Below are 115343 nucleotides of genomic sequence, written 5' to 3'. Positions count from 1 at the left end.
AAATCCAAGAATACCAACAGTCATAGGCAAAATACTATTTTTGAAGTTAAATATATCTAATCTTGCATCAAAACTATTTAATAATGAGCTTCTTCCGTAAAAACGATCCCTTCTGTAGCCTCTCAAGCTCTTATTTCCGCCCAATCTATTTGAGGTAAGAAAATGATATTCTCCAAAGAGATGATTCGCTTCTAGTTTATACCCAATAGTAAAATCAGTTGGTAATTTGAAAGTCTTAAACAACTCTATTTCTCCACCTATATTAACATAATTGAGGTCATCATTGTTCATATTTTTGGAAGCATTACCATTTAGTTCCATATAAACTCCATTTTTCGGCACCGCAGAATTATCTCGTTTGTCTACTGTAAAGGTAAATTGTCCACCCAAATAATTCTGATCTCCATAAGGATCTTCAAAAGTTAGAGGGTCGCCAGATTGTAAAAAGTATCTATTTTCTAAGTAATCTGTTCTGCTTACTCGGTAATAGCGGTAAGAAGCACCATAATTTAATTTCACAGATTTAGAAAAATCTATCAAAAGGCCCGGTTCAATAATGTGCCTTGTATAGAAGAAACGGTAATAATTATTCCCTATTTCTTTATTAAATTCCGATTCATTGCCTAATCCATAATAATTGGAGTTTCGAGGAGCTCTTAATTCTGCATTTATAATAACATCCTGTCCACCGACTACATCGACAAACTGACCTTTATATTTTAATTTAAAGGCGGCTACATTGGTTGAGATTGCTCCGTATAATGTGTGTTTTTGTGAGTAAGGCGATTTTCTAAATCCATATTTTGTGAAGATAAATCCACCACCAAGCATTACACCATCATCAGGAATAAACCCACCATAAAGCATAGGTAAGAGCGAGTTGAATTTAAAGTCTTCTCTGTTGTATTCATTTACATTGACTTTATCCGAAAGCTTATTTTTAAAGCTGCCTTTCTTGGCAATTTCTGTTTCCGACTTATTATCATAAACCTTTACCTTTCTAGAAGCACCTTTTTTAGCAACATCAGAATACTGATCTTTATCGTCCCCGCCAATAACACGTATTTTTATTTTACCATGATGATCGCCTTTGAAGGTAAACTGATCATCTCCACTTAACCCATAAATTCGAATTTCTTTGGTAATCTCATGGTCAAAAGTTCTATCAAATAACGTCTGTTTGATGTTCCCTTTCTTACTGATCTTTTTCACGGTTACTCTAGTTTTTCCACCCTCTAAATAGTGTACTTCGAATAACTCCGATTTATCGCTTCCTAGTACAGAAACTCTTTTTGATATATGTGCATAATATTCTTTGGCAATGGCAGGAAGCTGTGCTCTACGTGCTTTGAGAATACCTATAATCTCTTCATTTTTACTATTTACCTCAGTTGGGATATGTTGTAAAGCTTGTTCAAAAACATCATCTGTAAGGTGTTCTTGAATGTATTTTACTTCCTCTTCCCAATCCGACCAATTGGCTTGTGCTAGAAAGTATCTATCAAAATATCGAGCATTGAAATTAAAGCCAGGAGCCCAGTTTAATTCTTCGTCGAAACCTTCGAATTTAGGCAATACCCAACGATGGGAAGCAATGTTAGGGATCCTTCCTTCGTTCACAAAGAATACCTGATCTCTATCCCTTGGAATTGGACGAAACATTTTTTCTCCATATTCATTTTTAAAAGAAGCCCATCTCCATTGATCATCATGACGGTCCCAATCGCCGATAAGCATATCGAACAAACGGTTTCTTAGTGTAAATTTATAATCGACATAGTTGTCGTTATCCTCTCTAAGTTTTTGTACCGTTTTTATAGTGCTATAAATCTTTTTGGAATTGCCGAAACTCTCAATTTTTCCTTCGTTTTTGGATGGACGTTCCTCAAACATAAATACTTTGTTGGCCGCTAATTCCTGGTAAATACCAAATTGAGGATCATCTTCCACATAAAAAACCTGAGGGTTACAATGGTATATATTGATCGCATCCGCCATGGTCGGAACTGTTAAAGGCGAGTAAGGGTGAGCCGCCGAAATTTGATCTTGAACCACCGTTTTAGCCACCGTTTCCTTCAATTCCTGTGGGATAGCTTTCTCCGGATTTTTATCAATTGATCTTAGGGTATACTGATTTCCATTTTTATCTTCTAAACGGAAAGATAAGGTCGCCATACCGCCACCTTTTTGGACAATCTTCAATCCACCCTTCATCTTTGATAGATCAAATACAGGCATCTTCACAGGAGTTTCCCATTCTGTTCTGTAATTTTCACCCATCCATTTTTTTAATGATGCACTCGCTTTGTAACGTTTACTAGCTGCCATCACCACTGTATCTGGAAGTGCTTTATCGTTCACTACAATTTCTTCGTCTTCAATCTTTTGATAAAAGCCATAATGAAACAGTTCTTGCTGATCATCATAATATGAAATTTTAGTGGAATCGTCGTCGTATATTAAGGTCGCAAAACCTTTAGTAGATTGTGCAAACTTGGCATATTTACCTTGATAGACAGGTGAAGTTTTTGACCCTGAACCAGAAACGATATAATGTGTCCCTTCTTTTTCGATCAATTCTAAAGCGTGTTCATGTCCACTTACATAAACCACATTTTGATGCTTTTTAAAAATACTCTCCATGCCCACCACAATTTTCTGATAGTTCTTGTTGGGAATATCTTGTCGGCTTACCCCTCTTTTTCTTGCGAATGGATATATACTTCCAATCACAGGCAGGGGAACATAGGCCCAATGAGCAAATGAAGTTAGGGGGAAGATGTGATCTTTAGCAGTAAAATGACCGCCATGTTCTCCATATGAGTGTATTGGATGATGTCCTGCCACCACAAGTTTTTTATTCTTATTTCTTGATATGATATCCTCTAAACCTATCAAAAACTCGTCGGTATTCTTATAGTCACATCCAAAAATATCTTGGTTGTCTTGATACTCAAAAAGCAACCACTGCGTATCTAATAGTAATAAAGTGATATCATCAGCAAGTGGAATTTCTACAGGATCAGGGCAACCGTTAAATGGGACGAATGTAGAATCGCCCATCAGTTGTCTTACATATTTTTCTTGTTCGTGTAATCGTTGCAGACCATTTTTTCGTCCTCTATTGTAATCATGGTTACCTGGTATAATAAAGGTATTTCCTTTAAAGTTTTTTAGTGGAAGCAGTTGAGCATTTAAAATTTCTTCAGATTCGCTTCTAAGTTTATCACCCACGGGTACCAAACCATGTGGATAGATATTGTCCCCAAGATAGATAACAGTACTATTGCTATCGTTTAGATCGATTTGTTTTAAAAAATGGATTAACGTTGGGTCGTCTTTGTGGGTTACCCCAGCATCACCCATTAAGTAAATCTTATGTTGTTGTGAGAAACCTATAAGAGGTATGCACCAAAAAATAAAACTAGTAAATAGTTTATTCATGATAATGACTTTTTGAAATTTAGCGTTTAAATGTAAACTGATAGAGTTTTGCGTTGTATTGGCTTCCTCTTTCATTTGAGATGAAGATGCGACCATCATTGGAGAGACAAATTCCTTCGGGTTGTGCGTGTATTTTTTTTGGCAATGCAAAGGTTTCTTTGATATTGCCGCTTTGACTGTCTAGTAAAAAGAGCTGTGAGGAGCGATGAGAAAGCACATACACTTCTTTATTTTTTTTATCGAAATAAATGCCAGAAGGACTAACTCTTAATCCTTTTGGTAATGTATAAGCAAGTGTAGTGTTATTGGGTTGAGCTATTTCAACTTTATATATACCTTTAAAATCGGCTTTCTTTCCTTGTAAACCACCCTTACCTTTTAGTGCAACGAGTAAGTGTTTTTTATCGAACATACATAATCCTTCAACATCATTTTCTGAGGTAAAAGGGAGTTGTACCTTTTCTACCTCATTCGTCTTTTCATTGATAATGTGTAATTTCCCTTTACTGTTGATGACATAAAAAAAAGGCTTTTGATAAGTGATTCCTTCATAGTCGCCATCTTTGCCAAAATCTATTTTTCTAGTGACTTCTTTTTCTTCTATGTTATAGAAATAAATATTTCCTTTCTCGTCATTCACACAGGCAATAGTATTTTTATCGTACCAAGTTAAACCCGAAATTTCATCTAATTTAGAGGGTAATATCCATTTTTTCTGAGGTGATGTAAAAAAGGATGTATCCGTATTTTGAGCACAAGAAATAAAACTTGCACAGATCGTCATTAGAAAGATGATAGACAAATGCTTAGCTATTTTCATATGATAAAAGCAACTTTAAAACAATTTAGAACAGTTTGAAGTAATCAATACTAAAAAGAGTTTTTGGTAACGATCTTTTAGTTAAGAGTAGGTTAAAAGTACAAAAAATTATTATTTTTAAGGTTAAATGACAAAACAGTACCTAGTAAATTATTGTTATTTATCTATTTATCATTCAATCTCATCAAATAAACTATGCATAGAATACTGTTCATTCTATTATTTTCTACTTTATCCACATTATCAATCGCACAAGATAGTTTAAAGTGGTATCATTCAAAATCTGATATTTATTATGCTCCTCCTGTAACAACAGGAAGTATTGCGGCTGCAGGTTTAGTTGCCAATGTTTTAGGGATTCGAATGCTGAATGCAAGACCACCTATTGATGAAAGTACGGTATTAGGTTTAGATAAAATGAGCGTCAATGCCTTTGATCGTCATGTGTTTGATCATGATGTAAACGACAGAGAGAATTCACATAATTTTACCGATTGGGGTTTGTACGTATCTGTAGTAATGCCGTTTGCGTTGTTTATCGATAAGGATATTCGTAAAGATTGGTTTGAGGTTTCTCTAATGTATCTCGAGACACAAATGATTGCCGTAAATGTCTATAACTATTTAGGTCCAGGTGTATTTACTCGATACAGACCAATTACCTATACTTTTGGAGAGGGTAATCCTCCTGTAGAAATGAGAGAATTGACAGATAATAATAACAAAAGATCGTTCTTTAGTGGTCATACATCAAATACAGCTGTAGGCACATTTTTTACAGCAAAAGTACTCTTAGATTACCATCCGGAATGGTCGACAGGAGCTAAGATTGGTGTATACACAGCCGCTGCGATTCCACCAGCTTTGGTAGGCTATTATAGAACAAGAGCCTACAAACACTTTTATACCGATGTAATGGTAGGTTGTGCGGTGGGTGCAGCAACTGGTATTCTAATTCCAACGCTTCATAAAAAATTAAGAACAAAAAGAAATAAATATGGAGGGGCGACTTCTTTTATGCCCGTAATGCAACCTGCGATGATGGGATTGTATGTGAAGACGTCGTTGTAGTACAGTTCAAAAACAAATATAAAAAGGGACTTATTATTGAAAATCAGTCCCTTTTTTAGTCTCCTTTTTGATTAAATTATCTCAGAAGTTTGTATATGTATACTTTATCTTTTTCAATTAATTGAATGATTTTTATACCCCTTAGTTTTTGATCTAATTGGATAATTCCTGATTCAGGAAGTAGGCCTTCTTTCATTATTCCTCCATTTATATCAATTAATTTGTAAGAGTAGGTTTTAGTATTGAGATGACCAAATTCAATTTTATCACTAATGCCATATTTTGGATGAGATGAAAGTAAAAAAGGTTTTTGTGTATTTACATGTACTTCTAAGTTAGTCACATCCTTTCTTCTACTAAAACTAAAGAAAGGGTACTCTTTATTGTACATTGTACTCACAAGAATATCTTCATCAGTAAAATGAACAGAAGCAGCAAAATGATCATCTTTATTTACTTGGTCAGTTTCATACACATTGATCAATTCAGCATTTGTAGAGCTTAAAATATAATGATATACTTTTCCTAAACCCTCATTTTTTCCTTGGGAAGCCCCGATTATTATCTCGTTATTATCCACATCAAGATCGGCACCATAGTAGTCTTTTTCAATAAGAGCATCATCAGTGATCGAGAACGCTTCAAAGCTATCTTCCCATTCTTTCCCCTCTTCTTTTCTGAAAACATGAATAGTTCCTTTTTGATCATCTCCATAATCCGTAGCAAGAATCACATTTTTATCAATAGCTACATGTATACCGACTTGATAGTCACCCCCATCTTTCACTGCTAAAGTAGCATCAGGTGTGATATTGTTTTCAAGGTATTTTCCATCAGGAAGATTGTAGACATACAGTCTACCTTGCCAAGAGTTATAACCTAAAGCACCAGAAACTAAAGCATCTTCGTCCATTCTTAATTCATACCCCAAATATTCATTCGTTCTAGGTTGAACAGAAAGAAGTGTAGTTGTTGTGAAAGTCACTTGACTCCACAATTCATCAGTATCTTTTTGGTAAAGTAAAATTCTTCCTTGATAATTAGAATATCTATAAGCACTCACCGCAATATTATTCTCGTTCATAGCCAATGAAAAACCATAATAACTTCCTTTCGGTAATGGTGAAGAAATTTTCACTGTTTCTGTCATATCTTCCCAGCCTGTTTCCGGTTTTTCAAAGATATATGCTTCATCTGCTAAAGGAGCACCAATTACAATAACATCTCCTTTAATTGCTACAGCATAACCAAAATGTGTATAGTCAGCAATAGTATTGTCCGTAGAAGTTAAAACAGCTTTTTGAACCCATTCGCCCTCTTCTTTTTCGTAAACGAAAGCTGCCCCATGGTGTTTATTCGATTCATAAGCACCGATAACCATAGTAGATCCGTCTGTATCAATATATCTTCTAGTATCGTATTGATCAATTGAACTATGGGTAGTCTCAGCTCTTGAGAAACTAAAGAAAGGGTACTCTTTATTGTACATTGTACTCACAAGAATATCTTCATCAGTAAAATGAACAGAAGCCGCAAAGTGATCATCTTTATTCACTTTGTCAGTTTCATACACATTAATCAATTCAGCATTTGTAGAGCTTAAAATATAATGATATACTTTTCCTAAACCTTCATTTTTTCCTTGGGAAGCCCCGATTATTATTTCGTTATTATCCACATCAAGATCGGCACCAAAGTAGTCTTTTTCAATAAGAGCATCATCGGTTATCGAGAACGCTTCAAAGCTATCTTCCCATTCTTTCCCCTCTTCTTTTCTGAAAACATGAATAGTCCCTTTTTGATCATCTCCATAATCCGTAGCAAGAATCACATTTTTATCAATAGCTACATGTATACCGACTTGATAGTCACCACCATCTTCCACTGTTAAAGTAGCATCAGGTGTGATATTGTTTTCAAGGTATTTTCCATCAGGAAGATTGTATACGTAAAGTCTACCTTGCCAAGAGTTATAACCCAAAGCACCAGAAACTAAAGCATCATCGTCCATTCTTAATTCGTACCCCAAATATTCATTCGTTCTAGGTTGAACAGAAAGAAGTGTAGTTGTTGTGAAAGTCACTTGACTCCACAATTCATCAGTATCTTTTTGGTAAAGTAAAATTCTTCCTCGGTAATTAGAATATCTATAAGCACTCACAGCAATATTATTCTCATTCATAGCTAAAGAAAAGCCATAATAACTTCCTTTCGGTAATGGTGAAGAAATTTTCAATGTTTCCGTCATATCTTCCCAACCTGTTTCCGGTTTTTCGAAAATATATGCTTCATCAGCAAGGGGAGCACCAATTACAATGACATCTCCTTTAATTGCTACAGCATAACCAAAATGTGTATGGTCAGCAATAGTGTTATCCGTAGAAGTTAACACAGCTTTTTGAATCCACTCGCCATCTTCTTTTTCATAAACAAAAGCAGCCCCTTGCTGTGTGCTAGATTCATAAGCCCCAATAACCATAGTAGATCCGTCTGTATCTATGTATCTTCTAGTATTGTATTCAGCGATATCAGTATGAACTATAGCATTTTCTTTGAGAGAATTCTCAGTTGGAGCAATAGAAGATATAGCTTTTAAAGTAGTTGAATTTGTTAGTATCATCAATATGATGACTACTTGAAACAGTAACCTGTTAGCCATTTGAAAAAAATAGTTTTAAAAAATTCTTAATAGTTTGATTTATTTGAGCAAAACTATTGGATAAAACTTAAGAAGCTAACATCAATTAAAATTGAATAAAAAAGTAGTCCTTTTTTACTCTAATTTACATCCCCAACCAATTTTTAAATTCTTTGACTTTATCCCTAACCACAATCAATTCATGAGGTATTTCGAAAGAAGGGATAACGAGAAGGCGACTGTTGGTATACTTATCTACTTTCTGAATAAATTGTTTTTGCACAAAATAACTTCTCCCAATTCTAAAAAATAAAGAAGGATCTAGGAGGTCGTTAAGTTCTTCCATTTTGAAGTCGACATAATATCTTCTTCCTTCTTTGTTGTACAATAGGGTGTGTTTTCCATCGGCAACAAATGCCACAATATCTTCGGATAAAATGCTTTTAATGCTATCTCCAATACGAACTATAAAACGATTCTTGTATTTCTGATTATAGTTCTCGATTAAGGCATCAATTTGTCCTTTTTGAGTAGTATTAGATTGATTTTGCAGTAACTCTAATTTTTGTAAAGCTTTGGTGAGGGCTTCACTATCTACAGGTTTTAATAAATAATCAATACTATTCACTTTAAAGGCTTCTAAGGCATACTCATCATAAGCTGTGGTAAAGATGATGGGTTTGATAATGTTGACCTCCTTTAGGATATCAAATGCTAAACCGTCGGTAAGGTGTATATCCATAAAGATGAGATCAATTTCTTGTTGGTGCAACTTTAGCCAATCCACCGACTTTTTGATGGAGTCAGAGAACTTCACCACTTCGACCTCAAAAGGAGTTTTATTTATTTGTCTGACCAATTTGCCTTGTGCAGGCTTTTCGTCCTCTATAATTAATGCTTTCATGAGTTTCTAAATAAAGTTTGATCGTTGGGTTGGATATTTACTTCTGCTTTTGTTTGCCACGCATTGTCAGTTGATGTAAATGCAGGTAAAATAATATAGTATTCATTTTCCTTTTGAATTCTTTGAATTGGTACTTTAGTATAATGATCCAAGGTGTTTTTTACGGAGTCCATCACCTGACTTAAACTATTCTGATGATCAATCTTTTCGTTACAACTGTGAGCTATCATCACCAACTGCTCGTCTTTGATAGAAAATTTAATTTCCAATGGCTGAAGAGGTGATGCAATATAATCGGCGGCAATACCCACTAATATTCTTGGTAACACCATTGGAGGAAATAACAAATGTACATGTTTATCACAGGCTTCGAAATGTGCATGTAAACCTCCGGATCTCGATGTATTTAATAAGTCAGAAACATCTTTTGTTAATTGAAATGCGTGGGATATAGGAATAAATTCTTCCTTTCTACTTTGAAGATTATTTCTATACACCTTTGCCAGTTTTTCGGCGTATTCTTCTGCTTCATCAGGGTTTTTATACGATAATCCGATAATGGTTTCTAAAGTTTCATATAAAAAGGGAAGGTGGGCATCCTCAGCGAATGCTTTCATTTCTTCGTTGATGAAATTGGTGCGTTTCTTTTCTTCCAATTGAGCCTCATCGTTACTCATTTTTATCAAATGATTACCCCAGAACGCACACTCATAAAGAAGCGTTTGAAAGATATATAAACCTTGGAAAACATACATTTCAGTACTAAAACTACTAAATGATGAATACCCAATCAATCCATAAAAATAAGCTGAAATACTAATGCCAATAATGAGAATACTTCCGATAACAACACCTACGGCATGGAAGAAAATCTTCTCTGAGATCACTTCAATTTCATCTAATTTATGTTTCGTCCATCTCGAAAGAAATATAATAGAAGTATTCCAAATGTAAGACACCACTATGCAGACGATCCATTCCGCTTTAAAGATCGTTTCAGAAAGTTCTGTAACTCTATTAAAAGCCAAAAGCAATAGTAAATAGGTAATGCTACCGGATAGAATCGGGTAACCCAATCCATACAATAAGGATGATTTTTTCCAGCGATTCATAAGCTTAGTGGAGTAATGGTAAGTGAACTGTAAATGAAGAGTTATCTTGATCAATTCGAATTTCTTGATCGCTTAATAAGGCATAGCGTTCTCTTAGATTATTCAAGCCCACTTTGGTGGAAGTATACGATTTAGGCGATGTTGTTCGATTATTACTCACCTTCACTTCTTTTTCTTCTTTTAAATATTTGATGTCGATTTCAACAGGATCATCGTCTGATAACACATTGTGTTTTACTGCATTTTCTACTAACAATTGTACAGATAAAGGAGGTAGTTTGCCCTCGATACTTTGCATATTCTGATCCATATTGATTTTTACACTTTTCCCGTGCCTTGTTTGTAACTGGAAAGCGAAAGCCCTCACAATTTGTAATTCATCTTCCAAAGAGATCAACCCTTTTTGGGCATATCTCATCACAAATTGATATGTTTCGGCAATACTTCTAATGTAACGATCCGCCTTTTTTCGATTTTCCACCACTAAATAAGCCACAGTATTTAAGCTATTGAACAAGTAGTGTGGGCTTAACTGACTCTTTAAAGCATCTAATCGAAGCTGTGCTGATTTCCTTTTGTAAGTAAGGAAACTCAGGTGTTGCTCGTTAAATCTTTGATAGGCAATCAAAAGATATTCGATGACCAAAATAGCTGATGTATATGCGAAAAGCAGGATAAAAGTTTTGATTTTGATATCAAAAATGAAGATTGGATCGATGGAAGTATATATCACTTTACCTATCAAATAAGCATGAAGAAGTAAAAATACCCACATACCCAAACCTCTAATTGCTACTTGTTTAAATATGCTTTTTGATGGTCGATACTTGCTTAATAGCGTCCCCATACCAATCATCAGAAAGACATTAAACACAAAGAATAATATGCTAGTAGGGTGATAGATGGTTTCTGTAATTTCTTGCTGAGGTGCATATAAAAAGTAGCCATATAAACTGCTTCCTAAGATTGCATAGATAAAATCTCTAATGTATTTCATTCGTAAAGCGCCCCCAACACTTCATTTCTGTAATCAGAAGATGATATTCCTTTGGCTACTTTTACATATTGATTTTTGTATTCCTCATTTTTAGAAGCCACCACGTAAGGTGCAGCTTCTCTGAGTACTGTCGACAGTTCGAAACTTGAAGAAATAGTAGAGGCCGCTTTTAGATAGTGAGGTAAAAACTCGTATGTAAAGTTGTCCTGATCAATCATTTTTAAAAATACAGATTTCTTGTCAAATGCGCTTGAGATTTTGGCAGTTTCCTCAAAGAAAAAAGGAGCTGTTTCTAAATTTACAAAAGGAGCAATCGACATAAGCACCCCTTTTTTATCAAAAGAAGAAGAAATACTTTTTGATGCGTCTAAATAATAGGTAACGTCTTTCGCATTAAAACTAGGACTCTTCATGGCTTTTGATAAAGCTGATTTTAAATCAAAATCACTACTTATATTTTTCAAAGCTCCGTAATAGAGTTTTTTAATACTTTCGTCTTCTTCATAGACAACGCTGTAGAAAGCCAATGCCTTTCTTAATTCAAAAGCAGAGGTGATATCTTTACTGCTTTCCAAGTAGGCTAATTTTGCACCTTTTGATAGAGTATCCCATTGTTCTGATATTTTCATTAAAGCTTGAGAATGATCAAAACTAGATGAAATACGTTGCGTTTGATTGATAATTGTAATGATTTGAGAGTCTGACCAGTTTTTGAAATAATCATCTATGAAAGACTTTTCGATAGACATTCTAAGGTCGAAATCACTTGAAATATTTTGTAAAATACGTTCTAGATCAGTAGGATAGAACTGATGAATACCGTTTTCTAATGCTCTTGAATAGACTTTTCTTTTTCCAAATGAAGAAGTTAAACTCACATAAGCATCTACCCAAGCATTCATGTTTTCTTTAGAGAACCCATTTTGAAACTCTTTTCGGGATACTACATTAATTAGACAATTCTCTTTGCTAGTGCTACTTTTTATTTCTTTGATTCCATTAAAATACGCATTAAGCATTTTTTTATTGTAATACGTAGCAAAAGTAGATTTAAAGTACTTCTCAAGTTCAAAAGAAGAAGTAATGTTTTTAACTACTGCATCTGTTATCGATGCGATATCTGAGTTCTTTACTTTTTTATGATTTAATAGAATTCTGTAGAATGTTGTTTTAGCAGAGTTGCCATCTAATGAACTGATGTAATTTAATGTTCCAGAAACACCACCACTTTTAATTTGTCGATCAATACGATCTTCCGCAGCAATGGCATTCGATTTAATTACTTCAGGAAGTACATCATTTAGCCAATTTTCACCATCAGGTTTAAAGGGCATCAATTTGTTGCCTTCGTAATATTTATAAGTTAACTCTCCAGTAGATGAAGGTTGAATGACTAACTTTCTTAAGTTACCGAAAGTACGTTTCTCAACAACAAACTTACCGCCTTCAGAAATACTGATAATGTCGTCTTCTTTATCGTTTAGTTTGATATCGCCTTCATAATCGACTTTATAGGAGTAGAAAAAGTTTTTTTCATACTGAATATTGCTAGTATAGGCTTTTTCCATCGCCCTTTCCATCTCCTCTTGCTGCGCCTCTAATTGTATTTGAGCCACTCTTATACATTCTTCAATACGTTCCGCATCTACTTCTATATTTTCAGGAAATCCTTCAGGAAAGACAACTTCAAAATCTTTAAGTTCTTGAAACTTTTCAAACTTTTCTTTGAAATCCTTAAAATCAGAATCTTCGCCAAATGCTTCGATAAAAACCTCCATTTGCATCTCCTGCTGTTCGGCAGCCATCATTCTAGCTTCTTCTGCCACTTTTTCGGCTTCCTCTCTAATTTTAGTAATGTCAATGACCATCACAGAATCAGTTCCTGGAATTTTAATTTCCCTAATTTCCTGTGCATTGCTCATCAATGGAAGTAACAATATGCTTAATAATAAAAATCTCATAAAAATTAATTTGACACTAGTTAATGTTGATGATACAAGGATAGGGTAAATACATTTCATGTCAAATTCGAGGGGAGTGGATTGTAAATTTGGGGGAGTGAAGTGTGATTTCATCTATCTATCATTTATATTTACCCCCTCAGTAATATAATTAAATTAACTATCAACTTCTAATGAGACACATTACTCCATTTTTATGGATGAGTATGCTGTTCTTGTCGTTTGCATGTACAAAAAAACAGACGGACAAGAAGGTCAATATCATCCCGGAACCTCTTTCTATTCAATATCAAGAGGACTTTTTTACGCTGACACCTACATCTGTAATTTATGCAGATGCTAAACTAAAAAGTGAGGCCATTTTATTACAAGGCTTTGTTCAATCTACTTTAGGATTCTCGCCTAAGTTAGAATCATCAGAAAAGACTGACAAAATTGAATTAAAAATCAATAAAGATTTAAAGGAGGAAGAGTACCTTTTATCTATATCAAATGATAAGATTCTAATCGAAGGCAAAGACGGTCGATCGGTGCTTTGGGGAATTCAATCGCTTCGTCAGATCATCTCTGAAAATGAGGATCAATTACCATGTGTGACCATAAAAGACCAACCTCGATTTAGGTATAGAGGAATGCATTTGGATGTGGGTCGACATATGTTTCCTGTAGCATTTATCAAAAAGTATATTGATGTTTTATCACTTCATAAAATCAATACTTTCCATTGGCACCTGACGGAGGATCAAGGTTGGAGAATTGAAATTAAGAAGTATCCGAAGCTGACAGAAATTGGCGGTTTTAGAAAGGGTACTGTGGTGGGACATCACGGTAGTAGCAAACAATTTGATGGACAACGATATGGTGGTTTTTACACCCAAGAAGAAGTAAAAGAAGTAGTTAAATATGCTCAGGAGAGAGGTATTGAGACGATTCCTGAAATAGAATTACCTGGTCATGCTTTAGCTGCTTTGGCCTCTTACCCTCAATTGGGTTGTTCGGGTGGACCTTATGAGGTAGCCCAAACTTTTGGCGTTTTTGAGGATGTATACTGTGCTGGAAATGAAGAAACCTTTCATTTTTTGGAAGATGTTTTAGAGGAAGTGATGACCCTTTTTCCATCCAATTATATTCATATAGGAGGGGACGAGTGTCCGAAGACTCAATGGAAGAAATGTCCGAAATGCCAAAAGAGAATTCGTGATGAAAAACTGAAAGATGAACACGAATTGCAAAGTTATTTTGTCCAAAGAATAGAGAAGTACCTGAACAGTAAAGGGAAAAGAATGATTGGTTGGGACGAAATTTTAGAAGGTGGTTTAGCTCCAAATGCCACCGTAATGTCGTGGAGAGGAACAGAGGGTGGTATTGCTGCAGCCAAGGCTCATCATGAGGTGATTATGACACCGGGGGATCATGTGTATTTTGATCATTATCAAACAGAAGATATCTCTAATGAGCCTTTACAAGTAGGGGGATATACTTCGGTAAAAGAAGTGTATGATTATGAACCACTCCCTTCTTCTTTATCAAAAGAGGAACAAAAGTACATCATCGGAGTGCAAGGAAATGTTTGGACGGAATACATGAAGACACCGGAAAAAGTGGAATACATGATGGTACCTAGAGTTGCTGCTTTATCTGAAATTGCATGGACTGCGGCTGACAATAAGGATTGGAAGAATTTTAAATCCCGACTAAATGATATCCGCAAAGTATATGATCAGATGGACTTGAATTATGCAAAACACTTGTATAATGTGTTGGGAGAGGTAAAAGCAGATACTTCATTAAAAGCTTTGGTAGCTACTTTAGAGACGACTTCAGATCAACCCATATTGTACACATTGGATGGTTCAGTTCCTAACGAAAATAGTCAAGTATACTCAAAACCAATCGTGATCAATCAAACCACTACTTTGAAAGCAACAGTTACTCCTAACACGGCTTACTTGAAAAGAGAAATCAATTTCCATAAAGCAGCATTCAAACCTTTAGAGTTACTTTCATCTACATCAAATACCTATTTTAAATATGGTAAAACACCTTTAAACGATGGATTGAGAGGTTCTTTGATTTATAATTCTGGAGCATGGGTTGGATTCAATCAGGGAGACTTTTCATGTGTGATTGATTTAGAAAAAAACACAGAAATAGCGAAAGTCAGAGTAGGTACTTTGATAAAAATGAAGAAAGGAGTTTTCGGACCGAAAGCCATAGAAATTTACGTTTCTGATGATCAAAATGATTATCAAAAAGTAGGGGAGAAAGTATTACCGATGACTATTCAAGAAACAGCAGATGGGATTACAGATTACGAAGTGAAGTTTGATAAAATAGTATCACGATATATAAAAGTTATCGTTAAAAATTATGGAAAATTACCGAAATGGCATAATGATTCCGGTAAACAAGCTTATGTTTTTATAGATGAAATAATTGTAGAATAATAGACTGGCAAGATTATTTAAAATAATAAAGTAATAAGGCTATCTCCTTTTAAAAATAGGGATAGCCTTGATTTTAATTTAATATATAATCTATTATTTCAATTCCAATTGAGAAGTTTTCTTATAGTCTTTACCTCTTTTAGAGATAAACTCTTTTAAAAGTTGTTGTACCAATTCAGGATTTTCTTTTGCAATATTCTTAGTCTGAGCAGGATCCTCTTTTAAATTAAATAGAGCCAATTCATTTAAGTTGCCCAATTCAATATTTACCTCAGTATTTACTTTAGGACCCTCATAAGCTGGCATTAATACATAATCTCCTTTTCTGTAAGATGTACGAGTTGTTGCCTCTAAAATAAGAGAAGATCTTCCTTCTTTTGATGTACCTAATAATGCAGGAAGTACATTTTCTGAATCTTGAGATTTCATTTTACTACCAACTAAATCTGCCAAAGAAGCAAAAAGGTCCATCTGACAAACCAAAGCATTTGATGTTGAAGGTTGAATTTTACCTTTCCAATAAGTAATAAAAGGAACGTGTGTACCTGCATCATATAAAGAGTACTTACCACCTCTTAAACCTCCATTAGGATCGTGGTCTCCAAGTTTTTCAACTGCATCATCATAGTAACCATCATTTAATACTGGTCCGTTATCAGATGACAATACAATTAGAGTATTTTCTTCAATACCTGCTTCACGTATAGTTTTCATCAGCTCTCCAATACACCAGTCAGCTTCAGCAATCACATCACCTCTTGGTCCTAATGTAGACTTACCTACAAATCTTGGATGAGGAGTTCTAGGAACGTGGGGTTGTTGCATGGTGTATGTTAAGAAGAAAGGTTTGTCCTCTTTCGATTTTTCAGTAATGTAATTTTTTACTTTACCTAAAAAGTGGTCAGCCATATCAACATCACTCCAAATGGCCGATTTCCCGCCTTTCATGAATCCAATTCTTGGGATACCGTTAATAATACTACTGTTGTGACCGTGGTGCCATTTCATCGTCGTCAACTCAGGGTTTTCTTTACCACTTGTTTGACCTGGGAAGTTATTATCATAATCAATTTCAATAGGATCGTTGGGGTCTAAACCAACCACATCTCCATCTTCGATGTAAACTGTTGGCACTCTATCTTGGGTTGCTGCCATAATGTAAGAGTGGTGGTACCCAACGTCATTTGGATTAGGATAAATATGTTCATTCCAATTTTTGTCATGAGTACCTAAACCTAAATGCCACTTTCCAATAATAGCTGTATTGTACCCTGATTCTTTTAGCATACCAGCCAGTGTAACTTGTGTAGTATCAATAAGCATTGGTGCCGAACCAGGTAAAATTTTAGCATTTTTTCTCCAAGGATATTGTCCTGTAAAAGCTGCATATCTAGAGGGAGTACAAGTGGCAGAAGAAGCATAGCCATTAGTGAAATTGATACCACCGTTTGCTAATGCATCGAAATGAGGAGTTTCAACACCTTTTGCACCGTTTACACCTAAATCACCATAGCCAAGATCATCTAGGTAAATAAAGATGATGTTTGGTTTTTGTGTAATACTTTCTTCAGACGAATTTGTTTGATTTTTTTGGCAACTTGTACCTAAACAAGCCATTACGATCAAGAGGGGGAAAATTATTTTTTTCATTTTAAAAAATATTTATTTTGTAATTCTTTATTATTTTTTTATCGTACACTATTTAGAGTAGTGACTTTATATACTGTTGAATGCGAATATGTTTCACCCGGTTTTAAAATTGTATTAGGGAAGTTGGAATGATTAGGTGAATTGGCAAAAAATTGGGATTCAAAACAGATAGATTCTCTTGCTTTAAATGCTTTTCCTTTATCATTTTTATCTTTACCTGATAAATAATTTGCAGTATAAATTTGTACACCAGCCATCGTGGTTGTCATTTCCATTTTAATTCCTGATTTAGGATCGATAGCTGTAATAAGAGGCTCGTTTGTGTTCTTGTTTACAAAATTATGATCTAGCCCTTTTGCCAATAAAATTTGTGGATCCTTACTCTTTACTGCTGATTTTACCTTTTTGAAATTTCTAAAATCAAAGACGCTTCCTTCTACTTCTTTAATTTCTCCAGTGGGCAAACCATTACTTTGTAAAGGAGTAAATTGATCTGCATTTACTTTTAAGGATAGATCTAATATTGAACCATTTCCAGCACCTTTAAGATTAAAAAAGGCATGGTTTGTTAAATTTATTGGAGTTGGTTTATCAGTCGCTGCAGAATAATTGATAACTAACTCATTTTGAGAAGTAAGTATATATTCTACATGTGTAGTTACTTGACCTTGGTAACCACCATCCCCATCTTTTGATATATATGAAAGTGTAACCGATGAATCAGATACTACTTCAATGGTCCATAATTTATCGTGAAAACCTGCTTTTCCACCATGCAGCACATAAGCATCGTCGGTTAAATGATACTCTTTACCATACAAGGTGAAATTTTCAATTCTATTGGCATAACGACCAACAATTGCACCATAATATGGGGCAGCTGCTTTTTCGTATTGTTCCTGTGATGAAAAGCCTAAAACAATATTTTGTTCTTTATTTTTATTGTCTTTTACATACCATGAAACCAATCGAGCACCATAGTTGGTTATTCCTATTTTGTTACCTTTTTTATTAGATAATTCTATGATTTTGAATGAATTATCGTTTTTATTCATGCAAGATTTAGCATGTAAAGTTCCAAACGCTATGATGAAGAATAGCATTAAAAAATATAATCCAGATTTCATTTATTTAATTGTTTGTTGTGGTTTCTTTTTTTTCCTTTTCCGTTTGTTCGTATTGTGAAGGAGTCATTCCAAAGAATTCTTTAAAACACTTACTAAAATATTTTGGATTGTTAAATCCAACAATATAAGCTACATCAGAAACTCTATATTCTTCTTTTGTAATCAGAAAAGCAGCTTTCTTTAAACGTGCTTCTTGTAATATATCTTTTGCAGATCTACCGGTTACTTTTTTTACTTTTCGGTAAAAGTTTGAATGGCTCATTCCCAACTCTTTTTCTAGAGTTTCAATAGTAAATTCAGAATCAGATAATCCTTCTGCTATGGCATCGGAAAGTTTGTTTAAGAATTTTTCATCTTGAATGGATAAACGAGGCTTATCTTCATCCACAGGTTCTTTTTCTTCTTCTGAATTTTTTTCTTCTTTAATGATCAACCCTTCTTTATTTTCTGTCGTACTTTCTTTTATTTGATTATTATTTAAAGATTCTTTTTCGATTACTTTCTTTAATTTAGAATCAAGTTGATTGTTGGCTTGAATATTAAAGTTCTCTTCTGCTTCTCTTTTAAATTTTGATAAATACAAAATATAAATTATGCCTACTAGAATAATAAAGTAGCTAAGGAAAGCATACCAAGTTAAATAATAAGGTCGTTCAATTTCAATAGTCAAAGTGTGATAATCTTCATCAAAAATTCCATCAACAGAAGAAGCTTTATATTTTAATGTATATGTTCCATAAGGTAGATGAACATATTCTATGTGACGATTATTATTACTAAGATATTTCCATTCAGTATCAAAACCTTCTAGAAAGTAAGCATATTCTACTCTTTTAGCACGTCCCACTTCATTGACCATAAAGTCTAATGAGAAGGAGGTTTCATTAGGAGAAAGTGTAATCTCTTTTAAGTCAGGGATAAGTTGTTCAGTTTTTATCTGCCCATGGAACATTTTATTGGGCAAAACTCTATCACCAAGAATATTGAATTTGTCTATGCTGGCTTTGAGCCCTTTATCACTCACCACAATGTCTTTATTATTAAAAGAAAAGAACAAATGATTGGTCCCAAAAAAGATGTCTCCACTATCCGTTTTGCAAGAGGCATGTTCTGAAAACTCAGCACTTGGTAGTCCGTTTTGTCTATTGTAATTAATGATATGAATCTCTTGATTCTGTATGCTTAAACGACTCATACCATTATTAGTACCTAACCAAATATTTCCATCATTATCTTCTTCAATACTTTGAATCATATTTGATAAAAGTCCATCGTTTTTTGTGATCACTTTGTTTTTAAAATTTTCACCATCGATTCTTTTCAAAATATTCAAACCGTTGTAAGTGCCAATAAGGTATTGACCATCTATTGTTTTTCGGATAGATCTTACGAAGTCATTCGAAATCACTTTCTCACCAATATTAGAATTAATGATGTTTACATTCTTTACATTTTCATTTTCATCTAAAGAAAGAATATTTAATCCTCCTCCTTCAAAACCTACCCATATTTCATGATATTCTTTGTCATAAAATAAGACACGGGCATTTTTCCCAGATAAGTTAGGAACAGATTCTCTATTGTAAATTTTAGAGGAATACCCTTTTACTCCATCCTTTTCGAATCGATAAACACCTTCTAATGTTGCTGCCCAAAGTACCCCTTTGGTGTTGCCTTCGAGTAGGTTGGTACAAGTAGATGGTATAGAAATAATCTTATTTACTTGATGAGCATTTCCTTTATCGGAAATTGTATAAATACCTTGTTTAGTACCTACAAATATCTTTTGATCAATCTTTTTGATATCAAATACCAACAATTCTCCTAGACCGACCTTTTTTGTGACTTTACTTTTTTCATCATACACATATAATCCTCCATTGTGTAGACCAAAATAAATACAATTTTGCGACTCATCTTTATAGATGGAACGAACAAAATGTGTAATCTTTTTATTATCAATGTATTTGGAGATATTATATTGCTTAAATGGATTGTTATCTACATCTAAATAATTCACTCCTTCACCAATAGTTCCTATCCACATTGTACCATCTTTACCTAGAAATAATGTTCGGATTAATGGTGTGGAAGTTTGCATCAGTTTATGGAAATAGATTTCCTCAGTTTCTAACTGAAAATTATTAAGGTAAAATAATCCGTTGCTTACAGAAGATATCCAAAGGTTTCCATTCCTATCTACCTGAAGGTCAGAAATAGATCGAATATCTTTCCACTTCTTAATTTTCTTTTCTTTAATGTAATATTTATTGAGATCCTGAGCAGTAGAATACCAAATATTATTGTTGTTGTCAAAATCTATAGCAGTGATTTTTACTTCTCTTAATTGTTGAGGTTTTGATAAAATACGGATTCTGTTTTTCTTGGCATTGTATTTAATCTTGGCCAACCCATGGCTAGAGGCAATCCAAAGTACTCCTTTTTCTACCGGATCGGGTTTAATGTTATTTATAGAAGATTGAGGAAACACTTCATTTACTTTAATAAAGTTACTTTTTTTTATTTGATCTGTTTCCTGATTGATATTTATGATGTACAAACCGCTATGAGTACCTACAAAAAGGTGATTTCCTTGAATTTGAAAAGTATTTACACGTTCTTTTCTCGATACATATTTATTTAAAGAGATTTGTGTAAATCTATCGTACAAAGGTTCATAAATGTTCAAACCGTCGTTTGTTCCGATCCAAATCCTATTCTTTTTATCTTCTGCTAGAGCATAAATTGTATTGTTGGATAGGGTGTTATCTCTATCATCTCCAATATTGAATACCTTAATATTGTATCCATCATAATAATTGAGTCCATCTAAAGTACCAATCCATATGTATCCATTGTGATCTTCCAATAAAGAATACACTTCACTATTCGATAATTGCTGTGAAATAGCATGTATCTTAAATGTATTCGATGCGAAAGAGGCATTAAAAAGGATAAAAAGTAATATGGTAAAAATATGTCTCATTGTATAAATTTAGTACTCTCTAATTTTCTTTATTTAATAACTTAAAGTTAGCATATTTAGAGTGGTATTTATTTAATTCTTAGATCTCTTATTTATTTAAAAAGGTTAAAAGTATTCTGCAGTAACTCTATTACTATCATTACTTATTCGTAACAAAGTAAGGTGTTGACTTTTAGGATCTTCTTTAAGATTATTTTCTTGTTTTAACATTCTCGGATCATTCTGCTTTTTTAATTTTTCTGTCATTAACTCAGACATCAAGTTAATCTGCTTCTGATACGCACTTAATTTGGAAAGATTATTTAAACAATCAGGATCTTTATGAATATCATAGAGTTCTATTTTTTCTGGAGTACTGTGTGCCCAATCCCAATAATTATTATGAAGGTTTTCCATTTTTTGTTTTAAAATCCATTCATAAGTAGGATTTATTTCTCTAGCTATTTTAGATGATCTTGCAGGAATTTGTAAAAGGTTATTATTTTTATAATTCTGTAGGTATAAATAATTATCCATTACTAAACCCCTAACAGGATAATCGTTTTCAGAGAACTGATTGATGTGATTTTTTTCTTTACCAATCAATATATAATTCCTATCGCTATCGATCCAACCCTCTCTATCTGTATAAAATATATCTGTAAACGATTTCCCACTCATCTCTTCCATTTTTGATTTTGAAGAAATATTGGCCACTTCTAAAATTGTTGGGGCAATATCAGTAAATGAGATATAATCATTTATTACTCTACCAGGATTATTGATTCCTTTCCCCCACATAATAGCTAATGGCAAATGAATACTCCTTTCATATTCCATACCTTTTACTCTAGGGAAAGGTATTCCGTTATCCGATGTTACAATAACTATAGTATTGTCTAGCTGATTGGTTTTATGGAGGAGATCCAACATTTTACCTAAATGATGATCACTGTATTCCATTTCAGTAGCGTAATCTAATAAATCGTGTCTTGTGGTATCATTATCTGGTAAGAATTTATAAATATCTTTTTTCTTGATATCAGATAGAGATTTACCTCCTACATTTACCCCAGATCGGAATGTATAATTTCTATGAGGCTCTCTTGATCCATACCAAAAAGCCCAAGGCTCGTTCTCTTTTTGTTGCGACAAAAAGTATTCAAAGTTTTTAGAGTAGTCGTCTGATGAAATTGATTGAGTAGGAGGGATCATTTTAAATTTATTAAAAGATTTTCCCGTAAGTTTTCTTGGTTGGTTATTCATGATACCAGGATCTCCGGCGTCCCAGCTTCTTCCTGTATATCCAACCAAATAGCCTTGCTCGTTTAAGGCTTCAACGTATGTTTTAAATTTGGATGGGAAAACAACCCCTTCTCTTCCTGCTTGTTCTAATTCCCATGGATTTCTACCGGTAAGTACTACACTCCTCGATGGACCACTTGCTGCTATGGGAGTGTAAGCATTCATAAATAGTAAACCATTTTTTGCCACTTTATCAAAAGAGGGTGTATTCACAAATTTAGATCCGTAAGCACTCATAAACATTCCCGCATCGTCGGCAATACAAAATAATATATTAGGTCTTGCGTGTTGAAAAGTTTTAGTTTTATTACAACTAAAAGTAAATACCGCTAAAAGGATAAAGGTTATAAATTTAGGTTTCCATTTATCTTTATGAATATGTAATAAGGTCATTTCTTAAGACGATAAGATTTCATACTTTTTTTGCTTAAAACAAATATGGCTTTCTAAAAAACAAGTGATGTTACACTTTTATTCCTTTTTAGATTAAAGTCTAAAATTACTCATATATCTCATAGTTTTTTATTCATATGGATCTCTAAATTATGGGATAATAAACGTTCTTTTAATGATGTATATATCGGTAAATCAGTGTTTAATATTTTGAACAATTATTTCACCTTATTAAAAAACAGTTTCTATCCCTAGTCTATTTTAAGCATGTGTAAATTGCATCAAAATAAGAAAGAAATGAAAAAATAATTACGTTATGCTAACAAAAAAATCAACCTTAATAATACTATTGCTATTCAGTAATTTCATCCTTGCACAGGAATATAAAATGATCCCACTTGAAGATCCTAAATTTGAAAGTGAGAATAAGAAATTTGAAATAAGAGAATATGGTGGAATAAAAAAAATGGGTGTGCCTGGAATTTTTATTCAATCAGATAAAGGTATGCATGTCTATAGTTCCGGTATAGTTCAATTCGAAAGCAGAAACGGACACAATAGTTTAAAAATAGAACTTAGCGAACATATTGAATCCTCTCAGATTAAAGTAATATTGAGAACAGCTGCAGTACAAATAACAGAAGCTGGAAATTATATTTTTGGATTTTATGCCAAATCGAACCATACAAAAAACGAAGCAAGTATTGGGGGTAATCTTACTAAAACAGCTGCATTTAAAAAACCAATTTCTTTACCTAAAACATCCTATAAACAAATTAGTATAGACAAAGAATGGAGTTTTATAATGCAAGAATTCACTGTAACCGAAGATGACCTAGATAAAGGTTATGGGTATTTGAGTTTTGGTATAGACATATCAAAATACAATAGCAGAAAAATTCTTTTAGATGATCTGATGTTAGCAAAAGTGACAATAGATAATTACCAAAGTTCATTCAAGACCGATTTTTCTCAACGACAAGCTATTTTGAACATTTTTCCAATGAAAACTCAAGCTGTTATATTGAAAGATCAATTAGTAGTTAGAGCATTAGACCCTAATGATTATACTGGAAATTTCAATAATTTCGGTTTTGGTCAAAAAATTAAATTAAATACACCACTACAAAATAGGGTAGGTACAAAATACAAGGTTAGATTTAAGCTAAAAGTGAAGGATACAAATAAGCTTTATCCATCGGTCGTTAATAAAAAGGCAGGTCAAGGGAATTTTATCAAAAAGAAACAAGAAACGACCAAATTTGCTTGTCAGGTTCAAATGATAGGTGATAGTGGACATATATATAAAAAAACGACTAAGCAAAAAGTGTTGGTTTCTAATGAATTTTCAGAATTTGAAGCTATTTTCACAATAGACCAAGATGAAAAGATTAATCAGTTAATGATTTCTATGGGAAGTAACTTAAATGCTTATGTAGGAAATCTGATTATTGAGGAAATAGCAGTCGACCCAATCAATTAATACCTATAAAGTAATTTATATTCATCAAAAATAATCATTATCACCTCTCAGATATTCATAAATAGAATTATTGGAGAGGTGTTTTTTTGTTTTGTGTAATTGTATTGCAAATAGTACACCTTGTTTATTTAGATTCCTAACCATCATTAAATTGAGGTTATTTATTATTAAATTCGAAACCTTAACGAACAAACATTTTTATGAAAACCTAAGAATAGTAAAATTGCACAAATTGTTCAGACCTTGTGTTTTTAGTTCAATTGGACATTTTTTGCTATAAAAAAAGACTACTTTTTCTGTTTTTGGTCTAAAATCCTCCCCTGTCAAGGAGTTGTCAAAAGTACATTTGTAAAAACAGTTAAAGCATTTTTTTAATTTATTTAAGGATGAAATGAAACTACAAAAAAGACAACATTGGCTATTATTGTTGTGCATGATATTTTTATCATTTAATCTTACTTATGGTCAAGGTGGAAATGGTTTTACCTTAAAAGGGGTAATAATTGATGAAGAATCTAATCTTCCACTTCCATCTGCGATTATAAAACTAAAAGATACTGAAAAAGGCACAGTAACGGACTTTGAAGGTAACTATACGCTAACAGGCCTAAGTGTCGGACAAACTTTGGAAGTTACCTATATTGGTATGAAACCAATTGTTTGGGTTTATAACGGTGAAAAAACAAAAGATTTTACATTAAAGAATGAAGAAAAAATACTAGATGAAATTGTCGTAGTAGGTTACGGCACAATGAGTAAAAGGGATATTACAGGAGCCGTTGGTTCAGTAAAAGAAGATGAGAACATCGCTAGACAGTTTAATACTGTAGATCAATTATTACAGGGTCGGTTATCCGGTGTTCAAGTAGGAGGTAACAGTGGTAACCCTGGTGGAGCTGTTTCTGTAAAAATTCGTGGTGTGAACTCTCTTAGAGGTAACAACGAACCTCTATACGTTGTTGATGGTGTAATTATTAGTAGTGCTGGCGAAACTATGGAAAATGGCTCTAATGCAGCCACCGCATCGGCAGGTCCAATTAACGGTCTGGCGGGTATAAATCCTAGAGATATAGCTAATATAGAAGTGCTTAAAGATGCTTCTGCTACCGCAATTTATGGATCAAGAGGAGCAAATGGTGTTGTTTTGATTACCACAAAAGGTGGATCAAAAGGTGATGCTAAAATCAATGCTTATGCGCAAACAACAATCAGTCAAAGTGCTAAAAATATTGATGTTCTTGATGGTTACGAATATGCCATGATGTACAACGAAAGAAACATGATGGAAGGATGGCAACCTATTTATGTTTTGGATCATCAAAATAGAGAAGTATATGATGCTGCTACTGGTACGAAGTATGATCAACACAATTGGCAAAACGAAATCTTTAGAAATTCTGTAAGCTACAATGCAGGAATGTCAATTCAGGGAGGCACAGAAAAAAGTAAATATTATTTCTCAGTTGGATATCAAGATCAGGAAGGTATAGTCCAAAGATCTAAACAGAAAGGTGGAGATATGACTTTTAATTTAAATCAAAAAGTATCCAACAAGTTATCGCTAGATGTAAAAAACACATTGTTTTATATGGATGGTATGTTCCCTCAAACAGGAAACAAAGCAGGTGCTAATAACTCATTAATCAATAGAACTGTTGCACAGAATCCACTTACAGGTGTTCTAAATCAAGAAGATAATAATGGAGAAGGAACGCAAAACACTCCAGTTAAATTCTTAGAAAATAACGACGATATCACCAAGCAATTTAGAAATATTACTGCAGTTAAATTAAACTATAAAATTTCTAAAGCATTCAAATTCCAAGTGAGAACTGGTTTAGATTACCGTTCACAAGAAAGAAAAATCTGGTTTGGTCCGGGTACATTCCAAGGAGATCAATACAATGGTCTTTACAGTGAAATGGGACAAAACAGAACAAGTTATAATGTGGATGGTATTTTATCATACAATAAAAAGTTTGGTAAAAAGCATAGAGTAAATGCAACAGCGGTAGTAACTTATGATAATATCGACAAAGCTAGTAATACTTATGTAGTATCAGATTTTGACAATAAATCGAGAAGAACAGAAGCCCCTCAATTAGGTAAAGTGGTGGTTTCTCCTTACAAATACATGCCTTACAACGAAAATGTATTTTCATACTTAGGTCGAGTAAATTATACATTCAATAATAAGTATACAGTAACGGCTAACTTTAGAGCAGATAAATCGTCTAAATTTGCAGAGGGACATCAATGGGGATACTTCCCTTCGGCATCAGCTGCTTGGTTTATCTCAGAAGAAGCATTCTTAAATACATCGAATGTAGTATCTGATCTTAAAATGAGAGCAGGTTGGGGGGTTACAGGTAACCAAGGAATTCCTCCTTATAATACTTTCCAAGGCTACGATACTAACTTGTACGGAAGTATTTCTAATGGATCATTAGTAGGTACAATACCTAATAATATTCCAAATGCTTCTTTAACTTGGGAAACAACTGAACAATATAATGTTGGTGTTGACTTTGGGTTCTTTAAATCAAGAATTAATGGATCTTTAGATGTTTATCATAAAACGACAAGAGATTTGCTTCAAAAAATTGCAGCTCCAGCTTCTACTGGTTTCGATAACTTCTACGTGAATAGAGGTACAATGAGTAACCAAGGGGTGGAATTAAACTTGGAAGCAGTAATTCTAGATAAAAAAGATTGGGGTATTACTGTAGGTGGTTCAATTACAAAAAACATCACTGAATTAGGAGATCTTGGATTGCCTTCTTCACAAATCTATATGAACGGAACACCTGTCCAAGCACAATATTATTTAGGTGATAATGTATCGAATTCAATGGATGCTGCAAACATCTTTATTAGCGGTCAGCCAATCGGTTTATTCTACGGATATAAAACAGATGGTATCTATACTTCTGATGAGGAAGCGAAAGCAGGACCTTTATTTGGTTCAGAAAATAAAGCAGGTGATATCCGTTTTGTGGATCAAAATGGTGATGGTGTAATTACTGCCGAAGATAGAACAATTATTGGTGATCCTAACCCAGATTTTATCTATAGTTTTAGAACATCAGTAAGATATAAATCTTTATCATTAAGCATGCTTTGGAGTGGAGTACAAGGGAATGATGTTTTGAATGCAAATAAAATTTTCTATACGTATACAAGAGGTGGTAATCAATGGTCATTAAGTAAAGATGCCTATTACAATGCTTGGTCACAAGAAAATCCAAATGGTACAGAACCTAGAATTTTATTCGGACAAGAAAATGTAATGGATAATTATGTAACGGATCAACTTATTGAGGACGGTAGTTACTTGAGACTTGCGAACATTACATTGGCCTACGATTTACCAGTGAAAACAAAATCTTTAAGTAATATCAATCTTTACTTTACGGCAACTAACCCATTTACATTTACTAAATACAGTGGTTACGATCCGGAAGTAACGAACGACCTATACAACGGTTCATTAATAGGTGTTGATTGGGGTGCTTACCCTAACGTCAGATCTTACTTGATAGGTTGTAATCTAACTTTCTAATATCCTAGATTAAAAAAACTATTCGAAATGAAATCAATATATAGTATTATCATAATTGGACTATTAAGTTTTGCTTGTAAAAATGAAGTATTACCAGTCCTTACCGATGATGAAGTGTATGGCACAGTAGAAAGTCAAAAATCGGCCGTATTGGGTATGTACGGTACAATGATAGACTTTAAAGGATACGCTTCTCAACAGCACGACATGACGTTAAATTCGGGTTTTTTCTATTCAGGTAGAAAGGAATATAATTTTACGCTTGCCTCTTTAAATCCGAATCCAACCGATATTCCTGTAAACGATACTTGGTTGAATTTTTATAAAACAATCAATAGTGCAAACGATATCATTTACAATATCGAAAAGCGTTATCAAAATGATATGCTAGGGGAAGGGGTGCCTACAGCAACAAGAGATTATGTTGGTCAAGCATACTTCTTGAGAGCGTTTAATTATTTCCGAATTTATCAATATTGGGGAGGTGCACCACTACGTACTTTACCAGTATCGATGGAAGAGGTGTATAAAACTAGATCGTCTAAGGCTGACATGTTGGATTTGATTATCTCGGATCTTCAGAAAGCATCGGAGTACATGTTAGGAGATGAACAAGAAAGTGGTTTCCCTAAAAAATATGCAGCTAATTTCTTATTGGCTAGAGTTTACAGCTCAATAGCGTATGCTGCAGAAAGTAACGATGAGTGGTTAAAAGTTGAAGGTTATACTGATCAAGGTAGTGCTAAATATTGGGACTTGGCTTATGAGGAAGGCCTAAAGGTATATCAAAAATATAGCTTAGTACCGAGATATGGAGACCTTTGGGAATTGGAAACAGGAAACAATACTACAGAATCAATTTTTGAACTTCAGTTTAGTATTACATCAGCAACACAAACTTCGTTTTTTAGAACCTATACACCAAAATCATATACTAAAGGGGTAAACAATTTTGGTAGATTATATGCAAATCCAGAGTTGTACGATTTGTTTACAGAAAACTCACCAGAGGATCCTAGAATTGCAGAAACATTTATCAATAGATATGTGGGATACAAGTTGGAAGAAGACGGTAGTATAGGAAATAATGGTTGGGAAACGTTACATTACCCTGAGAAAAAAGTACAAGGTGAAGTAACAAGATTAAACTTAGCTACAGGCTTTGTACCTCTTTACAAATTAATGCAGAGAGATCGTTCTGCTGTTACTGTAACTGCTAATAAAAACTGGATTATTTACCGTTACGCCGATTACTTATTAATGATGGGTGAAATTGCAAATAAAAAAGGCTTAGCATCAGATGCAGTAAACTATGTTAATGAAGTCTTGGGTAGAGCTAGAAATTCAGGAGAATCCGTTTCTGAATTTCCTAAAGATTGGAGTGTAATGGATCAGGAGGCTTTTGATAAGCAAATCTTTATTCAAAGAAGAATTGAGTTAGTAGGAGAAGGTTTAGATTGGTTTGATGCAAGAAAGAGAGGTTATCAGTTCTTTAAAACAAATGTGATTGATAGACACAACGATTTTGTAAATGGACCATTGGGTGTCGATGGTTTGGATGTTATTTATCCTACAGATAACAAAATTCAATACTTACCAATACCAAACAACGAACTAAACTCCAACCATTTGATTTCTGCAGGAGATCAAAATCCTGGATACTAAACTTGAATGAATTATGAAAAATAAATTATTACATATAAGTTTCTATATTTCTTTTATCGCTTTGTTTTTTGCTTGCGATAAAGATTTAGAAGCACCAGATCACATCAAAGATCTTGAAACACAAACTCCTACAAACCTTAATTATGAACAAGTAGATATTGGCTATGTTGATACAATTTTTGTATCTGCTCCTACATGGGAAGGTACCTCTTATGTTCGATTTTTCTTAGATTCAGTATCTTCTGATTTAGAAGATTTTGATTATGAACAATTTCAAAATCTTATTCAAGTAGATAATGAAACAGGAGAGATTATTTTGACATCAACAGCAAATATTGCTCTTGATAAACAAGCTCTTGGGCATTATTTCCTTAGAATGAGAATGGATTACTTAGGTGGTTCGGTTTATCAAGATAGTGCTAGTATTATACAATTAATGGATCTTCCATTTGTTTTTAATTATTCAGATGCTCCAGAAGCCGTTGCGTTTTCTAAAGAAGGAATATTTGCAACTCCAGTGCTAGAGAACTTTGATGGAATTAAAGTTTTGGATATCACTTATTCTCCAGAAATAGAAGGTGTATCTATAGATACTTTAGGTCAGCTGACAAAAACAGGTACTGTAACTCCTGTTGGAGAATACACGATTAGTTTGGAAGTTGAAACGGATAAAGGTCCAAAAAGCTTGGCAGATGTATATACATTTACTTTAAATCCTATTGCTATTGATATAGAATATGAGGATGCTTTGGTTGACTTTATGAAAGTTGGAGAAATTGCAACACCTAAAATTAGTACAGAAGAAGATATCGATCTATCCGAAATAACTTATAGTATTACGGATAGTAGAGGAAATCCTGAAACTGGTGATATAGTGATTGATCCAAAAACAGGTGTAATTTCTAAGGTTGGATTTAACGTACCTAATGGAACAACAAGTTATCATATTACTTTAGCAACTCCTATTGGTGATTTATTGGTTGAAAATGCTTTTGTAATGACAGTAGGCAATAAACCAGAAATTACTTATAGAGGTGAGGGCCAATCAGGTAACGTACTTCAATTGGCGAAATTAACTCCTTGGACACCAATGAAAGCTACAATTACTAGTGAAGATGTAACAGAAAATCCAGTATATAAGTTATCGAATATTCCTTTCGAAGGCATTTCTATTAATCCTACCACTGGTGCTATTACTGTAGCAGAAAATAGTAATGTTGCAGATGGTGAATATCCAATTAGTGTTACCGTGGATATTATGTTAGATGGAGAAGTTTTCCCAATCGATTTTGAAGTATTCATCATTCAAGTGAGTACAACTTGGGAGGAGCATTTCTTTACTGATTTTGAATTTGCAGCAAATGCACAATCTAAATTCAAAATTGATTCTGATAATCAATACGGCTTAAGATCTCAAGAATACGGAGATTACCACTTTAGAAGAAACGATAATGGAGTGAAACTAGAATGGGTAGCTGGAAAAATTGAGAAATTTGGTAAAACAGTAACTAAAACAGCGATGAGTAATGTTTTTGTTTGGAATGATAATGTAGATAGAGGTCGTTCTGGATTAATTAAAAACATTGATGTAGAATCGGATTGGAGACAATTAGAAGTGAGTTTTACAGAACAATACAATAATCAAACTCCAGTATTTACTCGTCATGTACAATTTGGTTACGATAATGATCCTACCAAAGTGTATGATAAAAACGATTGGACAGAGTTTGAGGGGTTAACATGGAGTTCAACTACAAATTGGCCTAGTAATCCTGACGACTTAAAAGAAAGAAATGTAATTAATGTTTCACTTGGGAACGATAATTTACATGCCAATCAACAGTTAAATATTTTAACAATGATTGAGGTAACTGAAAAGGCCGCAGGCGTGAGTATCGCATGGGGATTAGATGAGTACCTTGTAAAAGTAGCGAAAACAGCAGATGCTATTTATGAATAGATTAAAGAAAATCAACTAGAAAAGTTATATAATAGAATAAATAATAGAGGTTGTCTCAAGAAATATGAGACAGCCTCTATCTTTTTAAAGTCTGTACAGTCTATGCTTTTTATTATTTGTGTTTAGATTTAGTTCATCACTACTCAACATATAAAATAAAAGTACTAACATTCAGTAATATCGTTCAAAGTAGTACTCACCAATAATTGTGTTTGTAAACAGTCTTGATTCTATATATTATATTCATTTAATAAGTATCAAGACATACTTGGTTATTATAAAATAAAAGCACTACTACATTACAACAGGTTACTTCTTCTGTAATGTAGTAGTGCTTTCATAATTATCTATGAATCAATTCAAATGAGTAGGCTATCGCATATTACTTTATGAGATAACTTCATTTTATGCATATCAATGTTTTAGAATCTTAACAACTTCACCGCTTACAGATTTGATAAAATACATTCCATTCAACCATAGGCTTGTATCAATATTGATAGTCTCTGATAATTGATTGTTTTGACTTTCATAAACAAGTCTTTCATTGATATCAAAAATGATAAAGTTTTCTGAGGCTTGAATTTTTATTTGATTAGAAAATGGATTTGGATACACTATTAAATTATTGGAACGTAGCGTAGAGGAATTTGATGTAATTGAGGAAGATATAGCATCAATTCCTGTAATAGATAGTTGATGAATACGGTCATTATAATTTCCACCAACAGGATAAACATAAGCGGATATCTTATATGCATCATTAGCTATCAGAATGTCTTCTGCGACTTCAAATTCTACTTCAACGGTTCCTTCTCTATTTGTAAGATTTACTTTTTGAGACCCGTAAGTCGTCCATGGAGCTGAATTTAATTTTAATTCTACCGTTAGCTCTCTATTTTCTTTGGTATTGAAATGAATTTGGGAGCTTATAACTTCACCTCCTTTTACCTGTTGAGGAGCGATAATAGAAAGAATAGAGTCTATAAAAACAGGTGCTATGGCACTTATATCACCTAAAGATTTTAAACTCAAACGACTACCATAATTTCCCCCTACAGGAAATAGGTAAGCACTTATTTTATATGCACTATCTGCAATGATAATATCATCAGCAACATCAAATGTGATGTCAAGAGTTCCTTCGCCTTCTTGCACATTTACTTTTTTAGATCCATAGGTAGTCCAAGGAGTTGAATTCAATTTTAATTCAACGGTCATTTCTCTATTTTCAGTGGCTAAATAATCTACAGCAACTGTGACTTGTTCTCCTGCTGTTACTTTTTCTGGTACACTCATTCCGTGGATTTCATCTTTATCTTCATTGGTATCGATTACTCTAACCATAGAAACTGTAATTTCAGTGGCTTCTCCACCAGCCTCTAATGTAAAGTCAAAACCTTGAGGCATTGAATTTTCATCCAAATCATTGATAATGAAAGTAGTAGTTTTTAGCTTACCATCTCCAGTAAGATCAACGGATTTAGAAGAATTTTCATTGTTGTAAACCAATTGAAGTTGTCCATTAGAATTATCAAAATAAGTGACTTTAATAGCTAACTCCCGATCGTCGTTCATCCATCTATCGTCAATATCAAAACCGATTTTATTACCTTTTCTGGCAATGTAATCGTAATATTTATCTTCGAATACCATCCACATTTTTATAGATTGTTGAATTTGAACTTCAGGAGTAGTGGTATAGCCTTCTGCATCTCTTTGATATAACCATCTTTCGAAATTTTTCATTTCAATACCTTCATTCTTTTCTTCTTTAGTGAAAGAACGTTTTGGTGATGCATTGTCATTGTTCTTATATGTTTGATGGTTCATATAAGATGTGCCTAGGTAGGTCCAAACATCTGGCGTGTCTTCTACGGATCTTCCTAATTCTTGAGCAATAAAGGGTAACATTTCTGGAATAAGATGTCCTGTAGTATGGATATAATTACATCTCATTTGTAAGGCTCTTAGATTACTCATAAAATAACGGTAGGTAAATGAATTGGTCGTTGCTCCAAAACGATATCCCCTTTCTGGAGTGGCCCATGCTGGCTCATATTCTTCGTTGACTTCTCCATGGAAACCACCATGACTTACTATCGGAGAGTTTTCATCTAGAATTAAATATCCATCAGCATCTATAGATTGCCCCATGTCTAAGTTAGGGATATTATAAAGGTACATTTCTACAAAACCTCTTCTTACTCCAAAGCCATAATTAAATCCATAATGACTTGTTCCCCCCATAAATATTTTATGTTCAATGCCATCAAATGCATGTTGCCAAGCATCTAATCGTTCTCTAACATGTACTTCAGCATCATTTTTCTCCCATTCTTTTTCACCATGGGGTCCAATGCCTTCATCACCAAAAGTATGAGAAGCATAACCAACATAAGCTGATTTTACCATTTGAGGAATACCACTCTTTCCTAATGCATCTACCAATTGAAGGTATTGCTCATGGAAAATAGGATCTGAGGGATCAAAATTTAGATTATCGCTTGTTTTATCTCTAGGTAGTAAACTTGCTCCTAAATCTTCTAACCAAAGTGGGGCTTCACCTTCCACTCCATTCCCTCTTTCTTTAGAGTGTGCTAAAATTCTGAGAACAATATCAACGCCCTGACTGTTGGCTTGTTCAATACTACTTATTACCGTGGAGAAATCAATTTCTCCATCCACTTTTTCTATATCTCTCCATTTTACCCATAAAAGACCAACGGGGTTACCCTCAAATTTTAGATTGGGGGCATCAAATTCTTTTATTGACCCATCTGTTTTAAAGTAAATATTCCTTTGTAGAGCAATCATACTATTCGTTGCAGGGACAGTATTTTCAGGAAGTGACCAATCCCAACCCATCACTGTATGATCTGACTTAGACCATACCTGTGCTTCTATGTTTTGAACATCAGAAAATTCTAGATAATTATACGCTGGCCAAAAAGGGTAGGTACTTTCTGGTAAAACATTAGGGTTGATATCTAAGATATCTTGAGGTACACTTTGTGACAAAAGAGTGAAGGGTTGAGAAAAGAATATCCCCAACCATAGAAGTAAATGATAATTAAATTTCATACTTATTTTTTGTTAGTAAAAAAAATCAAGTGTTGTTCTAACACCTTCCAAAGGTGGTAGTTTAGTTATTGAAATAGGTGATGCATTAGTGCAAAGATGAGTACTATTGTTCCTTTTTTATCTTAATGTGATGAAGGGGTATAATAAATGACCAAAATGGACTTTTTTTGTACCATATTCTGCAGTTATGGTTTGATGCTTAAGTTTACCTTCTTGAAATAGGATAAAAATTGATAATTAAAAAAAGGTCAATATCAATTAACCGATTGATATTGACCTTTATATATGATAATAATATAGCTTATTAATAATTAATTACTCTTACCATAGATACTACAATATTTTCGTCTGCTAGATTGGATTCTAAAGTAAAATCAAATGCATGATCCATACTATTTTTCTGTATTTTGGGTAATACGAATGTAGCCGTCTTCAGCTTTCCATCTCCCTCTGTTGATATTGCTTTTTGCATTTCGCCTGCATTGTATTTTAGAACTAGACCACCTTTGTTTTGATCAAAATAAGATACTTTTATGGCTAGTTTTTTACCTTCATTCCATCTGTCGTCTATGTCAAATCCTATTTTTTGGCCAGATCTAGCGATGTAATCATAATACTTACCTTTTTCCATCATCCACATCTTTATTGGATGATTAATTTTTACAGCAGGAGTAGTTTCATATCCTTCAGCATCTCTTTGATACAACCATCTTTCGAAGTTTTTCAACTCTATTCCATACGATTTTTCTTGATCTGTAATTTGTCGATTTCTATAATCGTGATTCTGATAATATTTACTGCCTATGTAACTTGTAGTTAAAAACGACCATACATCAGGAGTATCTTCTACTGTTCTACCTAATTCAAGTGATATAAACGGTAACATTTCAGGTATTAGATGTCCTGTAGTATGAATATAAGTGCATCTCATTTGTAAAGCCCTCAGGTTACTCATAAAATACCTGTACGGGAATCCACTTGTATCTTTACCAAATCGGAAACCTCTATTAGATGTTGCCCAATCTTCTTCGTATTCTTCGTTTACTTCACCATTAAAAGTCTTATTTTTTAGGATAGGCGAATTTTCATCAACCATTAAATAACCGTTTTCATCAAGGTATTGACCAAGATCGTGGTTAGGTATATTGTAGTAATACATTTCTACATACCCTCTTCTAACGCCAAACCCTTTTTGGAAACCATAATCGCATGGTCCACCCATAAATATTTTACTTTCCATGCCTTTGAAAGCATTTTGCCAAGCATCAAGTCGTTCTCTTACATGAGGCACAGTATCGTTGGCAGCACTATTTTTTTCTCCATATGGCCCAATTCCTTCATCACCAAAACTAGGTGAAGCATAACCAACATAAGCTGCTTTTACTAATTTTGGAATTTCAGTTTTTCCTAAAGCATCGATCAATTTTAAATATTGATAATGGAAAACTGGACTGGCAGGGTTGTAATTAATATTATGTTTGGGAGTTTTCTGAGGTAATAAATCAATATGATAATTATCTAACCACAATGGAGCATCTCCTCTTTGAAGAGCTTTATCGTCTGATCCTCGAGATCTAGCATGACAAAGAATTCTTAATAATATATCGGTATCAACTTTTTTTGCTTGTTTAATTCTTTTAATCACCTTGGAGAAATCATATACTCCGGGCTCTTTTTCAATATCTCTCCATTTTACCCATAAAATACCTACAGAGTTACTTTCGAATTGTAAATTTAAATCTTTGAAATCTTTATGCAATCCAATATTTCTTTGTAAACCAACCAAAGATGATGGAGCAGGTTTTGTGTTTGGAGGTAACGACCAATCCCACCCTTCTAGAACGTGATCTTCAGTAATCCATTTTTGAGGAGAAATAGATGATAACTCATCGATCTCAAGGTACTTATAAGATGGCCAATACGGAAAGCTTAATTCGTCAAAATAACGGGCACTAATTAAAGATAAAGGCACAATTAATAAGGCGGTGTAAATAAGAATCTTTTTCATTTCATCTATTTTTGTTTGCTAGAACCGTCAGAAACAAAGTTAATTATTTCTATTAACGATTTTATTTTTATACTAAAGTATTTAAGTTTAAAAATTCTTCCTTTAGTTTTACAAATATCACTTTTTATTGAAATACTTGAGGATGTAAATATTTTAAACAAGATCAATATTCGGTCAAAATAGTGATATAAATTGTTCAAAATATGCCTTATTAATATAAATAAGCTATTTTATTTTACTAAAGTACGGTAAACGCTCTAAAGGGACCTCAATTTCTATTGTTGCCTCTCCGTTGTATTTTTCTCCTTTTTCATCCATCCATTTCCCTTTAGGTAAAATAACTTTTCGCTTTCTTTGACCTTTCTTAATTATAGGGGCAACAATAACATCATCTCCCAGAACAAACTGATCTTTGATATTTTCATAACCTGCATTAGGAAATACCATTTCCATAGGACGAACAATGGGTATACCAGTTTTTGATGCTCTCTTTGCAAGCATCACCATTTTTGCACCCATTTGTTGATGTAATTTTGCAGCTTCCAAACACAACTGATTATTTTTATCGGATAAAACCCTCCAAGGAGAAACAGAAAATTGCATCATGGGCATTAAGGCATGAACTTGTGCAGAACGAACGATTAATTCTTGATCGATATTTTCAATTTTTTTGAAAGATTGATATTCCCCTCCTCCGATCATATCTGGACACGTATAAGCATAGCCCATTGCACTTTGAGAAAGTTGATCGCCAATAAGTTTTTGAAGATCTTCCCAACTGTGTCTTTTGTCTCTTAGACGTTGTACTAGAGGTAAGCCCGCCATCTTCCAAGAAGCACGGTATTCGTTTAGTGGAAAGTTAAGCCCCAATTTAGCAAAGAAAGTAGTATGGTCATTCGGACTTACTTCTTGATAGGAAACCACATTGTTTTTATAGAATCTAGCATCACCTGCATCAAATTTGAATCCATCAATACTATAATTTTCTACTAAATTTTCTAGTTGTTGATGCATCCAAGCTTCTGCTTTAGGGTTACTTAAATCTAGACAGGCACTAAAGCCGTTCCACCATCTTATAGCTGCGGCTTTATTTTTTGTATTTGCCCATAAAATTTCTTGCTTTTTCTGAGGATCCAAAATCAAAAGACCGTCTTCGGCCAGTTGTCTAAAAATTTCTGAATCAGGGCTAACAAATGGACAAACCCATAACATTACTTTAAATCCCATTAGATGTAACCGATCAATTAATCCCTTTGGGTCTTTAAAACGACGAGAAGAAAAATTCCAATTACCATAATCTTCTTGCCAATTGTCGTCGATCATTAACACGCCTGGAGGATAGCCATTATCGATAATAGATTGAGCATATTTTAAGATGTCTTTTTCATTTTGATGATAAGTAAGCTCTATCCAAGTATTGTATTGAGGATGTGTAAATAAAATTTCGTCTGGGATACTTCCATTAGACGGAAAAAAGCGTTGAGATACATATTGATATACACTATTAAGGTCATCTCCTTCTTTCCCGGTGTAAATATTACCTTCTCTGACTTTTACATTGATCTTCCCCTCGTGAAATTCATATTGGATAGGGGATTCACTCCAAATATAACGTCCCTTATTAGAGATGAGTAGAGGTTGTGCCTGATTGCCTCTATTGTTTCCCCATAGATCTATTTTAAGTTTTGTTGCTTTCGAATAAGGCATTTGATGCCCTAATGAACTTAATCCTCCCCACCAATATTCATTATCTAGAATTTGAAGTGTTATACTTTTATCATTTTGTGCGGGTAAGGCAATGGTTTTAGTAAATAAAGTAAGGGTGATAAATATTCGAATATAGTATTTTATGTAGTCACACATCATTTTATATAATTAATAGTTTTGTTCATAAAGCTTATTAGGAACGTTGTATCACAACATTCCTAATTATTATGGACTTGGAGACAGTCCTTTTTTTAGTTAAATAATTGAATTACATAACGTAGTATGTAGAATATTTTAAATTATTGATGAATTCAAGAATATTTTCTTTTTTATCTAATTCAAGAATCAAACAATCTTTACTGTCAATATTCACTTCAAGTTTACCATTTTGGATATCAATGTTGTTTGTTTTAAATAATGGTTTAGCTGTTCCTGATTGAATACCTTCGATTGTATAATTTTGTGACTGATCACCCCAGTTAAAAATAGAGATGTATGATTTCTTATCAGTTTCCGAAACTACAATTTGAGGGGCATCATGACGATTAGTGTAATGTTCCCAAGTATCTACTGCTATAATTTTAGACATCTTTGGAAGTTCAAATAAACTTGGAAGAATGTTTTTCTTATCATCTCCAAGAATACCCACTTTATCACTATCAATTCTAGATGATCCGAATAATGACGAGAATTTCGACCAGATAATTGTTTCTGCTTTGTTTAAATCAGAATGTTTATGTGGGTCTACAGTAATAGTTTCATCCTCCTCATGTGATTCACGAAGGATAATGTAGTCAGCATCCGCATTCAGAACATTACCATGTAGGTAAGAGTTTCCAAGGTTTGCAACAGCTCTTTCTGGCACTGCCTTATATGTAGGGAAAATATCGCCACCAGTTCTTAAACCATCAATCTCGCCAAAAGTAGGACCAAATACAGCAGAACAACCTAAGAAGTAATTTTCTTCACCAATTGCTTCACGAATAGCCGTTACACCTAATTTAAATCTTTCTGCAGGAGTTGTTCCTTTAACGTAAGGAACACCTGGCTCTAAGCCGAAGCGCATAAAGTCAACTTTAAAGTATTCTACTTTCCATTCATCACGCATATTTTTAATCATTTTCTGAATATATGTTCGTGCTTCCGGGTTAGAATAATCGAAGAAGTTACAAGCTAAAGTATCACCATTACCTCTAATACTTGTGTGTACTCTTGTTGTACCATCAAAATCTTTTAAGAAATACTCAGGATGTTCTTTATATACTTTCGAACGGATATCACCTCTAAAACCATCGAAATGAAGACCTACACTATAACCGTTTTCAACAATATTGTCTACTACTTCTTTCATGTTATAACCTTCTTTTGTCATGTCATAATCTCCTCTTTGAGGCCACCATCCACCATCTAACTGAATTATGTTAGCATTGGTTTTTAATTCGTTAAGTGCAACAATATTATCATCAACGTCTTTAGAAGTAAAGTCTCTTACATAGTAATCCCATGTCGCCCATCCTTTCCAAACAACATCGTCTTTCTTCTTACGTTTTGCATTTTCATCATAAATAAGTTGACCATATTCATCCAATAAAGTCGCCCAGTTATTACCTTTTAAAACAACAATTTTCTCGAAATCGATACTTTTATTGGCAGGAATAATTTTACCGTCACCTTTAGCAGATACCAAGATGTTATCATCAACTATAGTAAATTCTGGAAGGAAAATATTCCAAGAAAGTAAACCGGCAAGCAAATACTTGTCGCCCTCTTTTACCATTACAAAGTTTTTAGAATGATAATCGATTTTGTTTTTATTGTTAAAAATCTGAGTGGGTAATCTACCCATATCAGAACTACCCATCATAATTTGAGCGTCTTTTGAGATTTTACCATCTATATCTAAGTTGAAAGATACATTTTCTACAACTTGTTCCTTATCTGTATTATTAAAGATGTTAAGCTCAATCCACTTTTTTGATCCACCATCTTTTACATCTACGGTAGTAGTTAGTGGAGCATTAATACTTGTATTATTGATTCCTTTTAGCTGTTGTTCGGTATTCATCTTTGTATTACAAGCCATAAAAAGGCTTAAAGATGATAGGCAGTAGAAAAGAATTACACCGAATCCTTTTACTTGTTGATTTATTCCAGTCATACTTTTATTTATTAAAAAATTGAATTTCTTATGAAGCAAAAGTAGAATCGGAAAAATGATTACAGGACGTAATTATTGGCCAAAAAAAAAAAGAATATTCCTTTTTAGTATAAAAGAATTTACGTCTCTATGAAACTATATAATATTGGTTTATTTATGGATTACTATTTACATAAAAAGAGGGTATAAAAATTGTTCATGAGGGGTGTTAATTTGCATATAATTAGATATTTAGTTTAGCAAAGTACTATTTCTTTACCTACCTTTTTTCTAAATAATTTATACATTTATAAAAATAAAATAAAAAGGTTGTCGAAATTAAAATAATTCTCTTTTCAACAACCTTTATAATAAAAGAGTTTATATTTTAGGCCACCCCACAAGAAACAACACCACTCCAGGACCATTCTTTACCTTATCAATCTTCCATTCGTAGTGTTCATTCCCTTCAACTTTGCTGACCAAACCCTTCATTTCATCTACCGAATAAGTACGAAGTGCAGAGACAATTCCATCCCACATTACAAAAGGAGGAACGATAGGAAACAGGTAAGTAAAGAAGACCCTTCCTAATTTAAATGGTCGGATAAAAAGGGTGACTAACCATAATGTAATAGGAGAAAATAGCATTCCGATCACACTTGGAATGGATCTTTCTTGACCTTCGAAAATAGCGATCGGTTGTTGAGCGTCTACAGCATTCTGTAAGATTTTTACTGCAGATTTCTCATCAAAATGATGAAGTGATAAGAACTGTGTTCTAATTCCTTGCAAATCGGATGGCACATTCGTCGCATCCACTGCCTCGTTTTTATAATAGATATTATCAGCTAAAGCTGATGTTCTTTTAAATGCGGGTAGATTAGGGTAATAATCAGTTAAAGTGATATTGGTTTCGGGCTTCACTTTTCTCAATTCTTCATTTAGAAATAACCAACTACCACCTCCGCCAGAAGCTAAATCAATTATTTTGGTGGTATTGCTTTGTTCCATCACTTCGTTTAAAATACCTACCGCTGGAGCAAACATCTTAGTTTTATTGGCCAAAAATTGAAGGAAATCAGTTCCATAATTTCTAATCATAGATGGAAACCATTGTTGGTCTTCGAATTCAAAAAGTTGTAATCTTCCCATTATCAAAAAGTTGTTGGTGTTTCGTAAGTTCATTGATCATACTTCCATAAATATACGAATTCCTATCAGACAAAATAAAAAGGGAAGGTAATCAAGTACCTTCCCTATGAGACATTATAAAAGCAGCACAAAAGTACTTGAATATCTTTATTTCACTAAAATTCTAGAAGAATAACTTCCCTCTTTACCTGCCACCTTCAAGAAGTAAATACCACTTGATAACGATTGAATATCAAATGTCTTTTTGATATTGAAAGAAGTAGTTTCTGCATATACCTCTACACCATTCATATTGTAAATTGTAAAAGTATATTCGCCAGCAGGAATACCAGAAATATTCACTTCACCATGTGCAGGGTTAGGGAATACATACATGTCTGCCCGTGCTTCTTCTAAAGCAACTCTTGATGATGAACTCTGAGGAGTTAACGTTACTTTGTCTAAATTCCACTGCCAAGTCTGACTACCGATAGCATACACTCTTACGGTATGTTCGCCTTCGCTTAAACTTACTGATGCTCCATTTAGAGGTTGGTAATCGTCCCACTGACCGTTATTTCCCACATTATCTGTAGATACAGCCACACCGTCTACAAGCAATTGCACTCTTGTGTCACCGCTCATTGGAGTAGAAATCATATACTGAATATCGTAAGTGGCAGCCCCTACAACATTGATGGTATAGTCTGCATAATCACCTGAATTGACATAGTTTACGCCTAATCCATTGACTTTATTCATTCCGAAAGGAACAAAACCATCGTTAAAAGTACCGCCAGTAGATTCAAAATCTTCTGCTTCAATCACGATAGTTTCAGGAGGATTCCCTGTAGAAGGAGTATTCACAGTAATACTCGAAGTAGCAGTAAAACCTCCATCTGTAGTAGTAGCTGTAATTGTTGCCGAACCTGCAGCTATTGCAGTCACTACACCTGATTGATTAACACTCGCTACTGCAGTATTGCTCGAAGTGAAGATCATAGTCTGATCATCTGCATTCGATGGAATGACTTGTCCAGTTAAATTACCTGTAGCACCAATATCTAAAGTTAAAGTGGAAGGACTCAAAGTTACTCCTGTTACCGCAACAGTTTGATCTCCCTCTACAGGAGTTAACGTGATTTTATCTAAATTCCATTGCCAATCGTGACTTCCTGATGCCGTCACTCTTAATGTATTACTACCCTGAGATAATTGAATCGAATACCCTGCTTCTAAAGTGTTGTAATTATCCCAACTACCATTATTTGGAACATTGGTTGAACCAGCATTCGTACCGTTAACAGATAAAGAAATTGCAGCATTATTCGATGGAGTTGAAATACTGTAACTCACATCGTAAGTTCCAGCTGTTCCGTTGATATCAAATTCTACATAATCCCCTGAGTTCACCCAATTGATACCGACTCCATTAACACGGTTGGCTCCAAATGGAACATTACCATCGTTAAAAGTACCTCCAGTTCTATTAAAATCTTCTGCTTCAATAATTAACGCTTCTCCATTGGGAGGGGGAGGAGTGACTGTTGCATCCGTTACTGTTACCGTTGATGTAGCAGTGAATCCACCATCAGTTGATGTCGCAGTAATTACAGCAGTACCTTCGGCGATAGCAGTTATCACACCCGATTGGGAAACAGTAGCCACTGCCGTATTATTTGATGTAAACGTGATTGTTTGATCGTCTGCATTAGAAGGAATCACCTGACCTGTTACATTTACAGTAGCACCCGTTTCTAGGTCCAAAGTGGCAGGAGTAATAGTTACTCCAGTAACAGCAACTGGAGGTGTAGGATTTCCTCCATCTACAGGTTTATATACACGTACCCAATCCACTTCCATTGCATTTCTAGCAGGATCAGCAAGGGCAGCATCATTTGGTGTTTTACCATAAGAAACTAACCAACTTTGCGATTCTACATTAATAATGATATCCATTTCCTTAGTAAAACCATTACCCGATTGGTATTCTCCTGGATCAATCACATTAATACCATTCGAAGCAGCACTTGCCGCTTGTAGCGTCCCAAATTCAAATTCACTCGAATAAGCATAAGTCGTTACTGCAGAATATCCATTTCCTTGGTTAACAGGTTGACCACCAATATTATTGCCATAGGAATCTTGCGTACCCATAGGGTGCTGCTGATTATAATACGTATACTCCCATGTTCCATTCATTAATGTCGCCATGGCGTTATGGTACATTACACGTACCAATGCTCCATCGATATAATATTCAAAGTGGAAAGGAGTTTTCCAGTATACGCCTAAACGTAAATAACGTCTGTCGCCATTGTTCCAAGCCCAATCACCCCATCCGTAAGAAGTGTTCACACGGCTATCAGGCCACCAGCTATTCCAATCTCTTGGTTGATAATCGTGAAACGGCGAACGAATAAAAGAGTGATGTGAAATGTGTGTTAGGTGTTTAAAACCATCGACACCACCATAGTTTTCAATAATGTCAATTTCTTCAGTATCGTCTGGACTTAATAACCAAAAGCAAGAAGCTAAATCGATGTTGGCCACACTAATAGCCGATTCCACATACACTGGATATTGTACTTTTGCATTTGAAGTTACACATCCTGAATTGACACCATTATTGGGTAAACCCATTTTGGGAGCATTGCCATTCCAAGGGTTAGCTTGGTTGTTTTGATCCCATCTAGATGTGCTAATGACTAAGCTACCATCCTTTACCTCAACGTTTTGGTATTTCCAATATGTAGTTCCAGGTCCATCCCAAGTATTGTGATAGAAGTTGTACCACTTTCCGTTACCAAAATCAGATTTTGTGTTAGCGGCATTAAAAGTGTAGTTAAAGTCGTCAGACACATTTTCTTGTAGTTCCCAAGATTTACCCGCACCTGCATCGGCAGGGACAGGAATGCTACTCCAATCTTGTGCTAGAACTGTAGAGCATAAGAAAGTGAGCAATAGTAGATAAAAATGCTTCATTTCATTAAAGTTTGTATATACCCTTTCGGATAAAAAAATTACTGGTTGTTCATTAGTGAGTACTAATGTTTTAATTCATTTCGAAAACCAAATAACTGATTAAGTGTAGGGATAACAACTAATTTGACTAGACAAAAACTGAATAGAAATAAGGAATGTGCATCAAAAAATAGTTTAAAAATAGGAGTAATAAAAAGTAGACATGATTAGTTATACACGTTGTTATTGATGGTTTTGAAGATAAATAACCCTTTTTTGTCAAGTTTATATTTCGGGAATTTTTACTAGACATTTGTTGAATTGTCCCTTGTACGGACGTTGCAGTGCAACGTCCCTACGAACCCCAAAAGGCCACTACATTTAACATATAGTGGCCTTTAAAATTTTCTAGGGCAAAGAACCGATCGTTATTTATTGTACTTAGATTCTAAGAACTTTCTCAATAACTTTTGATCGATTTCAGAACTGTCTTTATATTTTATTCTCAAGTCTTTAAGATCGCTCTTAAGTTGAGTAACTATATCTTTATATTCAGGATCATCATACACATTTTTTAATTCATGTGGATCATTTTTTCTATCAAATAATTCCCATTCATCCACATCATAGTAATAATGAATAAGCTTGTATTCTTTAGTGATGATTGCATAATGACGTTTCACCATATGAATTGATGGGTACTCGTAGTAGTGGTAGTACACTGCTTCTCTGTCCCATTCAGCATCGTTACCAGTTAATAAAGGCATTAAGCTTTCGCCTTGCATATCTTCAGGCTCTTTGATACCAGCAGCTTCTAGGAAGGTTTGTGCGAAATCTAGGTTTTGCACCATTTCATCGTTAGTTATACCAGGCTTAATTTTGTTTGGCCAACGAATTAAAAGAGGTGTTTTAAACGATTCGTTATAGGCAAAACGCTTATCAAACCAACCATGTTCACCTAAGTAGAAACCTTGGTCCGATGTGTACACAACCAATGTGTTATCAGCTAATTTGTTTTCGTCTAAATAATCTAAAACTCTACCCACATTTTCATCCACAGAAGCAATAGTACCTAAGTAGTCTTGCATATATCTTTGGTATCTCCATTTCATCAACTCTGTTGAATCCATTTTTGCATAGTTCTTAATAAACTCATCATTAACAGGTTTGTAAGAGGCATCCCAAGCAGCTTTTTGCTCGTCGGTCATACGATCTCTTTCCTTATGAAACGCTGCAATATCCCAATCGGCTGTTTCTTCAATATTTAATTTCGCCATCACTTCAGGATACAATTTAGAATCACCTGCCCAGTTCATGTGTTCTAAAATATTCATTTCAGCAGTATGTGCGGCAGTACCTCTGTTGCTGTAATCATCAAATAAAGTAGAAGGCTCTTGGAATGTTTTCTTTGTAAACTCTTTATGGTGACGAGCTGCTGGCAACCACTCTCTATGAGGTGCTTTATGTAAGTACATCAACATAAAAGGTTTAGATTGATCGCGTTCTTTATCCAACCAATTTAAAGTCATGTCGGTAACAATATCTGTAACATAGCCAGGATAGTCTTTTTTACCTTCCGTTTTAGTAATAAATGTAGGGTTGTAATAATGTCCCTGACCAATTAAGATCTTAAACTCATCAAAACCTTTTGGGTTATTTCCGAAGTGAAGCTTTCCAAACATGGCCGTTTGATATCCTGCTTTCTGAAAAATTTGAGGGAAAGTGACATTATCCTCATTAAATGGAAAATAATTATCTGTTTTACCATTGATATGGGAATGCTTACCGGTTAATATCACGGCTCTTGAGGGTGCACAAATAGAATTAGTGACACATGCATTTGTAAACAACATGCCTTCATCAGCAAGTCGGTCGATATTAGGTGTATTGGTCAGTTTGTTATCATAAGCACTTATCGCTTGATAAGCGTGATCATCAGACATGATAAATAATATATTAGGCCTTTTAGATGATTCATCATTTTTTTTACTATCCGTTGAACAGCTAAATAATGCAAGGACGCATAAAGTAATAATTAAATATTTGATTTTCATTTGTTGTAACTTAATGGGAAATTATGGTGGTAGATTTCATTTCTAATTTTTATCAAAAATAAAATCATTTGATTAATTATTCGTAGTATCAGTGCTTAAATAAACTATTAATCTATTTAAAATATTAAAAAATCAGGTAATATTGGTTTGGCTTGTATACAATTAATAATTGTAGACTAGGGTGGTTTGTTGGTATATATAGAAAATCAAAAAGGTTGCCCCATAATCATGAAACAACCTCTTAAATTATATATATGGAATGAAATAGTAATTCCCTTCAAAATTATTTATACAACTCTCCAACTGCTTTCAGCATATTCGATTTATGGATGTTGTATTGTACTTTAGAATCAATAAAATCAGCATACGCTTGTTGCCAGTTGATTTGTGCATTGATTACCTCAATAATTGGAGATAAACCGTCCTCATAACGATCCGTTATCAAACGTAAGTTTTCATCGGCATTGGCCAAAGAACTTCTTGTTAATTCCACTCTTTTTGAGGCCTCATCTAATAAATAACGTGCTTGGTTAACGTCAAGAATCACCTGATCGGTCATTTTTTGTTTCTGAAGAATCGCTTGTTCCGTGGCGATTTGTCTTGCTGCCAACTCACGTTTCTTTTTGCCACCATGATAAATCGGCATGGCGAATCCAGCTCCTGCATAATAATTGGCCTCCATGTTTCTACCAAACTGAGGCGATGGAGCACCATACAAACCTTTGGCATATACATGTACTCTACCCTTATACTTTGATGCTGTAATACTTTTTAAAGCATTCTTCGCTCTAATATCAGCTTCAGCTTGTTGTAATTCAGCTCTTTGAGAAAGACCTAATTCGACAATGCTATTTTCTTCAAAAATAAATTCAGTAAAACTAATTGAGTCCATTACCTGAGTAGGAGTTTGCACTTCCACACCCATCATTCTGTTTAAGGACATGATAGAAACTTGTAATCTATTTTCGGCTTTTAATACCTCAAGGTCGGCATTGTTTAGCTTCACTTGTGCCATTAAAACATCGTTTTTGCTTACTACCTGAGCATCGTACTTATTGGTCGCTACCGTTACTAATCTTTCCACAGATTCTTTGTATTGTCTCGTTAAAGCCAAATACTCTTTCTGTCCAACTGCTGCCCAATATTGCTGGTCTGCATAGAAAACCAATTCACTACCAGTTAAAGTCGTCATTGCTATTTGAGCATCTTTTTGCGACTCTGCATATTTGATTTGCGATTTCACAAGACCACCATTAAAGATATCTTGACGGATAGTCACGTTTGCATTATAGTTATGCTGAATCGGCAACCACTCATCAGCGGGAGCACCTACCGGCTTTAAGTTACTGGGATCGAAAGGACGACCTGTGTAATTGTATTTTACACCAGCATCGATTTTTGGACCTTTATCCGATTTCGCTGCTTTAATATTTTCTTCTGCAGCATCGATACCCATTTTCGCCGAACGAATGTCTTGGTTATAGTTCAAGACTTTCTCTCTATATTGATCTAAGTTCATCACCTCCTGAGCATTGGCCATACGACCAACACCCAAGATGATTAACATGGAAATAATTATTTTTTTCATGATAGTTGAGGCTTTTTTAAATTGAAGAAAATCGCATAAAGAATCGGTAAGACGATCAGTGTGGCAATGGTTGCGGCAAATAAACCACCCATAATTGCAGCCGCCATACCTCCAAATAATGGATCTTTGATGATAGGGGCCATACCTAAAATGGTCGTGGCTGCCGCCATAGCTACCGGAATAGTTCTTGATAAAGCCGACATGATGAGGGCATCATATTCGCTCAGTCCATTATCAATTTCTATTTCGATTTGTTCGACCAGAACGATGGCATTTTTAATTACCATGCCGACGAGTCCTAGTAGACCAAGGATGGCCATAAATCCGATCGTTTGTCCGAAGACCTTCATCCCTAAGATGATACCCACCCAAATCAGTGGTAAAATACCTAGGATCACCAATGGTTTTCTGAAGCCTTTGAAAAGGATCAATAAGACAGCCACCATTAATACTGCTGCAATTGGAAGGGGAGCAGAAATGGCCTCATTGGATTGTGTTTGATAACGTTTTAAGCCATCCCACATCAAAGTATATCCTTCTGGAAGTTCCATGTCTTCGATAAGTGGAACAATCTCAGCTTCAACTTCTGGGGATTCAAAACCAAACTCTACATCACATTGTGCGGCAATCATTCTCTGACGGTTGAATCTCCATAACCACGCCTCTTCGAAACCAACATCATAACTGTCCACCAACTGATCCATTAGGATTGTTTTTCCGTCTTTGTTGATCACTGGGATGGTTCCCAAATTGTTGTTATCGTAGGATTCTCTGTTAGCATCCTTTACCAAAATCGGCATTCTTTTATCTCTTTGGCGGTATTCTCCAACATTTACACCTTCACGCATCATACGAGTTGCTGTGGCAATATCGCCTTTAGAAACACCGGCTCTTCTTGCTTTTTCTTCAGAGTAAACCGGACGTAAGTAAGGCGTTTTTTCTCTCCAGTTATCACGAACATTTTGTGCCGTTGCTACTGTACGCATTCTACGTTTTGCCTCTTCTGCCAACTCTCTTAATACTTTAGGATCAGGTCCCATAAAGCAGGCTTCCAATTCAGCTCTTGGTGTTGGAGCCGCTTTAAAGAATTGGAAAATAGTCATGGCTTGAGGTAAGTTATTTGCCGTATATTCTCTAGCTCTGTTGAGTAACCCTTCTACTTGATCAGGAGAATGAGTTTCGACTAAGAAGGAAGCCAAGTTCTTTGTATTGGCCCAAGAAACAGAAGCTAAATAATATCTCGGAGGAGTACTACCAATGGTAATCGATACAGTTTTTACTTCCTCTTGTTCCAATAGCCAATTTTCTAATTGTTTGGTATCTTCATACGTAAAGTTGATAGGTGCATCGTTCGATAACCAGTACTCAATTTTAAATAATGGTTTTTCTACAAATGGGAAGAACGATTGTTTCACGCTGTTTCCCCATAGGACGAACAACATAAAGATGCCTACTACACCAGATAAACTCCACCATCTTTTTTCAATCAGTTTCTCGATTAACTTCTTATAGGCTTTAAAGAATTTACTACTATACGGATCGGAAGTTTCTTTCGGTTTTTTCAACATGAAATCACCATAAACGACCGTCTGTGTGAGGGCAAATACCCAGCTTAATAAAAGTGAGATCGATAAAACATAGAATAAAGGTTGGATGGTTTCTGCCGTATCATCTGTGGCCATTGCTAATGGTAAGAAAGAGAAAATGGCAATAAATGTAGCACCAAATAAACCCCATTGTGGCACCGACGCGCCTTTGACTAAAGCCTCCTTTTTCTTCATCCCTTTTTTCATGGAATTGATGGCGTTATCGGCCACCACAATGGCGTTATCTACCAACATACCCATGGCAATAATGATCGCAGCAAGCGTAGTACGGTTCAATGTTAATCCGATTTGCTCCATGAATACCAAGGTGGTCACAATGGCAAATACTAAACTAGAACCAATCAATAAACTTGGGCGAAGACCCATAGCGAACACTAGGATTAAGACCACAATGATCACGGACATGATCAAATTATCGATGAAATCCATATTGGCATTTTGCGCCACTTCATTTTCATGATACAGTCCAACTAATTCTAAACCTACAGGAATTGTTCCTTGAAGTTCATCTAACTTATCGTTCAAACTTTCGCCAGTGTAAACAATATTCTGTCCTGATTCATTAGCAATAGCAATACCGATGGCCGGCTTACCATTCACTCTCATCAAAACATCTGCAGGATCTTGGAAACCTTTTGATACTTCTGCAATATCACTTAGTCTAAACTGACGGTGATTTTCATCGATAATCAAGTTTTTGATATCCTCTAAAGATTGAAAGGCATTGGTAGCATCAATCTTTAATTTTGATCGACCTGTATTGAAAGTACCACCATCCACAATTTTATTGTGCTTTCGGATCGTCTCAAATACTTGTTGAGGGCTGATGCCCAAATTGGCCAATTTACTTTGATCAATCTCTACATTAATCACCGGTTGTTGCTCACCATATAACTCTACTTTCGATACCCCTTTGATGGGTTTAATCGACTTTTGGATATAGATGGCATAATCTCTTAAAGTAGTAGCATCAATTCCTTTTTCAGCAGTTAATGCGTAGTACATACCCAATACATCACCGAAATTATCGTTAATGTTTACAGGTCCTGCACCTTCTGGAAGATTGATTTCTGCATCACGAACTCTTCTTCGAATCTCATCCCATTTCTGTTGAAGTTGAGACGGATCGTAGTTAGGAACAATCTCCACATCGATTTGTGAGATGCCTCTTCTAGATTCTGATTTTATTTGTTTTAAGTGACCTACTTTCTGAAGTTCTTTCTCGATCACTTCTGTAATCAATTCTTCTACTTCCCATTGAGAAGCCCCTGGATATTCCGTTGTAATAATCACTTGTTTGATAGTGAACGGAGCATCTTCTTGTTTTCCTAAGCTGAAGAAAGAGCTAATTCCAGCGACAAGTAATACCACTAGAAAAAAGTGTATTACTTTTTTATTTTTGATAGCGTATTCTGATATACTCATCTTCTTATTGTTTAGCTATTTCTGATGTTGTCGGATTGAAATCAAGTACTCTCACTTTCTGACCTTCTGTCAATAAATGACCACCAACTTCTACAATTTGATCACCCGCCTGAATACCTGATAATACTTGTACTTGGTCATGACCTTTCAAATCGCCCAATATCACTTTATGACTTTTTACAGTATGAGATGCGGCATCATATACCATCACAGAATTTTCATTTTTTGATTGAACGATTGAATGAATTGGAATTAAATAAAAATCATCCTCATCAATGGTAGATTTTAATTTCATTTCCACATTACAAGTCATTCCAGAACCAATAGGGAAAGTGTTTTTGTATTTCTTGGCATCATCTATATACAGATAAACAGGAAACCCTGATGCATCTTCAGAATGTGCACCCACCTCTTTTAAAGAAGCTTTGAATTGTTTACCTGGATATGCATTAATAGTAACTTTATATTCTTCTACCTTGTCGATGAAGCGCACAAAACTCTCGGGAATATTGAATTTTACCTCAGTATCAGAAAAGTCTAAAAGACTCACAATACCTTGTTTCGCACGCACTTCTTGATAATTCTCTACTAATTTTCCAGATACCACGGCATTAAAAGGAGCATACACTTTTGTGTCCTTTAATGCGTTTTGAGCATCATCATAATTGGCTTTAGCTACTAAAAAAGCAGCCAATTTTTGATCGTATTCATTTTGCGGAATCGATTCCTTTTTTAGAAGACCTTTAAAACGTTGTTCTTCCGCTCTAGCCTGAATAAACTTCGCTTTCTTTGCTTCTAAATCAACCAGAAAATCTCTATCGTCGATCTGGGCAATCAGTTGTCCTTTTTTAATACGCTGTCCCACTTCCGCATTTAATTTCACTAAAGGACCACCGACTCTAAAAGCCAATGTTGACTCTTTTGTTTCTTTCGTCTTAGCAGGGAAAGTCTTTGAATTAAATAACCCTTCATTAGCAACGGTCAATAATTTTACGGGACGTATAATTTCCTTTTTTTCGGTTTCTTGTTCTGAACAGCCTGTAAATAAAGAGAGCATTACAGGGGCAAATAAGAATGTTAGAATGAATTTTTTCATGTTTCTATTCGTAATAATGATGTTATTACTATTTGAACGATTGAATAGTATTTGAGTTTAGGGTTGTGAGTTAATAAGTTCGAACGAATGAATAGTGTTTTAAGATAGAAGTGATGAGTTAGGAATTAGGAGGTGCTAGGTTAACGCTCGTCTTTTAGGTAATAAGTAATAACTAATAGGTAAGGAGAAAATGTATCAAAAGCTCAGGGATTTATTCCTGGGGGCGAGGAATTGAAGTAAGAAGGAAGAGGTAAGAGGTATAAAATTGACGCTTGTTGTGTTAAAGTTAAAATTGGCTATATCATAGAGCATTTCATCAATTCACCCTCCCCAACGAGGTCTTGTTCCACGAACCGGGTGTATTTTTAATTTAAATATGAATTGTAAGTAGTTGATTAACTAATAGATATTATGCTTTCATAAAAGAATTTTAAAACAACAAGTACAAATGAAACCTTTATCCCTTTACTGAATCGAATGTTCACTTAAAAAATGTAAACTATGAAAAATATCATTCTATTCATTTGTGTATTATTTGCTACAAGTTTTTATGCGAATGCCTCTTCTATTGAAATTCTTGAGAGAGAAACTAAAATTGTAAAAGGTGAACCAACGACTACAGTAGTTGTTGTCAAGAAAAAGCGTAGAGTAAAAAGACGAGCAGTAAGGAAAAGAGTAAGAGCACGTCAGATCAGAAGAAACAGATTGTAGTTTTACGAATACCTAATGATTGAAAACAGTTTGAGGGAAATAAAACATAAGGGTGATTAGTAATAATACCACCCTTATGTTTTAATGCAATATTTTCAGTATTAAAATAAAATACCCTCATTTAGTAAGTCCTAAGGAAAATAATATCTTTGTCAGATCAATAACAAACAAAAGATGATGAAGATTAAAGCAATTATTTTTGACTGCGACGGTGTGCTTGTCGATAGCGAATCGATTACAATGAAAGTGTTTATCGAACTCTTTGCCAAGTATGGAGCAACAATGACTTATCAAGAAGCATTGGATAAATTCGTGGGTAAGGCATTTAATCAGATTCTAGATTGTATCGAAGAAGAATATGATGTAGAGTTACCATCAGATTTTGAAGATCAATTTAGGGCACAAACGTTCGCTGCATTTAAAACCGATATTCAACCAATAGAAGGTATCAAAGAAGTGCTTTCTCAATTGAAGTTGCCTTATGCAGTGGCATCAAACGGTCCAATGTCTAAAATGCAACTGAACTTAACTACTACAGGTTTAATTCAGTATTTTGATCATCATTTATACAGTGCTTATGATCTTAAAGCATGGAAACCTGATCCCAAATTGTTTATTCATGCTGCTACTCAATTAGGTTTTTCTCCAGAAGAATGCCTTGTAATAGAAGACAGTCTTTCTGGAGTAGAAGCGGCTTTAAATGGCGGTTTCAAAGTGATGGCCTATGTTGATGGAGCTGAAAAAGAAATTTTCAATCAAAAAGGCGTCAAAACATTTGATAAAATGATCGATCTGTTGGACCTATAAACTTTCGAAGATACCATTAATTTTTTCTAAAGAGGCATCTTTAAAATAGATTCGTTTATCCTTATCCAATAGATAAATTGATGGTAAGGAAGGGGTATAGTAGAGGTCGTCTTTTTCTATTAATTGATCAATATCGCTTCCCCAAATCCATTTTTCGTTTTTGTATTCAGTAGGTTTACCAGAATTTTCGATCATCAAAACTTTTAAATATCCTTTGTCAATCGCTCTTTCGATATCCTTACTTTTACTCATCGCTTTATAATTGTTGATGCAGTTATTAGATTCACTATTCGTAAAGATCACTAGAGTAAAAGGACTTTTTAAGTCGAAAAGGTGGTTTATTTTTCCATCATGCTCATACCTAAAATTAGTGGCAATAGTTCCTTGTCCATTCTTATTGATATTCTCTAACTGATAGATTAATCGTTTTTTATATAGTTCACTAATATCAGAATGCTTCAAATAGATATTCGCAATTAATTCATAAAAAGGGACGTAACGACTTTTTGATGTAGGTTGAAATAATAGATCATCAAAAGTGTTTAAATAGTAAACGAGGGTATGCTTATTCTGACTTTTATGCGATATGAAACGATAGATTTCCATGTAAATCATATCATCACTAAATTCTCTCATTCCATATAAATACTCAAGAATTAATTTATGAGTCAATGTTTCATCATTTATCTTCTCTATGGAATTATTTGACCAAAAAGTTGCTGTATAATTACTTTCTACCTCCTGTGCTTTCACAGGGAAATAGGTAGTAATTAAGATGAGGGTGAAAATTAAATACTTCATTAGTAAAATTAGGTTCTAGCTTAGTTTACCCAAAAGTAAGGATATGATTGACCAATGAAGAAAGTGAACAGTAAACTCTGTGTTAATTTTATATTTGCTTATTGATTTTGGAGCTCATTACTAGCGAGCAGTTTCTTATAAGAAGTAAACTCTTGCAATAATTTAAACTTAGAATGTAGATCTAAATTGACTTCCTGATGATAATAAGCCTGATCTAAATACTTTTCCTGAAATTTATTATTTACATCAAAAGAACCACTTATTAATGACGGACTCGTATCAGAGGCAAATACCTGATAAGTCTCATAATAAAGAGAGGTGGAATGAAAAATAATAGTATTGGCTTCTGTAGTATAAGTACCAGAATACAATTGATAGGTGGCTGAAATTACCTGATCGTTTTTATCGATCTTATTGGTATAAAATTCTTTAGTGAAAGTGCTATCCTTGTATAAGTTGTATTGATAACTCATGGCGTTATCTTTTTTGGAGAATACTTTAATTAGTTGGATTGCACTTTTTGATTCTCTGTTTGATATATCTTTTTGATCACAATTTGAGAAGAAAAAGAGCAGTAATAAATTTAGTAGTAATAATTTCATTTAATTGGCTATTTTATTGTTTTGAGCTGTTAACTCAATGTGTAGTGTGGTTGTTTATCAAATCTATTAAATCAAATAGAATACCAATAATATAAGAACTTATCCAACCCTTCTATTTTGATATGTTTTCTTGAAATATTAAAACGTATAGTCTAGAAATCAATTATTTATTTAAATTTGTAATAGATAATAAATTTAATGTGTGACTAATTAAAATAGAGGAAACTCAGGAATTAAATTAACAATGAAAAAAGCAACTACCTTCATCTTTCTATTGGTGGTTTCTATTTTTTTAATGAACTTTTCAGAACAAAGTCCAATTGAGAAATTAGTAGCTAAGATCAATCAGCAAAGAAAACTTTTAGCCAAAGAAGTCCTTTATATTCATACCGATAAGCCCTATTATATGGCTGGTGAAAGTATCTATTATAAAGTGTACCTCAGAGAAGCATCACGTTTTCTACCCCAACAATTAAGTAAAACGGTGTATGTGGAATGGATTAACCCAAAGAGTGAGATTGTTTCTAAACAAGTCATTCATTTGGATAAAGAACACAATCACGGAGACATTAAATTAAGTACCGAACTAGCTCAAGGAGAGTATTTATTAAGAGCCTATACCAATTGGATGAGAAATTATGGAACTGATTATTTCTTCGAGCAAAAAGTAAATGTCTTTCAAATCGATATAGAACAAAGAAGAGTTGCTGAAGAAAAGAATGTCAACGACTCATCATCAGAAATCAACGATGGTCAGCATTATAATCAAGAATTTGATTTGCAATTTTTTGCTGAGTCGGGAAAAATGATGGCCAACATCCCAAATAAAGTTGGATTTAAATTACTCAACGAATCCGGATATGGTCAAGACTTTACGGCAACGGTTTTTAATCAAAATGATGAAAAAGTTCAAGAAATAAAAAGTGATTATTTGGGAATGGGAAGCTTGTACCTTTCACCAAAAAATAACGAGAAGTACTATGCCGTACTTAATAAAGACCTTCACAAACAACATCCTACAAAATATGATCTACCAAAAGTGGAAACACAAACAACGGTTTTAAAGATCAATAATATTAAGCCTGAGATCTGGAGGGCTCAAATAATTTCCAACGATAATCAATTGGCAGAAGGAGTGCATTTGATGATGTCCCAAAGAGGGGAAGTATTGAATACATGGAGCATTGCATCAAAAAATGTGACTGCCTTTATTAAAATACCCACAGATCGAATCAAAAATGGCGTAGTAAGATTCACTTTATTGAATAAAGATTTATTACCTATTGTCGAACGTAAATCGTTTAAATACATTCCTCAAAACTTATCCATCTCTATGGACAAGCCAATGTATAAAAAGAGAGATAAGGCCACTGTAACATTAGATTTGAAAGACAGCGACAGTACAGGCATATCAGGTGTATCTTCCATCAGTATCGTTGATAAGAACTTGATTGACATGGATACGAAAACCAAAACATTAGAATCTAGCTGGCTATTTCAAAATGAAATTAAAGGTAATATAGAGCAACCGAAATCCTATTTTGCCGATTACAGCTTAGAAAAATCTAATTGGTTAGATAACTTGATGTTGACCCAAGGTTATGAACAACCTGTATGGTTGGATCATTTGGACGATTCCCTAAAAATGGAGTTCTTACCAGAGAGAGGTATCTCTATTATGGGTAGAACTACAAAAGTATTGAACAAGGAGAAGGTAAGAGTATCGGAAATTACGATGACTTCTTTGAATGGAGAAAGGTCGTATGCCGAGCAAGTCGTAACAGACGATCTTGGTAAGTTTATGTTTACAGGAATGGTCTTTTATGATACTACCGATTTCGTTTTTTCTGCCAAAAAATTTAATACTAAAAAGGGCAGGACTACAGAAAATAAAAACGTAGATATTTCTTTATACGGAGTGGATTCACCAATTATTTATCCATTTTCATCAACTGTTAAGGAGGAAACCATAAATGCGTTATCTGCCTATGAGAAAGAAGTTTTAGATATTGAAAAGATAAATAGAGCATTCGATTCTAAAACCATCATTCTTGATGAAGTAGAAATTTCTGAGTTGGCAGAAAACGATCCTTTCGACCGTCCAGGTAAACTTCATACAGATGTTCTAAGCAAAGTGATTATCGATTCTATGAATTATGAGGGCATGACGGTCTGGCAAATGCTTCAATACAATCCTAGAGCATCAATGATGTTAAGAAGATACGGTATCGGATCTAATGGTGGAGTAGCTGATATTGATGAGGCAGGGATCATTACAGATTTTAACGACTTCCCAGTGATTCTAGATAACTTCACTGCAGATATCGTGATGTTAAAATCAATGATGGCATCTGAAATTGAATATTTTGAGGTATTGAGCCCTGCTGATGCAGCACTTTATGTGTATGGAGCAGAAAATGGAATAATTGCATTATGGTCTAAAACCGGAGGATCATCCCCTAATTATACCGTTTATGGAATCAACAGTATTAAACACCCAGGTTATTATGTTGGCAAGGAATACTATACACCTAAATATGATGTCCAAAGTGATGATCATAGAAAACCCGACCATAGAATTACTTTAGAGTGGTTCCCTAATGTAGAGATTGATAGTATAGGTACCGGAACAGTAGAATTTTTTACTGATGATAAAGCATCTGACTATCTGATAGAAGTGGAGGGTATAGATCAAAGAGGCGAACCTTATTATGAAGTAAAAACTTTTAAAAATAATTAAAATAGATAATCATCGACTAAAATACGTTAAGTGTTCAATGTTATTGGTGTTAAGTATCTATAAAACGATAGGGTATAGCTTTTTAATGTTGTTTACTTACTAAGTTGTTCAGTATTAATACCTTGATTTTACCGTAAAAAATATTAAATTCACGGTTCTCATTGACAAACTATAATAATAAATTGTCTAAACAGAACAACTTGAAAAACAAATAGGGAACGATAACGACTTAATGAAGATGATTAACAAAGAAACGATGAAACTACGAGCAAAACTGTATTTAGAAACCTTGTATTTAGCAGGAATTATGAGCGTTGTAGTATTTGGTGTACTTTCACTTGTATATTAGTAGTTTTACTTTTATTACAAAAAACTGCTTCAATAATAAATTGGAGCAGTTTTTTTTAAGCTAAGCTGATTGTGTTGATTATGTATATTGGTTAAGGTTAAATAGGTATCAAGTTAATTAATGTATTTTTTACACTATAAATTTAAATTAATATTTCAACACTTTTCATGATCTTTTTTTAGTTAAAACATGACTTATGTCATGTTTTGAAAAAAATTTGATATAAAAAAGAGGTTGTCACAAATAACTGTGTGACAACCTCTTAGTTTTTTACATCTCAAGGATCTTAAATACTTGGTAGTTTTATTTCCTTATATGCGATTATTAGATAGCAGACTCAAGTAACTCTTGAGCTCTTTCTGTACCTGTAGATGTAATTGAACAAAAAACGCCTTTTGGACTTTTTTCAATATTTGAAATATACCCTTGGGCAAATAGTTGTTCAACCATTTCTTCAATTTCAAATGTAGACGCTTGAATTCCCATTTGACGGACAATTGTTTGTAGACTGATATTATTGCTCAGGCAGATACCAGCCAAAAGTTTGATTGTTTTGAGTTCTTTGGACATTGTAAAAAATACAGTTAATAATAGATCATTTCGTAAGTGTGTGGTAAATCAAAGAAAAAGTCTTAAAACTTCAAAGAATATTCATTATAAATATTTACAAATTCATATTTACATAAGCATTTTTACTTTTTTTCAGTGTTTTCCTATATAAAAAATGATGCAATCGGTTGTTTAGTTACGTAAATGAACTTTTTTTGACTTCTACTTTTTGAACGAGTGAGAATTCAATCTTGTTTTTTGAGTGAAGTAACTATTACCCACTGTATCATGGAACAAGAAAAACAAAGATTAATCGTCATACTGTGTAGCCTTGTCTTTTTACTAGTACAAGGAGCAAAACAATATTTTGTTCTCTTCTATTATATTATCAGTAACATTGAACATATGATAATTGATTTAAAGGCCACTGAACTTATAAGTTCTAATTTTTAATAAAGCATTACCTCTTTTTTTCATTTTGAAGCGTCTTATTTTGTATCTTGACATGTCAAATTAAAACGAAAAAAATGAAACTATTTTATCAATCTATCTTAATAACTTTACTATCAATAACTTCCCTTTATGGACAAGATGTAATCAAAGGTGTTATTGTTGATGCTGAAACCCAAGACCCATTACCTTATACTAATATCATATTAAATAATAGTAGAAAGGGTACCGTTTCCAATTCAGAGGGGAAATTTGCTTTCTCCATCAAAAACATTGATGAAAACGATTCTTTAACTTTTTATTTTGGAGGCTACTCTCCCGTTAAGGTTCGTATTAGAGAGTTACCAGAAAATTCTAAGATCTCACTTCATCCAAACGTAATGAATTTAGATGAGGTGGAGGTAACAGACAAAGACATCTCCCCAAAAGACATTGTGGCTTTGATAGAAGATAATTTCTCAAAGAATTATCAAGATCTTCCTTCTCACGAGGATTTTATGTTTGTACATCACTTTGGTAAGGTCGCACTAGATAAAGCGATTATGAACCCAATGACGATTAAGAAATCAAGCTTTGATGGTATCGATCAGGAAACCTTAAATAATGTGATGAATATGATGCCCGATGAATTTATAGATTACAGCGATGTTCAACTATATCTACTTCATCATCAAGATAGCACAAAGTTAAAACCTTATAAAGCGATTTCCTTAGAGGAATCAACAGCTTCCAAAGCATATGATGAACTGTCTAAGAAATTTGAATTTTTACTCGATGACATGGAGTCTACTTTTGCGGATGACGATGTGTATTATCGATTTAAAATGGGTATAATATCTACTAAAATAAGAGGGGACTCTTCTGATATCACCAAAGAAGATGAGCCTAGAAGAGATAGCACGAGTTTTCAGATGGTGACTTCTTATGTTAAAGGAGGAATACGTTCAACTGCTAAAGATTATGCGGATATAGATAGTAAGAATTGGGAATTTATTACCAAAAGAGGGAAATACAAATATGAGATCAAGGGTGTATCGATGTACGACGACGATGTGGTTTACCTCATACATTTTACTCCAAAAAATGGAGGTTTATTTAAAGGCAGTATGTATGTATCTACCGAGACTTATGCGATATTATCTTTAGATTTTGAATATGCACCAGATAAAGAAGGGAGAGATATTCACCTATTCGGCTTTGGCTATACAGAATTATTTAAGAAAGGGAGAGTGATTTTTCAAAAGGATAAAGACAAATACTATTTAAAGTATTTGAAGGCCGTAGAACATACGTCATTTTCCGTAGAAAGAAGTTTCTCGATTTTAAAGAAGAGGAAACGCTTTTTAGTTGATAAAACGATGAACGAGGTAAAAGTGAGGTTTAACATAGTGGCGAATTCCGAAGACACTAGAGAAATATTAGTTATAGAAAGAAAAGATCTAACGGATAAAGATTACAAAGAGTTTACTCAACCAAAGAAAGTGAAATTCGAGAAGGTGGTAACCTCCAAAGGATATGATTGGGGACAAGGTACTATTTTGGAACCTACTAAGGAGCTACAGGAATATAAGCGAAAGCAAGTAAATTAAAATTGTTAAATTTTTTATTAAATAAATGTAAAAAAGGTAGACACTACCTTTCTCTAATACGTTTATAATAATGTAATTTAACTAAAATAATTACCAAAAAATACCTTTAGCCTTAGTGTGAAAGTACAACCAATTGAATATAAAAATGCTCCTTTTTTAAGGAGCATTTCTTATTTAAAGTTGTTTCTTAATTACTAAAATCAAAATTGCTTAGTGTAAATTCTTTACATACCCCATAGCAATCAATTCATTATGGAAAGTCTTTATATGCTGCTTGTTTTTATACAGAAAGAATTTCCCATTTTCATGCTTTATTTCATACAATTCATTTTTCTTTCTAGTAATCATCATTTAGTTTTTTTGATTGTAACTAGTTTAACAATGCCAATAACACAATTATCCTAGCAAAGATGAAATTTTCAATGTTAAACTAACTGAGTAGCTGTTAATGATATTAAAAGGTTTTATTTTTATGGCTGTAAGTGTCTGAAATTCAGTTTTATGTTATCTGATGTTAATGAAAATAGGGGTGCAAAGCTTTAGGTTGTATTAAGTATGTAAACATTAAATGATGTAGAAACAAAACTAATCAAACAAACTTCACTTGATATAAAATTGATAAGAGAATAAAGATAAATAGACAAGTAAATAGCAATTGTAAGGAAAGACACCTTTTGTTTAAAGGGTGTTTTTTTTATGTTTGAATATTATTTGATATTTCTAATCGATTTTTTGAGATGAAAGGAAAAAAAATACACGACTTCAATCAGCATAAACAGTGGTTACAAAACTATTTTCAAGGAGAGTTTATTCATCCTAACTATCTTAAAATTGATAATGAAATTGGTAAGGGATTCATCTATTTCTATAAAATACATCCCTCCAATTATTTTATGATGTATAGAATTGAAGTTTTTCAAGATCTAAGCATTCAAATTGATTATTCCGAATCCGAATATTTTAAATACGTTGCTTCATTTTTTAATACAGATATCTGGATTGAGTCTAACGAAGAGAATAACCAACATGAAATAAAATGGAAAGGCTTCCATACCTGTACTAAAGATTTGGCTATTGATGGTACCGTTAGAAAAGGACAGTTATTAAAACACATCCAATTATTCTTTTCTGAAGAAGCTTTAAATGAAATTGATAATTATCAGGCAAGTCATTATTTTCTTAATAAAAAACAGTTCTTTCACTTCTTCGAAGAACAACCCGATTTATACGCTTTCCGCTTGATGTTGATAGAGATATTGAACTATTCACCAACATTGCAGACAAAAGTGCTATCAGTAAAGATGCAAGAATTGTATTACATATTTATTAATAGCTTAAAGAAAGTCGATATCGAAGCAGGGAATAGTGCAAAACGAATTACTAATAAAGAATTTGCCGCTTTATTTAAAATTAGAGAAAGCATTTTAGAAAACCTCTCTCAGAAGCCAGATGTGGCTAAATTAGTGGAAGATTCTGGTGTGGAAAAACATTTAATCCAACAACTTTTCCATGAAGTTTTTGGGCACACTATCTATAACTATTTTACCATAAGAAGAATGGAAAAAGTGAGAGATGTTTTATTAGAAGATTCCCTATCGAATACAGAAATTGCCGAAAAGTTTGGATTTACACATACCCAACATTTTTCAAACAGTTTCAAAAAGCATTATGGTTTATCTCCGAAAAAATATTTAATTCTTAATAAAGTATAGAAATTCTATATTTTTAAATCATTTTATTCATTATTTTAGTTGTATTGTAAAGAACCCAATCGACATGCCTTTTAAAAGGCTTTATTGCTTGTACTCAATTTATTATAACTAATATGAAACATCTCTTTTTATTCATTGTAAGTAGCTTCTTTTTATTTTCTTGTGCTAGTGACGAAACAGATAGTCTAACACCAAGCCTAACCTCTCTTTCAACATCTATCACACTTCATGATGATGGAGATGAACCAGAAAGTGCTATACACGTGCTTATTGATGATACGAAATTCACTGACAAAGATGAAGTAACAGTTTTTGTTGATTCCTTAACGAATACAAGAGTGGAAATTTACTACGATGTAAATAATGATTCTACTGTGAATAGAAACTACAGAGTTTATTCAGATCCTGTAGAGAAAACAAAGAATGATTATTTCTTTGTAAAAGTGTTATTCTTTAAAGATAACAATTACCATGTCATCGAATCCTATGCAATAAAAGACCATAGCGTAAGCTACAGAGCGATACGAAATGATAATAATTAAATATTTGTCTTTATTCTTTATTGACGTTGCGGTATCATTAGCCTAGAGTGTAATTCCTGTGGGTAAATGATACAGCAACGTCTTTTTTTATTTATAAGGTTAATCTAAACCTCCTGCATTATAAAATACAAATTGACCTCCTTCATCACCTGTATTTTGTAAGACGGAATACTGAGGGATATTTTCACTATTCAAAGCAACAATTTCGCTGATCCCATTAAATAAAGAAGTAGTGGTAAGGTATTTCTTAGTGTTATTTTTTAAGTATTCGTAAAGGTAATTGGCAAAGACACTTTTATCGGGCACAGTATCAAGTGCTCCGCTTGTCATGCCTTTTCTACTTTTTTTCTCTATGTATTTTTTTACCGATTTTTCTATTGATGTCAGTTTTCCTCTACTCAGTTTAAATATACTTCCACCAAAACAAGAATCTGATATTAAGAAAACATGATTTGCAGATATAGACTTTATTTTCCTGGTTAATGAAGAATTGGCAATCCATTCGGTATCATCAACGCTACCTCCATTTGATGGTATCCAAAAGCCTTCTTCAGCCCTATAATCATAAATTCCATGACCTGAATAGTAAATCAAAACCTTATCGTCTTCATGCGTTCTTTTAATGATTTCATTAAAGCCCTTTAGAATATCTGTACGGGTCCCATTTTCTACATATACAATATTCTCCTCTTTGAATTGATATTTTTTGGTGAGAATAGATTTTAACTTTTTCGTATCGTTAATAGGGTGTTTTAAGTTCGCCCAGTCTTTATCTTCATATTTTTCATTGGCGATAAGGAGTGCATAGTACTCTCCTTTGATTAACTCATTTTCTACAGAATCAATCTTTAATTTTAGAATACCAGCTGATTTATTCGTGACTACTACTTCATTATTAGGAGTATCAAAAGCAGAGGTAGAATGTATGAGGCTTTCGGTGTATTCATCAATAGATGAATTGATACCTGTTACGATAAAATAGTCTATTGACATATCTGTACCCTTTCCTTCCCAACCTATAGCGTCTTCATAAGGGAGTAACTCTTTGTATGGAAATTTAAAAAAACAGAAGCCATTGATAAATAAGTAATACCAATTTTCCATTTTCAATACCTTCAGTTCATTGAAATCATCTTGCTTAACTTTATCCGTAAAAGTCCAAGGCATAAGGAATTGTTCCTTTTTTCGTTTATCAGTATACCTTACACACATCTCTCCTCTACCGTTAAAACCGAAGGAATATTCAGATCCTTTTTTATAATTATACCCCCAGACAAACATGTTTCCTCCTTTATCATTAAGGCCCTCATATTTCATAGAAGTGATAATCTCAAAATTGTCATATTTTGGAAAATCAAAATTTCTAAGAATAGCATAGGTTTCCGTAGTCTTGTCATACGACGTCAAACGGTATTGATTATTGGCAATCTTTTGTTCAGTAGCGTCATATTGTAAATATTCGTGTTCATCCCAATTAAAGTTATTTTGGTCAAAGTGATCTTCAAAAAGAACCACCTTTTGGTGAGGATCTATTTTAGGATAATTTATTTCCTGGGCAAAAAGTAAGGAAGAAAATAGAGATAGTAGGATAATTAATCTCATTCAGCGATGTTTTCATTTTGGGTTATTCTATAGAAACAACAAAACCCCTAGGGTATTGTTTCCTAAGGGTTTTTAAAGTGAAATGTTTTCTATAATTTATTTAATAACAATTTTGTTTACTTCCTTTTTTGATCCGTTTGTAGCAACTAATAAGTATAAGCCGGAAGTTAAGGGTCTATCGATTTGAAAAGAACTAACAAGATTATTGTCGCCTAAAGAAACAGGTAATTCTGTGTTCCACACAAGGTTTCCTTTATGATCAAATAAATTTAAGGAGAGCGGAAGCTCTGAATTTATACCAGACATTTCCAATTTAAATTGCGCATTGGCATGTGCTAAATTTGGAAAGACTCTAGATGTAAATTCGTTTGTATTTCCAATGCTTATACTTCCGAAAATACTATATTCTCCATTGTAATCGTATTGTACTAATCTGTAGAAAGCAAACTTTTCTCCTCTTTGTACAAACTCGTAATCAATGGCAAAGTTGGTATTGCCATTCGCTTGCACACTACCTAAAGTCGTCCAATTGTTTCTATCATAAGAACCTTGAATTTCAAAATGAGAAGCGTTTTGCTCAGTTGCTGTTCGCCAAATTAAAATATGATCGTTATTTTCTTGAAAACCTTTAAAGTAGACTAATTCGACTGGAAGGTCACCGCAAAAACGACCTTCATTTACGGTTCCACCAGTACCAAACTCTTGACAACTAGATTGGTTTACGGTACCGCAGCCTTCCACCTTAAAGACATCAATATCATTATGTACGTCTAAGATTATAGATTGTATAACGGTCAATTTTCCTACATCACAATCTTCACCAAAATCAATGATAGTGTAAGCATACACTCTTAAATCTTCTTCAACATAAAATTCGCCAAAAATATTTATGTTAGAATATTGACCTATAAAAACGTTAGAGAGCACCTCAAGTTTTCCTGTTTCACCAATGGTAATATCAATACTATTTGCTGACAAAGACGTTAAATTACCGTCGTTTTTAAATGTTCCATCAATGTATAAAGTAGAATAAAATACCTCTGCAATCCCTGTATTGTGCAGAGTAGCATTTTCGCCAACATATAATTTTAAATAAGAGGAGAATTCCGTTTTAAACTTTATTGAAGGAACCTTTGCTTCTCCCAAAACATTTAAGAATAAATTAAATCCAGGATTTGCATCTGCAATGCTTAATTTATTCGCAATAACATTCTCTCCAATTGTGACTTTCTGATTGGTAGTATCACCTTGGACAGAACTATTAATTTTAAAATCTTTTAGTAATTCACCAGAAAAATTTAAGTCGAGATGGTATCCATTTAAATCTACTTCATTATATGAAGAGAGTTCAGAAACATCGTTAATAACGGTATTTCCAGTTAGAGTGAGAACTTGCCCAGAAAGATGACTACAAACAAACAATAGAATTGTGATGATTGTAGTTGTAGATAGTTTAAAGTAATTAGTATTCATTTCACAGTAGTGTTATCAATTATACACGTAATTGTTACACCTAACTAACTCATTACTTTAATAATGTTCAATTGTATATACTAGAATCTAACTATACATAAGATCAATTTTTATAGACACTTTTTAATTAAAACTAGACAAAATTGTATTTTATGAGGTCTGAGGAAGGTTTTTTATGATGTATTACTTAACAAGTATTCATATACGTTTAAATGCTTTTTTTTATACTTATACAGTAAAAAAGACCTAAAAGTCAGATCTTTTGATCTACTTTCAGGTCTAATAATATGGATAAAGAATAAATATTTTTTTAGAATAAAGTGCTTATTGCACCACTTTCTTTTGCGATAACTTCTTGATCTAAAGTTGCAGGTTGTTCCATTCTAGGAGCAATCATTAATTGGGCATGCCATAGATGACCAATATTGTTTTTATGAATACCTTGACAAGAAATGGTCAATTCATTTTTATTGTCTACTACAGGTTTAATTTCTTTATAAGCCAACCATTGTTCATCATTTTCTTTGATCATGGTCCAATCTGGATTTTGATAGAAGGATGCACCAATAATATTTAAGTTATTTTGGATGACTTCAATGTCTTCATTTTCAATAGTAATGACCAATTTCACAAGACTTTCTTTATGATCATAAACCGGTTTTATTGTAGCAGGTTTCTCTAAAAACTGAATCTCATAAAACCCATTATCAATAGGTTTTGCATCCATTTTTGATACTAATGTTTGATTTACTTCTTGAAAGGACATTCCCATTTCAAGACCATTAAATAAGTTGATTTTTTTAGTGCTCGAAGTACTTAAATTCGAATTGTCAGTTTGTGCACTTGCAAAATTGGCAACAAGAAAAAAAGCAATTAAATAAATTAGCTTTTTCATGATGAGATATTTTTTAATTTTTATTTTAGATTTTTTAACGTGATTTTATAGTCAAAAAGTTGAGATAATTAGGTTTTGTTAAATTTTTTAGATTTTAAAAAATGTATGGAATCGTATTACAAAATGATAATCAAAAATTCTTTTTAGTAATGATTCCTATCACTTTTATTAGTAAAGATAACTCTCACCTTTGCTGTGCATTGGTTCCGAAAGGAATAAAAGGGAATCTGGTGAAAGACCAGAACTGTACCCGCAACTGTAAATGCTCATAATGCTTGAATTAAAAAGCCATTGTTTTAATGAGAAGGCAATTCAAGAAAAGAGCAAAGTCAGGAGACCTACCAAGCAAATATATACTGATGAAACTTCGGGAGTTAAGTATCATATGATTACCTCTATATGGGGTATAATATTTATTGCATTCCTGAAAGTTCATCGCTTAGATTTTTAAAACTAAATTAAAGATGAACAAACAACTCCTATTTAAAAATTCGATTTATTTCGTATTATCCTTATTCTTTTTTGTAGGCTGTAATTCTGCGGACGATTCAACATTAGCCGTTCATAACGTATCTTTTGATACCGATGGAGGTAACAAAATTGAAAATCAAGAAGTATTTCATGGCGAAAAAGTGACACAACCTACTCAGCCAGAGAAAGTAGGACATGAGTTTTTATCATGGACTTTAAATGAAGAAGACTACGATTTTGAGCAAGCTGTAGAAAGTGATATCACATTAAAAGCCACTTGGGAAGAGTTAGAAGTAACTTACAAAGCAACATTTCAATTTGATAATGGAGCTGAGGACAGTGTGGTAACTGTTTTAGAAGATGGTACTTTAGAAGAGCCTAAACACCCTATTAAAGATGGATATCTTTTCCAATTTTGGTCAGTAGATGGTGCAGCTTTTGATTTTAAAACTCCAATCACTTCAGACATAACTTTAGTCGCTGTTTACGAAGAAGTCATCGATCAATTTGTAGTTACTTTCGATGCCGATAATGGAGATCAATTGGTTCAAGTTACTGTAAATGAGGACGAATTAGTAGCAGAACCTACAGAAACTCCAACAAAAGTGGGATACGAATTCTTAGGTTGGTATGTAGGTGATATTGCATTTGATTTCAATACACCAATTACAGCTGATATTACCATTGTAGCTAAATGGGAATTAGGAGCAGGAGAGACCACTGTTGATTATGCTACAATGTCTCAAGCAGACTTTCAAGCAATGAATAACGGTGACCACGCTACAGTAAAAGCTCAACTAAACCGCCTTGGTAGAGGTTGGGCATGGGGAACAGAAGTTTTTCTAATTGATGAAGAAGGTAATAGTACAAAAGATCTTTACAGTTCTTCTAACTATGGATGTTTTACTTTCCCATTAGTTTTTGCAGCAGGAGATCCAGAGTTTGATGGTAGAACATTTGTGTTTGATTTGGTAAAAGATATTTACATGTCGTCTCCTCAAGTTGGATTTGCCTACGAAAGAAACGAACAGGTAAACGGGCAACCAGCTTACAACGGACTAAAATGGTTAGCACCAATGCGTTACGGTATCGAATACTTCGACGAAGTAGTGAGAGGAAATGTCATCAAAGTATCTTTTGATGAAACGGTAAAAGCTAAAATAGGTACCGAAGAAATTTTATTTAAAATATTAAATGATGAAGGTGGATATGATAATCTATCAGAAGATCAACTTTCATTAGTAGAAGGGTTCGTAGGGGAGAATAAGTATGTTAGAACGATCACTGTAAACGGAGAAATCATCTCAGTGTTACATGACGGTCAACCTCAAATCAGTGATTCAATTTAGATCATATTAAATATTAATCTGGGTAGGGTAAAGACTTTGTTTTTACCCTACATTTTCAATTTGTGTTATGAAAAAGAACATTTTTGCAAGCCTAATTTTAGCAACAGGTATTTTCGCTTCATGCCAAAACTCTACTAACGATGAGACATCGGAAGAGAATACGTATGTGCCTATCGAAAATCCTGATGCCACTGCATACATCACAGAAGTACTGGATTTTTCTCCAGCGCCGGGTCAGTTTCTAAATAAAGTGGATAACGACTTAGACACTAAAGAAAACATTGTAGGAGATACGTACATGTTCATCTCCTTAGGCACTTTTGGAGGATCAGTAACATTTAAATTTGATCATTCCATTATGAATAAAGAAGGTGATGATTTGGCTATTTACGGAAACCCATTCGAAGGAAGTAGCGAACCAGGAATAGTAATGGTTTGTCAAGATCTTAATCATAACGGAGTACCTGATGAAAATGAGCCTTGGTATCAATTAAAGGGTAGTGAATTTAATAAAACTGAAACACAACATGATGTAAGAGTAACTTACTATAAACCTGAGGCGGAAGATGATACTCATATCATTAAATATAAAAAAGAATATGCCGGTCAGGTGGAAGAAGGTGAACTCGATTTTAGACCCGTGATACCTTGGCATCCTCAACCTATGTTTCCATCTTTTTATGAGGAAGATGAGATTTCTTTCACGGGTACACTTCTAGCTTCAAATGTAACAGAAGAAGACGGAGTGTATTACAACAATGCCTACGATTGGGGGTATGCAGACAATAAAGGTTATGAACAAGAAGGTATTTTAAGATCCGCAGACCTTTTTGATATCAGTAACGCAGTAGACAAAAACGGACAAAGTGTAGATTTAATCGCTGTTGATTTTGTAAAAGTCTATACGGCTACCATTGATATTAATGGTCGAATTGGCGAACGATCAACAGAAGTATTCAAAGCGGCGGATATCTCATTACTACCTCAAGAAGAAAATTAAACATCTCAATAAAAATCAATCTCTTAAAAAACTAATTAAAATGGCTAAACAACGAATTTTACAATTTTTGGTATCTCTTCTCATTTTATCTAGTTGTCAGGTAAACGATGAAGCACCGGCAATTCATAGCGTCAGCTTTGAAACAAATGGTGGTACACAAATACCTACTCAAGAAGTGACTCATGGTGAAGTGGTTACTAAGCCAGTAGATCCTGAAAGAGCTGGACACGAATTCTTAAACTGGACTAAAAACGACGATCCTTATAACTTTGAGGAAGAAGTATTGAATGATTTTACATTGATAGCCGAATGGGAAGCGATTGCGGTTACTTATAATGTAACTTTTCAATTTGATAACGGTGCTGCTGATAGTGTGGTAACTGTAATTGAAAACGACTTCATCACGGAGCCTAATGATCCAACAAAAGATGACTATGTTTTTGTGGCTTGGATGAGCGGAGAAGAAGTATTTGATTTTGCCACGCCAATAACAAAGGAAACTATCCTAATAGCAAACTATAAAGAAGCTTATAAACCCAATGTAAACCCTGATGCCACTCCATTTATTACAGAAGTATTGGATTTTTCACCAGCTCCAGGTCAGTTTGTAAATTATGTAGATAAAGAGCCATCTATGGAAAACATTATTGGCGATTCACATCAATTTATCTCTTTGGGAACATTTGGAGGTTCAGTTACATTTAAGTTTGATCACTCTATCATGAACAATGATGGAAACGATTTAGCGATTTACGGTAATTCATTTACAGGACCTTACGGTGATAGCTGTGAGCCAGGAATCGTAATGGTTTGTCAAGATCTTAATGGAAATGGTATTGCCGATGATGATGAGCCTTGGTACCAATTGAAAGGTAGTGAATACGATAAACCGGAAACAAAACACAATTTCAAAATCACTTATTTCAAACCTGAAGAAGGTGAGAATGAATATGAAATTAAATATGTGAGCGAGTATGCTGGCGAAACAGAAGAAGGAGTACTTGACTTCAAACCCGTTGAGCCTTTCCATCAACATGCGATGTTCCCTAACTCAAGTTATTATACTGAAGGCCAAATTACATTTGAAGGTACTTGCTTGGCTTCCAATTTAACGGAAGAAGATGGCATCTACTCAAACAATGCTTACGATTGGGGTTATGCCGACAACAAAGGGTACGAGCAAGAAGGTGTCCTACAAGCGGCCGATGTGTTTGATTTAGATAATGCTGTAGATAAGGAAGGAAACAAAGTAAATCTAGTAGCTGTAGATTTCGTGAAAGTGCACACTGCCACAACTGATATGGCAGGTTGGTTAGGAGAAAGATCTACTGAAATTGTGAAAGCTGCGGATATTTCTTTGTTAGAAATTGAATAATAAAAGGCAGCAGCTGACATGTAAAACTAGAAAATTATGAGAACATAATCGCTGCCTTTTTTTAGTAAGTAGAATATCACAGGCGATAACGACACTTCGCTTGCGGTAGTTTATGTGTAGTATCTCTCAACCTCTTTCATGTGCTTAGGGGTTGGGAGATCTTTTAAATATGAAATAAACCTAGAATTAAATAATAAATAAAATTGTATTTAACTAAATAAAATGAACAAGCAATCGAATCTATTCAATCTAATCGTATTAGTTACATTCTTCGTTTTTACAGGGTGTAACAAGGAAAACGATGAGTTGCTCGAAGTCTTCAAAGTTACTTTTGAAACGAATGGAGGTACTCAAGTCGAAGCACAAGAAATTGTAAAAGGTGGAGTGGTAAAAGAACCAACTTCTCCAGAAAGAGCAGGTCATGAATTTGTCGAATGGACAAAAGAAGAAGAGGCCTACGATTTTAAATCGGAAGTGGTTAATGATTTTACATTAACTGCAAAGTGGGAAGAATTGGTAGTTACTCATAATGTAACTTTCCAATTTGATAATGAAACAAAGGATAGTGTGGTAACGATCATCGAAGATGAAAAAATTGTTGAACCACAGCATCCATTAAAAGACGGATATATTTTTAAGTATTGGTCAGTTGATGGTACCCCATTCAAATTCGATTCACCAATTACTGAAGATCTTACACTAATTGCTGTTTATGAAGAAGTGATCAATCAGTTTGTGATCACTTTTGATCCTGACAATGGTGAGCAACTACAACAAGTAACGATCGATGAAAATGAAAAAGTTACTCCACCTGAAGAGCCAACAAAAGATAAGTTCCTCTTCGAAGGTTGGTATAACGGAGATCAACTTTTTGATTTTGAAACAAAGATCACAGAAAACATCAATTTAAAAGCAAAATGGGAAACAGCTATTGTTTATGTTGATTTAAACGACGGTACATTAACATCGGTAAATACCTATTGGTGGGGAAAAGGAGGCAATTACTTCGAAAATATGGATGAAATGGACTGCTATGATGAGAAGGTCATTGACGGGAAAATCAAAATCAGTAACCTTAATTTCATCGATATGATGACGAAAATGGGAACAGCCATTTCAAACTACGATGGAACCACTGTAGATCCAGATCACTACCCTAATAATCAATTAGACATTCAATACGCAGCTTACCCTGCAAAAGTTGAAGATGGAGAACAATATTTAGTGATGTATAAAGCACCAAAATCGATGGGACCAACTTGGAATCCAGATAGCTTGGTTTTCGTCAATCCTGTTCAATTAAATACAATATCATTCACCAACAATGCTTATGGTTACTTAAGTATGAAACAAGGAGATTGGTTAGCAAAGAAATTTGAAGCTGGAGATTGGTTTAAAGTAACTGTAAAAGGATGGGATAAAGATGGAAATCCGACCGGGACAATAGATGTTTCTCTAGCAGAAGGAGAAGATATATTGGATACTTGGAAAGCTGTTGATCTTTCGTTATTAGGTGTGGTTAGTAAGCTAACATTTGATATGTCATCCTCAGATCCTGCAACAGCACCTCCAGGCGATTTTAAAACTCCTATGTATTTCTGTATGAAAGACATTAGTTTCTTTAAAGATATAGATGAAGAATAGTAGGGATCTATGATAGAAATCAAGGGTTGCTGAAGAAGGAATTGATGCAGACTTAAGTCTGCATCGTTTTCGATCCTCAACCTAATTTTGGCAACACTTTAGTGTTGCCAAAATCAACCTATCACCAGCCCACGATTTTAATCGTGGGCAAAACAGGTAGTGTATAACAAAAGCTTATGAAACAAAAAATGAAACCAGTCAGCTTAATAGCTTTTTTGATGCTCACTTTCACGTTTACATCAAATGCTCAGTACGCAGACAGTACTCGATATTTACACGAAGTAGAAGTTCGGGCACAAAGAATTCCAGAACGATTAAGTTTTAAATCCACTCAAATTACCAAGGAAAAAATTGAGCAATATCTATCCGCGTCATTAGGTGAATTATTGACGCTTCAGACACCCATATTTATCAAAAGTTATGGGGCAGGAGGAACGGCAACACCGTCTTTTCGGGGAACAGGAGCCTCCCATACACAAGTGTATTGGAACGGTATCAATTTAAATTCACCCATGTTGGGACAAGTCGATTTATCCTTGTTTCCAGTCGCTTTTACCGATGAAATCACTATCAATTATGGAGGATCGAGTTTATTACAAGGCACGGGCGGTCTTGGTGGAGGCATACAGATGAACTCCAAAGTGGTCTATGAAGATCATACCAAAGTGATGGCATCACAAACAGTCAATTCATTAAACAATAGCATCACAAACGCAAGTGTCACATTAGGAAATACGAAGCTACAATCTACAACAAAGTTATTTTACAAAAATGCTCAAAATCAATTTGAGTTTGTCAACCCATTACAACCCGGATCACCTACATGGGTGAACGATCATTCTGCCCAAATTCAATACGGAGGCATGCAAGAATTGGCTTGGAAAGTCAACGACCAACATCAAATACAACTTAACGCTTGGTACCAAAAAAGTGATAGAGAATTGACTCCATCTATGGATAATAAAAATGGAGACAGTTGGCAGGGAGACGATTCTTTCAAACTTTTAGGAAACTGGAAATTCAATAATGATAAATTAAAAACGGAATATATCACCGCCTTATTAATTGATGATTTATGGTATAAACGTCAGTTAAATAACGATGAAAATCCGAAATATACCGAAAGCGATTCTCGTTCAACTCAGTGGCAAAATCATTTTAGAGCCACTTACCAACTCACACCACAATTTCTCATTAGAGGTGGAATAGACGACTATTACGATCAAATTCAAAGTAATGCGTATCATTCAGTTACCGATACAAGTAATCAAAATGTGAATCAACACACATTGGACTTGTATGCTGGATTGGACTGGGTGGTATTCAACCAAACGACCGTAAGTTTTCTAGCACGTCAAGAATGGATTGATGGGGATATCAAACCATTTCTTCCATCTTTAGGTATTGATTCTGACTTTACCCCAGAAAGTAAAATGGTGGTGGGTGTGAGAGGTAATGTTTCTAAAAACTTCCACGCCCCCTCACTTAATGACCGCTATTGGTACCCGGTGGGGAATCCCGATTTACTTCCGGAAGAGGGATGGACGTATGAAGGAACGTTTAAATTGAGGTCCAATACCAGATCTGCTTGGCAATGGAAATACGAATTGACAGCTTTCAATAGCTTAATTGATAACTGGATTGTTTGGAAGCCTGCCGTAAGTAATTTGTGGCGTCCAGAGAATTTGAGAAGAGTGCATTCTAGAGGATTGGAACAAATTGCTGAAGTAAGCTATAAAAAGAACGATTGGCAATTGCACTTATACACTTCGGTATCTATGGTGAAGTCTGAAAATACTGAAGCCTCCGACGAATTGGATCAATCGGTGGGTAAGCAATTGATCTATACTCCGGTGGGATCTTTCCAAGGATACCTTCAGGTGAATTATAAAAAATGGTACAGCATTGTCGAGCAACAAGTCTATGGAGAAAGGCTTACACAAACAGATGGAAGCGAGTATTTGCCCCCTTATTACCTCACTAATTTCACTATTGGTAAACAGGTGAAATGGAATAAGTCGACTTGGGATATTAAAGCCAGAGTGGAAAACATTTTTGGATATCATTATCAGTCGATTGCTAGGAAACCTATGCCTGGCAGAGTGTTTCAATTTACCATCACTTACAATTTATAAAAATGAAATACATAATATATATAGCATTTTTCAGTTTAATTGCTTGTAATTCTGTAGAGGACAGCATGCCAATATCAACTGAAAAAGAAGTGGAAGAAGACGTCACTTTCAAGGAGGGAGTTTATGTCGTCAACGAAGGGAATTTCGATTGGGGAGTAGCCACTTTATCTCACAAACGTTACGATTCGGATACGGTAAATAATGAGTTATATAAGAGTATCAATAACTTCGAGTTGGGCAATGTGGCACAATCCATGACTTTAATTGGTGATGAAGCCTACATTTGTGTCAATAACTCTGCCCGCATTGATATTATGGAGGAAACGACAGGGAAGTGGATCGATAGAATAGAGATTCCGAACAGTAGTCCAAGATATTTACATCAGGTGGATGAAAAGAAAGCTTATGTGACCGACTTATATTCTGATAAAATCTATGTGGTGGATTTAGAGAAGAATGAAGTGACTAAAAATATAGCTTCCACTGGATGGACAGAGAAGATGTGTCAGCTAGGTCAGTATGTGTATGTTACCGAGACCAAAACAGTATTTGATAGAAGAAAAGGCGGTCAGCTTCTCCTTAAATTAGATACCAACACCGATGAAATTATTGATAGTTTAAAGCTGCCGATTGGGCCAATTGATATTGTAAAGGACAAAGATAATATGTTATGGGTGTTGTGTAATGGTGGTTTGGAAGAACTTCAGCCGGCCTTAGTGCAAGTAGATCCTACCACGTTTAGTATCACAAAATCTTTCTCTTTAAGTGCCAATGATTACTTGAGTATGCCCTCTCGATTAAGAATAAATAAGGAAGGAGATCAATTGTACTTTATTCAAAGGGACGTCATCCAACAAGATATTTACGCAGATCATTTTGAGAGAAAAGTGATTGTTCCCAAAGGCAAGAGACTGTTTTATGGCTTAGGAGTCAATCCTCGAAATAACGAGATTTATGTGACCGATGCCATAGATTATGTCCAAAAAGGTTGGGTCTTTAGGTACAGCGACATGGGTGTGAAGTTGGATTCTTTTCAGGTAGGGGTGATACCGAATGAGATTGTGTTTCAGTAGGTAGAATAGAAATTGATTAATAAATGGTATCAATAGTATAGATTATTTTAACAACTGATGTGTTTTATTTTTAAGTGTTGTTGTAGAAGGTATCAATATTCAGAAGAGAATTTGATACCTTTTTAGGTAAACTTTCCAAATATGTTATAAAAAGTTATTTTAGAATAGTAATCTTACCTGTTAAATATAGTAATGTACTTCTCAAGTAAATATCGATCAATATTTGCTATGATTTTTCAAAATGATGTGTAAAAAATAGCTAGACTTTAAAGATGTAATAGTTGTGCTTTTGTAACCACAACTAAATTAAATAACAAAATTATAACTAATTGTATGAACAAACTATTAAAACTATTACTAATATCAACAGGATTATTTACGTCGTTCAGTTGTTCAGAAAATAAAAAAGTGAAACCCAATATCGTGATTATTTATGCTGATGATATGGGATATGGAGATCTCAATATTCAAAACCCTAATTCTAAAATACCAACACCAAATTTAGATAGATTAGCCACTGAAGGTATGCGGTTTACTGATGCTCACAGTTCCTCTGGTATTTGTTCTCCAAGTAGGTTTGCATTACTTACAGGTAGTTATCATTGGCGTAGACAACATGATATAATAAATTCTTTTGGGGCACCCTTTTTTAAAGATTCAGATATCACGTTACCACAAGTTCTAAAAACACAAGGATATAAAACGGCATGTATTGGAAAATGGCACTTAGGTTGGGATTGGGAGTTTGAAAATGAACCTTCAGGTGAAGCAATGCTATGGGGGAAAATGAAAAAAATGTATCTCAATAAAGATTTTGATTGGAGTAAACCAATTAAAGGTGGACCAACAGACAGAGGATTTGATTACTATTTTGGAGATGGAACAATTAACTTTCCTCCATATGCTTGGATAGAAAATGATAGAATTTTAGAAGCACCTTCGGAAGACATGGACATGGATAGTGTTGGTTTTGATACAAAAGAAGGAAGGTGGGAATTTCGTCTTGGTCCTAAAGTAAAAGATTGGAACCCTTATGAAGTTTTACCAACACTTACTAATAGAACAGTAGATTGGCTTCAAAACCAGAAAAAAGATCAACCATTTTTTCTTTATTTCGCTTTACCTTCTCCACATGCTCCTATAATCCCTAACGATGAATTCGATGGTAAATCTAAAGCTGGAGGCTATGGAGATTATATGTTTCAAACAGATTGGGTTGTTGGACAGGTAATGAAAACTTTAAAAGAAAAAGGACTAGAAGATAATACAATTATTATTTTTAGTGCAGATAATGGAACTGAAGCTTATGCTTACGAAAGAGCTGTAGAATATGATCATTTTAGTATGGGTAATTTTCGTGGAGTGAAGCGTGATGTTTGGGAAGGAGGACACCATGTCCCATTTATTATTAAATGGCCTGGAAATATTAAACCAAATTCTGTTTCTAATGAAGTGATCTCACAAGTAGATGTTATGGCGACATTGGCTAATATAACAGGTGCTGAACTTACGGAAAAAGCAGCTCCAGATAGCTATGATTTTACTCCAGTAATTACAGATCAAAAATATAATACTCCCTTAAGAGAAGCGACCATTCATAATACTTATAAATCTATATGGGGTATTAGAAAAGGAGATTGGGTTTTTATTAATAAATCAACTGGAGGCCATAAAAAGGTACCAAAAGCCTTTGATGAAATTACGAATTATCCTAATTTCAAAACAAAAGGACTTTTGTTCAATATGGTAGAAGATCCAGAACAAAGAGTAAATCTATATGAAAAATATCCTGATAAAATAGTTGAAATGGATAGCTTACTTCATTTATATCGTACCTCAAATAGCTCAACAGAACATTTAAAATAATCAATTCTTTAAGATACGTTTTTACTCCGTATATTAATGATATAGATAAATTTTTCTGGGCTTGATTATTAGTGAATTACTAATGATTAAGCTCAGTTTTCTTTAAATAAAAATTATCTCTGTAATTCAACAGAAATAAGGTTTTTATGTTATTGTATTTTATAATACTTCTCTAAAGATATTTTCCATCATAATGAGCAAACACAAAATATTCGGCTTCGGCGAGATCCTTTGGGATCTACTTCCACAAGGCAAACAATTAGGTGGGGCACCCGCAAACTTTATTTATCATTGTACTCAATTAGGAGCAGATGCCATTAGCATAAGTAGTATCGGGAATGATCCTCTTGGTTATGAAATCAAGGAGGTATTATCAAATAATAAGGTGGAGGCAGAGTTATCGATCTCAGATCTTCCAACAGGTACTGTGTCTGTGGAGTTAGATGATCAAGGTATTCCTTCCTACATCATTCATGAAAATGTTGCATGGGATGATATTCAATTATCCAATCAAACTATCGATCAATTCAGACAAGCTGATGCCCTATGTTTCGGTACTTTAAGTCAGAGAAGTGCAAATAATAGAAAAGTCCTTTCCAAACTACTTTCAATAGTACCTTCCACATGCCTAAGAGTATTTGATATCAACATCAGACAATCTTATTATTCTAAAGATTTAATTGAAGAGTGTTTAACATCGGCATCTATTTTTAAGCTGAATGAAGATGAATTGGAGTTAATGAAATCACTATTTTCACTTCGAGGAACTACCGAAGAAATCCTATCACAACTTATTAAAAACTATCATCTAAATGTCGTGGCCCTTACGATGGGAACAGAAGGTTCTTATCTATGTACCGAAAATGAAACCTCATTTTTACCCACTCCAAAAGTAAATGTTGTGGATACGGTAGGTGCAGGAGATGCTTTTACTGCTGCATTGGTGGTTGGATGGCTTCAATCGAAAACATTAAAGCAAATACATGAAGAGGCGGTGGAGTTATCTGCTTTTGTTTGTACGAGGAGTGGGGCGATGGTGAGGATGATATGAGTTTAAAGAGTTGAGAAAAATAGTCGTGTAATACTCGTGTAAAACACGACTAGCAAAATCGAATTCCTTATTTTATGAATAATATAAATATGAAGAATAGTTAATTAATTGATCTTCAATAATTAGTTATTTGTATTCTATATTAGAATTATCATCATTCAACTTTGAAAATTTAAAGTTGATTGGTAGATTGTAAATGCAAACTTTACTAATGGATATGTGCCATATGGTGTATATCCGGAAAATTTGGGTGGATAAACGCCATGGCGTTTATTCAATGTTATATGCAATAATTAACTAGAAAATGCCCAATTTGGATTTAAATATACTGGACCAGCAGGATAACGGAACTTTTTCTTCGTCCTATGGAAAAAACTTGGACAAAGATCTCTTCGATTGGATTCAGTTATGTATCTCTTTTGGCCCGTCTGAATTAAGTTTCACAAGGCTGAACACTTTAGCTTTTTTCATATTTGTAGAACTCAGCGGCAGACATTTCGGTGAGCCAAAGCGTTTCGAAGTAAGCACACAGGCCAAAACCTTTCAGGAATTTATGTATCGTTTTAATACATTCAAAACAATGAAAATTCCTTTTCAAGAATGGTCTCAACTTATCCCTCTTTTATTTGAAGCTTTGGAAGAAATGTTAAAACGAAAAAGTGTAAATATCAAATCTGAAAAAAGTAAGAAGGCGTTTGAAAAGCATTCATCTTTGCTAAAGAAAATAACCAGCGACATAAAATATGATGACAAATTCACAGACTTTTTGAATGGTGCGATATGAAAAAGCATATAACATCAACTAAACTCCAATCACGGTTGACGCAACCGCTCACGTAGTTTAGTATTCACGTTAGTGTGCCACGATGCTGTGGCTTTCCAGTAGGTGTAAATCCTACCTAAGTAATTTACTGTTCACTTAGAAGAGTTACTGACAGTGATCGCCGTGAGGTGGATAGCTGAAGCTCAGTGATCTCAAATAACCAAGCCGTAATACGCAAGTGTGAACCCATAGTAGCTTCGAAAAGGCAGGCGTAGATGGGGAGAGTTTTGACGGTCTCGAACCCTGTTACATTGTATGAATAAACAGTAACATGAAGTGCAATGATCTACCGGAGTCATAGGGAAGGCGTGGTTATAGATGGAAAGTTATGGAACGTGGGAGATCTGTTATTTCAAAGGTTGGCCACCTTAAACAAGCTGATATAAGTATAGCGAAATTCAGCCTGGTAATAACAGAAGTCGGAGGAGCTCATAGTACTGCTCGACCTTAAGGACAACATAACCTTGAGTTAGGGAAGGAGCTCTACTTTGGATATGTAGATATAGCACTGTAATACTCGGTACTGGCTTAGTCCTATCGGCCGAATAAAATGTATTGATGGTTCTAAATGCTACTATATGTTTGTATAAGTAAGAAAAGAAAATAAGGCGTTTAAATTAGCTACTTAAACATCACCCTTATTGGGTAGATTCTTATGAATATCAAACAAAGAAATCCATCGGTAAGCCGTATGAGGGAAAACTTCACGTACGGTTTGATGAAGGGGGTTCTGATAGTTTTCTCAAAATGATTACATTTATAATTATTTAAACTGAGAGAGCTATCAGGCTCTACTCTACTAGCCTATTGTGAAAAAAGGATGAGCAATATTTAATAAGAAAATAATTTAAAAAAATGAGAAGAGTATCTTTAATTATTCTAACAACAACATTTAATCTGCTATTTGTGCAATCAATTATGGCAGAGGTTAAACTTCCTGCTATTGTATCGTCAAATATGGTTTTGCAGCGCAATACTACAATTATGCTTTGGGGCTGGGCTGATGCAAAAGAGAAAATCACCATCAATGCATCCTGGTTGAATGAACAATTGAATATAGAAGCGGACAAGGAGGGGAATTGGACAGTTGAAGTACAAACTACCAACAGCAAAGCACCACAAACGATAAAAATCACCAGTAAGGAATCAGATATTTTATTAGAGAATATTTTGTTTGGTGAAGTATGGTTGTGTTCAGGGCAATCGAATATGCAACAACCGATGAAAGGTTATAATGGACAACCTACCTTTGGTTCTGTTATGGCTATTACAAAGTCAAATAATCCGAATTTAAGACTATTTTCAGTTGGTAGAGTCGGCTCAAAGACTCCGTTAAAAGATGTTGAGAAGTATACAGCTTGGCAACAAGCCTCTCCAGAGAGTGTTTTAGGCTATAGTGCTATAGCCTATTTCTTTGGGCAGCAGTTACAAGAGATTTTAGATGTTCCTGTAGGGTTAATACATACTTCTTGGGGCGGCAGTTCGGTTCAGGCATGGATAAGCAAAGATGTGATGAACGGTTATCAAAAAGTCAGTCTTGATGAATTAGATATTACAAAAAAGACAAATCATATTCCAACAGCCTTGTTTAATGCGATGATTAATCCACTAACTCAATATACCATAAAAGGAGCATTATGGTATCAGGGAGAGTCTAACAGAATGGAACCAGAGAATTATAAAAAACTTTTCCCAGCAATGGTGAAAGATTGGCGTCAACGATGGGGAATTGGTAATTTCCCATTTTATTACGTACAAATTGCTCCTTATATGTATGGCAATAACGATGCTTTTCAATCTGTTGATAACTCAGCCTTTATTCGCGAAACTCAAATACAATGTTTGGATTTGATTCCAAATTCGGGTATTGCTATTACCATGGATATTGGAGATGATTTTTGCATTCATCCTCCTAAAAAGAAAGAAGTCGCTGACAGATTATTATTCAATGCACTTAATCAAACTTATGGATACAAAACGGTAGATTTTGCTGCTCCAATATTTGATTCTCAAGAGATAAAAGATGGTGGATTAGTTTTAAAATTTAAAAATGCCGAGACAGGGCTATATTCGTATAATAAGTTAGAAGGATTTGAGATTGCAGGAAAAGATAAGATTTTTTACCCTGCCAATGCAGAAATTGTTATGCGCAAAAAAGTTTTTGTACAAAGTGATAAAGTACCGAATCCTGTAGCAGTAAGATATGCCTGGTACAACTGGGTAGTTGGAACTCTTTTTGACACCAATCTTCTACCTGCGTCATCATTTAGAACAGACAAATGGGATGATGCTACTCGAATTGAAAAATAAGATGTATTAGGTAAAAGTCATTTAGAAATGAAAACAACAAGGCTATAACAATGTGTATAATTCATAAGGGTTTTAGAGGTTTTCGAGCGGTATACCCGCATCAATTTTGGGTGGTAACTTGATAAGTTTAAAGTCCGCAATCCCTTACGAAATCATACACTTAACGTTACCAGTAATATATCAATTAGGTTAATGACGAATAAAATCACTAAAATAATTTTATCTATATCTATTGTAATCCAAATTTTGATTCTGTCGATTCTTTTGATAGCTGAAGTTCAAGGAATATTCAGTGGTCTAAAATATTGATTTCATTACTTATTGATTTTATATGTAATTGTACCAGTATTTATAGCAGTAGGGATTTTGGAGTATTTTGGATTGAAAAAATTAGTGAATAGGCTTTCCGAAATAATACTATTTCCATTTTTGATTGCTATTAGCATGTTGATAGTTGTGACGTACGAAGGAAATTCTGATCCAATTAGACAAAGTTATTTAGTAATTTTAGTTGAGTTGGGTGCAATATTGTTACTTTTTTATTCGCTTTGGAAAGTGATGAAAATAGAACTAAATAAAAAATTAAATAACCATTGAATGTGATGGGTGGAAAGAAACTTATCAGACTTACGCTAAACTGCGTTGCTGCCAATACAAGTAAAAAGTGCTATATATTGCCCCTTTATCTATTGTTTAAAATAGCTATCAAGTAATTCATCTAAAAAGTGCACTTAAAAGCACTTTTGTTTGATGCGAATTAGATTAATTAGTAATTTTACAGGTAAAAGAGCTTTATAATGCACTCAGAAAAGTTAATTAAAACAATAAAAGAACGTAGAGAAAACCTAAAAGTCAATCAAGAGAACTTGGCTAAACTTTCAGGAGTAGGGTTAAGGACGCTAAAACAATTTGAAAGTGGTAAAGGTAATCCAACGTTACAAACTATTCAGAAAATTGCTGATGTATTAGGATTGGAAATATGCTTAAAGGTTAAAACAACTATTACGGATGAGGAAAGCAAGAATATTGTATAAAAATCAAGAGGCAGGTATGTTGATTCAACATGACAATGGTTCTTTTACTTTTAAATATGATAATTCATGGATAAGCGATGAAAGCAAGCCAGTTGTTAGTTTAACATTCCCAAAGTCACAACAAGAATATCATTCAGAGTTTTTGTTTCCATTTTTTTATAATATGTTGCCAGAGGGTTCAAACAAACAGATAGTTTGTAAGCTAAACAGGTTGGACAGAAATGATTATTTTGGTTTGCTAATAACAACGGCAAAGAACGATAATATAGGTGCAATAAAAGTTTTAAAAGTAGAATAGTACTATGAATTTGGATGAAATTAAATATTGCCCCGGAACATTATCTAAAGGACATACTACATATAGTAGAGCTTGCCTGTCTAAAGTGTTTAAAGGAAAAAAGGTGAATCATATATTACCTTATGATTCACCAACAACGAACTCCGAAACGGATGAATTATTTGATAATAATCGAAAACGAATGTCTATTTCTGGTGTACAGGAAAAGTTTTCTGTATTGCTCGACAAAAACAAACTGCGCCTGATTAGCGAAGGAGAACAAGGAGAATACATCCTAAAACCTATTCCAAGTGCTGGAAAAAGACAAGAAAGTATGCCAGCTAACGAGCATTTGACAATGCAGATTGCAAAACAAGTTTATGGAATAGAAACTGCTGAAAACGCATTAATATTTTTCAAAAATGTTTCTCCAGCCTATATAACAAAGAGGTTTGACTTAAAAGAGGATGGTTCTAAACTAGCACAAGAAGACTTTGCTTCACTTTCGGGAAGAACACCGCAAACACATGGAGAACATTATAAGTATACTGGAAATTACTACGAATTATTTCAAATTCTAAAAAAATATGTTCCTGCATACCCTTTAGAGGCTCCGAAACTCTTGAAAATAATCATCTTCAATTACTTGTTCTCGAACGGGGATGCTCATTTTAAGAACTTTTCTTTAATAGAAACCCCAATGGGTGATTTTAAATTAAGTCCAGCTTACGACTTGGTAAATAGCAGGATACATATTGAAGATAAAGATTTTGCTTTAGAAGATGGACTTTTACCTAAAAGCCTAACCCAAGGAAAAGTTATTTCACAAATTAAAATATTATCAGAAAAAGCAGGAATTAGTGAATTGATTTACGATGACATAATAAATACAATGTTTAATCAGTCTGATTTGGTAGAACAACTGATCTTTTCTTCATTTTTAGATAAGAAAACACAGACGAACTATTTTCAATCCTATCAAACTCGATTAAAAAAATTAATGAAATAACGAAGTACTGGCGGCAACAATTTGTATAATTAAGAAAAGAAAATAAGGCGTATAAATCAGTTACTTAAGCATTACCCTTATTGGGTAGATTCTTATGAATACCAAACAAAGAAATCCATCGGTAAACAGTATGAGGGAAAACTTCACGTACGGTTTGATGAGGGGTTCTTATAGTTTTCTCAAAATGATTACATTTATAATTATTTAAACTGAGAGAGTTATCAGGCTCTACTCTATTGAGAAAGTGAAAAAATGAATATAAATTCAACCTTAATATCATTAATCTTACTCTTTTTGCCATCACTTAGCTATGGACAGGATACAATAAGACTGGATAGAAAACCTAAAGTAATAATCAAAAGCTGGTACCCTGAATTCAAAGAATTTCCAGATTTGAAAATTGGTGAAAGAAAAATTCTGTATACAAAAGTACCGGACTTTAAAGTTACTTCAATAAGAGACAATGATATTAATTTAATAACTCAAGACGATAGTATTTTAATTAAGGAAACCGAAAAAACAAATCAATATCTTATTACTGTTAATCCTACTGACTCAAATAATGTAGAATTTGAAATATGGTTTGAAATGACTGATAAAACTATTTTAATTAATCAAGAAGGAAGTTGGATTGATATAAGAACATTATATCCTATTAAAGGCAATAGAATTTTAATAGACACTGTTAAATTGAAAATAAAAAAATAAATTTCTCACAGCAATGTATAAAATTCATAGCTCCTTTGATCGCTACACATTTTATACTAACCGTAGCTACCATAATAAGAGAAAATGATGAATGAAAAATTACTAGCTTATAGATTTGAAACAAATAGAAATGAAAAAGCATTTGAGTCAATAAATTGATGGGAAAGAAAAAGAATCATTTTTAATGGATTTAAAGTTCTAATACAAGCAATAACTATTGGTATGTATTGGAATGGTAAAGTATTTGGAATGACTTCAGGCTTTTTGTTGTCAATCGCATATTTGATTATTGGGAATGTTATGTTCACAATTGGCTTGGCAAGTGAACTATTATCCATATATTATTTTGGTGATAATAAATAAATGAGAGGGTGGAGAATGATTTTGTTTTGCTTGGGTTATTATTCACGATTTTTCTAACTTATTATATGTATTCAAGTACATTATTTTTCTTTAGCAGATTCAGTTTATCTTATTGAGAAAGGAAAAATCAATATATAGTATACGTATCTCAAACCTTACCATCTAAATTTATCTTAACTAATCTAATAATATAGTTATCGTAGAAATAGACAGAGTTAGGAGATTAAGCCCTAGTTGAACAAAGGCGGTGGGTTACACATCGATGTCTGTATGGAACTTAGGGTAGACTTTTCATTTATTTGAAAGGTCTTTTTTGTAACTCATTTTTCAATCATTCTAAGACCATCTTCTTCTGAGTATTTTTAAACAAAGAATTTCACTCAAAAGTATCTGATTTTAACAAGTAGAGGGTGTAAAGATTATGCTTACTTTCATAAGCAAAAAAACGAGAAAGAAGTGTTTTGTTTTCTTTGAGAAGAAGCAGATAATTATTAATTTGTTCGTCGGAAAATTCAAATGGATCCTTTAAACTACAACGAAATACTAGCGATAGTACTGATGTAGTTTTGAAAAGTAGAAGAAGACTTTCCAATAAGAGTCATGTTTTGATACACTTGATCAAGCATGTTTTTTAAACTAGGAACAACACGTTTCACTTTTTCGACAATTGTCCTTTTTTCATCTTAGTTAAACTATTAATCACAAAATCAATTAAGGTATAAAGGTAAGAGATTGTGGGCTTTAGCTAGCGAAGCTTTTGTTTAACACTATGTAAAAGCATTAAAACGCTTTTTACATTTAACGTTGACTTAATAACAAACTATGAATAGAAAAAATTTTTTAATGTTATTTGGATTACTAAGTACTTCCTCCATATTCTTTCCATCAAATCTTATTGGTTCAATATCAGACAAGTGGAGTAACTTCAAGCATATCTATTCAAGTAATAAGCTTAAATTGGAGTTCTTTAAATTCTTAAAGAATGTCTTTAACTTATTTCCTGAAGACGAGTTGCATAAACTTATTTCAGAATCGACTAACAATAACTCCAGTGACAAAGAAATCTACTTAGATACTCAATCTAAACTAGGTGACATAAGCTCTTTCTTCTCTGTATTTGAATATGAATTACCTTCCCTGCTTAAACAAAAGGAAGAAATGGCAAAACAAAGTTTAATGCTATTAGAATCAGGTGCCACTTATAATGGCTATTTAGAAATCGGTTCCTCTGGTCGCTACCTTGATTACTTAGAAGAGAAAGTCAACATTGAAGGTAATAGGTATTACGCAGATGGTAAAAAACCAGGCTATTCACTGACCGAAATGGTTGACAGAGGCCAAATATTTATTGGAGCAGAGTATATACCGCTAGCTGATTACAACACCAAATACTCGGAAATTATAGAGAATGAAAGTCTAGATTTAGTAACAGTTTACATAGGCTTTCACCATTGTCCTGTTGACCTAAGGGAAACATTCATTTCCTCTATTCGTGATACCATGAGAATGGGTGGAAAACTCATCTTAAGAGACCATGACTGTCATGATAAAGACCAAGAAACTATTGTAGCTCTTGCACATGATGTTTTTAATATGGGCACCCGAGAAACGTGGGAATACAATGAGAATGAAACCAGAAATTTCTATTCTTTAGACTTTATTATTCAGTTCATTGAGAAAATCGGTTTTCAATTTGAAAAACAAACACTTTTTCAAGATGGTGATCCTACTAAAAATGCATTAATGTTATTTACAAAAACTCAAACTTCATGAAACTAACCGTAAAGCTAATCCAATTTTTATTCAGACTTCCTGGTAAGTTTTTTAAATTCATCCACCGAAAGAAAAGATATACTATTCCTTTTTATGCTTTTGTGGTCTATATCATCTCTGTCATAATCATTATTAAAACTGCTGGTGACCCAACTTTTGACAAGATCTTGGAAAATAAATTGGTAAATGATATTACTCAACTTAATCCGATACAAGTAAGCAATGTTGTTCAACCATCTAATGTAGAAGATATTATCAATGCTATTCAATCAACTACTGGCCCTATCTCTGTTGGCGGTGGTCGCTATAGTATGGGAGGGCAAGTGGCTTTTGACAACAGTCTCCATATTGACATGCGTCAATTCAACCAAGTACTAAATCTCGATACAGAAAAGAAACAAATCACAGTACAGCCTGGTATTACATGGAGAGATCTTCAAAATTACATCGACCCATACGATCTCTCTGTTAAAATTATGCAGACTTACGCCAACTTTACGGTTGGTGGTTCTATATCGGTCAATTGTCATGGACGTTATATTGGGCATGGACCAATCATTTCATCTGTTCTAAATATTAAACTAGTCACTTCCGAAGGAAAACTAATTACTGCGAATAGAACCGAAAATTCAGACATTTTTAATGCTGCTATAGGTGGTTACGGAGGTATTGGAACCATTGTAGAAACTACCTTACAGCTGGAGAAAAACGTTAAAGTCGAAAGACAAACCAATTTGGTTGAAGTCAAAGACTACCTCTCCTTTTTCAACGAGAACATTAGAAATAATAAAAAAGTAATTTTCCAAAACGGAGACTTATATCCTCCTCATTTTAATGAAGTGAATAACGTAGCTTGGGTCGAAACGGATAAAGAGTTAACCGATACCATCAGAGTTACACCAACAGGGCTTGATTACAGCCTGGAACACCGATTATTAAAAGTTGTTTCGTGGGGGAATTTTGGTAAATGGATAAGACGAAAAATCATTGACCCATATCTTTATAGCAATGAAGTTGTAACATGGAGAAATAAAGAGGCTAGTTATGATGTCAATGAACTTGAACCTAAATCAAGGAAAGAATCGACTTATGTATTACAAGAATACTTTATTCCAATAAATAACATCGAGTCCTTCATTCCAAAAATGAAAGCCGTTTACGATCAGTTTGATGTAAATGTCATTAATGTTTCCTTACGTCATGCCTACCCCGATAAGGAATCACTACTTTCTTGGGCTCCTGAAGAAGTTATCGCTTTAGTTATCTACTACAAGCAAGGAACTAGCGATGAAGCAAAAGAAAATGTGAAACAATGGACGCAGGCTATGACGGATGCTATCCTTAGCGAAGGAGGCACTTGGTATCTTCCTTATCAACCACATGCAACAGTTGACCAATTCAACAAAGGTTACCCAAATGCCAGTACATATTTTTCTTTAAAAGATAGTATTGATCCTCAACACCGGTTTAATAATAAGTTACTTGATAAATACAATCCCTACATTGCTAATAGAATCGAAAAAGAAGGCAATAATATTAAGGGCTACTATCGCAACGAAGAACAAACTATTTTAACAGTTCCAGAGTGGTATTTAGTTTTTAACCCTAAAGAATATGCTGACTACCTAGCATCAGGGGCTAATCCTTCTGACTTCCCTTTCTATGCATCTATTGATGAATATTGGTCACTTTATGATCGTTCCTTAAAGCTAGTTTCAGAAGCATATCCCACAAACGAAGAGTACATCACTATGCTGCAAGTTATTGGTGTATCTATAACGCTAGAGTACACCATTAAAATCATTTATGAGAACACAATCGGCAAAGTCTTTAGTTACCTCCATAACGGTATCAATTCGGATGAAGAAGAAATGATCAACCAAGCTCATCGTGCTTATAGCGACTTTATCTATCAAACGGCATGGTACGAATTTGATTTTCTTCCGTGGATAGGTAAAGTATGGAGTGTTTCAAATACCAAAGACAGCAACTGGTTGAGAAAGTTTGAACGCAAGACCCTCTTTACTTTCGAATTCTTGCTTAAGGCAGGTTATGGAAAACTCATAGAATGGGCAGCCACTTCAACCTATGAAGAGCCTGTGACTGACATCTATGTGCTAGCAACCTCCTCAGGTGAAATATCTACCAACAATGAAGTCAAAGTCTATACTAAAAAGGACAATATGTATCTTCTTGCTATTGAGCGTTGGGGAGCCTTCACAACCAATTTAATTCGACTAGTAGATGAAGATATTCAGATTCATAACATTGGTGGGAATGACGAAATTCTTGTGAGTATTATTGCACCAAAAGATATCTCACTACATGAAGATAAAATACAGGTACTCTACAAATCCAATATTGTTACAGATAATAGCTCTAAAAGATTCGTGTACTTTATGCATGTCTCTGAATTAATTCCTTTTATAAAAAGAATGAAAACAAAAGGAATTGAAATAGAACATATTTTTGATTATTAATAACTAATAACCATCCACCAGATGACGGATATGCTGGTTGTAGTTTAGCCAGTATGTTAGCGGTAAAAATAAGAAACAGAGAAACTAACAGATAAACATATGAAGAAATACAATTGTCCTAGTTGCAGTAAAGAATTTGCAATTGGATCAAAATTTTGTCAACATTGTGGCCGTAATTTAGAACTTGAAATTATTGAAAATCCAATGTGTCCTAAATGCCACAAGACATTTCCTGAAGGTTCTAAATTTTGTGATATTGACGGTTCTAAATTGACTTCACCTGATAAGTTAATACCAAAATGTGTAAAGTGTGGAACAGAATATTCAATCGAAACAAAATTTTGCCCTAAAGATGGTGGAGCAGTAATACCAGAAGCACTTAGGTTTGACATTAATGAACAAAACATTTCAAAACAATTCAATTTTAATGGCACATATTCAAAAGCTTCTTTGGGGAATCGTTTTTTAGCTTCTTTATTAGATGGTCTAATTACCACTGGATTTGCTATACCATCTTTAATATTCTATATGATTGGTATGGTAAAACTTCAAGACTATTATAATAGTGATGAAGCCATTCCTTTATTTATCTTGGCAGGATTTCTATACTTAATTCCTTTGACATATAGCTTTATCAAAGATGGTATCGGTAAGGGACAGAGTTGGGGCAAAAAAGCTGTTGGACTAATGGTAGTCTATCTTCCCCAAAATGCACCTTGTTCGTTAGGACAATCATTTTTAAGAAATTTGATAATGGTGTTATTAGGTTTAATACCTCTTATTGGATGGTTAATTGAACCAATTATTGTTCTAGCATCTGAAAATGGCAGAAGATTAGGAGATAAAGCTGCAAATACACAGGTTATCGAATTAAAAACATTATAACTAAATAAAATTAAATTATGTATTGTCAAAAATGTCAAACACAAAATGAAGAGAGTGCTCAATTCTGTAGAAATTGTGGCACAAACTTGAATATATTATCGGAGTCAAAATCTGATAATGGGATAACAGATACTTTGCTTTTTATTTTCATAATAATTGCATTTATATCAGCTATTGCTCAATTTACAATACAAAAACTAGATACTAATTGGTATGAAGGAGCAACCAAATATATACAAGGTGGTTTTTGGATTTTGCAAAATTTCAGCTTTTTACTAATTGCAATTGCCATTAAGAATAAGCCACTTAAAATTACAGCAATCATTATAACAGTTTTATTAATAAGTTACTGGCTCTATACTAATGTTATATTCTTAATTGGGTAAGAATTAAAATCACAACGTTCTGGCAGGTAAAGTACTAAATATCAGGGCTTGTATTCTGTTCAAACTACTTAGCGGTTTGATAGGAAAGTGCCACATACTCTGCCACTACTCATACAATTTATCATTAGTGTGCCAGGATGTTGTGGCTTTCCAGTAGGTGAAAATCCTACCTGAGTAATTTACTGTTCACTTAGAAGAGTTACTGAAAGTGATCGCCGTGAGGTGGATAGCTGAAGTTCATTGAGCTCAAAATAACCAAGCCCAAAGTAGCTTCGAAAAGGCAAGCTAAGATGGGGAGAGTTTTGACGGTCTCGAACCCTGTTACATTGTATGAATAAACAGTAACGTGAAGTACAATGATTTACTGGAGTCATAGGGATGGCGTGGTTATAGATGGAAAGTGACGGAACGTGACGGAACGTGGGAGATCTGTTATGATGGTTCTAAATGCTACTATATGTTTGTATAAGTAAGAAAAGAAAATAAGGCGTTTAAATTAGCTACTTAAGCATCACCCTTATTGGGTAGATTCTTATGAATATCAAACAAAGAAATCCATCGGTAAGCCGTATGAGGGAAAACTTCACGTACGGTTTGATGAAGGGGTTCTGATAGTTTTCTCAAAATGATTACATTTATAATTATTTAAACTGAGAGAGCTATCAGGCTCTACTCTACATATCAAATAAAAACATTGAGCTTTTCAAATCAAATAAAAGAAGATATCAGTGCCTTAGCTGCACGACATTGTTGCGTATGTCATCAACATAAAGGGAATAATTTAGAAGTTCACCATATAGAGGCCAAAGCTCAAGGCGGAGAAGATACTCTTGAGAATGCTATTCTTTTATGTTTTGATTGTCATGCTGATGCAGGACACTATTTTGCAGGACATCCTAAAGGACTAAAACTTTCCCCATCAGCCCTTAAGAAACATAAGAACTCTTGGCTTGAAATAGTCAAGGAGAATAAAATAAATATTCCTGTTCTTCAGGACGTATCTCTAAGTTTTTCACATAATGAAAGAACTAGATTAAACCCAGTATTCATAAGGAAAACAACAATATACAAGGACATAAAAGAATTGAGGAAGATTGATTACAAATCAATCCTTAAGGATCTTCCTCCCACCCCCCTTCAAGTTCAATTCCTTGATCCAAAAGTTGACTCATTTGAAGATTTTATAAACTTTATAAACGGTGAACATATAAAGAAATTAAATTTTCAAAATCCATTCGAAAACAATTCACAACCTGTTCATCATTCAATGGACATGTACTTTGGGTCTACTAAATCTAGTAATGAAAGCATTTGCTTGATAAACTTAATATTAAGGAATAATGGATTAAAAGTATTGGAGGATTTCAAAGTTTACTTAAAGTTCGAAAATGTTGTTTGTGCTGATACTGTAAATAAAAACACTTCATATATTGATTTTGAGAAATATGATTATAACGTGATATTCAATAATAAAACCGATGCTGTTTTTATTCCTGACTACAAGGTTTTAGTTCAAAAGGATTTTATTGAATTAGACCAGATTTGTTTTAGAACAGAAGAAAATGTCAATGAAATTAAAATCACTTGGCACTTGTTGGCTAGAGATTATGATCAAAAAGAATCTTTTAATTTGAAAATTCACTCCACGATAGTAGATGAAGAAGATGTTAAGTATGTAGAATCTCCAGAAGACTATGAACCAGAAATTATAATTTTAGATAAAGTGAATTAAATATAAAAGATACTAACATCATGTAAATAGCATTGAAACGCATTTTACATTAGCTATTATAGTGTTTTTTGGCAACTAAATTTCGAGATTAGTCTATAAAAGTAATTCAATGAAATTTGTCTTTAAAAAACGAAGAAATGAATAAATTGCTTTTTCTTTTAATAATATTATTAGCTCTTAATATAAACTATTCATATAGTCAAGGGTCTAAGGATTCAATTCTAAAAGCAAGACAGTGTGAGTTGGATAGTATTGAAAAAAAACAAATTTTTCATTCATATGGAGAAGACGATATTATTGGTTTTAATCAATCAAAATTAAATAAGGTATTTTTAAAGAATGTTTTATGGTCAAAAGATTATGATAAATTACCTCCTACAAAAGTATACTTTTCTTTTGTCTTAACATCAGAACAAAAAATATTAAATACATGTAGTAGTCATGAAATTAAAAACCATGATATTCTAATAAAGAAAATATTAAATTGGTTTATCTCGAATGAAATTAAAGTCAAAAATAGTACTAGGTTCACTGTTTTTTTTTCATGTATAAAATATAATTAATAAAGAATACACTAGCTAATTAATAGTGAGAATGAAAAATCTAATAATAAATTGTCTTTTGATTTTAAGTGTTGTGGCTTGTAATACTCAACAAAAAAATAACGAAAAGAAAGACCAAGAAATGCTCAACATATTTAAAAAGAAAAATCAGAAAAAGTCTGAAGTACTATCTCATACAGATTACAATAAAGTTTTTGACAATGACTCAATAGAAGGAATGCCGATTACAGTAATTGACATTGGAGAATTGAAAGTGCCTTCTGGAAAAATTGTTGTATGTGATCCACTAGTAACGCCTGAAATGCAACCGCTAAATCAAGAGGTTAAAAGTGGAGAATATCCAATCAAAATTTATGAAGTTAAAACAGAAAATTCTGGAGACAGATATGCAATAGCAAAATTGCAATTTAATAACCATAGAGCTGAAAAATGGGTTTTAGCTGTTCGAGAAGGAGAGGATATAAATGAATTGACCGAAGAGGGAGACTTTTTTGGTTTTCCTGTTGATGCTGGATTGGGTGGTTTTTTTGACATACAAGCGGGAGTGGAATATTTAAAATTTCAAGAAGACTTTTATAAGTCAAATTCCAATGGAAATATTTATGACGATTTATTTGCAATGGAATTTAAGAAAAGTGCAAAAGACCAAAATGATCCAAATGACTATGGTAATTGGGTAAATTTTAAACTTCCGAATTCTGACTTAAATATCACAATGTTTCAGTCAGGCTACGGTGATGGAATGTATCCAGCATATTGGGGAATTGACAAAAATGGTGAAATAACATCATTGGTAATTGATTTTTTTGTTGTCCTACTACCAGATGAATAATAAAAACTAATGGCAGCATAAGCTATTCTCTATCCATCGGATGACACACCTGATGGTCTAAGTTTAGCAATTATGTAAAACATTTAAAAAATGAACAAACTAATAGCATTCATCCTGATTTTGATAATAGCCCCAATTCTAGGTGGAATATATGGAGTTATTCATGACCAAATAACGTATTCAATATCAGAAGAGTATTACACCAAATTTAAGTTCATACAATTTGGACTTGAAAATTGGGGAATGGGACAAAATATTGGAACAATAAGAACACCAGAAATCGAATTAGCGAATCCAAGACTCGGAGCAGCAATTGTTGGGGTACTAGCCACTTGGTGGGTAGGTTTGATCATTGGAATATTTCTCGGTTTTATTGGTTTAATTCACCGAAACGGAAAAGAAATGTTGAATATTTCTTTAAAGGCCTTTTTATTAACAATAGGAATAGCTTTGTTGACCGGATTAATCGGACTTTTATACGGTAAAATATTTTTAGTAGATAACCCTCCGAATTGGTTTTTACCTGATAACCTAATTGAAAGAGGAAGTTTTATTATGGTAGGTTCAATGCACAATTTCAGTTACTTAGGTGGATTGATAGGATTAATTAGTGCAATAACATACAGTATTAGGCAAAAAAGAGGGTATAAAAACGGCAAACAATAAAGTATATAACTTATGATAGTAAACAGCTCTCAGTAAGGTTTTTATCTAGCTTTGCTTTAGATCGATAGGAAGTGCCTAGAAATCGCCAAAGGCTATAAGTATTAACATTAAAAATAAAATTATGGGATTTAATATATCTGGACTCGCTATAAATTCAAGCTATGAGAATAAGCTTGTAGAATTACAAAACGATCTTAATCTTACTTTTGATTATATCGAAGATGTTAACTTTGAAACGGCTTCTAGTAATTGGACTGATGAAGGTATAGCATATATATACTTTACGCCAAAGAGTACATTACTTTTTTTACATGTTGATATGTGTATTGAGCCGTACCCAATTAAAGAGAATAATGTTTTGTCTTTTGCATTATCGGAATTATCGATGGCATTTAGTATAAATTATACAGAAGGTAAAGAAGTCAAACGTTACATCATTGAACACAATGGTGAAAAAGTGTCAGATGAAGGCACTTCTTTTAGTTTTGAAAACAGTTGTGATGATGCATCTGAAATAATTTGGAAACTATTAGATGAGGTGCTAGATACTTCTTATGACGACATTGATTTAGCTGCAACAGCCAAAAAATTCAGAGTGACATATGGTAAACCAGTAGTCAAGCAACCAACACAACCAACGGATAATTCAGAGACAAAGAATATCGAGAATAAAGACCCTCAACAAGAATTAGAGTCTAAATACAGACAATTATCAAATTCTGAACTTATCGCTGAATTCAAAAGATATATTGACACACCCGATGTTAAGACAAGCGATCTAAGTAAAGAAGAGCAATTAGCATTATTATCAATTATAGAGGAACGTAAAATCGGTCTTCAGCATTTTGCTCATGCTACTGAAAAAAAAGAGAATAATGATGGTTGTATGTCAGGGTTGTTATTGATGATGTTATTGACTACATCTTTGATAATATATGCAATACTGTAAAATAGGCTAACAATCGAATGGTATGTAGGATGGATAGGAGGTAGAGTAGGTTCTTCTGTTTTAGAAACTCTTATTCGACTCGTTATAAATTAAAAAATATTCCATCGCTTATTGAGAGCACACATTATTTTAAGGAGTTCCCAATTAGTAATGGAATATTTTTTATGAACGATATCAATAGAATTAATTCGGATTGAATGCCAATACAGTTATATCATCAAATTGCTCTTTAGAGAATTTTTCTTTGATATATTTCTGTATGCTATCATTCCAATCGCTTTCATATTTACCATAAAATTCTTTGCAGATATCAAAAAAGTCTTTCGATTCTTCCGTTTCACCAACGTTCGTTAAACCGTCTGTATACATTACAATAACATCGTCTGGAGATATTGTGTATTCGATATCTTTATAATGTCTAAGCGAATTAAATTTGTTACCAATTGGATATTCTGTGAATGATAACTCATTCACTGATCGGTCCTGAATAATAATACCTCTTCCGTTTGCGGATGTATATATTAGATTATTACCCTCTATATAAGCTATAGATAAGTTGACTTCGTGTCTTAATTGATCTTTCTCCTCCATTTTTTGATTTAATTCATTGATCAAATAATCATGAAGGTTATGTAATAAAAGACTAGGGTAGTAAGGTAACTCTTGAAGTGAATCAAAATATCCTGAAATCACCATAGTTAATAAAGTAGCACTTATAGCATGTCCTTTACAATCTCCAACAACAACCATTGTTGTTTTATTGTAATTATTCACATAATAAAAATCACCGCTGATATTCTCTTTAGGTTTGTAAAGGATGGTATGTTCAGTAAAGAAATCTTTAAGAACTTCCTTTCCTGGTAATGTAATTTTTTGAATTTCTGCCGTATACTTTAAAGCTTCCTGTATAACAAAAAGATCCTTCTCTGCTTTTATTCTTCTTTGTTCTTCTTCTAGAGCAGAAGTCTTCGTACGCTCAGCGACCAATTCATGCTCACGAGTCGAAATTAATTCTTCTTGTTGCTGACGTAATTCTTCTTCTTGCTGGATGATTTCATCATTGTAAGCTTGAATCTCTTGTTCTGCCTTGTTTCGTCCTTTTTCATATTCTAATAAAGTCCAAGCCACATCTGCACTTACACCAATATACACCATTGAGAAGAATAGAAAACCTTGATTTGACATGATATCTAATGGTTCATAAGGTGACCAACCATAAATTGAAGTACAAGTTAAACCAATAGCAAAAATGAAAATCATGAAAGAATAAAGGGCTCCTGTTTTAATATTAAAAAAGAGAAAACCCATACTCAGAGGTGGAATAAAAAAGAAAACTACGGGTGATACTATTCCTCCTTTCAAATAACAGAGAATAGTCACAATAACTGATAATAAAATGACTTGAAGATGGAGCATCCATGTTCGTTTCTTGGAAGGAAATAAAACCAAACCGAGCTGAATTAATCCTAAGGAAGCTAAGACAATTGCCTCTGGGACAAAATCAAAAAATACATGCACTGCGATGAAAATGATCATTAAGACTAAAAATACTCTACTTTTAATCTTAAAGAAATTATAAACATCAAATTTCATATTAAAGTTATTTATTAAGTGAAAGCTGATGTAACTTAAATTTAGAAAACAAAAATCAACCTCTAAATCTATACTTATAGATTAGAGTAATTTCGTTTATCTGTAAATAGGTGAGATGACGATTTGATTTATCAAATAAAAATTTGTCGTACTATTTAATAATTCAAGTTTTTACACTTATATCTAATAATTAAGTTACAGTTATAGTTTATCATATCTTGGTTGTAAATGTAATAATACTAAGTTAATATTGTACACATTTAAGTCTTAAAATACATCGTAATTTTCAGAAATAGCTGATTATCTATTCTTTAAAAATTGTATTTCAAATAATAATAAAAATAAAATTAAACCGATTAAGGCTTAGAGTGTGATTTGTTAAGTGTAACACTATAATTTTTTTATTCCCACTTCTTTGTAACTTTAATCAGATATTCAAAATACTTTAAAGCACAGACTTCAAATGAAAACCTTATTAATAACAATTTCTCTCTTTTTTACATTCAATACATCATGGTCTCAAAATGGGAGATGGGATGTGTATATGGCTCAATATGAAAACGGACCTGGTTCTACCATTCTTAATATGGATTTAATAAATTCAGCTCCAAAAAAATCTCTTCCATATTTAGTGGTAACAGGTGTGACTACAGAAAATTGTAGAGAAGATGGCTTTCCTCAAAATGATGAATTTGAGAAACTACATGATGTATCGGATGCTGTCGAAAACAAAATTCAAGAGGTAACTACATTCGAAATTGTTGGAACATTTACTTATCAGTGTGAACGTTTAGATTATGTTTATGTAAACGACACAACTAAGATTCGTCAGAAACTTACCGAAATGTATACTTCTAACTTTCCTGAGTACGAATATTACATTAATATAAAAATTGATGAGGATTGGGAGGCGTACCTGAAATTTCTTTATCCAAATGAAGAAACTCAAGAACATATGTCAAATATTAAGGTAGTAGCCAAACTCGCAGAATCTGGTGACAATTTAGAAAAAGCAAGACAAGTGGATCATTGGCTCTATTTTAAGGATAAGAAAAGAAGAAAATTATTTACGGATGCAATCATTAAAGAAGGCTTTAAAATCGAAAGTCAGGAAAAGCGAATTGATTTAAGATTACCTTATCAACTTCGAATTTCTAGAACAGATTATGTGTCACCAAATGAGATAAATACCCTCACTCTAAAACTTAGAAAACAAGCTAAAGAGTTCAATGGAGAATATGATGGATGGGAAACTTTTGTGGTAAAACCAGAGGGTGATTTATAGTTGTTCAAGACTTCTACAACTTGGATGCTTTCTAAAGATATCATACAAGTGGCTGTTGTCAAAAATAAGATAAAATAATGTCAGTAGTATCATTTAGTGGATTATCTCAAATTATTCTAGTTATAATTCTTGGACTTGTAATGTCTTTTGTTTTAGCTATTGTTTTGAGAAATAAGAGTAAGCTAGTATTTATACCCTTAGTAATATTTGTATCAATTAGTATTTACTTAGGATTTCTGATCAGTTCTATAAATGATTCAATTAATGAACTTTCATCTGAAAAGCGATTAAAGCAATTATATGAATATTCAAAATCACCTGAAGAATTAGTGAAGGTTGGACAAAATTATACTTTAACTGGTAGGCTGATGTTTAGAAGTTATAAAGGGAAAATAAATTTTGCTAAGCTTTCTGAATCATCAAATCATAGAGATTCAATTTCTATTATATATGATTATATCAATTTTGAAACAGATATCAGAGATAGAAGGAGTATGTGGAATGTGATTTATATGAAAAGTGATGATTTTATAAAAGTATCCGGTTATGAATATGAGGAACTTACTAAAAATGAACAAGTAGTTGAGATGATATTAAAATGTGAGAAATTGTCTGATAACGAATGGTTTTGTTTAAAAGTAATAGATCAAGAGGTTAAGAAAGGTAGAACATCAATCACAGATTAAATTTACAACATCAATAGCTAATCATTTTTTAGACAACTCATTGGTCATAGTTTGGCTATAACTATATTCTTAATCAAAATATTTAAAAAAAATAAAATAACATTTAACAGCTCAAACATTGATAACCACTTAAAATGATGAAAGGAACCATTATACTAATATTTATTTTTATCGGACTTTTTAGCTCTTGTGTAAATAACGAAAGGACAATTTATCTTTTAACTGACCATGCAGAAGATTTAAATACAGATGCTAATGTAACTTTGAATGGAGTTGAGATTGGAGAAGTTGATGATATTCAATTAAATCAACAAGGAAAGATTTTGATAAAGCTTCATCTTGATAAAGAACTAGAACTACCTTTAGATTCAAAATTTATGATAGTAGATAGGAACCTACTAGGATTAAAAGGAATTTCCGTCAAATTTGGAAACAAAAATGATTTAATCCTAAATGGAGATACAATTGAGGTATTTAATGAAGAAAACCTGATTCAACAAAACACTTTATCAATGAAGTTACAAGAAATTTTCGAAAATTTAAGAGGAGCAAAACAAGACTCCATACTTTATGAATTAAGACGATTGAATAATAACTTAGAGGAGTTAAAAAAGTAACAAGCAGTAGCTAAACTATTCTGTTCAGTGAAATTTCCTTCCAATTAGTTCAGTCCAATAGTAAAACAAAGTTATTCTTAACACCTAAAGCAAAAGATATCAAAGTGGAATTATTAAGATTAAATGATGGTAATCAAACAGAAGTAATCTATTATTCGAAAAGTAAAAAAGATCTTTTTTTAGAAAACGATTTTGATTGGGTAGACTATGATTTTGAAGATAATCCCTACTCACGTTTAGTTGAATATATAGATGAAAATTCCAATACTCCGAGCACATTTAAAAATAACAATGATTTTCAAAATTATTGGTTAAAACTAAATAGACCACAGAAAGTCATTTGGCTTTTTGGTATATTACAGACTTATGTTTACTCTGTTGTTATTGACGAATTCTTCTATAATTTCTATTATTTTAGTCATGCGGTAATTGATATCTTAAATGAGTTAGATTTAAAACTAGAGCTGAGTATTTACCATCAAGAGTTATATTATTTTGTAAATGATGAAACTAATAAGCAATTCATACAGGATAACATGAATGATATTAAGCCCTATATTTTAGAACAATGCCAAGGTATTAAAACAAAAAATGATGAACTTTTAGGTGAGGGTATGATAAAACAAATACACAAAACGCTGTTTGATTATATAGTGACAAACAAAAAATATTTCTTTCAATAAAAAAAGAGCAATCAAACGAATTCAAATTTTTCTCCCCCGATTCAGAAAATACTAATGGTATTTTAAAAGGAAGAAATAATTAACTTCACCCAAACTTCAGCTTAAATCATAGTTGACTCAAACACATAGGGGTATGGTCATTATTTTATGATACTGTAAAATATTATTTACATCCTCATCAATGAAAAATCTAAAAATTCATATCAATAAAATTCCAATACTCACTAAGAGTAGCAAGTGGGCGGACTTTTTAGTATTTGGAGTAGCATCAATAATTATTATTATTCTTTTACCAATTATATTGATTGTAGGATTATATTCTTTTTTAAATAAGTTGTTTTCTAAAAAAAGTGATTTTAATCCCTATGATTGGAACACAGAGATTAATAATGAATTTTTAGAGATCAAATGGAAATATTGTGAAGCGGAGAAACTACCCAAAGTATTATCTGAAAAACTAGAAGAGAATAACATAGGAAAATATGCTTCTTCAAAAGATTCTGACTTTTTTGACGGATACTTTACTGACTTTAGGCAAGAAATAATTGAAGGTGTTTTTGTACAAAAAGTAGAATTGAACAGTGATGAAAAAGAAATCATTAAAATGCCATTGTATTTTTACGAGTTCGAAAGTGGTCAAACAAAAGAAATCCAAGATTTTAAAGAGTACTCTTTAGATTTAAAAGGAGGGGCAGATGAATTTATGATATACGGTTTTGGAAATGACGAAGAAATACAAATTACTATAAAGCGTGATTAATATGAATAATCAAATCCATTAAATGAATAGAGGTTTAAAACATAAGAAAAATAGAGATAAACCATTTATTTCAAAAACTATTTTGGTAATTATGGGAACTTCAATGTTTATGATGCTTTTGGTTATGTCATTTGAATATAATAATGTAGTCAATAATCATCAGTCCAATAACACTCAGAAAAGGTCTTTTATGATACACAATATTGTAATAGATCCTCCCCGGGGAGATTCAACTAGAAATACATCAGATTCGCTAACAATTTATATTGATGATAACAATGTTTGGGCAGGGAATACTTTCGAAGCAATAAATAGTATTCATGATATTGAACTAACTTCAGGTGAAAAAACACTTAGTGTCCTAAAAGATGGTCAAAAGATTAAAAGTCAATCAATTATATTAGATAATGATTGGAATTTTTATCAAATCACAATTGTACATAGAAGAGTAGGCTTAGAAACAAATCTCAATAGATTTTTTATAGAAAAGGTGCTATTTGAAGACATAGGATTGGATTAATTATATATTGACAAAGCTAAAAATCATTTATCCAAGTTATATTAAAGACATCACAATATCATTTCTACAGCACCATCTTTTAAGAAATAGGTAATTTTGTACATTATCTACCTTCATTGTGTCAACATTTAAGATAGATGGACGAATTAAATAAGAATCATCTATTTTATTTCATTGTTAAGTTCAGCTACTTGATAAATCACTCTCTAACTGAACATCTTTAATTAATACACACTATACTCATGAAATTCAAAATAAAATACTTTCTACTACTCCAATTATGTTTTACATTTTCTTTAGCACAGGCACAATACGAAATAAAGCCAACAAAAGGATATTCACCTCAGATCGGAATAATGGTCGATATGTTGGAAGACTTGAAAGGTAGAATTACCGAAATGACCAAAGACCTCGATCAAAAAGAAACGGATTATATGTTTGACGATCAAGCTAACTCAATTGGTGCTTTAATTATGCATTTGGTGGCGACTGAAGCCTATTATCAAGTAGAGACTTTAGAAGGTAGAGCATGGGATAAACAAGAAGAAGAATTTTGGTTAATTGCCAGTAGCTTAGGAGATCATAGTCGAGATGATCTAAAAGGAAAACCCATTAAATATTATCTTGATTTATGGGATAAAATCAGACAAAAAACACTCGATGGTCTAAAGAAAAAAGATGACGCTTGGTTTGCGGAAAATATAGAGGAAGGAATCAATAATCATTGGGTATGGTTTCATGTGATGGAGCACTCTGCAAATCATATGGGTCAAATTGCTCTTGTGAAAAATAGGCTACCTAAGAAGTAGTGTATGAATAGTAAGGATTTAATGATGATATGTGATACTCTATTATTACTTAAATGTTGGTGAGTTAATTTAGAATGAATAAAATTTTAATAGTAGGGAGGAATTTTGGGTGATAAAATTATAACATAAGGGGAAAAAGAGGATAAAGACAAAATTGATTTATAAATTATATTAGGAGTTTTGGAGAAGGTAAGACGAAGTAAAAGTTTAACCTTCTTCAAAGGACCTTATTATTAACTCATTGCTGTAATAACCCATATTGACTACTACCCTTTAATTAGGATTCAAATTAAAGGGGCATAATGAAGAAAAGAAAATTAAATGGAATTTTTAAAACCTAATAATCCCGTTATAAATAAATTCTCATTAAAAAATATAAGTATCACAACACAAGTTTTTATTGGATTTGTGATTGTTACCGTATGCGTATTACTCTCCATTTTCATTTCTTACTATAACTCGAATAGAATCATAAAAAGTGCCGATTGGGTGTTGCATACCCAAGAAGTGCTTACGCAACTTGGAAATATTGAAGCTTTATTGGTCGATTTAGAAACGGGACAAAGAGGATTTCTTATTACTGGTAAAATCGAATATTTAGAACCGTTTATTGAAGGTAAAAAAAGGATTTATCAAGAAATTAGCTCTATAAGAAAGCTTACTTCCGACAACATAAATCAAACCCAAAGAATTGACTCTCTTAAATTGGTGGTGGATAAGAAAATTGAAGAATTAGATCTTACAATCTACTTAAGAAAGAACAAAGGTTATGAAGCCGCCAAAGAAATTGTCAATAACGATTCGGGCAAGTTATTTATGGATGAAATTCGAATGCTGTTATCTGATATTGAAGCAGAAGAATTAAGGTTATTGAAAATTAGAAGTCCAGAACCTGAGCAAATCAAAGAGACAACCAATTATTTACTCATTGGACTTTTTGGTTTTACATTGATCATTATAAGTATTGTTTTTACTTATATCTACCGTTCTATCCGTATTCCAATTCAGAAATTACAAGTGGGTCTTGAACACATTGGTAAAGGAAACTTAGATTATACATTCGAAATTCAAAAGGCAAACGAGTTTGGCAACTTGGCTCAGTTTATAGAATCAGTATTACTAGAACTGAAAACAACAATTGTATCAAAAGAAGAACTAGAGACAGAGATTATTATTAGGAAAGAAGTAGAAAATGACCTTACTAACATCAAAAATAATCTTGAAAACAGGAATAAAGAACTTGAACAGTTTACCTATATCACCTCTCACGATTTGCAGGAACCTTTAAACTCTATCATCTCCTTCTCTAATTTTTTGATCAAAGAAAAAGATAAAATGAGTGAGATAGGGCAAAAGAGTATTGAGGTAATTACTGAAAGCTCTTTTAGAATGAGAGCACTTATTAAAGAGCTTTTAGAATATACTAAGATTGGGAAAAAGTCTTATCAAAAAGAGATTGATGTCGAGAAAATTATTGTGGATTTAAAAACAGATCTACATAGCTTAATTCAAGAAAAACAGGCGTGTATCACTTATAAGGGAAAACCGTTAAAGGTAAATGGGTATAAGCTTGATTTGATAAATTTATTTCAAAATTTAATCGTGAACAGCCTGAAATTTTCTAAAGAAAAGACTCCCCCAATTATTACAATCAATGCCGAAGAACAAACGAACGAATACAAATTCTGGATTTCTGATAACGGAATTGGTATTGAAGAAAAATACTTTGATAAAATATTTATGATTTTTCAGAAATTACATAGACATGATGAATACTCAGGTACTGGAATAGGACTTGCTTATTGTCAAAAAGTAATTGATATGCATAAGGGGAAAATTTGGATGGAATCAAAAATTGGTGAGGGGACGACCGTGTTTTTTACAATAGCCAAGTAAAGCTTAAAATAGGAGACAGCGTTTTTTACACTGCCTCACTCTTGTCATATTCTTAGTTGATGATCACTTTCTTTCCCATTAAACTTTTCCAACTTCCTTGAGCGGTTTCATATTCTATTCCTAAAATATAATTTCCACTTTTGATCCTATCTAATGGAATTCTTGTGCCTTGTGTCGGCTTTTTACCCCATCTTCCCACAATCTGTCCATTCAAATTATACAAAGTGATAATGCTTCTGTTGTAACTGATTTCACCCATATTTACTATCAAATAATCGCTTGTTGGATTAGGATAAACGGTTACATGAGCGTTTAATAAATCATCTTCAATACTTGTGATCACAATCTGTTGACGAGCATAACGTACTCTTGTTTCTATAAAATCAGAAATACCATAATCCACATGTCCACCAAGAGGAGCAGAGAAGGCTTTGTCATAATCAGTTACTGTCCAACCGTAGTTGGTCGTGTAATAGGTATCTCTATCAATATAATCTCTTAAAAGTGCTTTTTGTGCATTGAAGTAAGGGTCGAGATGTGTATTGTTAAAGGTCTTGTCGATAAATGATAATAGATATTCATTGTATTCGTTTCTATACCCTGGTTGGTCTAATATCTTTTGTGCTAGAGGACGAGCTTGGTCGGGGTGAATCCAATCATTAAGGTCTCTGATACCCCAATCTTCCCCCACCCAATCGATGCCATAGGTGTTATCCAAATCGTAAGGAAGGTAAGTCCAAAGATTTTTGCTTTCATCCCAATAGATCAAAAAGTTATTTTTGTTGTATGAATAATTGTCCCAGTGTCCGGAGAGGTGTTCTATGGCCAACGTTTTGATGTACGTTTCTACATCAAAGTTTCTTTCTATGTATGCACTAAAAGCCTCTCCATTTAGAATATTGATACTGTCCAGAAAAGCGGCTAACTCATTTCTATCTGCTTCATCACCTTCTTCAATTTCATAAATATCATCATTCATGTAAAGGTTAGGGTCGTTAGTGAGGTCGGCACCGTAGTTCCCTTTGTATAATTTTCCATCATCATCGCCAAAGCGAGAAATTAAAAAGAGATCGTCGATTTGTTCTGTGTTGAGATATACACCATGATAATTACCGTTGATATACAAGGCAACATGACTGCTTCTTGCAGATGGAATATCCTCTTCGATAAAAAACTTTAAAAGTGATTTTTCTCGAGAATGTGTTGGATCGTTATGTTCAGCTCTCAGATTAAACTTCTTTTCCCCATGAAACTGACGTCCTTTAATAAATTTGTTGAAGGAGATTTTAAATGATTTTTTAGGAGCATAACGAGAAGTATTTCCTCTTAAACGAATGCCTACATTATGAAGGGAATCCGTAAGCTGAGAGTTCGAAAATTCGAAGATACAGTATTTGTATTCCCTATTTTCTTCATTTCCGGGAGCCAATAAAAACGCTAAGTCGGCAGGGTCCATCGTAATATCTACACGGTTGACTTCATTTTCCGGGAATAGAGGACCATTTTCTGGGTTCACATTTTGACCAAAGGCCACAAAAAAATGCACACAGAAAGTGAGTGTTAGTAGAATGTTTTTCATTAGTTAATAATAAGTTTGTCGATTTACATTTTCATATTATAGTAGTTGATAGAACAGATATTGAAGTAGTTATCAACTTGTTGCGCAATTTAGTTGAAATGGAGAAATAAAAAAAAACACATTAAACTTAAAAGGAGCCCCAACGTATTGAAGCTCCTCCTAAAAATGAAGATGAGAAAATTATTTAGCGAACGATTAGCTTTTGAGCTTCACCGGCTACTTTAATTATATAAACTCCCGGAGAAAGGTCGGCAGTTGATAGTGTATTGGTTGCTCGACTAACCGTTTGAGTAGAAAGAATCTGACCTTGCATAGTCACAATCTCTGCTTGGTACGAACCTTCCCCAAGACCGCTGATCTTTACAAAACCTTTTGCAGGATTCGGAGATAAGGCGATTTGAGCTTCAGGAATGTCCTCAATGACTAATTCTGATACTCTTGATGAGCTGTTACAGTTGGCAATCCAATCCCATTGCCCATCGCTTCGTTTTCTATATAAAATTCCACCGTTAATTACATATTGACCAGCAGAGTAACTATTTGAGTTCCCATTATAATCAGGAGCATCAGCACATGTAGTACCATTTGATCCACCACCAGAAGAACTCTTTGGTTTGTAAACCCTCACCCAATCTACCTTCATTTGGTTTCTTGCTGAACTAGCCAAATCTGCATCAGAAGGCGTGTGATTTAGCGCTAACCATTGTTGAGATTCCACATTTATAATAATATCCATCGCTTTAGTAAAGCCTGCTCCACCTTGGAAATTCCCAGGATCAATTACACTAATACCGTTCGAATTATTACTAGCCGCTTGTATGGTCGAGAAATTATAAACAGATCCTGTGGCATAGGTCGTTACTGCCGTATAACCATTCGCATTATTGGCAGGAAACTGTCCATTCATGGAATTGAAATACTGATATTCCCATGTTCCATTTACTTTTGTCGCAGTAGCATTATGGTACATCACTCTTACTAACTGACCATCGATATAATATTCAAAGTGTTTTGGACCAACCCAATAAACACCCATTCGCATGTATCTTCTATTGCCATTATTCCAGCACCAATCACCCCAGCCATAATTGGCTGTTACTCGATTATCGTTGTACCAACTGTTCCAATCTTTGGGTTGATAATCAGTAAACGGAGTACGAATAAAAGAGTGGTGACTGATGTGGGTAAATTGTTTGAACCAAGGCACATTACCATAGTTCTCGATGATATCAATTTCTTGAGTATCGTCCGGACTTAACAGCCAAAAACATGAAGCTAAAGAAATGTTGGCGACACTAATAGCCGATTCCACATAAACAGGATAAACCACCCGATTATTTGATGTCACACAACCAGAAAATACTCCAGGAATGCCCATTTTAGAAGTGTTGTTGCTTTTAGCTACTGTGATGACCAAATTATCGCCATCCACTTTCACCTTGTTGTAGGTCCAGTAAGTAGTTCCCGGTCCGTCCCAACCATTATGGTAGAAGTTATACCACTTTCCATTACCAAAGTTCGATTTGTAGTTTACAGCATTGAAATTGTAGTTGAAATCATCAGAAAGATTGCTCTGAAGTTCCCAAGTATTACCCGGTCCAGCATAAGCAGGCACTGGAATGTTACTCCATTCTTGGGCGTTTACCAAATGTCCCAAATTAAATGAGAGTAATAAGATTAAATAAAAGTTTTTCATTTCAAAAAAGTTAAGTAAAGCCTTGTCGTATTAGGCTCGGTTTAAGTTTAGATATTTAGAAATAGCATCTTCATTTCGTTGGCCAATTACTTTGAATAGTACTCATTTCCAAAGGTTTTAGACTAGACAAAAACTGAATTTTTGGGTTTTATTTTAGTGGTACGAGGTGGGTAGGGGGGATAAATTTTTTTTCTTGAATACAAAAAACTCCTGCCCAACCAAGGTCGAGCAGGAGTTGCTATTTAACAGAAATGAAATTTCTTTAGAACATCGGTCCATCAGATATCAGGATACCATCTACGTTAGTTTCGTAGCGTTCTCCATCGATGTTACCTGTAGAGAAGCCTAATTTGATGTAATCTAAAGAGCCTTCGAAGTCAGGTTTTTCAGCATCACCGCCCCAGTTACTCCAAGCCATTGTGCTTAGACGGAAAGTATATAATTGCCACTCTCCATTGGTTTGCACTGAGTAATTTTCGGTATCGATATTACCACCAAATTTTGTTTCATTTTGGAAGATCTCGAACTGTAAGTTACCTTTTGCCGATCCAGTGTTTACCCAGAACGAAAGGTGAGGATCAACAACTCCAGATAAGTCGATATTATTTGAGTTGTCCATCTCCAAAGCACCTGTCCAAGTCCAAGAAGAAGCACCATCTAAATGAGCGTGGATGTAATGATCGCCAACATGCGCGTTCATGCTTCCTCCATCGATACTGTGTGTCACACCAGCACCAGCATCATCCCATTTGTAAGTAGCCGTTTCGAAGTCTTCTAGTTCTTTTGCTACGATGATAGGACCATCAGTGATCATCACATTATCCAGGTTCAAGATATAAGGGTTACCACCGTTACCTTGTTTGAAAGATAGTTTTACAAAATCTAAAGTTCCTTTGATATCGACAGCAGCTAATCCGCCACCCCAATCGGCTAACTCTAATTCTTTAAGGCTAACAGTCACCCATTGCCATTCATTATTTGTAGCTCTGAACACATAGTTGTCCCCATCGTTACCCGTATTACTTGCCTTAAAATCGGCACCATTGCTATTGCCATTCTGACCCAATTCCAATTGGAAGTAACCTTGAGACGATTCAGAGTTGATTTGGAATGTTAAGTGAGGATCAGTAAAAGTGACTAAGTCGATTGGATCGCCATAGTATAACTGACCCATCCAAGAGGTCCAACCATCACCATCTGCTTTTCTTACAGTTAAGTAATGCTCGCCTCTACCTTTTGATATCCCGTTGCCACTATCTAAGCCGTTTTCTGGAGTCACATCACCCGGTTCGTATGGGTTGACACCATCTTCAAAATCAAATAGTACTACTGGCTCCACCGGATCGAAGAATTCACCCGCGTCTTCCACAGAAATTGGATTTGAATCAGGAACATTCGAATCAGGATTCATTGTAAATACCTTGATCGTTACCTCATCAGGTAAGTTGGATGGAGCCAACACATTAATCTGAGATGGATTTCCTTTAGCACCATCCACTTCAATTGTTTGTCCATCAATAATTACTTGATAGATCAAATCTACATTCGTTCCCTTGATAGCAAATACCTGACCTCTGGTTATAAAAGTAGGGTATTCAACATTTTCAGTTAAAGGATACACAGGTTCGTATTCCGATTCAGAAGCCGCCTCTTGTTTGTAAGCGTTGATGACTCTCAATTGAGAGGTATCAAAGATTCTTGGCAGGGTTGCTCTAATCGTATCTTCTGATGCACTCACAGTGATGTTCGCACAAGGAACCTCACCAAGGTAAACTTTTGCATTCTTGAAGTTTTCACCAACAATCACAAAAGGTTCACCAATTACGGTTGGATTTTGAAGGTCGGTGTCGTTTATTTTCGGTTGAGGATAGTCGATGTCGTTACTCTGACTATACTCTTTCTGAGTTGTACAAGATTCCATTCCGATAGTCATTCCCAAGAATGCTAATCCCAATGATATCTTATGTATTTTACTTACAATATTCATGATCTTTATTCTTTGTAATGAGGAATTAGTAACCAGGGTTTTGCGTTAACCCGAACGATGCTACTTCAGCAGCAGGGATTGGAAGAACAGGAATGCCGTTTAACTTCTTACCGTCCATATTACCCACAACGATGTCGCCAGTAATACCATCTCTGTAGCCAATATTGTCCTTTTTCAAGGCAGTTTCTAACTTACCTGTTCTCATCAGGTCCCATAAACGAAGACCTTCCAAAGCCAATTCCACTCTTCTTTCGTGATAGATTGCCTCCAATAATTGCTCTCCTGTAGCTGTTACTTCTGGAAGTGCACCAGAGTTATCTCTTTCAGCGTACGTATTGTCTGCTTCGTTCCAGCCTTTAGGATAAGTCATCGATCTCGCTCTATCACGCACCTCATTTACTCTCTGACGAGCCGTTGCTTCGTTACCGATATGATAAGCAGCTTCAGCATTCATCAACAAGATATCAGCATATCTAAACTTACGTTGGTTCTGAGGGTTGTCCGATTGTTCGTTCGGACGTAAAGCTTGATCCATCAATACTTTTCTTGGGAAGTAACCCGATAAGAATTGTGATTCGGCAACACCTTGAGCAACACCATGGGCAAACTGACCATCCTGACCTGCTGTCCAATCTAAACGAGGATCGTTGGCTTCGAATTCATCTACCAAATCTTGAGTTGGGTTTAAGAATCCCCATCCCCAACCTTTGATATCGGCCGTACCTCTAGGAGCCGTTAGAATTGGAGAAGTAGAACCTGTGTTTTGGTTTGCCCAACCCGTGTTAGATGTCTCATGTTGCACCTCGAAAATTGATCCTGTTCCGTTCTCACCATCTTTTTCAAACACTGTGGCCAAGTTGAAAGCCAAAGAATATTGATTCGAAGTAATCACCTCATTGGTTAAATCAAATACTTCTTGCCAAGTGTGGCCGTTAGCATTCCAAATACCGATATCGTACATCACCACTCTCGCTTGATATGCTTTAGCAGCACCAGAAGTAGCACGTCCTACTTCCATTTCAGATTTTGTTCCTAATTTTTCCGCCGCTTCCGCAAAATCAGCTTCAATTTGAGTAAGCACTTCTTTCACAGGGGCTCTACCAGCAGCACCAATTTGATCTGGAGAAACAGGTTCAGTAAATAAAGGCACATCGCCAAATAAACGAACCAAGTAGAAGTAGCTATATGCTCTAATGAAAAGGGCTTCTCCAACTAATTGATCACGAATTTCAGCATCAAAACTTGTGGCAGGAGAAATACCTTTAATCGCTGTATTTGCTCTGTGGATAGCTTGATAATACGTTTTCCATGCCGAGTGAGAAGTAGCATTTACATTCACTGCCGTCCACTCTTTCAACATTTGAACATCCTGCATATCACCAAAGTCAGAACCACCTTTCCAAGAGTTATCCGACATTACTTCGCCGAACATCCATTCTTGCATATGTGCCACTACACCTTGATCTTGAGCGATGGCTTGATAGCAAGCGTTTACCGCCATTTGAGCATTCTCCACATCGTCGTAATACACGGGTGTATCTACTGCCTGACCTTGTGGTTCACGATCTAGAAAACTTGAACAACTTGATGTTGCGATTAGCATACTAGAACATGCCAATACTTTAATTAATATATTTCTTAGTTTCATTTCCTTTCTTCTTTTGGTTGTTGAAGATTAAAAAGTAACATTTAAGCCTACTGAAAATGTTCTTGATTTTGGATAGTTTCCAATATCGATACCTTGTGCAAGTGGATCACCGTAGTGGTCAGGCACCTCTGGGTCGTAACCGCTATAGTTGGTTAGTGTAAATAAGTTATCTACTGATGCGTATACTCTGAAGCGTTGCATATGCATTTTCTTACATACATTGTCGCTGAATGAGTAACCTAACTGAACGTTTTGTAATCTTAGGTAAGAAGCATCTTCCACATATCTATCTGAGAATCTACGGTTGTTATTCGGATCACCAGAAACCACTCTTGGCATTGTACCATCAGGATTGTTTACTGGGTGGAAACGATTATCGTAGTAGTTCTTCGTTTGGTTCTTCTGAACGTTTGAATCTTCGATCCAGAACTTTTGAATGTTCGCTACTTCATTACCATAAGAACCAGTAAAGAATAGATTTAAATCAAATCCTTTGTATTCCATACCGATGTTGAATGAACCCGTGAAAGTTGGGATTGCCGAACCTAAGTTCATTTTATCATCATCATCAATCACGCCATCACCATTGGCATCTACGAACTTCACATCACCGATACCCGCATTAGGTTGTAAAGGATTACCCTCTCCGTCTACATGGGCATCTAATTCCTCTTGAGATCTAAAGATACCATCTGTTTGATATCCGTAGAAGTAAGCAATTTCTTGACCTTCCTCTGTTCTAGTTGTAAAACCTAATTTATCGATGTAACCTCCATCAATGTGACCTGTTTCTCCAAGGTTTGTCACCTGATTTTGGATCACAGCGATGTTTGCGCCAATATTCCACTTCACTTCGTGTTCTACGTTTCTATAGTTGATGGCAAATTCAAAACCTTTGTTTTGCATTGTACCCACGTTCACATTTGGTGAGTTAGCACCTACATAATCAGGTACTGGCTGAGGCACTACCATATCTTTCGTATTCTTGATAAAGTATTCTGCACTAAACGTTAACTGATCGTTGAACAAGCCCATGTCTACACCAATGTTGGTCATTTCCGAAGATTCCCATCTTAAATCTGGGTTAGATAAAGTGGTTGGGATTCTACCCTCAATCACTTGTCCGTCGACTACATATCGAAGGTTGTTAGTTACAGTTGATAAGTAATCGTTGTTACCTGCAGACGATTGGTTACCTACTTCACCCCATCCAGCTCTTAATTTTAACTGAGAAACAATATCAGACTCTTTGATGAAATCCTCTTCTTTAATGTTCCAACCAGCCGAGAATGAAGGGAAGAAACCCCAACGATTTCCGTCAGCAAATTTCGAAGAACCATCCGCTCTAAATGTTGCCGTTAATAAGTACTTGTTATCAAAGCTGTAGTTCGCACGAGCGAAGTACGATTGCAATGCGTTAGCCCCTTGGTTAGAAGTAGAGAAGAAATCAGATCCTTTTGCAGCACCTAAGTAGCGCATGTTTTCGTTAAAAGGAACATCATAACCTGTCGCCATCATGTTATTGTAGCTAAAGTATTGCATCTCCATACCGACCATACCACCAACAGTATGTTTTCCGAAAGTTTTCGTATAGTTGGCATAGTTAGACCAAACCCAGTCAAAGCGAATGTTTCTATGCTCATCCAACTGAGAAATCATTCTTTGTTCCTCGTTAGAAACATAGTATTCTGGTAGATACATTTTTTGAGATTGATTTCTGTAATCTACACCAAAGTTAGAAGTGAACGATAGGTCTTTTGTTGCTTTCGCATTTAAAGAGAAGTTACCTACAATTCTGTTATCGAAAGAGCGTTTGTATTGCTCTTGTTCAGCCATTCTTGCTGGGTTGTTGTTGTACGACCAATTGGCTCTTGCATACGATCCATCAGGGTTGTATACTGGCGTAATTGGGTCTACCCATAAAGCTTGTGTCAAAGGACTTGAATAGATATCATTCAAGTTCGTTAAAGAGTAATTTGCGTGCGTATAGGCAATATTTTGTCCAAAGTCTAACCAACGAGTTAGCTTGTGGTTGTTATTAAATTTCACGAAGAACTTCTCTAAATCTGTTCCTTTAAGAATACCTTCGTCTTTTACATATGATGTAGAGAAATTAAACTGATTCTTTTCTGATCCACCATTAATACCAAAGTTGTAGTTTTGGAAAGAACCTTGTCTCAATAGTTCGTCTTGCCAATCCGTTCCTTGATAATTCCCGTTGGCTACATAACTTAATTGTTCAAATTCGTCAGTTCCTTCCGCAAAGCGATTAGCTTCTAAACCTAGTTGAGCATATTCAGAAGCATTGGCCATTTCAATCACATTCGATGCTTCTTTTACACCAGCCTGTGCATTAAAAGTGTAAGTGTACTTGCTGCCTGCTTTACCTCTTTTAGTTGTGATTAAGATAACACCATTGGCACCTCTTGAACCGTATACAGCCGTTGCTGATGCATCTTTCAATACTTCCATCGACTCTACATCCTGAGGAGCAATATGAGAGATATCTTGCATAGGGAATCCATCCACAACATATAAAGGTTCAGAATTATTGATGGTACCAATACCTCTTACTCTTACTTTTGATCCACTTGCAGGATTACCAGAGTTGGTTACTTGAACACCTGGTACACGACCTTGAAGCGCTTTGTTTACATCCTCTGTAGCAATTACCGTTAGTTCTTCTTGTTTTACTGTAGATACTGATCCTGTAACATCACTTTTCTTTGCAGTACCGTAACCAATAACAACAACTTCTTCTAACTCTTCTAAATCAACTTCCATTTGTAAGTTAATTTCTGTTTGTGCTCCTACTGGAAGTTCTACCGTTTTGTAACCGATAGATGAAAAGCTTAAAATAGTATCATCTGTTGTAATCTTTAATCTAAACTTACCGTCAAAGTCTGTAATCGTTCCAATCGTTGTTCCTTGAATGCTGACATTCACCCCTGGAAGCGGACCACCTGTTTCATCTGTTATACTACCTTGTATAGTACGTTCTTGTGCGTAAGCACTAATTGATAGTGTAATAGCGACGAACAGCAGAAAAAAATTTTTTAAGATCTGCATGATTATCTTTTTTTATCGTTTTGTTTTAATTCAACCTAAATAGTTTAGTTGAAATTTATAAGTAATAATAACCGCGGCTTTATGTTTACAAATGTAGGGTGGACACTATTTAATTATAGGTTGTTTTTTTACAAAAAGGAGTTGAAAAAAATATATTTTTCTCAGAACAGAATTTTCATTTAGGGAATAATTTTTCAGAGTTGATGAAAAAATACCCTTTCTTCGTAGTCATTGTCATTGTAGTTTGTAATTCATCTTCATTGTTTAATCAATATGGAACAAAAAGTGGAAAAAATTAAAATATCCCGATAATTTAACAAATGGTACATCGATTTTATTTTGATGAAAATGACTTTTTTTTGAAACATATTTCTCCTATTTCTTACCATAGAATTGAAAAAATAATACTCCTAAAAACTACCTTAATATATGTTTAATTGATGATTGTGTAAAAAAAGTACCACTTTTTAAATAGCTATTTCTGTCTATATGTCAAATGGCTGTCATCATATAAAATAAAAAACTCCATATCCCTCCATAGGTGTTTGATGTACATTTGAAACATGATATTGAAAATCAGGTAACACATCAGAGATTTATATGAAGAATATATACTACATAGTGTTGTTAT

The 115343-nt window shown here is 33.9% G+C and carries 78 protein-coding genes and 1 riboswitch (2 of these 79 cut by a window edge); of the genes, 44 read left to right on the top strand and 34 right to left on the bottom strand.

The genetic code is table 11. The features are described 5' to 3' along the window. On the bottom strand, positions 1-3444 hold the 5' portion of the coding sequence (locus tag KMW28_RS21935; RefSeq protein WP_169662234.1) for a BamA/TamA family outer membrane protein. Its footprint begins 168 nt before the window's first position; 3444 of the gene's 3612 nt are visible here — the first part of the coding sequence; the start codon lies at positions 3442-3444; its stop codon lies off the left edge, out of view. Positions 3445-3463: 19 nt separating this feature from the next. Continuing rightward, complete coding sequence (locus KMW28_RS21930; protein ID WP_169662235.1) at positions 3464-4264, bottom strand: SdiA-regulated domain-containing protein; 801 nt, start codon at positions 4262-4264, stop codon at positions 3464-3466. 195 nt (positions 4265-4459) lie between these two features. Here KMW28_RS21930 and KMW28_RS21925 point away from each other — a divergent pair, with 195 nt between their 5' ends. Continuing rightward, positions 4460-5335 (top strand): phosphatase PAP2 family protein, encoded by an 876-nt coding sequence (locus KMW28_RS21925; RefSeq protein WP_169662236.1) that lies wholly within the window; start codon positions 4460-4462, stop codon positions 5333-5335. A gap of 76 nt (positions 5336-5411) precedes the next feature. On the opposite strand, the gene KMW28_RS21920 is transcribed toward KMW28_RS21925, so the two are convergent. The 5 genes from KMW28_RS21920 to KMW28_RS21900 all read right to left on the bottom strand — a co-directional run bounded on the left by KMW28_RS21920 (position 5412) and on the right by KMW28_RS21900 (position 12947). Continuing rightward, complete coding sequence (locus tag KMW28_RS21920; protein ID WP_183363894.1) at positions 5412-7994, bottom strand: FG-GAP repeat protein; 2583 nt, start codon at positions 7992-7994, stop codon at positions 5412-5414. A gap of 124 nt (positions 7995-8118) precedes the next feature. Next, positions 8119-8877: a LytR/AlgR family response regulator transcription factor gene (locus KMW28_RS21915; protein WP_169662238.1), complete on the bottom strand. Its 759-nt coding sequence runs from the start codon at positions 8875-8877 to the stop codon at positions 8119-8121. Further along, on the bottom strand, positions 8874-9989 hold the full coding sequence (locus KMW28_RS21910) for a sensor histidine kinase (RefSeq protein ID WP_169662239.1): 1116 nt from the start codon (positions 9987-9989) through the stop codon (positions 8874-8876). Before KMW28_RS21910 ends, KMW28_RS21915 begins: the two co-directional genes overlap by 4 nt. Positions 9990-9993: 4 nt before the next feature. Then, entirely contained in the window at positions 9994-10986 is a 993-nt protein-coding gene (locus tag KMW28_RS21905) for a sensor histidine kinase (RefSeq protein ID WP_169662240.1), read from the bottom strand. Continuing rightward, positions 10983-12947 (bottom strand): hypothetical protein, encoded by a 1965-nt coding sequence (locus tag KMW28_RS21900; RefSeq protein WP_169662241.1) that lies wholly within the window; start codon positions 12945-12947, stop codon positions 10983-10985. The genes KMW28_RS21905 and KMW28_RS21900 overlap by 4 nt, the downstream gene beginning before the upstream one ends. Positions 12948-13120: 173 nt before the next feature. Between KMW28_RS21900 and KMW28_RS21895 the strand changes: the two genes are divergently transcribed. Then, positions 13121-15394 (top strand): glycoside hydrolase family 20 protein, encoded by a 2274-nt coding sequence (locus tag KMW28_RS21895; protein WP_169662242.1) that lies wholly within the window; start codon positions 13121-13123, stop codon positions 15392-15394. Positions 15395-15487: 93 nt separating this feature from the next. Here KMW28_RS21895 and KMW28_RS21890 read toward each other — a convergent pair whose 3' ends face one another. The 4 genes from KMW28_RS21890 to KMW28_RS21875 form a co-directional block, all read right to left on the bottom strand. Beyond that, positions 15488-17044, bottom strand: a complete 1557-nt coding sequence (locus tag KMW28_RS21890; RefSeq protein ID WP_169662243.1) for a sulfatase family protein — start codon at positions 17042-17044, stop codon at positions 15488-15490. A 38-nt stretch (positions 17045-17082) separates the two neighbouring features. After that, positions 17083-18171 carry an aldose epimerase family protein gene (locus tag KMW28_RS21885; RefSeq protein ID WP_169662244.1) on the bottom strand — a complete coding sequence of 363 codons (1089 nt, stop codon included), beginning with the start codon at positions 18169-18171 and terminating at the stop codon, positions 17083-17085. A gap of 4 nt (positions 18172-18175) precedes the next feature. Continuing rightward, the gene (locus KMW28_RS21880; RefSeq protein ID WP_169662245.1) at positions 18176-21157 is read right to left on the bottom strand and encodes a ligand-binding sensor domain-containing protein; all 2982 of its coding nucleotides are present in this window, start codon (positions 21155-21157) and stop codon (positions 18176-18178) included. Between the two features lie 105 nt (positions 21158-21262). Next, entirely contained in the window at positions 21263-22834 is a 1572-nt protein-coding gene (locus KMW28_RS21875) for a sulfatase family protein (protein WP_169662246.1), read from the bottom strand. A gap of 316 nt (positions 22835-23150) precedes the next feature. On the opposite strand from KMW28_RS21875, the gene KMW28_RS21870 reads away from it, so the two are divergent. The 4 genes from KMW28_RS21870 (at position 23151) to KMW28_RS21855 (ending at position 31504) form a co-directional block, all read left to right on the top strand. Continuing rightward, on the top strand, positions 23151-24317 hold the full coding sequence (locus KMW28_RS21870; RefSeq protein WP_169662247.1) for a hypothetical protein: 1167 nt from the start codon (positions 23151-23153) through the stop codon (positions 24315-24317). Between the two features lie 391 nt (positions 24318-24708). After that, positions 24709-27879 (top strand): SusC/RagA family TonB-linked outer membrane protein, encoded by a 3171-nt coding sequence (locus KMW28_RS21865; protein WP_169662248.1) that lies wholly within the window; start codon positions 24709-24711, stop codon positions 27877-27879. A 27-nt stretch (positions 27880-27906) separates the two neighbouring features. Then, positions 27907-29544, top strand: a complete 1638-nt coding sequence (locus KMW28_RS21860) for a RagB/SusD family nutrient uptake outer membrane protein (RefSeq protein WP_169662249.1) — start codon at positions 27907-27909, stop codon at positions 29542-29544. A gap of 13 nt (positions 29545-29557) precedes the next feature. After that, the gene (locus KMW28_RS21855; RefSeq protein WP_169662250.1) at positions 29558-31504 is read left to right on the top strand and encodes a putative Ig domain-containing protein; all 1947 of its coding nucleotides are present in this window, start codon (positions 29558-29560) and stop codon (positions 31502-31504) included. 414 nt (positions 31505-31918) lie between these two features. On the opposite strand, the gene KMW28_RS21850 is transcribed toward KMW28_RS21855, so the two are convergent. From KMW28_RS21850 to KMW28_RS21805, 10 genes are all read right to left on the bottom strand, one after another. Further along, on the bottom strand, positions 31919-34588 hold the full coding sequence (locus KMW28_RS21850) for a T9SS type A sorting domain-containing protein (RefSeq protein WP_169662251.1): 2670 nt from the start codon (positions 34586-34588) through the stop codon (positions 31919-31921). A 304-nt stretch (positions 34589-34892) separates the two neighbouring features. Next, the gene (locus KMW28_RS21845) at positions 34893-36596 is read right to left on the bottom strand and encodes a hypothetical protein (RefSeq protein ID WP_169662252.1); all 1704 of its coding nucleotides are present in this window, start codon (positions 36594-36596) and stop codon (positions 34893-34895) included. A gap of 225 nt (positions 36597-36821) precedes the next feature. Then, on the bottom strand, positions 36822-38462 hold the full coding sequence (locus KMW28_RS21840; protein WP_205958110.1) for a glycoside hydrolase family 31 protein: 1641 nt from the start codon (positions 38460-38462) through the stop codon (positions 36822-36824). Between the two features lie 109 nt (positions 38463-38571). Continuing rightward, positions 38572-40461, bottom strand: a complete 1890-nt coding sequence (locus KMW28_RS21835; RefSeq protein ID WP_169662253.1) for an alpha-galactosidase — start codon at positions 40459-40461, stop codon at positions 38572-38574. Positions 40462-40821: 360 nt separating this feature from the next. Continuing rightward, positions 40822-41595 (bottom strand): hypothetical protein, encoded by a 774-nt coding sequence (locus KMW28_RS21830; protein ID WP_169662254.1) that lies wholly within the window; start codon positions 41593-41595, stop codon positions 40822-40824. Between the two features lie 147 nt (positions 41596-41742). Further along, complete coding sequence (locus tag KMW28_RS21825) at positions 41743-44559, bottom strand: Ig-like domain-containing protein (RefSeq protein WP_169662255.1); 2817 nt, start codon at positions 44557-44559, stop codon at positions 41743-41745. Positions 44560-44966: 407 nt separating this feature from the next. Continuing rightward, positions 44967-46592 (bottom strand): sulfatase family protein, encoded by a 1626-nt coding sequence (locus KMW28_RS21820; RefSeq protein ID WP_169662256.1) that lies wholly within the window; start codon positions 46590-46592, stop codon positions 44967-44969. 283 nt (positions 46593-46875) lie between these two features. Continuing rightward, positions 46876-48180: a TolC family protein gene (locus KMW28_RS21815; protein WP_169662257.1), complete on the bottom strand. Its 1305-nt coding sequence runs from the start codon at positions 48178-48180 to the stop codon at positions 46876-46878. Further along, entirely contained in the window at positions 48177-51212 is a 3036-nt protein-coding gene (locus KMW28_RS21810) for an efflux RND transporter permease subunit (RefSeq protein ID WP_169662258.1), read from the bottom strand. The genes KMW28_RS21815 and KMW28_RS21810 overlap by 4 nt, the downstream gene beginning before the upstream one ends. A gap of 4 nt (positions 51213-51216) precedes the next feature. Then, complete coding sequence (locus KMW28_RS21805; RefSeq protein WP_169662259.1) at positions 51217-52308, bottom strand: efflux RND transporter periplasmic adaptor subunit; 1092 nt, start codon at positions 52306-52308, stop codon at positions 51217-51219. Positions 52309-52809: 501 nt separating this feature from the next. Here KMW28_RS21805 and KMW28_RS21800 point away from each other — a divergent pair. Together KMW28_RS21800 and KMW28_RS21795 are read left to right on the top strand one after the other, a co-directional pair. Beyond that, on the top strand, positions 52810-53019 hold the full coding sequence (locus KMW28_RS21800; RefSeq protein ID WP_066216445.1) for a hypothetical protein: 210 nt from the start codon (positions 52810-52812) through the stop codon (positions 53017-53019). Positions 53020-53193: 174 nt separating this feature from the next. Further along, a complete protein-coding gene (locus tag KMW28_RS21795; RefSeq protein ID WP_169662260.1) occupies positions 53194-53826 on the top strand; it encodes an HAD-IA family hydrolase in 633 nt (210 codons plus the stop codon). Here the strand turns inward: KMW28_RS21795 and KMW28_RS21790 are convergent. Then, on the bottom strand, positions 53821-54627 hold the full coding sequence (locus KMW28_RS21790; protein ID WP_169662261.1) for a hypothetical protein: 807 nt from the start codon (positions 54625-54627) through the stop codon (positions 53821-53823). The genes KMW28_RS21795 and KMW28_RS21790 overlap by 6 nt on opposite strands. A gap of 98 nt (positions 54628-54725) precedes the next feature. After that, positions 54726-55229: a hypothetical protein gene (locus tag KMW28_RS21785; RefSeq protein WP_169662262.1), complete on the bottom strand. Its 504-nt coding sequence runs from the start codon at positions 55227-55229 to the stop codon at positions 54726-54728. Between the two features lie 244 nt (positions 55230-55473). Between KMW28_RS21785 and KMW28_RS21780 the strand changes: the two genes are divergently transcribed. Further along, complete coding sequence (locus tag KMW28_RS21780; RefSeq protein WP_169662263.1) at positions 55474-57969, top strand: hypothetical protein; 2496 nt, start codon at positions 55474-55476, stop codon at positions 57967-57969. Between the two features lie 673 nt (positions 57970-58642). On the opposite strand, the gene KMW28_RS21775 is transcribed toward KMW28_RS21780, so the two are convergent. Next, on the bottom strand, positions 58643-58888 hold the full coding sequence (locus tag KMW28_RS21775) for a hypothetical protein (RefSeq protein ID WP_066216428.1): 246 nt from the start codon (positions 58886-58888) through the stop codon (positions 58643-58645). A gap of 506 nt (positions 58889-59394) precedes the next feature. Between KMW28_RS21775 and KMW28_RS21770 the strand changes: the two genes are divergently transcribed. Beyond that, complete coding sequence (locus KMW28_RS21770; RefSeq protein WP_169662264.1) at positions 59395-60906, top strand: carboxypeptidase-like regulatory domain-containing protein; 1512 nt, start codon at positions 59395-59397, stop codon at positions 60904-60906. Between the two features lie 210 nt (positions 60907-61116). Here the strand turns inward: KMW28_RS21770 and KMW28_RS21765 are convergent, their stop codons facing one another. Then, positions 61117-61257, bottom strand: a complete 141-nt coding sequence (locus tag KMW28_RS21765) for a hypothetical protein (RefSeq protein ID WP_158297954.1) — start codon at positions 61255-61257, stop codon at positions 61117-61119. 386 nt (positions 61258-61643) lie between these two features. On the opposite strand from KMW28_RS21765, the gene KMW28_RS21760 reads away from it, so the two are divergent. Next, on the top strand, positions 61644-62618 hold the full coding sequence (locus tag KMW28_RS21760) for a helix-turn-helix transcriptional regulator (protein WP_066216423.1): 975 nt from the start codon (positions 61644-61646) through the stop codon (positions 62616-62618). Between the two features lie 113 nt (positions 62619-62731). Continuing rightward, positions 62732-63160 (top strand): hypothetical protein, encoded by a 429-nt coding sequence (locus KMW28_RS21755; RefSeq protein WP_169662265.1) that lies wholly within the window; start codon positions 62732-62734, stop codon positions 63158-63160. Positions 63161-63259: 99 nt separating this feature from the next. On the opposite strand, the gene KMW28_RS21750 is transcribed toward KMW28_RS21755, so the two are convergent. The 3 genes from KMW28_RS21750 to KMW28_RS21740 all read right to left on the bottom strand — a co-directional run bounded on the left by KMW28_RS21750 (position 63260) and on the right by KMW28_RS21740 (position 67130). Then, entirely contained in the window at positions 63260-64762 is a 1503-nt protein-coding gene (locus KMW28_RS21750) for a caspase family protein (protein WP_169662266.1), read from the bottom strand. Positions 64763-64858: 96 nt separating this feature from the next. Continuing rightward, positions 64859-66235 carry a hypothetical protein gene (locus KMW28_RS21745; protein ID WP_169662267.1) on the bottom strand — a complete coding sequence of 459 codons (1377 nt, stop codon included), beginning with the start codon at positions 66233-66235 and terminating at the stop codon, positions 64859-64861. A gap of 310 nt (positions 66236-66545) precedes the next feature. Next, positions 66546-67130 (bottom strand): hypothetical protein, encoded by a 585-nt coding sequence (locus KMW28_RS21740; RefSeq protein WP_169662268.1) that lies wholly within the window; start codon positions 67128-67130, stop codon positions 66546-66548. Positions 67131-67313: 183 nt separating this feature from the next. Next, a riboswitch (cobalamin riboswitch) is annotated at positions 67314-67490 on the top strand. A 104-nt stretch (positions 67491-67594) separates the two neighbouring features. Between KMW28_RS21740 and KMW28_RS21735 the strand changes: the two genes are divergently transcribed. From KMW28_RS21735 to KMW28_RS21625, 23 genes are all read left to right on the top strand, one after another. Further along, the gene (locus KMW28_RS21735; RefSeq protein WP_169662269.1) at positions 67595-68950 is read left to right on the top strand and encodes an InlB B-repeat-containing protein; all 1356 of its coding nucleotides are present in this window, start codon (positions 67595-67597) and stop codon (positions 68948-68950) included. Between the two features lie 67 nt (positions 68951-69017). Further along, complete coding sequence (locus KMW28_RS21730; RefSeq protein ID WP_169662270.1) at positions 69018-69950, top strand: PKD domain-containing protein; 933 nt, start codon at positions 69018-69020, stop codon at positions 69948-69950. Between the two features lie 40 nt (positions 69951-69990). Next, positions 69991-71325, top strand: coding sequence for an InlB B-repeat-containing protein (locus tag KMW28_RS21725; RefSeq protein WP_169662271.1), 1335 nt, complete (start codon positions 69991-69993; stop codon positions 71323-71325). Between the two features lie 222 nt (positions 71326-71547). After that, positions 71548-72969: an InlB B-repeat-containing protein gene (locus tag KMW28_RS21720; RefSeq protein ID WP_169662272.1), complete on the top strand. Its 1422-nt coding sequence runs from the start codon at positions 71548-71550 to the stop codon at positions 72967-72969. Positions 72970-73157: 188 nt separating this feature from the next. After that, positions 73158-75104 (top strand): TonB-dependent receptor, encoded by a 1947-nt coding sequence (locus KMW28_RS21715; RefSeq protein ID WP_169662273.1) that lies wholly within the window; start codon positions 73158-73160, stop codon positions 75102-75104. Positions 75105-75106: 2 nt separating this feature from the next. Next, positions 75107-76177 (top strand): DUF5074 domain-containing protein, encoded by a 1071-nt coding sequence (locus KMW28_RS21710; protein WP_169662274.1) that lies wholly within the window; start codon positions 75107-75109, stop codon positions 76175-76177. A 333-nt stretch (positions 76178-76510) separates the two neighbouring features. Further along, entirely contained in the window at positions 76511-78043 is a 1533-nt protein-coding gene (locus KMW28_RS21705; RefSeq protein ID WP_169662275.1) for a sulfatase family protein, read from the top strand. Between the two features lie 193 nt (positions 78044-78236). Continuing rightward, positions 78237-79094 (top strand): carbohydrate kinase family protein, encoded by an 858-nt coding sequence (locus tag KMW28_RS21700; RefSeq protein WP_169662276.1) that lies wholly within the window; start codon positions 78237-78239, stop codon positions 79092-79094. 304 nt (positions 79095-79398) lie between these two features. Next, on the top strand, positions 79399-79878 hold the full coding sequence (locus KMW28_RS21695; protein WP_169662277.1) for a hypothetical protein: 480 nt from the start codon (positions 79399-79401) through the stop codon (positions 79876-79878). Between the two features lie 1023 nt (positions 79879-80901). Then, positions 80902-82227, top strand: coding sequence for a sialate O-acetylesterase (locus tag KMW28_RS21690; RefSeq protein WP_169662278.1), 1326 nt, complete (start codon positions 80902-80904; stop codon positions 82225-82227). Between the two features lie 797 nt (positions 82228-83024). Next, complete coding sequence (locus tag KMW28_RS21685; protein WP_066216360.1) at positions 83025-83261, top strand: helix-turn-helix transcriptional regulator; 237 nt, start codon at positions 83025-83027, stop codon at positions 83259-83261. Next, on the top strand, positions 83236-83559 hold the full coding sequence (locus tag KMW28_RS21680; RefSeq protein ID WP_169662279.1) for a HipA N-terminal domain-containing protein: 324 nt from the start codon (positions 83236-83238) through the stop codon (positions 83557-83559). Before KMW28_RS21685 ends, KMW28_RS21680 begins: the two co-directional genes overlap by 26 nt. Positions 83560-83563: 4 nt before the next feature. After that, positions 83564-84547 (top strand): HipA domain-containing protein, encoded by a 984-nt coding sequence (locus tag KMW28_RS21675; RefSeq protein WP_169662280.1) that lies wholly within the window; start codon positions 83564-83566, stop codon positions 84545-84547. A 252-nt stretch (positions 84548-84799) separates the two neighbouring features. Further along, on the top strand, positions 84800-85255 hold the full coding sequence (locus tag KMW28_RS21670; protein ID WP_169662281.1) for a hypothetical protein: 456 nt from the start codon (positions 84800-84802) through the stop codon (positions 85253-85255). Between the two features lie 1185 nt (positions 85256-86440). Next, positions 86441-87391 carry a hypothetical protein gene (locus tag KMW28_RS21665; protein ID WP_084006177.1) on the top strand — a complete coding sequence of 317 codons (951 nt, stop codon included), beginning with the start codon at positions 86441-86443 and terminating at the stop codon, positions 87389-87391. Continuing rightward, positions 87388-89871 (top strand): FAD-binding oxidoreductase, encoded by a 2484-nt coding sequence (locus tag KMW28_RS21660; RefSeq protein WP_205958111.1) that lies wholly within the window; start codon positions 87388-87390, stop codon positions 89869-89871. The genes KMW28_RS21665 and KMW28_RS21660 overlap by 4 nt, the downstream gene beginning before the upstream one ends. A 99-nt stretch (positions 89872-89970) precedes the next feature. After that, complete coding sequence (locus KMW28_RS21655) at positions 89971-90756, top strand: RDD family protein (protein WP_169662282.1); 786 nt, start codon at positions 89971-89973, stop codon at positions 90754-90756. A gap of 17 nt (positions 90757-90773) precedes the next feature. Next, positions 90774-91142 carry a zinc ribbon domain-containing protein gene (locus KMW28_RS21650; protein WP_066216349.1) on the top strand — a complete coding sequence of 123 codons (369 nt, stop codon included), beginning with the start codon at positions 90774-90776 and terminating at the stop codon, positions 91140-91142. Between the two features lie 694 nt (positions 91143-91836). After that, positions 91837-92874 carry an HNH endonuclease gene (locus KMW28_RS21645; RefSeq protein WP_205958112.1) on the top strand — a complete coding sequence of 346 codons (1038 nt, stop codon included), beginning with the start codon at positions 91837-91839 and terminating at the stop codon, positions 92872-92874. Positions 92875-93011: 137 nt separating this feature from the next. Next, positions 93012-93437 (top strand): hypothetical protein, encoded by a 426-nt coding sequence (locus tag KMW28_RS21640; protein WP_169662283.1) that lies wholly within the window; start codon positions 93012-93014, stop codon positions 93435-93437. Between the two features lie 31 nt (positions 93438-93468). Next, positions 93469-94269 (top strand): DUF4241 domain-containing protein, encoded by an 801-nt coding sequence (locus KMW28_RS21635; RefSeq protein WP_169662284.1) that lies wholly within the window; start codon positions 93469-93471, stop codon positions 94267-94269. Between the two features lie 90 nt (positions 94270-94359). Continuing rightward, entirely contained in the window at positions 94360-94935 is a 576-nt protein-coding gene (locus KMW28_RS21630) for a hypothetical protein (RefSeq protein WP_169662285.1), read from the top strand. 121 nt (positions 94936-95056) lie between these two features. Then, the gene (locus KMW28_RS21625; protein WP_169662286.1) at positions 95057-95884 is read left to right on the top strand and encodes a hypothetical protein; all 828 of its coding nucleotides are present in this window, start codon (positions 95057-95059) and stop codon (positions 95882-95884) included. Between the two features lie 183 nt (positions 95885-96067). Here KMW28_RS21625 and KMW28_RS21620 read toward each other — a convergent pair whose 3' ends face one another. Continuing rightward, complete coding sequence (locus KMW28_RS21620; RefSeq protein WP_169662287.1) at positions 96068-97477, bottom strand: PP2C family protein-serine/threonine phosphatase; 1410 nt, start codon at positions 97475-97477, stop codon at positions 96068-96070. 463 nt (positions 97478-97940) lie between these two features. On the opposite strand from KMW28_RS21620, the gene KMW28_RS21615 reads away from it, so the two are divergent. The 8 genes from KMW28_RS21615 (at position 97941) to KMW28_RS21580 (ending at position 104733) form a co-directional block, all read left to right on the top strand. Further along, on the top strand, positions 97941-98762 hold the full coding sequence (locus KMW28_RS21615; RefSeq protein WP_169662288.1) for a DUF695 domain-containing protein: 822 nt from the start codon (positions 97941-97943) through the stop codon (positions 98760-98762). A gap of 77 nt (positions 98763-98839) precedes the next feature. Beyond that, a complete protein-coding gene (locus tag KMW28_RS21610) occupies positions 98840-99448 on the top strand; it encodes a hypothetical protein (protein WP_169662289.1) in 609 nt (202 codons plus the stop codon). Between the two features lie 134 nt (positions 99449-99582). Continuing rightward, positions 99583-100065 carry an MlaD family protein gene (locus KMW28_RS21605; RefSeq protein ID WP_169662290.1) on the top strand — a complete coding sequence of 161 codons (483 nt, stop codon included), beginning with the start codon at positions 99583-99585 and terminating at the stop codon, positions 100063-100065. A gap of 104 nt (positions 100066-100169) precedes the next feature. Continuing rightward, positions 100170-100748, top strand: coding sequence for a hypothetical protein (locus KMW28_RS21600; RefSeq protein ID WP_169662291.1), 579 nt, complete (start codon positions 100170-100172; stop codon positions 100746-100748). Between the two features lie 181 nt (positions 100749-100929). After that, entirely contained in the window at positions 100930-101508 is a 579-nt protein-coding gene (locus KMW28_RS21595) for a hypothetical protein (RefSeq protein ID WP_169662292.1), read from the top strand. 22 nt (positions 101509-101530) lie between these two features. After that, positions 101531-102028: a hypothetical protein gene (locus KMW28_RS21590; protein WP_169662293.1), complete on the top strand. Its 498-nt coding sequence runs from the start codon at positions 101531-101533 to the stop codon at positions 102026-102028. A gap of 242 nt (positions 102029-102270) precedes the next feature. Continuing rightward, entirely contained in the window at positions 102271-102837 is a 567-nt protein-coding gene (locus tag KMW28_RS21585; RefSeq protein WP_169662294.1) for a DinB family protein, read from the top strand. 321 nt (positions 102838-103158) lie between these two features. Continuing rightward, on the top strand, positions 103159-104733 hold the full coding sequence (locus KMW28_RS21580; RefSeq protein WP_169662295.1) for a sensor histidine kinase: 1575 nt from the start codon (positions 103159-103161) through the stop codon (positions 104731-104733). Between the two features lie 52 nt (positions 104734-104785). Here KMW28_RS21580 and KMW28_RS21575 read toward each other — a convergent pair whose 3' ends face one another. From KMW28_RS21575 to KMW28_RS21555, 5 genes are all read right to left on the bottom strand, one after another. Continuing rightward, positions 104786-106312: a CotH kinase family protein gene (locus KMW28_RS21575; RefSeq protein WP_169662296.1), complete on the bottom strand. Its 1527-nt coding sequence runs from the start codon at positions 106310-106312 to the stop codon at positions 104786-104788. Between the two features lie 184 nt (positions 106313-106496). After that, positions 106497-108008, bottom strand: a complete 1512-nt coding sequence (locus tag KMW28_RS21570; protein WP_169662297.1) for a T9SS type A sorting domain-containing protein — start codon at positions 108006-108008, stop codon at positions 106497-106499. 262 nt (positions 108009-108270) lie between these two features. Beyond that, entirely contained in the window at positions 108271-109995 is a 1725-nt protein-coding gene (locus KMW28_RS21565) for a hypothetical protein (RefSeq protein WP_169662298.1), read from the bottom strand. Between the two features lie 25 nt (positions 109996-110020). Beyond that, positions 110021-111643, bottom strand: a complete 1623-nt coding sequence (locus tag KMW28_RS21560) for a RagB/SusD family nutrient uptake outer membrane protein (RefSeq protein ID WP_169662299.1) — start codon at positions 111641-111643, stop codon at positions 110021-110023. Between the two features lie 27 nt (positions 111644-111670). Beyond that, a complete protein-coding gene (locus KMW28_RS21555) occupies positions 111671-114712 on the bottom strand; it encodes a SusC/RagA family TonB-linked outer membrane protein (RefSeq protein ID WP_169662300.1) in 3042 nt (1013 codons plus the stop codon). 600 nt (positions 114713-115312) lie between these two features. Here KMW28_RS21555 and KMW28_RS21550 point away from each other — a divergent pair. Next, a protein-coding gene (locus tag KMW28_RS21550) for a nucleoside hydrolase-like domain-containing protein (RefSeq protein WP_169662301.1) crosses the window boundary here: on the top strand, positions 115313-115343 show its beginning. 1010 nt of this gene lie beyond the right edge of the window; 31 of the gene's 1041 nt are visible here — the first part of the coding sequence; the start codon lies at positions 115313-115315; the stop codon falls past the right edge of the window.

Source organism: Flammeovirga yaeyamensis, assembly GCF_018736045.1.
GTDB classification, from domain to species: domain Bacteria; phylum Bacteroidota; class Bacteroidia; order Cytophagales; family Flammeovirgaceae; genus Flammeovirga; species Flammeovirga yaeyamensis.
The sequence above is the reverse complement of the archived record's forward strand: the minus strand, read 5'-3'. Positions and strand labels throughout refer to the sequence as shown.

What these genes read in the sequence shown, in the direction of transcription:
- KMW28_RS21930 (WP_169662235.1), bottom strand. Translation starts at nt 4,264, where the DNA reads ATGAAAATAGCTAAGCATTTGTCTATCATCTTTCTAATGACGATCTGT.
- KMW28_RS21925 (WP_169662236.1), top strand. Translation starts at nt 4,460, where the DNA reads ATGCATAGAATACTGTTCATTCTATTATTTTCTACTTTATCCACATTA.
- KMW28_RS21920 (WP_183363894.1), bottom strand. Translation starts at nt 7,994, where the DNA reads ATGGCTAACAGGTTACTGTTTCAAGTAGTCATCATATTGATGATACTA.
- KMW28_RS21915 (WP_169662238.1), bottom strand. Translation starts at nt 8,877, where the DNA reads ATGAAAGCATTAATTATAGAGGACGAAAAGCCTGCACAAGGCAAATTG.
- KMW28_RS21910 (WP_169662239.1), bottom strand. Translation starts at nt 9,989, where the DNA reads ATGAATCGCTGGAAAAAATCATCCTTATTGTATGGATTGGGTTACCCG.
- KMW28_RS21905 (WP_169662240.1), bottom strand. Translation starts at nt 10,986, where the DNA reads ATGAAATACATTAGAGATTTTATCTATGCAATCTTAGGAAGCAGTTTA.
- KMW28_RS21900 (WP_169662241.1), bottom strand. Translation starts at nt 12,947, where the DNA reads ATGAGATTTTTATTATTAAGCATATTGTTACTTCCATTGATGAGCAAT.
- KMW28_RS21895 (WP_169662242.1), top strand. Translation starts at nt 13,121, where the DNA reads ATGAGACACATTACTCCATTTTTATGGATGAGTATGCTGTTCTTGTCG.
- KMW28_RS21890 (WP_169662243.1), bottom strand. Translation starts at nt 17,044, where the DNA reads ATGAAAAAAATAATTTTCCCCCTCTTGATCGTAATGGCTTGTTTAGGT.
- KMW28_RS21885 (WP_169662244.1), bottom strand. Translation starts at nt 18,171, where the DNA reads ATGAAATCTGGATTATATTTTTTAATGCTATTCTTCATCATAGCGTTT.
- KMW28_RS21880 (WP_169662245.1), bottom strand. Translation starts at nt 21,157, where the DNA reads ATGAGACATATTTTTACCATATTACTTTTTATCCTTTTTAATGCCTCT.
- KMW28_RS21875 (WP_169662246.1), bottom strand. Translation starts at nt 22,834, where the DNA reads ATGACCTTATTACATATTCATAAAGATAAATGGAAACCTAAATTTATA.
- KMW28_RS21870 (WP_169662247.1), top strand. Translation starts at nt 23,151, where the DNA reads ATGCTAACAAAAAAATCAACCTTAATAATACTATTGCTATTCAGTAAT.
- KMW28_RS21865 (WP_169662248.1), top strand. Translation starts at nt 24,709, where the DNA reads ATGAAACTACAAAAAAGACAACATTGGCTATTATTGTTGTGCATGATA.
- KMW28_RS21860 (WP_169662249.1), top strand. Translation starts at nt 27,907, where the DNA reads ATGAAATCAATATATAGTATTATCATAATTGGACTATTAAGTTTTGCT.
- KMW28_RS21855 (WP_169662250.1), top strand. Translation starts at nt 29,558, where the DNA reads ATGAAAAATAAATTATTACATATAAGTTTCTATATTTCTTTTATCGCT.
- KMW28_RS21850 (WP_169662251.1), bottom strand. Translation starts at nt 34,588, where the DNA reads ATGAAATTTAATTATCATTTACTTCTATGGTTGGGGATATTCTTTTCT.
- KMW28_RS21845 (WP_169662252.1), bottom strand. Translation starts at nt 36,596, where the DNA reads ATGAAAAAGATTCTTATTTACACCGCCTTATTAATTGTGCCTTTATCT.
- KMW28_RS21840 (WP_205958110.1), bottom strand. Translation starts at nt 38,462, where the DNA reads ATGATGTGTGACTACATAAAATACTATATTCGAATATTTATCACCCTT.
- KMW28_RS21835 (WP_169662253.1), bottom strand. Translation starts at nt 40,461, where the DNA reads ATGACTGGAATAAATCAACAAGTAAAAGGATTCGGTGTAATTCTTTTC.
- KMW28_RS21830 (WP_169662254.1), bottom strand. Translation starts at nt 41,595, where the DNA reads ATGGGAAGATTACAACTTTTTGAATTCGAAGACCAACAATGGTTTCCA.
- KMW28_RS21825 (WP_169662255.1), bottom strand. Translation starts at nt 44,559, where the DNA reads ATGAAGCATTTTTATCTACTATTGCTCACTTTCTTATGCTCTACAGTT.
- KMW28_RS21820 (WP_169662256.1), bottom strand. Translation starts at nt 46,592, where the DNA reads ATGAAAATCAAATATTTAATTATTACTTTATGCGTCCTTGCATTATTT.
- KMW28_RS21815 (WP_169662257.1), bottom strand. Translation starts at nt 48,180, where the DNA reads ATGAAAAAAATAATTATTTCCATGTTAATCATCTTGGGTGTTGGTCGT.
- KMW28_RS21810 (WP_169662258.1), bottom strand. Translation starts at nt 51,212, where the DNA reads ATGAGTATATCAGAATACGCTATCAAAAATAAAAAAGTAATACACTTT.
- KMW28_RS21805 (WP_169662259.1), bottom strand. Translation starts at nt 52,308, where the DNA reads ATGAAAAAATTCATTCTAACATTCTTATTTGCCCCTGTAATGCTCTCT.
- KMW28_RS21800 (WP_066216445.1), top strand. Translation starts at nt 52,810, where the DNA reads ATGAAAAATATCATTCTATTCATTTGTGTATTATTTGCTACAAGTTTT.
- KMW28_RS21795 (WP_169662260.1), top strand. Translation starts at nt 53,194, where the DNA reads ATGATGAAGATTAAAGCAATTATTTTTGACTGCGACGGTGTGCTTGTC.
- KMW28_RS21790 (WP_169662261.1), bottom strand. Translation starts at nt 54,627, where the DNA reads ATGAAGTATTTAATTTTCACCCTCATCTTAATTACTACCTATTTCCCT.
- KMW28_RS21785 (WP_169662262.1), bottom strand. Translation starts at nt 55,229, where the DNA reads ATGAAATTATTACTACTAAATTTATTACTGCTCTTTTTCTTCTCAAAT.
- KMW28_RS21780 (WP_169662263.1), top strand. Translation starts at nt 55,474, where the DNA reads ATGAAAAAAGCAACTACCTTCATCTTTCTATTGGTGGTTTCTATTTTT.
- KMW28_RS21775 (WP_066216428.1), bottom strand. Translation starts at nt 58,888, where the DNA reads ATGTCCAAAGAACTCAAAACAATCAAACTTTTGGCTGGTATCTGCCTG.
- KMW28_RS21770 (WP_169662264.1), top strand. Translation starts at nt 59,395, where the DNA reads ATGAAACTATTTTATCAATCTATCTTAATAACTTTACTATCAATAACT.
- KMW28_RS21765 (WP_158297954.1), bottom strand. Translation starts at nt 61,257, where the DNA reads ATGATGATTACTAGAAAGAAAAATGAATTGTATGAAATAAAGCATGAA.
- KMW28_RS21760 (WP_066216423.1), top strand. Translation starts at nt 61,644, where the DNA reads ATGAAAGGAAAAAAAATACACGACTTCAATCAGCATAAACAGTGGTTA.
- KMW28_RS21755 (WP_169662265.1), top strand. Translation starts at nt 62,732, where the DNA reads ATGAAACATCTCTTTTTATTCATTGTAAGTAGCTTCTTTTTATTTTCT.
- KMW28_RS21750 (WP_169662266.1), bottom strand. Translation starts at nt 64,762, where the DNA reads ATGAGATTAATTATCCTACTATCTCTATTTTCTTCCTTACTTTTTGCC.
- KMW28_RS21745 (WP_169662267.1), bottom strand. Translation starts at nt 66,235, where the DNA reads ATGAATACTAATTACTTTAAACTATCTACAACTACAATCATCACAATT.
- KMW28_RS21740 (WP_169662268.1), bottom strand. Translation starts at nt 67,130, where the DNA reads ATGAAAAAGCTAATTTATTTAATTGCTTTTTTTCTTGTTGCCAATTTT.
- KMW28_RS21735 (WP_169662269.1), top strand. Translation starts at nt 67,595, where the DNA reads ATGAACAAACAACTCCTATTTAAAAATTCGATTTATTTCGTATTATCC.
- KMW28_RS21730 (WP_169662270.1), top strand. Translation starts at nt 69,018, where the DNA reads ATGAAAAAGAACATTTTTGCAAGCCTAATTTTAGCAACAGGTATTTTC.
- KMW28_RS21725 (WP_169662271.1), top strand. Translation starts at nt 69,991, where the DNA reads ATGGCTAAACAACGAATTTTACAATTTTTGGTATCTCTTCTCATTTTA.
- KMW28_RS21720 (WP_169662272.1), top strand. Translation starts at nt 71,548, where the DNA reads ATGAACAAGCAATCGAATCTATTCAATCTAATCGTATTAGTTACATTC.
- KMW28_RS21715 (WP_169662273.1), top strand. Translation starts at nt 73,158, where the DNA reads ATGAAACCAGTCAGCTTAATAGCTTTTTTGATGCTCACTTTCACGTTT.
- KMW28_RS21710 (WP_169662274.1), top strand. Translation starts at nt 75,107, where the DNA reads ATGAAATACATAATATATATAGCATTTTTCAGTTTAATTGCTTGTAAT.
- KMW28_RS21705 (WP_169662275.1), top strand. Translation starts at nt 76,511, where the DNA reads ATGAACAAACTATTAAAACTATTACTAATATCAACAGGATTATTTACG.
- KMW28_RS21700 (WP_169662276.1), top strand. Translation starts at nt 78,237, where the DNA reads ATGAGCAAACACAAAATATTCGGCTTCGGCGAGATCCTTTGGGATCTA.
- KMW28_RS21695 (WP_169662277.1), top strand. Translation starts at nt 79,399, where the DNA reads ATGCCCAATTTGGATTTAAATATACTGGACCAGCAGGATAACGGAACT.
- KMW28_RS21690 (WP_169662278.1), top strand. Translation starts at nt 80,902, where the DNA reads ATGCTTTGGGGCTGGGCTGATGCAAAAGAGAAAATCACCATCAATGCA.
- KMW28_RS21685 (WP_066216360.1), top strand. Translation starts at nt 83,025, where the DNA reads ATGCACTCAGAAAAGTTAATTAAAACAATAAAAGAACGTAGAGAAAAC.
- KMW28_RS21680 (WP_169662279.1), top strand. Translation starts at nt 83,236, where the DNA reads ATGAGGAAAGCAAGAATATTGTATAAAAATCAAGAGGCAGGTATGTTG.
- KMW28_RS21675 (WP_169662280.1), top strand. Translation starts at nt 83,564, where the DNA reads ATGAATTTGGATGAAATTAAATATTGCCCCGGAACATTATCTAAAGGA.
- KMW28_RS21670 (WP_169662281.1), top strand. Translation starts at nt 84,800, where the DNA reads ATGAATATAAATTCAACCTTAATATCATTAATCTTACTCTTTTTGCCA.
- KMW28_RS21665 (WP_084006177.1), top strand. Translation starts at nt 86,441, where the DNA reads ATGAATAGAAAAAATTTTTTAATGTTATTTGGATTACTAAGTACTTCC.
- KMW28_RS21660 (WP_205958111.1), top strand. Translation starts at nt 87,388, where the DNA reads ATGAAACTAACCGTAAAGCTAATCCAATTTTTATTCAGACTTCCTGGT.
- KMW28_RS21655 (WP_169662282.1), top strand. Translation starts at nt 89,971, where the DNA reads ATGAAGAAATACAATTGTCCTAGTTGCAGTAAAGAATTTGCAATTGGA.
- KMW28_RS21650 (WP_066216349.1), top strand. Translation starts at nt 90,774, where the DNA reads ATGTATTGTCAAAAATGTCAAACACAAAATGAAGAGAGTGCTCAATTC.
- KMW28_RS21640 (WP_169662283.1), top strand. Translation starts at nt 93,012, where the DNA reads ATGAATAAATTGCTTTTTCTTTTAATAATATTATTAGCTCTTAATATA.
- KMW28_RS21635 (WP_169662284.1), top strand. Translation starts at nt 93,469, where the DNA reads ATGAAAAATCTAATAATAAATTGTCTTTTGATTTTAAGTGTTGTGGCT.
- KMW28_RS21630 (WP_169662285.1), top strand. Translation starts at nt 94,360, where the DNA reads ATGAACAAACTAATAGCATTCATCCTGATTTTGATAATAGCCCCAATT.
- KMW28_RS21625 (WP_169662286.1), top strand. Translation starts at nt 95,057, where the DNA reads ATGGGATTTAATATATCTGGACTCGCTATAAATTCAAGCTATGAGAAT.
- KMW28_RS21620 (WP_169662287.1), bottom strand. Translation starts at nt 97,477, where the DNA reads ATGAAATTTGATGTTTATAATTTCTTTAAGATTAAAAGTAGAGTATTT.
- KMW28_RS21615 (WP_169662288.1), top strand. Translation starts at nt 97,941, where the DNA reads ATGAAAACCTTATTAATAACAATTTCTCTCTTTTTTACATTCAATACA.
- KMW28_RS21610 (WP_169662289.1), top strand. Translation starts at nt 98,840, where the DNA reads ATGTCAGTAGTATCATTTAGTGGATTATCTCAAATTATTCTAGTTATA.
- KMW28_RS21605 (WP_169662290.1), top strand. Translation starts at nt 99,583, where the DNA reads ATGATGAAAGGAACCATTATACTAATATTTATTTTTATCGGACTTTTT.
- KMW28_RS21595 (WP_169662292.1), top strand. Translation starts at nt 100,930, where the DNA reads ATGAAAAATCTAAAAATTCATATCAATAAAATTCCAATACTCACTAAG.
- KMW28_RS21590 (WP_169662293.1), top strand. Translation starts at nt 101,531, where the DNA reads ATGAATAGAGGTTTAAAACATAAGAAAAATAGAGATAAACCATTTATT.
- KMW28_RS21585 (WP_169662294.1), top strand. Translation starts at nt 102,271, where the DNA reads ATGAAATTCAAAATAAAATACTTTCTACTACTCCAATTATGTTTTACA.
- KMW28_RS21580 (WP_169662295.1), top strand. Translation starts at nt 103,159, where the DNA reads ATGGAATTTTTAAAACCTAATAATCCCGTTATAAATAAATTCTCATTA.
- KMW28_RS21575 (WP_169662296.1), bottom strand. Translation starts at nt 106,312, where the DNA reads ATGAAAAACATTCTACTAACACTCACTTTCTGTGTGCATTTTTTTGTG.
- KMW28_RS21570 (WP_169662297.1), bottom strand. Translation starts at nt 108,008, where the DNA reads ATGAAAAACTTTTATTTAATCTTATTACTCTCATTTAATTTGGGACAT.
- KMW28_RS21565 (WP_169662298.1), bottom strand. Translation starts at nt 109,995, where the DNA reads ATGAATATTGTAAGTAAAATACATAAGATATCATTGGGATTAGCATTC.
- KMW28_RS21560 (WP_169662299.1), bottom strand. Translation starts at nt 111,643, where the DNA reads ATGAAACTAAGAAATATATTAATTAAAGTATTGGCATGTTCTAGTATG.
- KMW28_RS21555 (WP_169662300.1), bottom strand. Translation starts at nt 114,712, where the DNA reads ATGCAGATCTTAAAAAATTTTTTTCTGCTGTTCGTCGCTATTACACTA.